The 111926-nt window shown below is 60.5% G+C and carries 115 protein-coding genes and 2 pseudogenes (2 of these 117 only partly in view); 63 read left to right on the top strand and 54 right to left on the bottom strand.

What is annotated here, in order from left to right; translation table 11 throughout:
- Positions 1-1258 carry the 5' portion of an ATP-binding response regulator gene (locus JKA62_RS20615; protein ID WP_011334630.1) on the bottom strand. 380 nt of this gene lie to the left of the window's left edge, so the window shows 1258 of its 1638 coding nt (coding positions 1-1258); the start codon lies at positions 1256-1258; its stop codon lies off the left edge, out of view.
- Between the two features lie 114 nt (positions 1259-1372).
- Here JKA62_RS20615 and JKA62_RS20610 point away from each other — a divergent pair, with 114 nt between their 5' ends.
- Positions 1373-1978 carry a LuxR C-terminal-related transcriptional regulator gene (locus JKA62_RS20610; RefSeq protein ID WP_201819194.1) on the top strand — a complete coding sequence of 202 codons (606 nt, stop codon included), beginning with the start codon at positions 1373-1375 and terminating at the stop codon, positions 1976-1978.
- Between the two features lie 15 nt (positions 1979-1993).
- Here the strand turns inward: JKA62_RS20610 and JKA62_RS20605 are convergent, their stop codons facing one another.
- Positions 1994-2992, bottom strand: a complete 999-nt coding sequence (locus tag JKA62_RS20605) for a bile acid:sodium symporter family protein (RefSeq protein ID WP_011334632.1) — start codon at positions 2990-2992, stop codon at positions 1994-1996.
- A gap of 85 nt (positions 2993-3077) precedes the next feature.
- On the opposite strand from JKA62_RS20605, the gene JKA62_RS20600 reads away from it, so the two are divergent.
- Together JKA62_RS20600 and JKA62_RS20595 are read left to right on the top strand one after the other, a co-directional pair.
- Positions 3078-3866, top strand: coding sequence for an AraC family transcriptional regulator (locus tag JKA62_RS20600; protein WP_011334633.1), 789 nt, complete (start codon positions 3078-3080; stop codon positions 3864-3866).
- A 138-nt stretch (positions 3867-4004) separates the two neighbouring features.
- A complete protein-coding gene (locus JKA62_RS20595; protein WP_201819192.1) occupies positions 4005-5717 on the top strand; it encodes an amidase in 1713 nt (570 codons plus the stop codon).
- A 37-nt stretch (positions 5718-5754) separates the two neighbouring features.
- On the opposite strand, the gene JKA62_RS20590 is transcribed toward JKA62_RS20595, so the two are convergent.
- The gene (locus tag JKA62_RS20590; RefSeq protein WP_236676606.1) at positions 5755-6738 is read right to left on the bottom strand and encodes a Dyp-type peroxidase; all 984 of its coding nucleotides are present in this window, start codon (positions 6736-6738) and stop codon (positions 5755-5757) included.
- Positions 6739-6896: 158 nt separating this feature from the next.
- Between JKA62_RS20590 and JKA62_RS20585 the strand changes: the two genes are divergently transcribed.
- Positions 6897-7874 (top strand): TerC family protein, encoded by a 978-nt coding sequence (locus JKA62_RS20585; RefSeq protein WP_201819190.1) that lies wholly within the window; start codon positions 6897-6899, stop codon positions 7872-7874.
- 56 nt (positions 7875-7930) lie between these two features.
- Here the strand turns inward: JKA62_RS20585 and JKA62_RS20580 are convergent, their stop codons facing one another.
- Positions 7931-9031 (bottom strand): polyamine ABC transporter substrate-binding protein, encoded by a 1101-nt coding sequence (locus JKA62_RS20580; RefSeq protein ID WP_201819188.1) that lies wholly within the window; start codon positions 9029-9031, stop codon positions 7931-7933.
- Between the two features lie 252 nt (positions 9032-9283).
- Positions 9284-10690, bottom strand: a complete 1407-nt coding sequence (locus JKA62_RS20575; protein ID WP_201819187.1) for a purine-cytosine permease family protein — start codon at positions 10688-10690, stop codon at positions 9284-9286.
- 325 nt (positions 10691-11015) lie between these two features.
- On the opposite strand from JKA62_RS20575, the gene JKA62_RS20570 reads away from it, so the two are divergent.
- Positions 11016-11501, top strand: a complete 486-nt coding sequence (locus JKA62_RS20570; RefSeq protein ID WP_201819186.1) for a flavin reductase family protein — start codon at positions 11016-11018, stop codon at positions 11499-11501.
- A 67-nt stretch (positions 11502-11568) separates the two neighbouring features.
- Complete coding sequence (locus tag JKA62_RS20565; RefSeq protein WP_201819185.1) at positions 11569-12612, top strand: LLM class flavin-dependent oxidoreductase; 1044 nt, start codon at positions 11569-11571, stop codon at positions 12610-12612.
- A 75-nt stretch (positions 12613-12687) separates the two neighbouring features.
- Here JKA62_RS20565 and JKA62_RS20560 read toward each other — a convergent pair whose 3' ends face one another.
- Complete coding sequence (locus JKA62_RS20560; RefSeq protein WP_201819184.1) at positions 12688-13134, bottom strand: winged helix-turn-helix transcriptional regulator; 447 nt, start codon at positions 13132-13134, stop codon at positions 12688-12690.
- 184 nt (positions 13135-13318) lie between these two features.
- On the opposite strand from JKA62_RS20560, the gene JKA62_RS20555 reads away from it, so the two are divergent.
- The 6 genes from JKA62_RS20555 (at position 13319) to JKA62_RS20530 (ending at position 19734) form a co-directional block, all read left to right on the top strand.
- Positions 13319-14137: an alpha/beta fold hydrolase gene (locus JKA62_RS20555; protein ID WP_011334642.1), complete on the top strand. Its 819-nt coding sequence runs from the start codon at positions 13319-13321 to the stop codon at positions 14135-14137.
- A 259-nt stretch (positions 14138-14396) separates the two neighbouring features.
- Positions 14397-15704, top strand: coding sequence for a flavin-containing monooxygenase (locus JKA62_RS20550; protein ID WP_011334643.1), 1308 nt, complete (start codon positions 14397-14399; stop codon positions 15702-15704).
- A 58-nt stretch (positions 15705-15762) separates the two neighbouring features.
- Positions 15763-16179 (top strand): RidA family protein, encoded by a 417-nt coding sequence (locus tag JKA62_RS20545; RefSeq protein WP_007950460.1) that lies wholly within the window; start codon positions 15763-15765, stop codon positions 16177-16179.
- Between the two features lie 27 nt (positions 16180-16206).
- A complete protein-coding gene (locus JKA62_RS20540; protein WP_011334644.1) occupies positions 16207-16884 on the top strand; it encodes a DUF1028 domain-containing protein in 678 nt (225 codons plus the stop codon).
- Positions 16881-18029 (top strand): acetylornithine deacetylase, encoded by a 1149-nt coding sequence (gene argE, locus JKA62_RS20535; protein ID WP_011334645.1) that lies wholly within the window; start codon positions 16881-16883, stop codon positions 18027-18029. Before JKA62_RS20540 ends, argE begins: the two co-directional genes overlap by 4 nt.
- Before the next feature lie 289 nt (positions 18030-18318).
- Complete coding sequence (locus JKA62_RS20530; RefSeq protein ID WP_011334646.1) at positions 18319-19734, top strand: purine-cytosine permease family protein; 1416 nt, start codon at positions 18319-18321, stop codon at positions 19732-19734.
- Positions 19735-19805: 71 nt separating this feature from the next.
- Here the strand turns inward: JKA62_RS20530 and JKA62_RS20525 are convergent, their stop codons facing one another.
- On the bottom strand, positions 19806-20303 hold the full coding sequence (locus JKA62_RS20525; protein WP_011334647.1) for a winged helix-turn-helix transcriptional regulator: 498 nt from the start codon (positions 20301-20303) through the stop codon (positions 19806-19808).
- A 99-nt stretch (positions 20304-20402) separates the two neighbouring features.
- On the opposite strand from JKA62_RS20525, the gene JKA62_RS20520 reads away from it, so the two are divergent.
- Together JKA62_RS20520 and JKA62_RS20515 are read left to right on the top strand one after the other, a co-directional pair.
- The gene (locus tag JKA62_RS20520) at positions 20403-21041 is read left to right on the top strand and encodes an isochorismatase family cysteine hydrolase (RefSeq protein WP_011334648.1); all 639 of its coding nucleotides are present in this window, start codon (positions 20403-20405) and stop codon (positions 21039-21041) included.
- Entirely contained in the window at positions 21038-22603 is a 1566-nt protein-coding gene (locus JKA62_RS20515; protein WP_011334649.1) for an aldehyde dehydrogenase (NADP(+)), read from the top strand. The genes JKA62_RS20520 and JKA62_RS20515 overlap by 4 nt, the downstream gene beginning before the upstream one ends.
- A gap of 46 nt (positions 22604-22649) precedes the next feature.
- Here JKA62_RS20515 and JKA62_RS20510 read toward each other — a convergent pair whose 3' ends face one another.
- Together JKA62_RS20510 and ptrR are read right to left on the bottom strand one after the other, a co-directional pair.
- Positions 22650-23312 (bottom strand): M24 family metallopeptidase, encoded by a 663-nt coding sequence (locus JKA62_RS20510; RefSeq protein WP_201819183.1) that lies wholly within the window; start codon positions 23310-23312, stop codon positions 22650-22652.
- 88 nt (positions 23313-23400) lie between these two features.
- On the bottom strand, positions 23401-24282 hold the full coding sequence (gene ptrR, locus JKA62_RS20505; RefSeq protein WP_007950470.1) for a putrescine utilization regulator PtrR: 882 nt from the start codon (positions 24280-24282) through the stop codon (positions 23401-23403).
- Between the two features lie 103 nt (positions 24283-24385).
- On the opposite strand from ptrR, the gene JKA62_RS20500 reads away from it, so the two are divergent.
- Positions 24386-25777: an aldehyde dehydrogenase family protein gene (locus JKA62_RS20500; protein ID WP_201819182.1), complete on the top strand. Its 1392-nt coding sequence runs from the start codon at positions 24386-24388 to the stop codon at positions 25775-25777.
- A gap of 49 nt (positions 25778-25826) precedes the next feature.
- On the opposite strand, the gene JKA62_RS20495 is transcribed toward JKA62_RS20500, so the two are convergent.
- Positions 25827-27359, bottom strand: coding sequence for an MFS transporter (locus JKA62_RS20495; RefSeq protein WP_201819180.1), 1533 nt, complete (start codon positions 27357-27359; stop codon positions 25827-25829).
- A gap of 76 nt (positions 27360-27435) precedes the next feature.
- On the bottom strand, positions 27436-28266 hold the full coding sequence (locus JKA62_RS20490) for an oxidoreductase (RefSeq protein WP_201819178.1): 831 nt from the start codon (positions 28264-28266) through the stop codon (positions 27436-27438).
- Positions 28267-28397: 131 nt separating this feature from the next.
- Between JKA62_RS20490 and JKA62_RS20485 the strand changes: the two genes are divergently transcribed.
- On the top strand, positions 28398-29303 hold the full coding sequence (locus tag JKA62_RS20485; RefSeq protein ID WP_201819175.1) for a LysR family transcriptional regulator: 906 nt from the start codon (positions 28398-28400) through the stop codon (positions 29301-29303).
- 6 nt (positions 29304-29309) lie between these two features.
- Here JKA62_RS20485 and JKA62_RS20480 read toward each other — a convergent pair whose 3' ends face one another.
- Positions 29310-30479: a DUF1624 domain-containing protein gene (locus JKA62_RS20480; protein WP_201819326.1), complete on the bottom strand. Its 1170-nt coding sequence runs from the start codon at positions 30477-30479 to the stop codon at positions 29310-29312.
- A 115-nt stretch (positions 30480-30594) separates the two neighbouring features.
- Positions 30595-33624: a D-2-hydroxyglutarate dehydrogenase YdiJ gene (gene ydiJ, locus JKA62_RS20475; protein ID WP_201819173.1), complete on the bottom strand. Its 3030-nt coding sequence runs from the start codon at positions 33622-33624 to the stop codon at positions 30595-30597.
- A 159-nt stretch (positions 33625-33783) separates the two neighbouring features.
- Between ydiJ and JKA62_RS20470 the strand changes: the two genes are divergently transcribed.
- Positions 33784-34668, top strand: coding sequence for a LysR substrate-binding domain-containing protein (locus JKA62_RS20470; protein WP_011334658.1), 885 nt, complete (start codon positions 33784-33786; stop codon positions 34666-34668).
- A 42-nt stretch (positions 34669-34710) separates the two neighbouring features.
- On the opposite strand, the gene JKA62_RS20465 is transcribed toward JKA62_RS20470, so the two are convergent.
- Both JKA62_RS20465 and JKA62_RS20460 read right to left on the bottom strand, forming a co-directional pair.
- A complete protein-coding gene (locus JKA62_RS20465) occupies positions 34711-35985 on the bottom strand; it encodes a glucarate dehydratase family protein (RefSeq protein ID WP_201819172.1) in 1275 nt (424 codons plus the stop codon).
- A gap of 24 nt (positions 35986-36009) precedes the next feature.
- Positions 36010-37377, bottom strand: a complete 1368-nt coding sequence (locus JKA62_RS20460) for an MFS transporter (protein ID WP_201819171.1) — start codon at positions 37375-37377, stop codon at positions 36010-36012.
- 121 nt (positions 37378-37498) lie between these two features.
- On the opposite strand from JKA62_RS20460, the gene JKA62_RS20455 reads away from it, so the two are divergent.
- Positions 37499-38404, top strand: a complete 906-nt coding sequence (locus JKA62_RS20455; protein WP_011334661.1) for a LysR substrate-binding domain-containing protein — start codon at positions 37499-37501, stop codon at positions 38402-38404.
- 136 nt (positions 38405-38540) lie between these two features.
- On the opposite strand, the pseudogene JKA62_RS28970 reads toward JKA62_RS20455, so the two are convergent.
- Positions 38541-39145, bottom strand: a pseudogene (locus JKA62_RS28970) (DUF6338 family protein).
- 241 nt (positions 39146-39386) lie between these two features.
- On the opposite strand from JKA62_RS28970, the gene JKA62_RS20450 reads away from it, so the two are divergent.
- Positions 39387-39665, top strand: a complete 279-nt coding sequence (locus JKA62_RS20450) for a Rho-binding antiterminator (RefSeq protein ID WP_011334663.1) — start codon at positions 39387-39389, stop codon at positions 39663-39665.
- A gap of 129 nt (positions 39666-39794) precedes the next feature.
- Here the strand turns inward: JKA62_RS20450 and JKA62_RS20445 are convergent, their stop codons facing one another.
- Positions 39795-40130 (bottom strand): hypothetical protein, encoded by a 336-nt coding sequence (locus JKA62_RS20445; protein WP_041475321.1) that lies wholly within the window; start codon positions 40128-40130, stop codon positions 39795-39797.
- A gap of 176 nt (positions 40131-40306) precedes the next feature.
- Between JKA62_RS20445 and JKA62_RS20440 the strand changes: the two genes are divergently transcribed.
- Positions 40307-40546: a hypothetical protein gene (locus JKA62_RS20440; protein ID WP_007950501.1), complete on the top strand. Its 240-nt coding sequence runs from the start codon at positions 40307-40309 to the stop codon at positions 40544-40546.
- A 57-nt stretch (positions 40547-40603) separates the two neighbouring features.
- Here JKA62_RS20440 and JKA62_RS20435 read toward each other — a convergent pair whose 3' ends face one another.
- The gene (locus JKA62_RS20435) at positions 40604-40792 is read right to left on the bottom strand and encodes a hypothetical protein (RefSeq protein WP_007950503.1); all 189 of its coding nucleotides are present in this window, start codon (positions 40790-40792) and stop codon (positions 40604-40606) included.
- A gap of 196 nt (positions 40793-40988) precedes the next feature.
- On the opposite strand from JKA62_RS20435, the gene JKA62_RS20430 reads away from it, so the two are divergent.
- Positions 40989-41351: an NUDIX hydrolase gene (locus JKA62_RS20430; protein WP_011334666.1), complete on the top strand. Its 363-nt coding sequence runs from the start codon at positions 40989-40991 to the stop codon at positions 41349-41351.
- Positions 41352-41354: 3 nt separating this feature from the next.
- On the opposite strand, the gene JKA62_RS20425 is transcribed toward JKA62_RS20430, so the two are convergent.
- From JKA62_RS20425 to JKA62_RS20415, 3 genes are all read right to left on the bottom strand, one after another.
- Positions 41355-41597: a DUF1652 domain-containing protein gene (locus tag JKA62_RS20425; protein ID WP_201819170.1), complete on the bottom strand. Its 243-nt coding sequence runs from the start codon at positions 41595-41597 to the stop codon at positions 41355-41357.
- 121 nt (positions 41598-41718) lie between these two features.
- Positions 41719-42618, bottom strand: coding sequence for a polysaccharide deacetylase family protein (locus JKA62_RS20420; RefSeq protein WP_201819169.1), 900 nt, complete (start codon positions 42616-42618; stop codon positions 41719-41721).
- 134 nt (positions 42619-42752) lie between these two features.
- Positions 42753-43700, bottom strand: coding sequence for an ABC transporter substrate-binding protein (locus JKA62_RS20415; protein WP_011334669.1), 948 nt, complete (start codon positions 43698-43700; stop codon positions 42753-42755).
- Between the two features lie 293 nt (positions 43701-43993).
- Here JKA62_RS20415 and JKA62_RS20410 point away from each other — a divergent pair, with 293 nt between their 5' ends.
- From JKA62_RS20410 to JKA62_RS20395, 4 genes are all read left to right on the top strand, one after another.
- Positions 43994-44980, top strand: a complete 987-nt coding sequence (locus JKA62_RS20410) for an aliphatic sulfonate ABC transporter substrate-binding protein (RefSeq protein ID WP_201819168.1) — start codon at positions 43994-43996, stop codon at positions 44978-44980.
- 61 nt (positions 44981-45041) lie between these two features.
- On the top strand, positions 45042-45881 hold the full coding sequence (locus JKA62_RS20405) for an ABC transporter permease (RefSeq protein ID WP_011334671.1): 840 nt from the start codon (positions 45042-45044) through the stop codon (positions 45879-45881).
- Between the two features lie 49 nt (positions 45882-45930).
- Positions 45931-46611: an SOS response-associated peptidase gene (locus tag JKA62_RS20400; RefSeq protein WP_011334672.1), complete on the top strand. Its 681-nt coding sequence runs from the start codon at positions 45931-45933 to the stop codon at positions 46609-46611.
- 266 nt (positions 46612-46877) lie between these two features.
- Complete coding sequence (locus JKA62_RS20395) at positions 46878-47150, top strand: hypothetical protein (RefSeq protein WP_041475322.1); 273 nt, start codon at positions 46878-46880, stop codon at positions 47148-47150.
- Positions 47151-47196: 46 nt separating this feature from the next.
- Here the strand turns inward: JKA62_RS20395 and JKA62_RS20390 are convergent, their stop codons facing one another.
- The 3 genes from JKA62_RS20390 to JKA62_RS20380 are packed head-to-tail and all read right to left on the bottom strand — an operon-like array spanning position 47197 to position 48393.
- Positions 47197-47343 (bottom strand): hypothetical protein, encoded by a 147-nt coding sequence (locus tag JKA62_RS20390; RefSeq protein ID WP_201819167.1) that lies wholly within the window; start codon positions 47341-47343, stop codon positions 47197-47199.
- A gap of 40 nt (positions 47344-47383) precedes the next feature.
- Positions 47384-47695, bottom strand: coding sequence for an AzlD domain-containing protein (locus JKA62_RS20385; protein ID WP_166742327.1), 312 nt, complete (start codon positions 47693-47695; stop codon positions 47384-47386).
- Positions 47695-48393 (bottom strand): AzlC family ABC transporter permease, encoded by a 699-nt coding sequence (locus tag JKA62_RS20380; protein ID WP_011334675.1) that lies wholly within the window; start codon positions 48391-48393, stop codon positions 47695-47697. The genes JKA62_RS20385 and JKA62_RS20380 overlap by 1 nt, the downstream gene beginning before the upstream one ends.
- 155 nt (positions 48394-48548) lie before the next feature.
- Between JKA62_RS20380 and JKA62_RS20375 the strand changes: the two genes are divergently transcribed.
- A complete protein-coding gene (locus JKA62_RS20375; protein ID WP_201819165.1) occupies positions 48549-48935 on the top strand; it encodes a DUF2784 domain-containing protein in 387 nt (128 codons plus the stop codon).
- On the opposite strand, the gene JKA62_RS20370 is transcribed toward JKA62_RS20375, so the two are convergent.
- Positions 48932-49453, bottom strand: coding sequence for a DUF3087 domain-containing protein (locus JKA62_RS20370; protein ID WP_201819163.1), 522 nt, complete (start codon positions 49451-49453; stop codon positions 48932-48934). The genes JKA62_RS20375 and JKA62_RS20370 overlap by 4 nt on opposite strands.
- 210 nt (positions 49454-49663) lie before the next feature.
- On the opposite strand from JKA62_RS20370, the gene ppnN reads away from it, so the two are divergent.
- From ppnN to JKA62_RS20345, 5 genes are all read left to right on the top strand, one after another.
- A complete protein-coding gene (ppnN, locus tag JKA62_RS20365) occupies positions 49664-51037 on the top strand; it encodes a nucleotide 5'-monophosphate nucleosidase PpnN (RefSeq protein WP_007950520.1) in 1374 nt (457 codons plus the stop codon).
- Positions 51038-51098: 61 nt separating this feature from the next.
- On the top strand, positions 51099-51836 hold the full coding sequence (locus JKA62_RS20360) for a response regulator (RefSeq protein WP_011334678.1): 738 nt from the start codon (positions 51099-51101) through the stop codon (positions 51834-51836).
- Between the two features lie 152 nt (positions 51837-51988).
- Complete coding sequence (locus JKA62_RS20355) at positions 51989-52366, top strand: hypothetical protein (RefSeq protein ID WP_011334679.1); 378 nt, start codon at positions 51989-51991, stop codon at positions 52364-52366.
- Positions 52367-52529: 163 nt separating this feature from the next.
- On the top strand, positions 52530-53264 hold the full coding sequence (locus JKA62_RS20350) for a substrate-binding periplasmic protein (protein WP_179694590.1): 735 nt from the start codon (positions 52530-52532) through the stop codon (positions 53262-53264).
- A 108-nt stretch (positions 53265-53372) separates the two neighbouring features.
- On the top strand, positions 53373-53621 hold the full coding sequence (locus JKA62_RS20345) for a hypothetical protein (RefSeq protein ID WP_039767006.1): 249 nt from the start codon (positions 53373-53375) through the stop codon (positions 53619-53621).
- Between the two features lie 64 nt (positions 53622-53685).
- On the opposite strand, the gene JKA62_RS20340 is transcribed toward JKA62_RS20345, so the two are convergent.
- Positions 53686-55101, bottom strand: coding sequence for an FAD/NAD(P)-binding protein (locus tag JKA62_RS20340; protein WP_201819161.1), 1416 nt, complete (start codon positions 55099-55101; stop codon positions 53686-53688).
- Positions 55102-55226: 125 nt separating this feature from the next.
- The gene (locus JKA62_RS20335; protein ID WP_201819159.1) at positions 55227-55790 is read right to left on the bottom strand and encodes a helix-turn-helix domain-containing protein; all 564 of its coding nucleotides are present in this window, start codon (positions 55788-55790) and stop codon (positions 55227-55229) included.
- Between the two features lie 85 nt (positions 55791-55875).
- Between JKA62_RS20335 and JKA62_RS20330 the strand changes: the two genes are divergently transcribed.
- The 7 genes from JKA62_RS20330 to JKA62_RS20300 all read left to right on the top strand — a co-directional run bounded on the left by JKA62_RS20330 (position 55876) and on the right by JKA62_RS20300 (position 62960).
- Positions 55876-56814 (top strand): DMT family transporter, encoded by a 939-nt coding sequence (locus JKA62_RS20330; RefSeq protein ID WP_201819157.1) that lies wholly within the window; start codon positions 55876-55878, stop codon positions 56812-56814.
- 106 nt (positions 56815-56920) lie between these two features.
- Positions 56921-59821: a monovalent cation/H+ antiporter subunit A gene (locus JKA62_RS20325; protein ID WP_201819155.1), complete on the top strand. Its 2901-nt coding sequence runs from the start codon at positions 56921-56923 to the stop codon at positions 59819-59821.
- Positions 59821-60165, top strand: coding sequence for a Na+/H+ antiporter subunit C (locus JKA62_RS20320; RefSeq protein WP_003192163.1), 345 nt, complete (start codon positions 59821-59823; stop codon positions 60163-60165). The genes JKA62_RS20325 and JKA62_RS20320 overlap by 1 nt, the downstream gene beginning before the upstream one ends.
- Positions 60162-61841, top strand: a complete 1680-nt coding sequence (locus JKA62_RS20315; RefSeq protein WP_201819153.1) for a monovalent cation/H+ antiporter subunit D — start codon at positions 60162-60164, stop codon at positions 61839-61841. The genes JKA62_RS20320 and JKA62_RS20315 overlap by 4 nt, the downstream gene beginning before the upstream one ends.
- Positions 61838-62326: a Na+/H+ antiporter subunit E gene (locus JKA62_RS20310; RefSeq protein ID WP_201819151.1), complete on the top strand. Its 489-nt coding sequence runs from the start codon at positions 61838-61840 to the stop codon at positions 62324-62326. The genes JKA62_RS20315 and JKA62_RS20310 overlap by 4 nt, the downstream gene beginning before the upstream one ends.
- Entirely contained in the window at positions 62323-62601 is a 279-nt protein-coding gene (locus JKA62_RS20305; protein ID WP_011334688.1) for a K+/H+ antiporter subunit F, read from the top strand. Before JKA62_RS20310 ends, JKA62_RS20305 begins: the two co-directional genes overlap by 4 nt.
- Positions 62598-62960: a Na+/H+ antiporter subunit G gene (locus JKA62_RS20300; RefSeq protein ID WP_201819150.1), complete on the top strand. Its 363-nt coding sequence runs from the start codon at positions 62598-62600 to the stop codon at positions 62958-62960. The genes JKA62_RS20305 and JKA62_RS20300 overlap by 4 nt, the downstream gene beginning before the upstream one ends.
- Here JKA62_RS20300 and JKA62_RS20295 read toward each other — a convergent pair.
- A complete protein-coding gene (locus JKA62_RS20295; protein WP_007950535.1) occupies positions 62957-63397 on the bottom strand; it encodes a DUF3995 domain-containing protein in 441 nt (146 codons plus the stop codon). The genes JKA62_RS20300 and JKA62_RS20295 overlap by 4 nt on opposite strands.
- 94 nt (positions 63398-63491) lie before the next feature.
- Here JKA62_RS20295 and JKA62_RS20290 point away from each other — a divergent pair, with 94 nt between their 5' ends.
- Positions 63492-63878: a DUF2946 domain-containing protein gene (locus tag JKA62_RS20290; protein ID WP_011334690.1), complete on the top strand. Its 387-nt coding sequence runs from the start codon at positions 63492-63494 to the stop codon at positions 63876-63878.
- A gap of 94 nt (positions 63879-63972) precedes the next feature.
- Positions 63973-66105, top strand: a complete 2133-nt coding sequence (locus tag JKA62_RS20285) for a TonB-dependent receptor (RefSeq protein WP_201819149.1) — start codon at positions 63973-63975, stop codon at positions 66103-66105.
- Positions 66106-66141: 36 nt separating this feature from the next.
- Here the strand turns inward: JKA62_RS20285 and JKA62_RS20280 are convergent, their stop codons facing one another.
- The 3 genes from JKA62_RS20280 to JKA62_RS20270 form a co-directional block, all read right to left on the bottom strand.
- Positions 66142-67155: an ABC transporter substrate-binding protein gene (locus tag JKA62_RS20280; RefSeq protein ID WP_011334692.1), complete on the bottom strand. Its 1014-nt coding sequence runs from the start codon at positions 67153-67155 to the stop codon at positions 66142-66144.
- A gap of 128 nt (positions 67156-67283) precedes the next feature.
- A complete protein-coding gene (locus JKA62_RS20275) occupies positions 67284-67481 on the bottom strand; it encodes a hypothetical protein (RefSeq protein WP_011334693.1) in 198 nt (65 codons plus the stop codon).
- Positions 67478-67948, bottom strand: coding sequence for a hypothetical protein (locus tag JKA62_RS20270; RefSeq protein WP_011334694.1), 471 nt, complete (start codon positions 67946-67948; stop codon positions 67478-67480). Before JKA62_RS20270 ends, JKA62_RS20275 begins: the two co-directional genes overlap by 4 nt.
- A gap of 407 nt (positions 67949-68355) precedes the next feature.
- Between JKA62_RS20270 and JKA62_RS28965 the strand changes: the two genes are divergently transcribed.
- Together JKA62_RS28965 and JKA62_RS20265 are read left to right on the top strand one after the other, a co-directional pair.
- Positions 68356-68619 (top strand): hypothetical protein, encoded by a 264-nt coding sequence (locus JKA62_RS28965; RefSeq protein ID WP_011334696.1) that lies wholly within the window; start codon positions 68356-68358, stop codon positions 68617-68619.
- 39 nt (positions 68620-68658) lie between these two features.
- On the top strand, positions 68659-68895 hold the full coding sequence (locus JKA62_RS20265; RefSeq protein WP_011334697.1) for a DUF2789 family protein: 237 nt from the start codon (positions 68659-68661) through the stop codon (positions 68893-68895).
- A gap of 6 nt (positions 68896-68901) precedes the next feature.
- Here the strand turns inward: JKA62_RS20265 and JKA62_RS20260 are convergent, their stop codons facing one another.
- The 4 genes from JKA62_RS20260 to JKA62_RS20245 form a co-directional block, all read right to left on the bottom strand.
- Positions 68902-69105: a hypothetical protein gene (locus JKA62_RS20260; RefSeq protein WP_011334698.1), complete on the bottom strand. Its 204-nt coding sequence runs from the start codon at positions 69103-69105 to the stop codon at positions 68902-68904.
- A 113-nt stretch (positions 69106-69218) separates the two neighbouring features.
- Positions 69219-70442, bottom strand: a complete 1224-nt coding sequence (locus JKA62_RS20255) for a methyl-accepting chemotaxis protein (RefSeq protein ID WP_442962200.1) — start codon at positions 70440-70442, stop codon at positions 69219-69221.
- A 609-nt stretch (positions 70443-71051) separates the two neighbouring features.
- Positions 71052-71456, bottom strand: coding sequence for a TraR/DksA family transcriptional regulator (locus JKA62_RS20250; RefSeq protein ID WP_011334700.1), 405 nt, complete (start codon positions 71454-71456; stop codon positions 71052-71054).
- Positions 71457-71837: 381 nt separating this feature from the next.
- Positions 71838-73214, bottom strand: coding sequence for a hypothetical protein (locus JKA62_RS20245; RefSeq protein WP_201819147.1), 1377 nt, complete (start codon positions 73212-73214; stop codon positions 71838-71840).
- A 350-nt stretch (positions 73215-73564) separates the two neighbouring features.
- Here JKA62_RS20245 and JKA62_RS20240 point away from each other — a divergent pair, with 350 nt between their 5' ends.
- The 3 genes from JKA62_RS20240 to JKA62_RS20230 all read left to right on the top strand — a co-directional run bounded on the left by JKA62_RS20240 (position 73565) and on the right by JKA62_RS20230 (position 75588).
- Positions 73565-74170, top strand: a complete 606-nt coding sequence (locus JKA62_RS20240) for a glutathione S-transferase (RefSeq protein WP_011334702.1) — start codon at positions 73565-73567, stop codon at positions 74168-74170.
- 2 nt (positions 74171-74172) lie between these two features.
- Positions 74173-75276, top strand: a complete 1104-nt coding sequence (locus JKA62_RS20235) for a DNA alkylation repair protein (RefSeq protein ID WP_011334703.1) — start codon at positions 74173-74175, stop codon at positions 75274-75276.
- 72 nt (positions 75277-75348) lie between these two features.
- Positions 75349-75588 carry a hypothetical protein gene (locus JKA62_RS20230; protein ID WP_011334704.1) on the top strand — a complete coding sequence of 80 codons (240 nt, stop codon included), beginning with the start codon at positions 75349-75351 and terminating at the stop codon, positions 75586-75588.
- Positions 75589-75731: 143 nt separating this feature from the next.
- Here JKA62_RS20230 and JKA62_RS20225 read toward each other — a convergent pair whose 3' ends face one another.
- The 3 genes and pseudogenes from JKA62_RS20225 to JKA62_RS20215 all read right to left on the bottom strand — a co-directional run bounded on the left by JKA62_RS20225 (position 75732) and on the right by JKA62_RS20215 (position 78373).
- Positions 75732-76046 (bottom strand): hypothetical protein, encoded by a 315-nt coding sequence (locus tag JKA62_RS20225; RefSeq protein ID WP_236676605.1) that lies wholly within the window; start codon positions 76044-76046, stop codon positions 75732-75734.
- 132 nt (positions 76047-76178) lie between these two features.
- Entirely contained in the window at positions 76179-76832 is a 654-nt protein-coding gene (locus tag JKA62_RS20220; protein ID WP_011334706.1) for a DUF2931 family protein, read from the bottom strand.
- A pseudogene (locus tag JKA62_RS20215) lies at positions 76832-78373 on the bottom strand (phospholipase effector Tle1 domain-containing protein). The gene JKA62_RS20220 and the pseudogene JKA62_RS20215 overlap by 1 nt, the downstream one beginning before the upstream one ends.
- Before the next feature lie 172 nt (positions 78374-78545).
- On the opposite strand from JKA62_RS20215, the gene JKA62_RS20210 reads away from it, so the two are divergent.
- The gene (locus tag JKA62_RS20210) at positions 78546-78902 is read left to right on the top strand and encodes a hypothetical protein (protein WP_201819146.1); all 357 of its coding nucleotides are present in this window, start codon (positions 78546-78548) and stop codon (positions 78900-78902) included.
- Positions 78903-78971: 69 nt separating this feature from the next.
- Here JKA62_RS20210 and JKA62_RS20205 read toward each other — a convergent pair whose 3' ends face one another.
- The 5 genes from JKA62_RS20205 to JKA62_RS20185 form a co-directional block, all read right to left on the bottom strand.
- Positions 78972-79295 carry an antibiotic biosynthesis monooxygenase family protein gene (locus tag JKA62_RS20205; protein WP_011334709.1) on the bottom strand — a complete coding sequence of 108 codons (324 nt, stop codon included), beginning with the start codon at positions 79293-79295 and terminating at the stop codon, positions 78972-78974.
- Positions 79292-80287, bottom strand: coding sequence for a zinc-dependent alcohol dehydrogenase family protein (locus tag JKA62_RS20200; protein WP_201819145.1), 996 nt, complete (start codon positions 80285-80287; stop codon positions 79292-79294). Before JKA62_RS20200 ends, JKA62_RS20205 begins: the two co-directional genes overlap by 4 nt.
- A 63-nt stretch (positions 80288-80350) precedes the next feature.
- On the bottom strand, positions 80351-80653 hold the full coding sequence (locus JKA62_RS20195) for an ArsR/SmtB family transcription factor (RefSeq protein ID WP_007950555.1): 303 nt from the start codon (positions 80651-80653) through the stop codon (positions 80351-80353).
- Between the two features lie 89 nt (positions 80654-80742).
- Entirely contained in the window at positions 80743-81627 is an 885-nt protein-coding gene (locus JKA62_RS20190; protein ID WP_201819143.1) for a universal stress protein, read from the bottom strand.
- A complete protein-coding gene (locus JKA62_RS20185) occupies positions 81624-82571 on the bottom strand; it encodes a universal stress protein (protein WP_011334712.1) in 948 nt (315 codons plus the stop codon). Before JKA62_RS20185 ends, JKA62_RS20190 begins: the two co-directional genes overlap by 4 nt.
- A 204-nt stretch (positions 82572-82775) precedes the next feature.
- On the opposite strand from JKA62_RS20185, the gene JKA62_RS20180 reads away from it, so the two are divergent.
- Positions 82776-83339, top strand: a complete 564-nt coding sequence (locus JKA62_RS20180; protein ID WP_011334713.1) for a GNAT family N-acetyltransferase — start codon at positions 82776-82778, stop codon at positions 83337-83339.
- A gap of 49 nt (positions 83340-83388) precedes the next feature.
- Here JKA62_RS20180 and JKA62_RS20175 read toward each other — a convergent pair whose 3' ends face one another.
- The 3 genes from JKA62_RS20175 to JKA62_RS20165 form a co-directional block, all read right to left on the bottom strand.
- Complete coding sequence (locus tag JKA62_RS20175) at positions 83389-84306, bottom strand: universal stress protein (protein WP_201819142.1); 918 nt, start codon at positions 84304-84306, stop codon at positions 83389-83391.
- A gap of 88 nt (positions 84307-84394) precedes the next feature.
- Entirely contained in the window at positions 84395-85645 is a 1251-nt protein-coding gene (locus JKA62_RS20170; protein ID WP_201819141.1) for an MgtC/SapB family protein, read from the bottom strand.
- Between the two features lie 189 nt (positions 85646-85834).
- Complete coding sequence (locus JKA62_RS20165; RefSeq protein WP_201819140.1) at positions 85835-86755, bottom strand: universal stress protein; 921 nt, start codon at positions 86753-86755, stop codon at positions 85835-85837.
- Between the two features lie 323 nt (positions 86756-87078).
- Between JKA62_RS20165 and fnr the strand changes: the two genes are divergently transcribed.
- Positions 87079-87822, top strand: a complete 744-nt coding sequence (gene fnr, locus JKA62_RS20160) for a fumarate/nitrate reduction transcriptional regulator Fnr (protein ID WP_011334717.1) — start codon at positions 87079-87081, stop codon at positions 87820-87822.
- A 25-nt stretch (positions 87823-87847) separates the two neighbouring features.
- On the opposite strand, the gene JKA62_RS20155 is transcribed toward fnr, so the two are convergent.
- The gene (locus tag JKA62_RS20155; RefSeq protein WP_011334718.1) at positions 87848-88921 is read right to left on the bottom strand and encodes an NAD(P)-dependent alcohol dehydrogenase; all 1074 of its coding nucleotides are present in this window, start codon (positions 88919-88921) and stop codon (positions 87848-87850) included.
- Between the two features lie 220 nt (positions 88922-89141).
- Here JKA62_RS20155 and JKA62_RS20150 point away from each other — a divergent pair, with 220 nt between their 5' ends.
- Positions 89142-90065 (top strand): universal stress protein, encoded by a 924-nt coding sequence (locus tag JKA62_RS20150; protein ID WP_011334719.1) that lies wholly within the window; start codon positions 89142-89144, stop codon positions 90063-90065.
- A 15-nt stretch (positions 90066-90080) separates the two neighbouring features.
- Here the strand turns inward: JKA62_RS20150 and JKA62_RS20145 are convergent, their stop codons facing one another.
- A complete protein-coding gene (locus JKA62_RS20145) occupies positions 90081-90632 on the bottom strand; it encodes a cytochrome b (protein ID WP_011334720.1) in 552 nt (183 codons plus the stop codon).
- Between the two features lie 205 nt (positions 90633-90837).
- On the opposite strand from JKA62_RS20145, the gene JKA62_RS20140 reads away from it, so the two are divergent.
- The 7 genes from JKA62_RS20140 to JKA62_RS20110 are packed head-to-tail and all read left to right on the top strand — an operon-like array spanning position 90838 to position 97132.
- Positions 90838-91515 (top strand): thermostable hemolysin, encoded by a 678-nt coding sequence (locus JKA62_RS20140; RefSeq protein WP_011334721.1) that lies wholly within the window; start codon positions 90838-90840, stop codon positions 91513-91515.
- Positions 91505-92986: an AMP-binding protein gene (locus JKA62_RS20135; RefSeq protein ID WP_011334722.1), complete on the top strand. Its 1482-nt coding sequence runs from the start codon at positions 91505-91507 to the stop codon at positions 92984-92986. Before JKA62_RS20140 ends, JKA62_RS20135 begins: the two co-directional genes overlap by 11 nt.
- Complete coding sequence (locus JKA62_RS20130; RefSeq protein ID WP_011334723.1) at positions 92983-93657, top strand: TenA family transcriptional regulator; 675 nt, start codon at positions 92983-92985, stop codon at positions 93655-93657. The genes JKA62_RS20135 and JKA62_RS20130 overlap by 4 nt, the downstream gene beginning before the upstream one ends.
- Positions 93644-94453: an SDR family oxidoreductase gene (locus tag JKA62_RS20125; RefSeq protein WP_041475324.1), complete on the top strand. Its 810-nt coding sequence runs from the start codon at positions 93644-93646 to the stop codon at positions 94451-94453. Before JKA62_RS20130 ends, JKA62_RS20125 begins: the two co-directional genes overlap by 14 nt.
- The gene (locus tag JKA62_RS20120) at positions 94450-95094 is read left to right on the top strand and encodes a tetratricopeptide repeat protein (protein ID WP_011334725.1); all 645 of its coding nucleotides are present in this window, start codon (positions 94450-94452) and stop codon (positions 95092-95094) included. The genes JKA62_RS20125 and JKA62_RS20120 overlap by 4 nt, the downstream gene beginning before the upstream one ends.
- A gap of 11 nt (positions 95095-95105) precedes the next feature.
- Positions 95106-95768, top strand: a complete 663-nt coding sequence (locus JKA62_RS20115) for a response regulator (RefSeq protein ID WP_011334726.1) — start codon at positions 95106-95108, stop codon at positions 95766-95768.
- A complete protein-coding gene (locus JKA62_RS20110; RefSeq protein WP_011334727.1) occupies positions 95765-97132 on the top strand; it encodes an ATP-binding protein in 1368 nt (455 codons plus the stop codon). The genes JKA62_RS20115 and JKA62_RS20110 overlap by 4 nt, the downstream gene beginning before the upstream one ends.
- Before the next feature lie 21 nt (positions 97133-97153).
- Here the strand turns inward: JKA62_RS20110 and JKA62_RS20105 are convergent, their stop codons facing one another.
- Both JKA62_RS20105 and JKA62_RS20100 read right to left on the bottom strand, forming a co-directional pair.
- On the bottom strand, positions 97154-98416 hold the full coding sequence (locus JKA62_RS20105) for an MFS transporter (RefSeq protein ID WP_011334728.1): 1263 nt from the start codon (positions 98414-98416) through the stop codon (positions 97154-97156).
- A 98-nt stretch (positions 98417-98514) separates the two neighbouring features.
- Positions 98515-99402, bottom strand: a complete 888-nt coding sequence (locus JKA62_RS20100) for a LysR family transcriptional regulator (protein WP_011334729.1) — start codon at positions 99400-99402, stop codon at positions 98515-98517.
- Positions 99403-99535: 133 nt separating this feature from the next.
- Between JKA62_RS20100 and JKA62_RS20095 the strand changes: the two genes are divergently transcribed.
- From JKA62_RS20095 to JKA62_RS20085, 3 genes are all read left to right on the top strand, one after another.
- Positions 99536-101188, top strand: a complete 1653-nt coding sequence (locus tag JKA62_RS20095; protein WP_011334730.1) for a GMC family oxidoreductase — start codon at positions 99536-99538, stop codon at positions 101186-101188.
- A 147-nt stretch (positions 101189-101335) separates the two neighbouring features.
- A complete protein-coding gene (locus JKA62_RS20090) occupies positions 101336-102958 on the top strand; it encodes an MFS transporter (RefSeq protein WP_011334731.1) in 1623 nt (540 codons plus the stop codon).
- 164 nt (positions 102959-103122) lie between these two features.
- Positions 103123-104109, top strand: a complete 987-nt coding sequence (locus tag JKA62_RS20085; protein WP_011334732.1) for a hypothetical protein — start codon at positions 103123-103125, stop codon at positions 104107-104109.
- Between the two features lie 108 nt (positions 104110-104217).
- Here JKA62_RS20085 and JKA62_RS20080 read toward each other — a convergent pair whose 3' ends face one another.
- On the bottom strand, positions 104218-104586 hold the full coding sequence (locus tag JKA62_RS20080; protein ID WP_011334733.1) for a DUF427 domain-containing protein: 369 nt from the start codon (positions 104584-104586) through the stop codon (positions 104218-104220).
- A gap of 180 nt (positions 104587-104766) precedes the next feature.
- Between JKA62_RS20080 and JKA62_RS20075 the strand changes: the two genes are divergently transcribed.
- A complete protein-coding gene (locus JKA62_RS20075) occupies positions 104767-105981 on the top strand; it encodes an MFS transporter (RefSeq protein ID WP_011334734.1) in 1215 nt (404 codons plus the stop codon).
- 81 nt (positions 105982-106062) lie between these two features.
- Here JKA62_RS20075 and JKA62_RS20070 read toward each other — a convergent pair whose 3' ends face one another.
- A complete protein-coding gene (locus tag JKA62_RS20070) occupies positions 106063-107469 on the bottom strand; it encodes a serralysin family metalloprotease (protein ID WP_011334735.1) in 1407 nt (468 codons plus the stop codon).
- Between the two features lie 277 nt (positions 107470-107746).
- Between JKA62_RS20070 and JKA62_RS20065 the strand changes: the two genes are divergently transcribed.
- Both JKA62_RS20065 and JKA62_RS20060 read left to right on the top strand, forming a co-directional pair.
- Positions 107747-109690, top strand: a complete 1944-nt coding sequence (locus tag JKA62_RS20065; protein ID WP_201819139.1) for a DNA topoisomerase III — start codon at positions 107747-107749, stop codon at positions 109688-109690.
- A gap of 47 nt (positions 109691-109737) precedes the next feature.
- On the top strand, positions 109738-110241 hold the full coding sequence (locus tag JKA62_RS20060; protein WP_011334737.1) for a GNAT family N-acetyltransferase: 504 nt from the start codon (positions 109738-109740) through the stop codon (positions 110239-110241).
- Between the two features lie 12 nt (positions 110242-110253).
- Here JKA62_RS20060 and JKA62_RS28960 read toward each other — a convergent pair whose 3' ends face one another.
- On the bottom strand, positions 110254-110625 hold the full coding sequence (locus JKA62_RS28960; RefSeq protein ID WP_236676604.1) for a hypothetical protein: 372 nt from the start codon (positions 110623-110625) through the stop codon (positions 110254-110256).
- A 127-nt stretch (positions 110626-110752) separates the two neighbouring features.
- Here JKA62_RS28960 and JKA62_RS20050 point away from each other — a divergent pair, with 127 nt between their 5' ends.
- Positions 110753-111082: a hypothetical protein gene (locus JKA62_RS20050; protein WP_011334739.1), complete on the top strand. Its 330-nt coding sequence runs from the start codon at positions 110753-110755 to the stop codon at positions 111080-111082.
- Positions 111083-111152: 70 nt separating this feature from the next.
- Here JKA62_RS20050 and cynR read toward each other — a convergent pair whose 3' ends face one another.
- Positions 111153-111926: the 3' portion of a transcriptional regulator CynR gene (gene cynR, locus JKA62_RS20045; protein ID WP_011334740.1), read on the bottom strand. It continues 105 nt past the right edge of the window; 774 of the gene's 879 nt are visible here — the last part of the coding sequence; the start codon falls outside the window, past its right edge; it ends in the stop codon at positions 111153-111155.

Genomic DNA, 111926 nt, shown 5'->3' with positions numbered 1-111926 from the left:
TCAGCCCTGTCAGCAACCCGACCTGTCGAGCCTCTTCACGATTGACCGGCACCTGCGGCGATGCGAGTGGCAGCCCATACAAGGTCACCGCCGTGCCATGCCCCAGCCGTGAGCGGATCGCAACGTCGACACCGATCAACTGCCCCAGACGCCGGACAATAGACAGTCCCAGCCCCACGCCCTCAACGTCCTTGTCGCGCAACTGGCGCACCCGATAAAACTCCTCGAACACCTTGGGCAAATGCTCTTCGGCGATACCACTGCCGCGGTCATAGATCGCGATGGCCAACCCCGCGCCGCGCTTGCGAACACCGATCAGCACCGGCCGGTGCGCGCCGTATTTGAAGCAATTGGAAAGCACGTTCTGCACCATCGTCGCGAGCAACGCCGGATCGGTGCGCACCCAGTGTTCGCAAGGCCGCAAGCGCAGTTCGACACCCGCCCAGCGTGCGGCTTCGGCGTTCTGGCGGATCAGATCCGCCAGCCATTCACCCAGCTCAAGCGTCTGCAACCGGGGCAGAATCCGCCCGTTGTCGAGGGTGTAGAGATCGAGTATCGAGCGAAACAGCTGCGACACGTTGAGCAGCGAACGGTCAATGCTGTCCACCAGCCGCCGCTCCTCCTCGCCCAGTCGTGACTCGCGCAGACACGCGGTGAACAGGCCGATGGAGTGGATCGGCTGACGCAGGTCATGACTGGCCTGGGCCAGGAAGCGCGACTTCTCAAGGTTCGCAGCGACCGCTTCTTCCGATGCTTTGCGCGTACGCTCCAGCAACAGGTGCGCATACACCGGAATCACCGTGCTGGTGATCATCAGCATCAGCACCATGAACGGTTGCGCCTGCCAGTACGGCGTCAATCGATAGACCGCCAACAGCGCCAGCAATGCCAGCACCGTGGCGATCGCCAGGTAGCGCGAGCCGTAGCGCATGCCGTTGCCGAGATTGACCCAGACCATGACGGCATAGATGGGCAACGCCGCCTCGCCGCCGACCACCAGCCCGAAACTGGTGCCGGTGTAATCGTGGAGCATGCCGAAAATCCGCCGCGCCGGATAATGCCCAGGCCAGCGCACGATGACTTGACGAAGCACAACGGAGGCCAGCAGAAACAGGGAAATGTAGGTGACCACCGGCAGATAAGTATCGAAGCGCTGGCCCGGCAGGAAACCGAGCACGGCCATGTAAACCAGCGCAATGCTGGCGATGATGATGCGCAGATTGGCCTGGTCGAGCTCGGTGTTCTTTTCGAACTTCATGGGGGGAACGTCCTTGTGCAGCAGTCGTCATAAACGCACGAATCAACAGGCAATGCCTTCGCCCGGTGCTAAGGTGCATGCCGTGAGAAATGCTGACCCAGGGAGGGTTTTGCCATGGCGTGCCGAATCATCATAGCCGACGATCATCCGTTGTTTCGCGAAGCGCTGCTGCGCACCGTCCAGCGTCTGCTGCCCGAGGCCCTGATCGAAGAAGCCGGCGATCTCGACACCGTGCTCGCCCTGCTGCCGGCCGGCGATGAGCCCGACACCTTGATTCTCGACCTGCGTTTTCCCGGCCTGACCTGTGTCAGTCAGCTCGCGGAATTGCGCCGGCGTTTGCCGCGAACCACCCTGATCGTGGTGTCGATGGTCGATGACGAAGCACTGATCGGCGAAGTCATGGCCGCCGGCATCGATGGATTCATCGGCAAGAACATCGCCCCCGACGAAATCGGTCAGGCGATCCGGGCGATTCGTGAAGGTGAGGTTCTGGTGAAATTCGCCCCGTCCGGCCTGCTGCCGCTGGACACCGGCACCGCCCTCACCCCGCGTCAGCAAGAGGTGCTGCGGCTGATTGCCCAAGGCAAGACCAACAAGGAAATCGCCCGTGAACTGGATATTTCGCCGTTCACGGTGCGGATTCATGTGTCGTCGTTGTTGCGGGTGCTCAACGTGCCGTCGCGGGCTGCGGCGGCAGTCAAGTATTCCGGAGCGGGTTAGCGTCAGAAGCCTAGATCAAGGATCGACCTGGGCCATCAGTTCAGGCACCGATTCCTGGCGTTTCGCATACCGCTGCGCCAGCACCGCGCAGACCATCAGTTGAATCTGATGGAACAGCATCAGCGGCAGAATCAACACGCCAATCGTGCTGCCGGCGAACAACACCTGCGCCATCGGCACACCGGTGGCCAGGCTCTTTTTCGAACCGCAGAACAGAATGGTGATGCGGTCTTCCAGACTGAAACCGAACAGCTTGCCCAGCACTGTGGACGCCAGCAGCACCAGCGCCAGCAGAATGCAGCACACCACCACCAGCCCCAGCAAGTCGATCACCGGAATCTGGTGCCAGATGCCCTCGTTCACCGCTTCGCTGAAAGCGCCGTAGACCACCAGCAGAATCGAGCCCTGATCGACAAATTTCAGCCAGTTCTTGTTGCGACCGACCCAGGCCCCGATCCAGCGGCGGGCGATCTGACCGGCGATGAACGGCAGCAGCAGTTGCACACTGATTTTCACGATCGCATCGAGGGTCGAGCCACCGTCACCGTGGACGTTCAGCAACAGCGTCACCAGCAGCGGCGTGAGGAAAATTCCGAACAAACTGGACGCCGCTGCGCTGCAGATCGCCGCCGGAATGTTGCCGCGCGCCAGCGAGGTGAAAGCAATCGCCGATTGCACCGTGGCCGGCAGCGCACACAGGTAAAGCATGCCCATGTACAGCTGATCACCGATCAGCGGCGACAGCAGCGGCTTGAGCGCAAGACCCAGTAGCGGGAACAGGACAAAGGTCAGGCCGAACACCAGCAAATGCAGGCGCCAGTGGCCGGCACCGGCGATGATCGACTCGCGCGAAAGCTTGGCGCCGTGCAGGAAAAACAGCAGCGCAATGGCGATGTTGGTCAGCCAGCCGAAACCGGTCGCGACCTGGCCGCTGGCGGGCAGGAAGCTGGCCAGCAGCACCACGCCGATCAGGGTCAGGGTGAAGTTGTCGGGCAAAAATCGTGGGCGCGTCATGGTTTGCTCATCCGGGGGGTTGCCAGTACGTTGAAGCGACTCTAACGTGACTGAAAATTACCGACTAACGCCGAAGAACCCACAGATGCCGCCAAAAGGACATGACAAGAGCGTCAGACGCAGCATTCCCGGGCTGCCCAGCCTGCCGCGTCCACTGTACGGGCGCACCGAATCGCTGCCCAATCGTGCGCTCACCCGCCGCCACAGTCATCCGTGGGTGCAGTTGTCCTATGCGATCCAGGGCGTGCTCGAAGTGCAGACTGCCGTCGGTCGTTTCGTTGCCCCACCGGAGCGTGCGGTGTGGATTCCGGCGGGCGTGCCACATCGGGTGTTCAGTTCACCGCACACGGAAATGCGCAGTCTGTACATCGATTGCAGTGTTGCCGACTGGGCGCCGGAGCGTTGCCATGTGCTCGGCGTCAGCGATCTTTTGCGTGAGCTGATTCGAGCGTTCAGTCAGATTCCTGTCGAATATGACCAGAGCGGCCCGCACGGGCGCCTGGCCCAGGTGATCCTCGATCAACTGGCCGATGCCCCGCCCATCGACCTGATGCTGCCATTGCCGCAGGACAGTCGCCTGCGCCAGATATACCAGAGTCTGGAGCAACATCCGGAACAGCAGACCACCCTGGCGCACTGGAGCGAAAAATTCGGCGTGACCGAGAAAACGCTGACTCGGCTGTTCCTGCGCGACACCGGCTTGACCTTCCGCACCTGGCGTCAGCGCCTGCGTCTGTTGGGTGCGCTGACGCCGCTGGAGCGGGGCGAACGCGTCACCGACGTGGCTTTGGCGTGTGGTTATGACTCGACGTCGGCCTTTATCGCGGCGTTTCGCCAACAGTTTGGTGAGACGCCGGGAGAGTTTTTCCGATGAAATTAACCGATATTTATCGACTTTGTGCATGCCAATGGGCCAATTTCAGGGTAGAGTTTCGCCCATCAAGAATCTTTGACATCTTTCGACGATAACAATGACCAACCACCCTTTAGCGAACCTGTCGGCGGTAACAGCATGATCGAAGTCACTGAAGTTTCCATTGCCCAATTGCGCGCGGCGCTCGAATCCGGCCAGACCACGGCGGTTGAACTGGTGCAGGCTTATCTGGCGCGCATCGACGCCTATGACGGTCCGGACACCGCTACGGCCCTGAATGCGGTGATCGTGCGCAACCCCGACGCGCTGAAAGAAGCGCAGGCCTCCGATGCCCGCCGTGCCAAAGGCGAAACCCTCGGTCCACTGGACGGCATCCCCTACACCGCCAAAGACAGCTATCTGGTCAAAGGCCTGACCGCCGCGTCCGGCAGCCCGGCCTTCGTTGATCTGGTGGCCCAGCGCGATGCGTTCACCATCGAGCGCCTGCGCGCGGGCGGCGCTATCTGCCTGGGCAAGACCAACATGCCGCCAATGGCCAATGGCGGGATGCAGCGCGGCGTCTATGGCCGGGCTGAAAGCCCGTATAACGCTGATTATCTGACTGCGCCGTTTGCTTCCGGCTCGTCGAACGGTGCCGGCACCGCCACCGCTGCCAGTTTCTCGGCCTTCGGTCTGGCAGAAGAAACCTGGTCGAGCGGTCGCGGCCCGGCTTCGAACAATGGTCTGTGCGCCTACACGCCGTCGCGCGGGGTAATTTCGGTACGCGGTAACTGGCCGCTGACGCCGACCATGGACGTGGTGGTGCCCTACGCCCGTACCATGGCCGACCTGCTGGAAGTCCTCGACGTGGTGGTCGCCGAAGACACCGACACCCGTGGCGACCTGTGGCGCCTGCAACCGTGGGTGCCGATCCCGAGCGTCGCCTCGGTGCGCCCGGCTTCTTACCTTGAACTCGCCGTGAAAAGCGATGCACTGGCCGGCAAACGGCTCGGCGTGCCGCGCATGTACATCAACGCCGACCCTGAAGCCGGCACCAGCGAAGAACCGGGCATCGGCGGCCCGACCGGGCAACGCATCAACACTCGTGCCTCGGTGATCGATCTGTGGAAACAGGCCCGTCAGGCCCTCGAAGCCGCCGGCGCCGAAGTGATCGAAGTGGATTTCCCGCTGGTCTCCAACTGCGAAGGTGATCGTCCGGGCGCGCCGACCGTGTTCAATCGCGGCATCGTCTCGAAAGAGTTCATGCACCACGAACTGTGGGACCTGTCGGCCTGGGCGTTCGATGATTTCCTGCGTGCCAACGACGACCCGAAACTCAACCGTCTGGCAGACGTCGACGGCCCGAAAATCTTCCCCCACGACCCAGGCACCCTGCCCAATCGTGAAGGCGACCTCGCTGCCGGCATGGACGAATACGTGCGCATGGCCCAGCGCGGCATCACGCCGTGGGATCAGATCCCGACCCTGCCGGACGGCCTGCGCGGTCTGGAGAAGACTCGCAAGCTCGACCTCGAAGAGTGGATGGATCGTCTCGGCCTCGACGCCGTGCTGTTCCCGACCAACGCCGACGTGGGCCCGGCGGACGCCGACGTCAACCCGGCCTCGGCGGATATCGCCTGGAGCAACGGCATCTGGGTCGCCAACGGCAACCTCGCGATCCGCCACCTCGGCGTGCCGACCGTCACCGTGCCGATGGGTGTGATGGCTGACATCGGCATGCCGGTGGGGCTGACGTTTGCCGGTCGCGCCTATGACGACTCGACGTTGCTGCGTCTGGCAGCGGCGTTTGAGGCGACCGGCTCCAGGCGTCTGGTGCCGCCACGCACGCCAGCGCTGGCGACAGGCAAGTAAATGCAAAACGGCGGGATCAATTGATCCCGCCTTTTTTTCATCGCTCTGCCAGTTCTTCCAGTAAATCCGCCGAAGGCACAAAGAACAGACTGCCCGTGACCGCCGTGCTGAAGTCCAACAACCGGTCGTAGTTGCCCGGCGGCTTGCCGACAAACATGTTCTCCAGCATCTGCTCCATCGGCTCCGGCGAACGCGCGTAGCCGATGAAATAAGTGCCGAACTCACCTGCGCCGGGCCGGCCGAACGGCGTGTTGTCGCGCAGGATTTTCACCTCTTCGCCGTCCTTGGTGATGGTCGTCAGCGCGCTGTGGGAATTGCTCGGTTTGACCGAATCGTCCAGCTCGATATCGGACAGCTTGGTGCGCCCGATCACCCGTTCCTGCGCCTCGACCGGCAACTCGTTCCACGCCTTCATGTTGTGCAGGTACTTCTGCACCAGCACGTAACTGCCGCCACTGAAAGGCTGATCTTCATCGCCCACGAGGGTGAAATGCTCGGCTTTGCGGCCGACCGGATTTTCCGTGCCGTCGACAAAACCGATGATGCTGCGCATGTCGAAATAGCGGAATCCTTGCACCTCGTCGGTCACCGTCACGGTGCCGTCCAGCGCCGACATCAACTGCGTCGCCAATTCGAAACACAGGTCCATCTGATCGGCACGAATGTGCAGCAGCAAATCGCCCGGCGTGGAAACGGCGCGTCGCCCTTCTACGCCGAATTCGCGAAAGTCATGCAGGGACGCCGGTCGCGGACTGCCAAACAGACGATCCCAGGCGCTGGAAGAAAACCCGCAGACACAGGACAGGTTTCCCGAGGGGACGCGCTTGCCGACCGAGCGCGTCAGGCCGGCGATATCGGCGCACCAGCCACGGACTTTTTCGGCGGCCTCGGCCTCGGCGTTGAGGGTCGCCACGATGAAGATGGCAGCGCTGGTGATCGGGCTGCAAACGGCTTGAGGATCTGGCGTGTCGATGATCGTTGCTCCCGGAGTGGTGGACTGACTCGACAGCGAGGTTAGCAAAGAAGTGTTGAATGAAGTATTACCCGAGCCTGACTGGGTCAGTCGACACTTCGCTTTTAACGAACAATACCCACGAAATAAACGATTTTTCTTTGTCGGAAGGCTCCTACTAGCATGGCCCCGTCTACCCCGAAAAACATAAAGACAGGGAGAACGGCATGCACCCCATCAACATCGGCGAACCCTGGATGTGGGTCGCCTTCATCGTTTTTGTCCTCGCCATGCTGGCCGTCGACCTGTTCGTCTTCGGTGGGCGCAAGGCGCATCGGGTTTCGGTACGGGAAGCCTCATCCTGGGTATTTGCCTGGTGCATGCTGGCCATGGCTTTCGCCGGATTGCTCTGGTGGTACCTGAACGGCGAATTCGGCCCCGAAATCGCCAAGGTCAAGACCCTGGAGTTCCTCACCGGTTACTTGATCGAGCAGTCGCTGTCGATCGACAACATGTTCGTCTTCGTGATGATCTTCAGCTACTTCGCCGTGCCGCCGGAATTGCAGCGACGGGTGCTGCTGTACGGCGTGCTCGGGGCGATCGTGATGCGCGCGGCGATGATCTTTGCCGGGGTGTGGCTGGTGTCGCAGTTCACGTGGCTGCTGTATGTGTTCGGCGTGTTCCTGATCATCACCGGGATCAAGATGCTGGTGTTCGCCGAGCAGCAACCGGACCTTGATAACAATCCGCTCCTGCGCTGGGTGCGCGGGCATTTGCGGATCACCAACGGTTTTCACGGCGAGCGCTTTTTTGTGCTGCAGAACGGTGTGCGCTGGGCCACGCCGATGTTTCTGGTGCTGGTGCTGATCGAGGCCAGCGACCTGATGTTCGCGGTCGACAGCATCCCGGCGATCTTCGCGGTGACGACCGACCCGTTCATCATTTTCACTTCGAACATTTTCGCGATCATGGGCCTGCGGGCGCTGTACTTTCTGCTGGCGGACATGGCCGACCGCTTTCATCTGCTCAAGTACGGGCTGGCGCTGGTGCTGGTGTTCATCGGCGGGAAGATGACGGTGATGCCGTGGTTTCACATGCCGGTGGAGTGGTCGCTGGCGATCGTCGGCGGGCTGATTCTGACGTCGGTGGTGCTGAGTCTGATGCTGACGAAGGACAGGTCGCCCGAAAGAGAACGGCAGAGTTAGTGACTTGAATACAAAACCTGTGGGAGCAGGCTCGCTCCCACATTTCTAAATCTGGATTATTTGTCAGACTTGATACTGGTCCAGACTCGCGTGCGCACCCGCTCCAGTTTCTGCGGCAATGGCTGCACCACGTACAGCGTCTTCAACGCCTCGCTGGTCGGCGTCAGGTTCGGGTTGCCGGTGATTTCCTTGTTGATCAGCGGCAGTGAATCCTTGTTGGCATTCGGGTAGCCGAGGAAATCACTGATCGAGGCGATGACTTTCGGTTCGAGCAGCGTGTTGAGGAACTCGTGGGCCTCTTCAACGTTCTTCGCGCTCTTCGGAATGGCAAAGGTATCGAACCAGATCGGCGCACCTTCCTTCGGCAAGCGCCAGTCGACCACCACGCCGTTTTTCGCCTCTTTGGCACGGTTGCCGAACTGGTAGAAGCTGCCGGAATAACCGATGGCCACGCAGATGTCGCCGTTGGCGATGTCGGTCATGTACTTGGCCGAGTTGAAGTAGGTCACGTAAGGGCGAACCTTGAGCATCAGATCCTTGGCTTTCTCATAGTCGGCCGGGTTCTGGCTGTTCGGGTCGAGGCCCAGGTAGTGCAGAGCCAGCGGCAGGATTTCCGACGGCGAATCGAGCATCGCCACGCCGCAGGATTTCAGCTTTTCCATGTTCTCCGGCTTGAACACCAGATCCCAGCTGTCCACCGGCGCATTCTCACCGAGCGCAGCCTTGACCTTGGCCGGGTTGAAACCGATCAGCACCGTGCCGACCATGTAGGGCACGCCGTACTGATTGCCGGGGTCGTTGGCGTCGAGCAACTTGAGCAGCGCCGGGTCTTGGTGACTCCAGTTCGTCAGCTTGGACTTGTCGAGTTTCTGGAACACGCCGGCCTTGATCTGGGTATCGAGGAACTGGTTCGACGGCACCACCAGGTCATAGCCGGAGTTACCGGTCAGCAACTTGGCCTCGAGGGATTCGTTGGTATCGAAGGTGTCCCAGGTCACTTTGATGTTGCTTTTGGCGGCGAAATCCTTGGGCACCGACGGCAGAATGTAATCCGCCCAGTTGTACACCCGCAGTTCACGCTGTTCGGCCTGTACGGCGCTGGCCAGCAGCGTCAGCCCGAAAACAGTGGCGCCCAGAATGCGTTTCATCGTGACCATGTTGTGTTTCCCCGAATGCAGCGTGAGTCGATGGTTTTTATGTTCTGTACACGGCAGCGGCTGTCAAATCAGCCAAGGGCAAGGAAGGTGCAGCATTTAGTTGTGGCTCCGATTCTTGCTGACAGCGTAGTCGCAGCACAGTAGCCGGTTGGCCAAAAGGGGATCGAAACGGCCAATTTGCGTGACCGTCGGGATGCGGAAACAACAATGCCCGGCGAAGTGCCGGGCATTGTTAGAACAGCCTGCGAACGCTCAGTCGGTAAAACCCAACCGCGCCGCCCTGCTCTGCTGAGTCTGGCCACGGGTCGCGAGACAGTAATACAGCGGGCACGTCACGATCAGGCCGACCAGCCATGACAGGTCCGCGCCTTCCACCAGATTGGCGTACGGCCCGACATACAACGATGTGTTGGCGAACGGCAGTTGCACGATGATGCCGATGAAGTAGGCAATGATCGCGTGCAGGTTGAAGCGTCCATAAATGCCGCCGTCGGCGCGGAAGATCGAGGCGATGTCGTAGCTGCCGCGCTTGATCAGGTAGAAGTCGATCAGGTTGATCGATGCCCACGGTACCAACACCAGCAGCAGCGCCAGAATCAGCCCGATGAAGTCGGAAATGAAATCCGCCGACGCGCCCAGCGCCACCAGGCAGCAGCCCGCCAGCACCACGCCCGACAAGCTCACTCGCACTTTGATACTCGGCGTCCATTGGCTGGCAAAGGTCTGGATCGAGGTAATGATCGACAGCACCGCGCCATACAGATTCAGCGCGTTGTGGCTGATGATGTTGAGCAGGAACAGCACCATCAGAATCGGCCCGAGCCAACCGGTGGATTGCTTGACCGCCGCCATCGCCTCAGTGCCTTCCGGCGTCGCCAGTACCGCCACCGCGCCGAACGTGAACGACAGAATCGTGCCCAGCGTGGCGCCCAGATAAGTCGCGATAAATGGCTTGCCGATCCCGATGTCCGCCGGCAGGTAGCGGGAATAGTCGGAGACGTACGGCGAGAAGCTGATCTGCCAGATGATCCCCAGCGACATCGTCGCCAGCCATCCGGACAGATTGAAGCTGCCCCGGGTAAGGAAGTCCGCCGGCAACTCGTGGGCAAAGATGTAGATGAACCCGGCCAGCAGCGCACTGCCCATCACCCAGGTGCCGATGCGGTTCAGCGTGTGAATGAAGTTGTAGCCGATCACACCAATGGCCGTGGCGCTGAGAGCGCCGATCAGAATGCTCAACGGCGCCGGCACCGACGGGGCAATGCCGACGATGGATTTGCCGGCCAGCACGATGTTGGAAATGAAGAAACCGATATAGATGATCGCCGCAAAGAACACGATCAGCAGCGCACCGTAGCGCCCGAACTGGCCACGACTCTGGACCATCTGCGGAATGCCCATGCGCGGGCCTTGCGCCGACGCCAGGGCAATCACCACGCCGCCGATCATGTGCCCCAGCGCAATCGCGAGCAGCCCCCAGAACAGGTCGAGATGAAATACCTGGACCACCATGGCGCCGGTGACGATGGGCAGTGGCGCAATGTTGGTACTGAACCAAAGGGTGAACAGGTCGCGGGCCTTCCCGTGGCGTTCCGCGAGTGGGACGTAGTCGACCGTGTGATTCTCGATCAACGGATCTTGCCGGGACATCTGGGACATAAAAATGAACTCGATTGGGTCTGTTCTTATCGTTGTATGAAGCCAAACCGGGGGTGCTTCGTGGCCGCCCCTCAGATGCAGACCATATTATGGTATTCCAACATTTTCACAAGACTGATCCGCTGTTTGCGGCGTTAACTGATCCGGCATCCTCTCCGATATCAAGGCCTTACGGCTAGACGAAAGGCCCGTAACTGTTGAGTTTCCGACGAATACACCACGTTTATCGTTTCACCAAAAAAGCGCTTGCAATCGATGTATTACGGTATACCATCAGACCCATAAACACATAAAAACACGCTTCACCGCACTCGAGGATTGACCAATGATCGATGCTGCCGTCTACAAACAAGTCATGGGCTCGTTCCCGTCCGGCGTTACCGTCATCACCACGCTGGATGACGACGGCCAGATCGTCGGCCTCACCGCCAGCGCCTTCAGCTCGCTGTCGATGGCCCCCGCCCTGGTGCTGTTCTGCCCCAACTACAGTTCCGACTCCTATCCCGTCCTGATCAAGAACAAACGCTTTGCCATTCACGTGTTGTCCGGCGGTCAGCAGAGCGAAGCCTATGCCTTCGCCCGCAAAGGCAAGGACAAGGCGCAGGGCATCGAGTGGACGCTGAGCGAACTGGGCAATCCGATCCTGGCCAACGCGACAGCTATCATCGAATGTGAGCTGTGGCGCGAATACGAAGGCGGCGACCACGCGATCATGGTCGGCGCGGTGAAGAACCTCATCGTCCCTCAGCAGGACGCCGGCCCGCTGGTGTACTGCCACGGCAAGATGGGCGCCCTGCCCGCCTTCGCCTGATCCGCACGATTGCACTTAAACAGGCCGGCAAGCGACCGGCCGACCACAAGAGATTTGAGGTAGCGTCATGAAATTTTCCCTGTTCGTACACATGGAACGCTGGGACGAAAGCGTCAGCCACCGTCAACTGTTCGAAGAGCTGACCGAACTGACGTTGATGGCCGAGGCCGGCGGTTTCAGCACCGTGTGGATCGGCGAACACCACGCGATGGAATACACCATCTCGCCGAGCCCGATGCCGCTGCTGGCCTACCTCGCGGCCAGGACCACCACCATTCACCTGGGCGCCGGCACTATCATCGCGCCGTTCTGGCACCCGCTGCGGGTCGCCGGTGAATGCGCCTTGCTCGACGTGATCAGCAACGGCCGGATGGAAGTCGGTCTGGCGCGTGGTGCCTATCAAGTGGAATTCGATCGCATGGCCGGCGGCATGCCCGCCTCCAGCGGCGGTCAGGCGCTACGGGAAATGGTCCCGGTGGTCCGCGCGCTGTGGCAAGGCGACTACGCCCACAACGGCGAGATCTGGAAATTCCCCACCTCCACCAGCGTGCCGAAACCGATCCAGAAGCCAAACCCGCCGATGTGGATCGCCGCCCGCGACCCGGACTCGCACAACTTCGCCGTGGCCAACGGCTGCAACGTGATGGTCACGCCGCTGATGAAGGGCGACGAAGAAGTTCTCGACCTGAAGAACAAGTTCCAGACTGCGCTGGACAACAATCCGGATGTACCGCGTCCGCAATTGATGGTGCTGCGTCATACCCACGTGCACTCGGCGGATGACCCGGAAGGCTGGAAGGTGGGCGCCAAAGCCATCTCCCGTTTCTATCGCACGTTCGATGCCTGGTTCGGCAACAAGGAGGTGCCAGTGAACGGCTTCCTGGCACCGAGCCCGGAAGAGAAGTTTGCCGGGCGTCCGGAGTTTGAGCTGGAGAGCCTGCACAAGACCGCGATGATCGGCACACCGGAAGAGATCATTCCGCGGATCAAGTACTACCAGGAACTGGGGGTGGATGAGTTCAGCTTCTGGTGCGACAACAGCTTGCCGCATGCGGAGAAGAAGAAATCGCTGGAGCTGTTTATCAAGCATGTGGTGCCGGCGTTTCGTTAAATACGCCAAGCGCCCCTGAATGCACAGCGCCCCGAACAGAACGTCGGGGCGCTTTTTTTTCGTCTGACGCAGGTGTCAGTACGCAGTCGAGGTTGTCGCGATATCTTCCGGCGCCAACTGGCGTCCATCGGCCGACAGCAGCTCCAGCTTCCTGATCGGCTTTCGCTTCTGCGCATCGACCATCACCGACCCCGCCTCGCCCGGCTCGAACATGTACTCCCCGCCCCACTGCGACAACGCAACAATCACGGTTTGCAACGCCCGGCCCTTTTCAGTCAGCACGTACTCCTTGTAAGCGCTGCCATCGGACGCCGGCACCAGCCGCAGGATGTCACGCTCCACCAGCCCTTTGAGCCGGGTGCTTAACATGTTCTTGGCGATTTCCAGGCTCTTCTCGAAATCGCTGAAACGACTGATGCCTTCCAGCGCGTCGCGGATGATCAGCAGCGACCACCAGTCGCCGATCAGGTCGAGTGTCCGGGCGATCGGGCAGGCATTGCCCGCAAGGCTTTTGCGTTTCATTCAGCGCTCTCCAGCAAAACGGTCATCAAATCGTGGTTGCATCTTACAACTCTGGCGCCCGCGAGCGTCTACGCTGATCGGCTGGCGAAACTTAGCACCTGCGTACAAGTAGACCAGACCCTTAACCGCGATAGTCAGCGATGCCATCCCGGCAACCACACACGCCCCGACATAAGGAGTTTTCATGAGCACGTTCAAGACCCAAGACGGCACCGAGATCTATTTCAAGGACTGGGGCAGCGGCAAGCCCGTGCTGTTCAGCCACGGCTGGCCGCTGGATGCCGATATGTGGGAATACCAGATGGAATACCTGAGCAGCCGCGGCTACCGCACCATCGCCTTCGACCGTCGTGGTTTCGGCCGCTCCGAGCAGCCGTGGACCGGCTACGACTACGACACCTTCGCCGATGACATCGCGCAACTGATCGAACACCTGGATCTGCGCGACGTGACCCTGGTCGGCTTCTCCATGGGCGGCGGCGATGTCAGCCGCTACATTGCGCGCCACGGCAACGAACGCGTTGCCGGGCTGGTGTTGTTGGGCGCGGTGACGCCGCTGTTCGGCAAGAAGCCGGACTTTGCTGAGGGCGTCGACAAGTCGGTGTTCGACGGTATCAAGGCTGGTCTGCTGAAGGACCGCGCGCAGTTCATCGTTGACTTCAACGCTCCGTTCTACGGCACCAACCAGGGCCAGAAAGTCTCCGACGGCGTGCTGACCCAAACCCTGAACATCGCGCTGTTGGCCTCGCTCAAAGGCACCGTGGATTGTGTCACTGCCTTCTCGGAAACCGACTTCCGCCCGGACATGGCGAAAATCGATGTGCCGACCCTGGTGATTCACGGCGATGGCGATCAGATCGTCCCGTTTGAAACCACCGGCAAACAAGCGGCTGCGCAAATCAAGGGCGCTGAGCTGAAAGTCTACGCAGGCGCGCCGCACGGCTTTGCGGTGACCCATGCGCAGCAATTGAATGAAGACCTGCTGGCGTTTCTTGATCGCTGAGTCCTGCTGATCTGAACGCGCCTTGAAAAGGGCCGTCGACAACCCTGTCGGCGGTCCTTTTTTTTGTTGTCCCGGTTTTCAGTGCCAGGGCGAAGCCCCGTGTTTACGGGGCTTTCAGGCCTCTGCATCACGTTTTTATCTTCACATGCCAGCTTAATAATATTTTACCGATAACCACCCCCTCCCTAGTCTGATCCCAAGCACAGAGAACAGGTCGACAGCGACCTGAATCCAACGGCCTCGTGAGAAGGGATCAGAGATGACCACTGAAATAATAAAAACAGACACGCTTGTTGTCGGCGCCGGTCAAGCGGGTGTGGCCATGAGTGAACACCTGAGCAAACTCGGGGTGCCGCACCTGGTGCTGGAGCGCAGCCGCATTGCCGAACGCTGGCGCACCGGGCGCTGGGATTCGCTGGTGGCCAACGGTCCGGCGTGGCACGACCGCTTTCCGGGGATGGAATTCGATGATGTCGATCCGGACGGTTTCGCCCACAAGGAACGCGTTGCCGATTACTTCGAAGCCTATGCGAAGAAATTCAACGCGCCGATCCGCACCGGCGTCGATGTCAAAAGCGTGGTGCGCAATGTCGGGCGTCCGGGCTTCACCGTCGATACCTCCGAGGGCGTGATCGAAGCGGCCCGCGTCGTCGCCGCCACCGGCCCGTTCCAGCGTCCGGTGATCCCGCCGATTGCGCCGAAAGATGAGCGCCTGCTGCAGATTCACTCGGCCGACTATCGCAACCCGCAGCAACTGCCGGCCGGCGCAGTGCTGGTGGTCGGCGCCGGTTCGTCGGGCGTACAGATCGCCGATGAATTGCAGCGCTCGGGCAAGCAGGTTTACCTCTCGGTCGGCGCCCACGACCGCCCTCCCCGCGCTTACCGCAACCGTGATTTCTGCTGGTGGCTGGGCGTGCTCGGCGAGTGGGATCAAGCTGCTATGAAACCCGGCCGCGAGCACGTGACCATCGCCGTCAGCGGCGCCCACGGTGGCCGCACCATCGACTTCCGTGGCCTGGCCCATCGCGGCATGACCCTGGTCGGCGTCACCGAATCGTTCAGCAACGGCGTGGTGACCTTCAAACAGGACCTGCGCGACAACCTCAAGCGTGGCGACGAGAACTACCTCGCACTGCTGGATGCCGCCGACGCCTACATCGAACGCAACGGCCTCGATCTGCCGCTGGAACCGGAAGCCCGCGAAACGTATCCGGACCCTGAATGCGTGAAAAACCCGCTGGCCGATCTCGATCTGGCCGCCGCCGGTATCACCTCGATCATCTGGGCCACCGGGTTTGCCGTGGACTATTCGTGGCTGAAAGTCGCCGCTTTCGACGACAACGGCAAGCCGCAACATCAGCGCGGTGTGTCCAGTGAATCGGGCGTGTATTTCCTCGGCTTGCCGTGGCAATCGCGACGCGGCTCGTCGTTCATCTGGGGCGTGTGGCACGACGCCAAACACGTGGCCGATCACATCGCCACCCAGCGCAAATACCTGGCCTATCGCGATGCCGAACAACGCGAAGCCGCGCTGCACAACCACGCTGTCGACACCGTCGACGCTTGATTTCCCTCTTCAATCCCGGCGCCCATCGCGCCGGGCCCGATTTCGTCAGGAGCCGCACATGAGTCAGCCAACCCACACCCGCATCCGCATGTTCAACACCAAGGACACCTACCCGAACCAGACCCTGGACAACGACCTGTGCCAGGCGGTGCGCGCCGGCAATACCGTGTATGTCCGTGGTCAGGTCGGCACCAATTTCGACGGTGAACTGGTCGGCCTCGGCGACCCGCGCGCGCAGACCGAACAGGCCATGCGCAACGTCAAGCAACTGCTCGAAGAAGCCGGCAGCGACCTCAGCCACATCGTCAAGACCACCACTTACCTGATCGACCCACGCTACCGCGAGCCGGTGTACCAGGAAGTCGGCAAATGGCTGAAGGGCGTGTTCCCGATTTCCACCGGGCTGGTGGTGTCGGCCCTGGGTCAGCCGCAGTGGCTGATGGAGATTGATGTGGTTGCGGTGATTCCCGAGTAATTCGACCTTAGCGAAAGGAGGCCACACATGACATTTTCCATCGCCGCCCGTTGCCCCGAAACCGGCCAGTTCGGCATCGCCATCAGTTCCTCCAGCATCGCCGTCGGCGCCCGCTGCCCTTGGTTGTTGCCGGGTGTTGGCGCGGTGTCGAGCCAGAACATCACCCTGCCGTCGCTCGGTCCGGAAGTGCTCGCTTTGATGGAGCAAGGCCTGGCACCCGAGGCTGCACTGGACAAGGTGCTGACCCGCAACGGCTACAGTCAGTACCGGCAGATCACGGCGATCAATCACCTCGGCCAGACCGCGCATTTCAGCGGCGCGCAGACCCTCGGCGTGCACAACGCCGTATCCGGCGAGCAATGCGTGGCAGCCGGCAACATGCTCGCCGGGCGCTCGGTGATCGAAGCCATGGTCAGCGCGTTCGAAGAAGGCGAAGGCCAGTTGGCCGATCGCCTGATCAACGCCCTGCACGCCGCCCAGGCCCTGGGTGGTGAAGCAGGTCCGGTGCATTCGGCAGCGGTGGTCGTGGTGGGTGAACTGACCTGGCCCATCGTCAACCTGCGGGTGGACTGGGCCGATGCAGACCCGATCGGCCAATTGCAAAAACTCTGGGACGCCTATTGCCCGCAGCTTCAGGACTACATCGACCGCGCCCTCGATCCGGCCAAGGCGCCGGGCTACGGAGTTGCCGGAGACGACCGATGAGCGACAGCGTCGCGTTGCTCAAGACGCTGGTGGAGTTCGACACCACCAGCCGCGAGTCCAACCTGCAATTGATCGACTTCGTGCGCAGCTACCTCGAAGGTTTCGATGTGCCGTGCGAGTTGATCTACAACGATGAGCGCAGCAAGGCCAATCTGTTCGCCACGATCGGCCCGGCCGATCAACCGGGCATCGTGTTGTCGGGGCACACCGATGTGGTGCCCGCCGATGGCCAGCCGTGGACGCTGCCGCCGTTCGAACTCAGCGAGCGCGACGGCAAGCTTTACGGTCGTGGCACCGCAGACATGAAAGGCTACATCGCCTGCGTGCTGGCGCTGGTGCCGTCGTTGATCGAAGCACCGCTGCGCCTGCCGGTGCACATTGCCCTGTCGTACGACGAAGAAGTCGGCTGCCTCGGTGTGCGCTCGCTGCTCAAGGTGCTGGAGCAACGTCCGGTCAAACCGCTGCTGTGCATCATCGGCGAGCCGACCGAGCTCAAACCGGTACTCGGGCACAAAGGCAAACTGGCGATGCGCTGCGATGTCCAGGGTCACGCCTGTCACTCGGCTTACGCGCCGCTCGGAGTGAACGCCATCGAATGCGCCGCCGAGCTGATCGGCGAGCTCGGACGTATCGGCCGGCAGCTCAAGGACGAACACGTCGATCCGCGTTTCGACCCGCCGTATTCCACGGTGCAAACCGGCGTAATCGGCGGTGGCAAGGCGTTGAACATCGTCCCCGCCGATTGCCGTTTCGACTTCGAAATCCGCGCCCTGCCCTCGCAGGATCCGGCGGTCGTTGCGCGGCAACTCAAGGCCTACGCCGAGCAGCAAATGCTACCGCGCATGCGGGCGGTCAGCGAGCAGAGCGATATCCGTTTCAGTGAATTGTCGGCCTATCCGGGGCTGGCCACCGATGCCCGAAGCCAGGCTGCGCAATTGATCGCCACGTTCTGCGGTTCGGACGATTTCGGCACTGTTGCGTTTGGGACCGAAGGCGGCTTGTTCGACGCAGTGGGGATTCCCACGGTGGTGTGCGGTCCCGGCAGCATGGATCAGGGGCACAAGCCGGACGAGTTCGTCAGCATCGATCAGCTCACGGCCTGCGATGCGATGCTGCAACGGATGCTGGCGTCGATCCGCCTCTGAAAAAACGGCCTGGCTGCTGGATTCAGGTCTGCATCCGAGCCGCAATAACACCGACAGACAGCTGCTCCGATGGAGGTCAGCTGCGTTGTCGTTCATGGTGCTGAAACACCCGAGACAGAGCGCTTTCAGCTGACCGGAGAGCCTCGTTTTTTTAACGCCTGAAGCAACAAAACTACTAATTTATCTCTCCCCTTTCCTTGCCCATGATCAACCCCAACAAGAAATGCGCCGTCCGTGCCGGCGCTCACTGAAGTACGTCCACGTACTCGTCCTTGCCTTGGAGTTCGTCATGGCCACCTCTGCAACAACGTCCGCACCGCTCATTGAGAAACACACGATCGGCTATGTGCCGCCCGAAGATCGCCACGGAAAGGTTCGGGATCTGTTCACCCTCTGGTTCGGCGGCAATATCGCGCCGTTGCCCATCGTCACCGGCGCCCTCGGCGTGCAGCTGTTTCACCTGAATCTGGTGTGGGGCATCGTCGCCATTCTGGTTGGCCATCTGGTCGGCGGTGTGCTGATGGCGCTGCACTCGGCGCAGGGCCCGCAGATGGGCATTCCGCAGATGATCCAGAGCCGCGCACAATTCGGCTCCCTCGGCGCACTGCTGGTGGTGTTGATCGCCGGCGTCATGTACATCGGCTTCTTCGCCTCCAACATCGTGCTCGCCGGCAAGTCCCTGCATGGATTGGTCGACAGCGTTCCGGTGCCGGTCGGCATCGTCATCGGCGCGCTGGGTTCGGGGATCATCGGGATCATCGGGTACCGCTTCATCCACGTGCTCAACCGCATCGGCACCTGGGTCTTGGGGATCGGCATCGTGGTCGGCTTCGGCTACATCCTCACCCACATCCAGACCGATGATTTCCTCACACGCGGCAGCTTCAACCTCTCGGGCTGGCTGGCAACTGTGTCGCTGGCAGCGCTGTGGCAGATCGCGTTTGCGCCGTACGTCTCGGACTACTCGCGTTACCTGCCGGCGAATGTGCCGGTGGCAGCGACCTTCTGGACAACCTATCTGGGATCGGCGCTGGGCTCGAGCCTGTCGTTCGTATTCGGCGCCGTCGCCGTGCTGGCAACCCCGGTGGGTATGGACACCATGGACGCGGTGAAACTCGCCACCGGCGCCATCGGCCCGCTGATGCTGGTGCTGTTTCTGCTCAGCGTCATCAGCCACAACGCCCTCAACCTGTACGGCGCGGTGCTGTCGCTGATCACCCTGGTGCAGACCTTTGCCTACCGCTGGATTCCAACCGCCAAGAGCCGCGCGGTGATTTCGATCATCGTCCTGCTGGCCTGCTGTTTCGCTGCGGTCGGCGCCTCGGCAGACTTCATCGGCCACTTCGTCGACATGGTGCTGGTGTTGTTGGTCGTACTGGTGCCGTGGACCGCGATCAACCTGATCGACTTCTACGCCATCCACAAAGGCCAGTACGACATCGGCTCGATCTTCCAGGTCGACGGCGGCATCTACGGCCGTTACAACCCGCAGGCCTTGCTGGCTTACGCGATCGGTATCGCGGTGCAGATTCCGTTCATGAACACGCCGCTGTACGTCGGGCCGGTGTCGGCGCACATCAACGGCGCGGACCTGTCGTGGCTGGTTGGCTTGCTGGTGACCTCGCCGCTGTATTTCTGGCTGGCGACTCGTGACAGTGCTTATCGTCGGCGGCTGACTTCCGGAAAACTGGCGAACAATCTGTAAGTCATCCGTTTTGCGCTGACACGCGAAGGCCCTCGCAAATGAGGGCCTTTTTTTGTTTTGGATGGAGCCGTCTATTTAGCTTTGAACGCCTCACGCCGCGCCTGTCGTTCGGCGGCGTACGCCTCTTGCGGCTGGCTGATCAGATCCTCACGGCGCAACACTTCACCGCAGTGATCGCACATCGGTCCGAGGCCGGCGCTGTGGTTGCAGTTCTTGTGGGTCATGTTCACCGCCAGCCCCTCCTCCGGCGATTTACACCAGGTCTCGCCCCAGGCGCGCAGCGCGATCACCACCGGATAAAACGCCTCACCCTTTGCGGTGAGGTGGTACTCGTAGCGTTTCGGCCGCTCGTTGTACAAGCGGCGCTCGACCAGTCCGTCCGCCTCCAGGCTTTTCAGACGGGCGGCGACCATCTGCGGCGTGCCGCCGGTCTGCGCCAGGATCTCGTCATAGCGATGGCTGCCCATGAACAATTCGCGCAAAACCAGCACCGTCCAGCGGTCGCCGACGATCGCCTCGGCCCGGGAAATCGGGCACAGGGTCTCAGGAAGAGTATCGTTTACAGCCATCAGGGCTTGCCTCTTACACAGTTACTATGATTATCATATCAACACGATGCGGGAACAAGCCCTGAGCATCGATCACTCTCATTGCCGGAGTACATCGTCATGTCGAAACCTCTTTATCCGCTCGACAGAACCGCCTACCTGCTGGTCGATCCGTACAACGATTTTCTCTCCGACGGCGGCAAGATCTTTCCGCTGCTCAAACCGATGGCCGAGCAGAACGGCTTGCTCGACAACCTGCGCAAACTCGACCGCGCCGTGCGGGCCCTGCCGATTCCGGTCGTCATCGTACCGCATCACCGCTGGGTAAAAGGTGACTACGAGAACTGGGATCACCCCACCCCGACCCAACAAAAGATCATGCACATGCACCACTTCGCGCGCGGCGAATGGGGCGGTGAATGGCACCCGGATTTCGCGCCGAAGGACGGCGACATTGTGGTTCAGGAACACTGGGGCTCCAGCGGTTTCGCCAACACCGACCTGGACTTTCGCCTGAAACAGCAAGGCATCACCCACGTGATCATTGTCGGCCTGCTGGCCAACACCTGCATCGAAGCCACCGCCCGCTACGCGTCGGAACTCGGTTACCACGTCACTCTGGTACGGGATGCGACCGCCGCGTTCAAAGAGGAAATGATGCACGCCGCCCATGAACTCAACGGTCCGACGTTCGCCCATGTCATCACCACTACAGACGAACTGATCGCCAACCTTCAGTCGCAAGGTGACGCAAAATGACTCTGACCGGCCACCTGCTGATCGGCGCCGCTGACGTCCCCGCTACCGAGGGCACGATGAAGGCGCTGAACCCGGCAACCAACCAATTGCTCGAACCGGAATTCGCCCTCGGCGGTGCGTCGCAGATCGATCAGGCGGCAACCCTCGCTGATGCGGCCTTCGACAGCTACAGCCACACCTCGCTGGCCGAGCGTGCGGCGTTTCTGGAAAGCATCGCCGACAACCTCGACGCCGTCCGTGAGGAGCTGGCCGCCCGCGCCGCACTGGAAACCGGCCTGCCCCAGGCACAACTGGAGGGCGAAGCCGCCAAGGCCGCCACCCAGTTCCGCCAGTTCGCCGACGTGGTGCGCAAGGGTCGCTTCCTGCAATTGGCGATCGACCCGGCGCAACCCGATCGCCAGCCGCGGCCACGGATGGATCATCGCCTGCAAAAAGTCGCCATCGGCCCGGTGGCGATCTTCGGAGCAAGCAATTTTCCGATCTCCTATTCAGTGGCCGGCGGTGACACCGCGTCGGCACTCGCGGCCGGTGCAACGGTGATTCTCAAGGCGCATAACGCGCATCCCGGTGCCTCGGAAATCCAGGCGCGCGCCATCCGTAAAGCGGTGCAAATGCACGGTCTGCACGAAGGGGTTTTCTCCATGGTGCGCGGTGGTGGCAATGCCATCGGTGAGGCGCTGGTCGATCATCCTTTGATTAAAGCGGTGACGTTCACCGGTTCAGAGGTGGGCGGCATGGCGCTTTATCGTCGCGCGCAATTACGGCCTGATCCGATCCCGGTGTTCACCGAAATGACCAGCGTCAACCCGACGTTCATTCTGCCCGCAGCGCTGTCCGCGCGTGGCGGTGAAATCGGCGATGGCTTTGTCGAGCGGATGCTGGTGAATGTCGGGCAGGCCTGTCTGTGTCCGTCGATCCTGATCGCGGTCGAGGGCGAAGGTCTGCAAGCGTTGCGCAGCGCCATGATCAAGCGGGTCAGTGCAGCGTCGGCGCGTACGATGCTGACGCCGGGGATTCACGGTTCATACGTCAAAGGGCTGGTGGCAATGGAAAGCGTGGGGGCCAATCTGGTGGCGGTCGGCGCGCCGGCGGATGGTCAGTTTGAGGGACGCTCGGCGTTGTTGGAAGTTGACGGCCAAGGCCTGCTCAGCGAACCGGCGCTGGCCCATGAAGTGTTCGGTCCGGCGGCGCTGTTGGTAACGGTCAGGGATGATGAAGAGTTGCTGGCGGTCGCCCGTTCGTTCAAGGGTCAACTGAGCGCAGCCATTCACCTTGAAGACCGCGATCTGGATCTGGCCCGGCGTCTGCTACCGATCCTCGAGCGCCGCACCGGACGCATCGTGGTCAACGCTTTCGCCCATCCGCAGGAAGTGACCTTCGCCACCGTACACGGCGGGCCGTTCCCGGCCACCTCGGACAGCCGTTTCACCTCGGTCGGCATGACCTCGATCGAGCGCTTTTTGCGGCCGGTGGCGTATCAGGGCTTTCCCGATGCATTACTGCCGGAGGTGTTGCGCGACGCCAATCCACTCGATCTGCCCCGCAGCATCGACGGCCAATAAAAAATGCCCGGTTCGGCGGATCACCGAATCGGGCATGCTTGTTCAATCAAATAAGCAGGTCCTCATAGAAAGCGCCGTACGGAAGCTCGGGGTGTTCGATCTGGATTTCCAGAATCCACACACCGGCATTCGGCGCCTGATCGAAGTCACCAAGATTGCCGCCGCGATAGATCGCGTGAGGGAAATCGCTGACCCGGTGGCCCTTGATGTCCAGGTTCAGTTTCCAGCCCATCGCCTCGGCCTGATCGGTGGCGTAACGGTACAGCTCGACACCGGTCACGCCCTTGCGCCAGAAGGTTTCGACCTTGTCGAAGAGTTCTTTGGAGGCCGCCGCGCAAGCGACCATTTGTGGGTCGGAACCGGTGACATACGTCGCCCCGGCATCGCCTTCGTGACCTTCCCAGACCACGCCCATGTCGATGAAGAAAATGTCGTTCTCGCCCAGCACCGGATCGCCGTCGGAACGCTCCTTGAAGGTCTTCAGCGTGTTGGCGCCGAAGCGGATCAGCAGCGGATGCCAGATCCGGTCCATGCCCAGTTCGACGAGAATTTCCTTGCCCCGCGCATGGGCTTCAGATTCGCGCATACCGGGTTTGATCACCTTGGCGATCTCGTCCACGGCCTTCCAGGTCAACTGCTGGGCGTGGCGCATGGTTTCCAGCACAAAACGCTCACCTACCGCTTCTTTCCCGCTCAGGGCTGTGGTCATCGCTGATTCCTTCTGGCTAATCGCTTGCGCTGTATAGTTTTTTATATTGCGAAACAGAACGCCTAAGATACAACCATGACACAACGTGTCAATTCTCTTCTGCGCGCACCACACCGCGCTCTTCCAGCAAGCGCACAAACATGCTCAGACTGCGCGAAACCGTGCCCCGCCGCCATACCAGCCACGTCGTCAGATAGCGGAAATCCGACGCCAGCGGCCATACGCTGACCGTCGCGCAGCCGGGCATGCTTTGCAGCATGCTGCGTGGCATCAGGGCCAGGCCGGCGCCGGCACTGACACAGGCGAGCATGCCGTGATACGACTCCATTTCGAAGATCTTGCCGGGCACGGCAGCGTCGGTGCTGAACCATTTTTCGAAGTGATGGCGATAGGAGCAGTTCGAACGGAATGCATAGATGTTCTCGCCATTCACGTCCGCCGCGCGCTGGATCGGCCCGTGGTGAAGCGGCGAGATGATGACCATTTCTTCTTCGAACGCCGGGATGCCCTCCAGCGCCGGGTGCAGGACCGGGCCGTCGACGAACGCAGCCGCCAGGCGCCCCGAAAGCACACCGTCGATCATCGTCCCGGACGGCCCGGTCGACAGGTCCAGATCGACCTTGGGATGTTGCTGGTTGTAGGTCGCCAGCAAACCGGGAATCCGCACCGCCGCCGTACTTTCCAGCGAGCCCAGCGGGAACGCGCCTTGCGGTTCCTCCCCGGCCACCGTGGCGCGCGCTTCCTGGACCAGGTCAAGAATGCGCCGTGCGTACTCGAGAAAACTCCAGCCGGCCGGCGACAGGCGCAAGCGGCTTTTCTCACGGATGAACAGGTCGACGCCCAGATCTTCCTCCAACTGTTTGATGCGGGTCGTCAGGTTCGACGGCACGCGATGGATCTGCGCCGCCGCCGCGCTGATGCTGCCGTGCTCGGCAACGGCCTTGAAGATTTCCAGTTGCACCAGATCCACAGTCATTCTCCAATCGTGAAAGAAACGCTCTTTATTATTCAGTTTCCAGAAACCAAACGCCACCCTACTCTGAACGCATCCACTGACCTCGCAGGACGATGCCATGAGCCCGATTTCCAGCCAGACCCACGCCATCTCGATCAACCCCGCCACCGGCGAGCAGATCGGTCACTACGCGTTCGAATCCGCCGAAGCCCTCGACGCTGCACTGACCCGCGCCGCATTCGGCTTCAACAAGTGGAAACGCAAACCGCTGCAGGATCGCTCCCGCGCCCTGACCGCGCTGGCCGGTGCTCTGCGTGACAGCAGCGAAGCCATGGCGACCATGATCACCCGGGAAATGGGCAAGCCGATCGCCCAGGCCCGTGGCGAAATCGAGAAATGCGCCAAACTCTGCGAGTGGTACGCCGAACACGGCCCGGCCATGCTCAACGCCGAAGCGACGCTGGTCGAAGGCGGCAAGGCGCGCATCGAGTATCGTCCGCTCGGACCGATCCTCGCCGTGATGCCGTGGAACTTCCCGATCTGGCAGGTGCTGCGCGGCGCCGTCCCGGCGCTGATCGCCGGCAACACCTACGTGCTCAAGCATGCGCCGAACGTGATGGGCAGCGCCTATCTGTTGCGCGACGCCTTCACCCGCGCCGGTTTTGCCGATGGCGTGTTCGAAGTGATCAACGTCACCCCGGAAGGCGTGTCCAGCGCCATTGCTGATCCGCGCATTGCTGCCGTGACCCTGACCGGCAGCGTCCGTGCCGGCATGGCCATCGGCGCACAGGCCGGTGCCGCGCTGAAGAAATGTGTACTGGAACTGGGCGGCTCCGATCCGTTCATCGTGCTCAATGACGCCGATATCGACGAAGCTGTGCAAGCAGCCGTCATCGGTCGTTACCAGAACTCAGGGCAAGTCTGCGCCGCCGCCAAACGCCTGATCATCGAAGAAGGCGTGGTCGAAGAGTTCACCCGCAAATTCGTCGAAGCCACCCGTCAGTTGAAGATGGGTGATCCGTTGGCCGCCGACAATTACATCGGCCCGATGGCCCGTTTCGATCTGCGCGACGAGCTCGATCAACAAGTGCGCGACACCCTCGAAGAAGGCGCCACCCTACTGCTCGGTGGCGGCAAGGCCGAAGGCCCCGGCAATTACTACGAGCCGACCGTGCTGGCCGATGTCACCGACCGCATGACCTCGTTCAAACAGGAACTGTTCGGCCCGGTGGCCTCGATCATCACCGCCCGCGATTGCGCTCACGCCGTGGCCCTGGCCAACGACAGCGAGTTCGGTCTGACCGCCACGATCTACACCGCCAACGTCGCCCTGGCTCAGCAACTGACCAGCGAACTGGAAACCGGCGGCGTGTTCATCAACGGCTACTCCGCCAGCGACCCGCGCGTGACCTTCGGCGGCGTGAAGAAAAGCGGTTTCGGCCGTGAGCTGTCGCACTTCGGCGTGCGCGAGTTCTGCAATGCGCAGACGGTGTGGCTGGATCGCCGCTGATCCAATGAAAAGAAGCCCGGAAGCGTTTTGCGCTTCCGGGCTTCTTCATTTATGCCGCAGCCTGTTGGGGTTCCGACTCCGTCCGATCTTTGCTTAATAGCCCCAGCACCACAGCCGCCGACACCAGGGTGATGATCGTCAGGATGTGCAGCAGATACTGGAACGCCGAAGCGTAACCCTGCACCAGCCGTTCGTTAGCCAACCCCGGAACTGTGTTGATCGCATGGGCCATGTCGCCAGTGGTCACCCGGTGCGCGGTCTCGGCAATCAGCGCTGCATCTGCACCGTTGGCCACAGCCTGCAGATCGGTATGCAGCAGCGAGGCAAGAATCGCCGCCACGCTCGCCAGTGCAATCCCTTCACCCGCCACCCGTACCGTGTTGAAAATCCCGGCCGCCATGCCGGCGCGCTCTTTCGGCACCACGCTCACCGACAGTCCATCCATCAAGCCCCACGGCAGACCCGCGCCGATCCCGATCAACACCATCGGCACCACCAGCGCGAATTTCGGCTCGCCGACGTTGTACAGGCTCAGCCAGTGCAGCCCCATGGCGGCAATCAGGAAGCCCACGCCCGACAGGATGCCGGCCGAGACAAACCGTGTCATGGACGCCGCCAGCATCGGCACCACCAGCATCGGCGCCGACAGCGCCAGCAACAGCAGGCCGGCATCGATTTCACTCAAGCCTTCGACACCGATAAAGCGCAGCGGCAGCATGACCACCAGCACGATGTAGCAATAGCAGGTGCCGATCGGCAGCATCTGCACGCCGACGAAGCGCGGAAAGCGGAACAGCGTCAGATCGAGCATTGGACGTTTGACGCGCATTTCGATGCAGACGAACAGTGCCAGCAACAACGCCGAAGCACCCAACAGACCAACCACCAATGGACTGCCCCAACCGCTTTCGGGCGCCTGGATCACACCGAACGTGAACAGCGCCAGCAACGAGCTGAACGTCACAGTGCCCGGCCAGTCGAGACCGCTGGCGTCGGGGTCGCGGGTTTCACGCATGCGCGGCAGACCGAAGACCATCGCGATTACACCGATCAGCGCGGTGAACACAAAGATCGCGCGCCAGTTGAAAGCCTCGATCAGCGCCCCGGCCACCAGTGGTCCGAACGCGAGACCGATGCCAAACGTGGTGCCGAGCATGCTGTACGCACGGGTGCGCGCATGGCCTTCGAATTCCTGCGCCAACGCCGCTGAACCACTGGCCAACGCGGCAGCCCCGGCCACCCCCTGAATCGCTCGCAATACGTCGAGCCAGAACACCGAGGGCGCCAGGCTCTGGGCAATCGACGCTGCGGTGAACAACAGCATGCCGCCGGTGAACAGGCGCTTGCGTCCATAGACGTCGGCGAGCGCCCCGGCCGCCATCAGCAAACTGCCGAACGACAACATGAACGCATTGGTGATCCAGGTCAGCGCCACCGGGCTGCCGCCCAGGTCACGGCCGATGGCCGGCGTCGCCACCGCGCCACCGGTAAAACTTAACGGAAGGACCAGCGCCGACAGGCAAATGGCCGCGAGGATCAGCAGCTTGTCGCGCGTGCCTTGGTGTTGGGAGACGTTTGTCATGATTTCATCCAATGAAAAGAAAATCAGGCTGCGATCAATAGAGCGCAGCCTGCGATAGCTTCAACGAGGGGCTAGGTCAGTCCTTGAAATCCGTGGACAGCGCCAGCTCATTCCACTCGGCCAATTCCTGCGCCACCAAGCGGTTCTTCGCCTCGATTCGTGCAACCGTGTCGCTGCCCAGCGCCAGACGCTGCGGCGGGTTCGGTGCGTTGACCAGCGCCAGCATCGCTTCGGCAAACTTCTGCGGATCGCCCGGTTGCGCATGGTTGGCCGCTTCGGCAAAGGTGCGCATCTTGCCGACGGTTTCGTCGTAGTCCGGCAGCACCAATGCGGTCTTGACCAGCGACTGTTCGTCGAGGAAGTCAGTGCGGAAGAAGCCCGGTTCGACCACCGTGGCATGAATGCCCAGCGGCGCCAGTTCCTGATGCAGCGCTTCGCTGATTCCTTCCACTGCGAACTTGGTCGAGCCGTAGACACCCCAGCCCACGTAGGCCTGATAACCGCCAATCGACGAGATATTGATGACCCGTCCACTGCGCTGGGCGCGCATGTGCGGCAGCACGGCGCGGGTGACGTTGAGCAGACCGAACACGTTGGTGGCGAACAGGCGCTCGGTTTCGCTGGCGCTGGTTTCTTCGACGGCGCCCAACACGCCGAAGCCGGCATTGTTGATCAGCACGTCGATGCGACCGAAGCGCTTGATGCCTTCTGCCACCGCTTGGTGGGCTTCCTCTTCGCGGGTGACATCCAGGCGCACCGCCAGCAGGTTCGGGTGATCGCCGAGGCGGTCGGTGATGTCTTGCGGGTTGCGGGCGGTGGCAATCACCGCGTCACCGGCACGCAGGGCCTGTTCGGCGATGAGAGTGCCAAAACCACGGGAAGCTCCGGTAATCAGCCAGGTACGCATATCAACTCCTCCTGTCGGTGACCCTGGCGAGATTGCCGGGGCCTTCTTGATGAGTTGAGTCGACTTTAAAGCCGTGCTACTGATGTGATAATCCCAACAAATTTGCATGACTTTGTGAAAGGCGCTCACAAATGAAAACCCCGTCCACGGCGGATCTGCCGATCTTTCTCTGCATCGCCCAGCACCTGAATTTCAGCCGTGCGGCGGTGGATCTGGGCCTGACGCCTTCGGCCCTGAGCCATTCATTGCGAGCGCTGGAGAATCGCCTCGGCGTGAGGCTGTTTAATCGAACCACCCGCAGCGTGGCCCTGACCGAGGCGGGCGAACGGCTGTATGCGCGGCTGAAACCGGCGTTTCGCGACATCGACGACGCCCTCGAAGACCTTAATCACTTTCGCGACAAACCTTCGGGCAATCTGCGCATTACCTCTGGGCGCCAGGCGTGTGAACTGGTGCTGCTGCCTATAGCCAGCGAGTTTCTGAAGATTTACCCGGACATCCGTCTGGAAGTGGTCGAAAGCGATGCGCTGCTGGATATCGTCGCCTCCGGATTCGATGCAGGTGTACGCTTCGGCAATCGGCTGGAAGCTGACATGGTGTCGATGCCCATCGGACCGAATCTGCGTTCAGTGGTGGTCGGCGCACCCGGCTTTTTCGAACGACATCCCGCGCCACAGAAACCTGAAGATTTGCATGCCCTTCCCTGCATCCGACATCGGTTCCCGAGCGGTTCGATGTACCGCTGGGAATTCGAACGGGGTGGTATAGAACAGGAAATCGAGATCAACGGCCCGCTGACGCTGGGCGATGTCAGCCTGATGATCGGCCCGGCATTGCAGGGCTTGGGCCTGGCCTATGTGTTCGAGGACATGGCCCGGGAACATCTGGCGAGCGGGCGGCTGGTACAGGTGCTGGCGGACTGGTGCCCGTACTATCCCGGGCTGCATCTGTATTACCCGAGTCGGCGCCACGTGCCGGCACCGCTCAAGGCGTTTATCGATTTCGCCCGCAATGCCCGCGAAGGCAAAACGGGCTAAGCCGCTTTACAAATACTTCAACCAGGCAATGTCACGGCGTCGGGCCTTCAGTGCCGAAAACCAGCGCACGGCCGGGAACAAAGCGGCCGCCAGCACCATCGCCGCCAGCCAAACCGCCGTCACCGACGAGAAACCGAAATAGGTGCCCTGATTGAGCCCGAACAACGCCACGCCAATCAGGTACAACACCTTCAGCGCATACAGGTGCAGCAGGTAGAAAAACATCGGCGCCGAGCCGAACACCGTCAGCCAGCGAATCCAGCGTCGATCCTGCGCGCGTTCGAATACCAGCAACAGCAGTAGCCCGACACTCACCGTCAACGTGATGAACAACAGCGACGGCGGGTATTTGGTGATGTTGAAAAAACTCATCAGGGTTTGCAGGCTGTTGTCACTGATCGACCACGGTTTCTCGCCATAACCGTTGACCAGCCGCAGTGCCACAAAGCCCAGCAGCCCGGCGACACCACCGATCAATAAACGGCGCTGGCGCACGCCGGCATCGGCTGCGCGAGCGAACCACGGCCCCAGCGCGTAACCCAGCCCGATCACGCCGATCCACGGCAGCAACGGGTACGAGGTGCGCAGGCGCAAGGTCTCGCCCGCCTCGATCCAGCCGCGGTCATGCAGGATTGCCCACGGCACGTGCAGCGCTGACTCGGTTGCGAAGTGCAGTCCGTCGAGCAGGTTGTGCCCGGCGATGATCGTCAGGCTCAGCGTCAACAACAGCCAGCGTGGCAGCCAGACCAGCAGCGACAACGCGATCATGCTCAGGCCGATCGCCCAGATCACTTGCAGGTAGATCACGGTCGGTGGCAACTGGAACGTCCAGGCGAAATTCACCAGAGTGAATTCGAGCGCGACCAGAAACAGTCCGCGCTTGAACAGGAAGGCACTGACGTCAGCCTTGCCGTCGTACTTCTCGCCGAACAGCCACGCCGACAACCCGGTCAGCAGCACGAACACCGGCGCGCACAGATGCGCCAGGGTACGGCTGAAGAACAGCGCCGGTTCCGTGCTGGCGATGTCCATCGGGTCGGAGACCTGACGATGCAGCAGAAAGGTTTCGCGCACGTGGTCCAGCAACATGAACAGAATCACCAGGCCACGCAGCGCATCAATGGACAGCAACCGGCCAGTCGCCGAGGGGGCAGAACGGGGAACCGCAATCGTCATGGAGGTATCGCAATCGAAAGGTTGATCGATGCGACCGCCCGAAAGCGGCCACATAATTTGCGTTACCTTATAACATGAAAAACCGATCCAATCGCTAGCGGTTCTCAAACAGCGATTACGCTGTACGCAGGATTTCCAGCACGACCTGCAACGGATGGCGCAACTGTCGATCGGCCTGGCGCTTGACCTGACTGCGGCAGGAATACCCGGTGGCCAGCGCCTCGCCCTTCTCCACCGGCGCCTCGATCTGCTTCGCCCAGGATTGCTCGTAGATCACCGCCGAGGTCTCGCGATTGCGCGCTTCGTGTCCGTAAGTACCGGACATCCCACAGCACCCGGTGGCCTGGGTCGCGAGCTTCAGGCCGACGCGCTCGAACACCTGCTCCCACTGCCGAGTGGCGGCCGGGGCGTTGGTTTTTTCGGTGCAGTGCGCCAGCAGGCGGAAGCTGTCGTCGCGGTGCTTACCGACTTGCTCCGGCATGACCTTGAGCAGCCACTCCTGCACCAACGCCACCTCCGGGCATTGCTCCATCCCCGGGACTTTCAGATATTCCTGGCGGTAGACCAGGGTCATGGCCGGGTCGAGCCCCACCAACGGCACGCCGATCTCGGCCAGTGCGCGCAATTGCCCGGCATTGCGCAGCGCCGCGCGATTGAACGCCGACAGGAAACCCTGCACATGCAGCGGCTTGCCGTTGGCACTGAACGGTGCCAGATAAACCTGATAGCCCAGTCGCGAAATCAGCTCGATCAGATCCGCAAACAATGGCGCCTCGAAATACCGGGTGAAGGCATCCTGCACCAGCACCACACTGCGTTCGCGCTGGGCTGCAGTCAGCGCCGACAATGCCTCGACTGACGCCGGCTGAACCTGCCAGCGACGCATCGCCGCGTGGAAATCAAAACGGCTGAGCAACGGCACATCGACCATCCCGCCCAAGCGCTCGATCAAGCGACGGCTGAACGAGGCGCCCATCACGCCGTTGTAGAGCAACGGAATCCGCGCCATGTACGGAATCGTGTACTCCAGCGAGGCGATCAGATAATCCCGCGCCGGCCGCAGATAACGGGTGTGATACAGCTCGAGAAACCGCGAGCGGAAGTCCGGCACGTTGACTTTCACCGGGCACTGCCCCGCGCAGGACTTGCACGCCAGGCAGCCGGCCATGGCGTCGTACACCTCGTGGGAGAAGTCCTGTTCCTGCGCACGGCTGTTACGCCAGCGCTGCAACAACGTGCTGAAAAACGGTGGACGGCGACTGGCATCGGCCAACACATCAACCCCCGCCTCGCCCTGCAACCGCAGCCATTCGCGAATCAGCGAGGCGCGGCCTTTTGGCGATTGCGCACGCTGGCGGGTGGCTTTCCACGACGGGCACATCGCATCGTCGGGATCGAAGTTGTAGCAGGCGCCGTTGCCGTTGCAGTGCATGGCCGCGCCATAGTCCTGCCAGACTTTTTCGTCGATCTGCCGATCGAGTTCGCCGCGCAGGGTCACTTCGTCGATCTTCAGCAATGCCGCGCCGGGAATGTTCGGCGTGGCGATCTTGCCGGGGTTGAACTGGTTGAACGGATCGAACGCCGCCTTCAAGGCTTGCAGCGCCGGGTACAGTTCGCCGAAGAAGGCCGGCGCATATTCCGAGCGCAGACCCTTGCCGTGTTCGCCCCACAGCAGGCCGCCGTAACGCTGGGTCAGCGCGGCGACGCCGTCCGAAACGGGACGCACCAGTGCGGCTAGCTGTGGGTCTTTCATGTCGAGAATCGGCCGCACGTGCAACACGCCGGCATCGACGTGGCCGAACATGCCGTATTGCAGTTGGTGACTGTCGAGCAGGTCGCGCAGTTCGGCGATGTACTCGGCCAGGTGCTGCGGTGGCACGGCAGTATCTTCGACAAACGGCTGTGGCCGCGCTTCACCGGCGACGTTGCCGAGCAAACCCACCGCGCGTTTGCGCATGCCATAAACGCGATTCACCGCCGCATGCCCGACGGCCAGCGTATGGCCCAGGCGCTCGACTGTGGCGTCGTTGCCCAGGTGTTGGACGAAGGCCTCGACCCGACCTTGCAGCTCCTCGGGATCGTCGCCGCAGAACTCTACCAGGTTGATCCCCAGCGTCGGCCGCTCGGCGCTTTCCGGAAAGTATTCGGCGACGCCGTGCCAGACGATGTCCTGCATCGCCAGCAACAGCACTTTGGAGTCGACGGTTTCGATCGACAATGGCTTGAGCGCCATCAACGCCCGGGCATCGCGCAAGGCATCCATGAAGCCGGCGTAGCGAATGTTCACCAGCATCGTGTGCTTGGGGATCGGCAACACGTTGAGCTTGGCCTCGACCACAAACCCCAGCGAACCTTCGGCGCCGCACAGCACGCTGTTGAGGTTGAAACGGTTGTCGGCCTCGCGCAGGTGCGCCAGGTCGTAGCCGGTCAGGCAACGGTTGAGGTCGGGGAAAGTTTCCCGGATCAACTCACCCTGCTCATCGATGATCTGCCGCGCGCAGCGATACACCTCACCGGCCCGGCCCTCGCGGGCGCATTCCGCTGCCAGTTCGCTTTCTTCCAGCGGGCGGCCGTGCAAACGCTCGCCACCGCGCAGGACCATGTGCAACTCCAGCACGTGGTCGCGGGTCTTGCCGTAAGTGCAGCTGCCCTGGCCGCTGGCGTCGGTGTTGATCATGCCGCCGATGGTGGCACGGTTCGAGGTCGACAGTTCCGGGGCGAAAAACAGCCCGGCGGATTTCAGGGCGGCGTTGAGTTGATCCTTCACCACACCGGCCTGCACCCGTACCCAACGCTGTTCAACGTTGATTTCGAGGATGCGGTTCATGTGCCGCGACAGGTCGACGACGATGCCGTCGGTCAACGACTGGCCGTTGGTGCCGGTGCCACCGCCGCGAGGGGTGATTACCACTTTCTGGTAAGCCGGCTCGGCGATCAGGCGCGCCAGTAGCGCCACGTCGTCGGCGTCGCGCGGGAACACCGCCGCTTGCGGCAAGCGCTGATAGATCGAGTTGTCGGTAGCCAGCACCACGCGGCTGGCGTAGTCGGCACTGATTTCGCCGCGAAAACCGCCGGTTTCAACGGCTTTGAGAAACTGTTGGTAGTCGGTGTTCAGCGTGGTGGAAGGCGACAGCTGGGCAATCATCGGGAGGGCAATCTCGGTCAAAAACGGGCCGTGTGGCGGTGAACAGTTGTGCGCAATGAATGATTGCGTCACGCTCCCGCCATCTCATAGGCCTTATGTTCATTGCAGAGCGATGTCGGGACAACCGTAAAATCGACCCGCAATCCATGACTAAAACGAATGAATCCACGAACCCTCACTCCCTCGATGTCGTTGCTGCTGGCGTTTGAAGCCGCCGCGCGCCATGAAAGCTACACCCGCGCCGCCCACGAACTGTCGCTGACCCAGAGCGCCGTCAGCCGGCAAGTGCAGATTCTGGAAAAGATGCTCGGCATGCGCTTGTTCAGCCGCGAAGGCCGGCGGGTGATCCTTACCGACGTCGGGCGCATGTATCAGCGCGAACTGTCCGAAGCCCTCGGCCAGATCCGCAGTGCGACCTTGCAGGCCATGGCGTTTGGCTCAGGCATCCACAGTTTGCGCCTGGCGACCCTGCCGACCTTCGGCTCGAAATGGTTGCTGCCGCGCTTGAAGGATTTCTACACCGCGCACCCGGGCATGACCGTTCACCTGCATTCACGCATCGAAACCATCGACTTCGACACCAGCGAAATCGACGCGGCGATTTGCGTCGGTGGCGGCGACTGGCCGGGGCTGACCGCTCACCGCCTGCACACCGAAGAACTGGTGGTGATCGCCAGCGCGCAGCTGTCCGATGCCGAACGCCGTGCGGCCGACAAGGACATCGCCGGGCAACTGCTGCTCAACGTCAGCAGCAACGCTCAGGCCTGGTCCGAGTGGTTCAGCCATCATGCCCTGCCCCATCGCAGCATGCGCATTGGCCCGAGTTTCGAGATGACCTCGCACTTGATCCAGGCCGTGCGCGCCAATATCGGGATCGGGCTGGTGCCGAGGATTCTGGTGGAAGATGAATTGCACAACGGCGAGCTATTGCAACTGGGTGAACCGATCAGCAGCCGGCGCAGCTATTACCTGGTGTACCCGGCGCGCAATGAGTCGCTGGCGTCGCTGAAGGCGTTTCGCGACTGGTTGATGCGCACGCTTTGAAACAACCGAGGGCGCCGTTTGGCGCCCTCTGGTTTTGCTCGATCAGAATCGTGGCTTCAGCGCTTTCCAGTCAGGTTTATAGCGTTGCATCTGCCGCACATCATCGCGCTGGCGAATGCCGCAGGTCAGATACTGGTCATGCAGCTTGCCCAGTTGATCGTGATCCAGTTCCAGCCCCAGGCCCGGCGCACGCGTGATCTTCACGCAGCCATCGACGATCGGCAGTTTGCCGCCCTTGATCACTTCTTCATCCGGTTCCTGCCACGGGTAATGGGTGTCGCACGCGTAATCCAGATTCGGCACGGCGGCCGCCACGTGAGCCATCGCCATCAGGCTGATGCCCAGGTGTGAGTTGGAATGCATCGACACGCCGAGGCCGAAGGTGTCACACATTTTCGCCAGCGTTTGGGTGTCGCGCAGACCGCCCCAGTAATGGTGATCGGCGAGAACAATCTGCACGCTGTTCAACGCGACGCTACGGCGGAACTCGTCGAAATCAGTGACCACCATGTTGGTGGCCAGCGGCAGCCCGGTGCGTTTGTGCAGCTCGGCCATTCCTTCGAGGCCCGGGGTCGGGTCTTCGTAATACTGCAGATCGTCGCCCAGCAACTCGGCCATGCGGATCGAGGTTTCCAGCGACCAGTTGCCGTTGGGATCGATGCGCAGCGGATAACCGGGGAAGGCCTTTTTCAGCGCCTTGATGCATGCCACTTCATGTTCCGGCGGCAACGTGCCGGCCTTGAGCTTGATGCTCTTGAAACCGTACGCCTCGATCATTCGCGCGGCCTGGGTGACGATCTGCTGTTCGTTCAGCGCCTCGCCCCAGTTGTCCGGTTTGTAGGGTGAATCGACGTGTTGCGCGTACTTGAAAAACAGGTAGGCGCTGAACGGTACTTCGTCGCGCACCGCCCCGCCCAGCAGATCCACCAACGGCACATTCAGGTAACGAGCCTGCAAGTCGAGAAACGCCACTTCGAACGCCGAATACGCATTGCTGACGGCCTTGCTGGCGTGGGAACCGGGCGCCAGTTCGGCACCCGCCAGACTGGCCGGTTTGTGTGCGGCAACCGTGGTCTGAACGATCCGACGCAGCTGATTAAGATTAAACGGATCGAGGCCGATCAACTGCGACTGCACCTGTTGCTGGATCGCCAGCGCCGGGGCATCGCCATAGCTTTCGCCGAGGCCGATGTAGCCGTTGTCACTCTCGATCTCGATGATCGAGCGCAGGGCGAACGGTTCGTGGATGCCACTGGCGTTGAGCAGCGGCGGATCACGGAAGGCAATCGGAGTGACGGTTACGCGAGTGATTTTCAAAATGACGCTCCTGTTGAGTCGGAATCAGTGGCTCGCCAGCGGGTTGGCCGTCGGCGCAACGGCGGTTTCGGGTTCAGGCTTTGCCGGGGTGTTGCCTTTGGCGCCGGGCGCCATGCGGGCGAAGAAGATCACCACCGCCGCTATCAGCGAAGTCGCGGCCAGGCCATACAGACCGCCCTCGATAGAGCCGGTGGTCTGTTCCAGAAAACCGAACGCGGTCGGCGCAACGAAGCCGCCGAGGTTGCCGATGGAGTTGATCAGAGCAATGACTGCCGCCGCGATGCGCGCATCCAGATAGCTCTGCGGAATCGGCCAGAACAGTGCCGAAGCCGCCTTGAAACCGATGGCCGCAAAACAGATCGCGACGAAGGCGAAAATCGGCCCGCCGGTGGTGGACATGAACATGCCGAACGCGGCGATCACCAGGGTCAGTGCGACCCAGGCCTGCTGGAATTTCCACTTGCCCGCCAGCGCCGCAAAGCCGTACATCGCGACAATGGAAATGATCCACGGCACCGAGTTGAGCAGCCCGACCTGGAAGTCGCCGAGGTTGCCCATTTTCTTGATCATGCTCGGCAGCCAGAAGGTGGCGCCGTAGATGGTCAGGGCGATGGAGAAGTAGATGAAGCAGAACAATGCGATCTGCCGATCCGCCAACAGTTTGAACATCGATGGTTTGGCGACGCGGGTCGCTTCGCGGGCACGTTGTTCCTCGGCGATTGCCGTCACCAGCGCTTCACGCTCCTCTTCGGTCAGCCACTTGGCCTGGCGCGGATGGGATTGCAGCCAGAACCAGACAAACCCGCAGAGCACCACCGACGCAGCGCCTTCGATCAGGAACATCCACTGCCAGCCGTGCATGCCCAGGCCGCTGATATGCAACAACGCGCCGGACACCGGACCGGATATCACCGAAGCAATCGCCGACCCGCTGAGAAATACCGCCATGGTCTTGCCGCGCTCCGAGGCTGGCAGCCATTGGGTGAAGTAATAAATGATCCCCGGAAAGAACCCGGCTTCGGCAGCGCCCAGGATGAAGCGCAGCACGTAGAAACTGGTTTCGCCTTTGACGAACGCCATGGCCATCGCCGCTGCGCCCCAGGTGAACATGATCCGCGTCAGCCAGGCGCGGGCGCCGTAGCGTTGCAGAAGCATGTTGGACGGCACTTCAAACAAGGCGTAACCGATGAAAAACAGACCGGCGCCAAGGCCATAGGCGGCAGCACCGATACCCAGATCGGTTTCCAGATGACTGCGCACGAAACCGATGTTGACCCGGTCGATGTAGTTGACGATGAACATCACCACGAACAACGGCAGCACGTGGCGCTTGACCTTGGCGGCGGCGCAGGCGAGTACCGTAATGTGCGGCGGACTCTGGAGGATTTTCAAGGGGCGACTCCCGATCTTTGTTTTTGTAGGGAAGGCCTGTTCAGGCGTAGAGCGATCATGGACGGGGCAATTGATCCCGTCTAATCTAACCTGGCATTCGATTGATACCTGGATTATATCAATGTTCGAATTGACCCAACTGCGCTGCTTCACCACTGTCGCCACCGAACTCAACTTCCGCCGCGCCGCCGAGCGGTTGAACATGACCCAGCCGCCACTCAGCCGGCAGATCCAGTTACTGGAACATCATCTGGGCGTCGAACTGTTTACCCGCAGCACGCGCAGTGTCGCGCTCACCGCCGCCGGCCGGGCGTTTTTCATCGAGGCGCAGAATCTGCTCGAACGCGCGCAACAGGCTGCCGTCACCGCCCGGCGCTTTGCCGAGGGCGATATCGGTTCGGTGAACATCAGTTTTGTCGGCAGCGCGGTGTACGAGTTTCTGCCCAAGGTCATCGCCGAGGCGCGCCTCAAGCAGCCGCAGGTGAAGATCGACCTGACTGAAATGAACACCTATCAGCAACACGAAGCCCTGCGTGCCCGACGCATCGATCTGGGCATCGTCCGCGCGCCGTTGCTCGAGCCTGGTTACGCCACCGAGTGCCTGGTGCGCGAGCCGTTTGTGCTGGCGGTACCGAGCGGCCATCGACTGGCGGAGGCAGACGACGTTTCAGTGAAGGACCTGGATGGGCAGCCCTTCCTGATGTATTCCCACGCCGCCTACCCGCCGTTCAACGAATTGCTCACCGGCATGCTGCGCTCGGCCCGGGTCGCTCCGGATTACGTGCAGTGGCTGGGATCTTCCTTGACGATTCTGGCGCTGGTCAACGCAGGCATGGGCCTGGCGCTGGTGCCGCGTTGCGCGACCAGTGTGGTGTTCAGGAATGTGGTGTTTCGCGAGATCGATCTGGGCGAAGGGGTGCAGAGCGAGCTGCATCTGATCTGGCGGGAGAACAACGACAACCCGGCGTTTGCGATGTTGCTGGAGGGCATTCGCCGGGCGGTGAAGGATGGATGGGGTCAGGAATGAGCTTGCGGATATGGAGGGTATTTCGGCGGAGGAGGTGCCTTTGATGCCTCGATCAATGGTTTCTCCAGCCGCTTTCCGTCCGGCCCTACAAAAAGACGCTTTATATGTGGAGGTATCAGTTGCGGTGCTCTGGCTGTCATGATGAACCCTCTGATGCCGGGCTGAATTCAACCCATTGAACCTTCGTGGAATCTATCAGCAAAAATTCGGCGCTAATAGGCTCCTTTGTTCCATCGCCATTAATCCAGCACGGGTACTGCATCACAAACTGCCCGGAGGTCGACTCCGGCGGCCACTCAACCGGCCAGCCTAGAACACGCCTTTCATCGTTCAAATGCAGAGTGATAACCCGATCGAATTGCGCAAACGCGCAGAACCATTCACTGGGATAGGAAGATTGTTTCGTTACGTTTCTGCTGCGCAACCACCTATGCAATTTGCCATTAGTTGCCAGACAACAAGCCATCAATCCCAGCAGCAAGGACGCAGAAAATGCCCAGCACGTTTCAGCTTTCGCATCCCATCTCCCTACAGAAATCCCCTGCTCTCCCACCCACACACAAACCGCCCCAATACCCAGCACCATCCCGTGAATCACAAACGTGAAAATCAACGCCTGTACAATCTGTCCGAACGTATCCGGCCGTTTGAACGCCGTCAGGGTGTAGAAAATCCAGGTCGAGACAAACCCGGGATCAGGTACTGCAACAACGGAATCACTTCTTTCACCAGATCATCCATGATCGGTCGCTCCTTGAATCAAAAAAACACTCCTCCTAAAACAGCAATGCCGGCCCGTAATGAGCCGGCATTCAAAGCCTAGTGCACGCGGGAGGAACGCTCGCGATCATCTGTCACCGCGCATTACTATCCTGCAGAATCCGATCCACGCCCTTCTCTGCCGCCATCAGCACCGCCGCATGAAGGTTGATGCATGACCTGGATCGTTTCATCATCGCCCAAGGTTTCGAGGAGTAACGCCATGACCCGTTATCAGCCATTGAATTGTGACCTTTACGACTACCTGGAAATCGCTTGCCTGCGCGGCTATCAGCTCGACATCGAGTTGATCGACGGTCAGCGGCTGATGGCCAAAGCCGTGACCACGCGAACCAGCAGTGACAAAGAAGAATTCCTGGTGATCGAGCAACAAGCCGCGCAACAGGAAATTCGCCTCGACCAACTGCTTGCCATCACGCCTCAGGAGACCAACGCCGAGTTCGGTCGGGTGATCCTTGCCGAAGGGGTTTGCGCAATCTGAACAAAAAATCCCGCTCGGAATCAACCGGCGGGATTTTTTGTGACACGTCGCTTTACGCGACGACGGGAATCACCGGATCCGCAGCAGCCAGCGCAATCGCACCGGTCAGCCGCTGGCCGGTTTGTGACCTTACAGACAGTCGCGCACCGCTTTGCGCAACGACCCGGACTTCGCCCACGGCGGCCCCTGATACAGGGAAACGCGGCTGCCGTCCTTGTACTTGACCACATCGAGAATCTCGTCGGCGGTGACGATGCTCGGCGCGGTGATCCGGTAGCCATTGGAAATCGCTGTCTGGGACGTCTTGGCAACGTCCTGCTGCCACAGGGGCAATACACAAGCGGCGTAGTCCTTGGGAGTCTTGTCGCTGGTCTTGCTGACATTCGGTTCGCCCGGCACCAGTGAAGCAGGCAACGAACAACCGGCCAATGCCGCCATCAGCATCCCCCCGATCAACATCCGCATGGTGATTCCTTCATCTGAAAAAACGCGAATGTACCCTGTAACTGTTCGGACATCCATCGTAGCGCTCTGCCTGCATTCCCTGAAAACCGGGCCGTTCAGCTCATCGACAGAAGACCTTGCCCCACACCGGAAAAATGCGGCTAATCTGTTTTACCGAGAATGTTCCGGAGGTGATCATGCGGCTCAATGAATACGAACACGAACTTCAGCGTGACCTGCAAAGCGTGGCATCGGACCTGAGATGGTCGGCGGTGGACCTCAAGCGTATCGCCGAGCAACTGCGCCAGTCGGGCAACGAGGCGGACGCCCAGGCGGTACTGCGATCCTGCGAGGTACTGCAAAGCGATGAAGAACGCCTGCAACTGTACGCCCGGGAAGTGAAAGCCCGCGCCATCAGCCGAACCAAAGTCCACTGAACCTCACCCTTCCATAGCAAAAGCCCCGGACAACCGGGGCTTTTTCTTCACAGACCTTCAGTCTGCCTTGCGACCGCGTGCGCGGCTTTTGTACCCCGGCAGCGCGGCGGCGTACGCCAGCGCTTCCTCGCGACTGGCAAACGAAGCGAGCCGGTCACCCTGCGTGCAGACCCGCCACGGGCCGTTGTTGACGCTGAGTACGTCGTAGCCATTCATGTGCATTTTGTTCAGCATCGCCATGCTCATAGGCACCTCCTGTCTGCTGACGAACTTTTCCACCTTACACCCGCAATGCCCCCTGTGCCGACCGAACGTCGCACCGCGGCCGCGTCAAGTCTCCGGCACTTTTGCCGCTGCCAGGCACTCAGAAGCTCTAGACCGGCAGCGGCCCAAATATTGCTAATTCATGACAGATTTATGACAACCGACATTCGGGTAACACATGAAAGTACGAGCAACGGTCATCTGCGAGCAGGACCGACACATTCTTCTGGTGCGCAAACCCAGGTGCCGCTGGACGCTGCCGGGCGGCACCGTCGAGCCGGGAGAAACCCGCGCGCAAGCCGCCGCCCGCGAACTCAAGGAAGAGACCGGACTGGACAGCGATGAGATGCTCTATCTGATGGAGTTGCAGAACGGCAGCACCCGGCACCACGTCTACGAGGCGTCGGTGCTGAACATCGATCAGGTTCGCCCGCTGAATGAAATTGTCGACTGTCTCTGGCACCCGCTCGATGCGGTGCAGAATCTGAACGTCAGTAACGCTACGCTGAACATCGTCCGCGCCTTCCAGCGACGTCTTTGACCGTCAGCCGGCGAAAGCCCGGCGTCCGGCGCTCATTTCGGTGCGGAATTCACCGATGAAATTGGAAATGTCACGAATGGTGACCAGATGCTCCGGGGAAACCCCGTTGAGCAACAGCTCGACACGCCCGCTGTCGGGTTCGTAAACCTTGATCTGCAAGAGTCCCTGCGCCGTTTCGGTGCAATCGCAATACAGCGGCGAGAAGCCGGATTCGACGATGCGGCAAATATCGGCAATGGCAATCATGGGGGAACGCCTCACAGGCGTTGACTCGGGCAACCCGATGAGCATAGATGAGCTTTTATCGCCCCGCTTGCGCCGACACCTGCAGAATTTGCCAACCGCTTCACATTTCACATCACCGCACTCAGTGGGCGTCATGGTCCCAGATCCAGTTCCAGATCCCTGGCAGGTTCACCGGTTTCGACGACTCACGCACGGTGCGCGCCAATGCGGCTTTTTCCAATGTCGCGCGATCATCATAGAACGGTTTTTCTGCCAGTCGCACGCCGGTGGCAGCGGCGCTGTCGAGCAGAATCTCTAAGTACTCGCGGGTGTGGCGAGCGGTGTAGCGGTTGAGGTCATGGAAGGTCACCACCACCGGAATCACCCCGTCCACCGTTGGCAGTTCACCGAGGGCAATCCGTTCGCGGACTTCCGATAGCTGACGCAGCATGTTCGCCCGCCGCCGGGGACTGGCGTTGAAGCCCCAGATCTTGCCGTCATTGGCGCTCAGATCGGTCAGCAACACCTGCATATGGTGCTGCTGATAAGCGGCGAAGGTGCGTTTGTCGTAGTTCCAGAATGGCGGGCGCAATAACGTCGGCGGCGCGCCGGTGATCGCCACGATGTCTGCCGAGCCGTTGGTCAGCGAGGTTTCGAGCTCATCAGGATCGAGCAATCGATGATTGGTGTGCCAATGGGTAGCGGTGTGAAAACCCAGAATGTGCCCTTCAGCATGCTCGCGACGCATGACCCGCCGGCCGATCTCGCTGTTGCCCGCCCGTGGAGCGCGGGTCTGGACGAAAAACACCGCTTTGATCCCCGGTTGCAGCGGGTTGTCCTTGAGGCTGTCGAGCACGGTGTCGGTGGGATTGAACAAACTGGAAGCGCTGGGGCCGTCATCGAAGGTCAACAGAAACCGCACAGGCGCCTGGGCCTTGAGCCGGGTCTCGGTCTGCGCGGTCATTTCGATGGGAGCGGCGATGCATCCGGCCAACCCGACGGCCACCGCCATCGCGCAGAAAAGCTTGAACCACTGTGTCATGTTTTGCCTTGAGCCCGACCGTAGCGGTCATGTTGTCGATTGGCAAAACTCCTTCGCCGCTGCTTCCTCCCTGCGACCCAATGAGATGGGCCGAGGTTGGATAAAGATACACAGGGTTTGGTTCCAGCGCTCGCTCAGCGTGCCAGCGCCTGTTGAAACGAGCTGTCGATGATCCCCGCTGTGGCCAGCGGTGCCGGCAGCGCCTTGACCTTGAACAGGAAGTCGGCGGTGCTTTGCAGATCGGCGGCGGCCTGTTGATCGACCGGGCCGACCGTCATGTGCGCCTGGCGCAACCAGTGCCGCGAAACCTGCTGATCGAGATTGGCCTTCTTCGCCCACAGGTCGGCGTATTCGTCGGTGTGGCTGTCGACCCAGGCCCGGGCCTGCTTCAGGCGCCCGAGGAAATCGGCGATCGCTTCGCGCTTGCTGTCGATGGACGGCGCCGATGCCGCAATGGCGCTCAAGCCCGGCATCAGGTTTTTCGCCGTCAGAATCGGCCGCGCACCCGAGAACACGATCTGCTGGGAAATGTACGGTTCCCAGACCGGGAACGCATCGATGCTGCCTTGCGGTAGCGCCGCCGCTGCATCAATCGGCATCAGCTTGACGAAGTCGACGTAATTCTCCGGCAAACCGCCCTGCTCCAGCGCCCGCAAGGTCAACTGCTGACTCCAGGCACCCGGCCAGTAGGCGACTTTCTTGCCCTTCAGATCCTCGATGGTTTTCACCGGAGAATCCTTGGGCACCAACAGGGCGATGGTGTCCGGGTTCTGCCGCGACACCCCGATCAGCTTCACCGGCGCCTGCTTGGCCGCCAGAAACAGAAATCCCGAATCCCCCAGAAAACCCAGATCCAGCGACCCGGTCTGCAACGCCTCGGCCAGTGGCGCGGCGGCCTGGAAGTGTTTCCAGTCGACCGTGTAAGGCGCGTCCTTCAACACGCCGGACGCTTCTATGGACGCGCGGATGTTGTAGTAATTCTGGTCGCCGACGTGCAGGACTAAGGGTTCGGCAGCGTAGGTCAATGGGGTGGCAAACAGTGCGCTGGTCAACGCGGCGCGTAGGAAACGTGAGAGCTTCATGGCGAGTCCTGCAGAAGGGGTTTTTATAGACCATAACGCTCTTACAAATAAGATTTGAAATTCGATTAGCGCATAAGCTCAGCACCCTCCCGTTGCACTGTTCGCCGAGCAACAGTGGCTCGGCACAGTGTTTTCCCTGCAACACTTCAAACCTGCAAAACCGGCGTTAAACCCCGTAAATACGGGACAAGGCGCACATGGCACAGAGCCTGCAATATTCCATTCATGCAGGAAGCATTCGATAAAAATATCTTTTTGGACATAAGAATCTGTTGCCTTGCCGGAGCGTGCCCATGAAATTCCTCTTACCGTTTTCCCGCTTCAAAACGCTGCTCGCGGCCTGCGCAGTAGCCCTGAGCCTGCAACCGCTCGCCCACGCTGCCGAAGCGCCGCCGGCCGAAGTGCATCTGGATTACGCCTATTACTCGCCGGTCAGCCTGGCGCTGAAACATCTGGGCTACCTGGAAAAAGCCCTGCCCCAGAGCAAAGTCAGCTGGGTGCTGAGCCAGGGCAGCAACCGCTCGCTGGAATACCTGAACAGCGGCGGCGTGGATTTCGCCTCTTCGGCCAGCCTCGCCGCCGTGCTCAGCCGCGCCAATGGCAGCCCGATCAAATCGGTCTACGTCTACAGCCGCGCCGAATGGACCGCGCTGGTGGTGCGCAAGGACTCGCCGATCCAGTCCGTCGCCGACCTCAAGGGCAAGAAAATCGCCGCCACCAAGGGCACCGATCCGTATCTGTTCACCCTGCGCACCCTGCAACAGGCCGGGCTGAAAAAGGACGACGTGGAACTGGTGCATCTGCAACACCCGGACGGCCGCACCGCGCTGGAGAAAGGCGATGTCGACGCCTGGGCCGGTCTTGATCCGCACATGGCCGCCAGTCAGGTACAGGCCGGTTCGCGCCTGCTGTACCGCAATCGCGATTTCAACAGTTACGGCGTGGTCAGCGTCACCGAGCAATACGCCAAGCAACACCCGCAAACCATCGACACCGTGATCAAGGCCTATGAGCAGGCCCGCGAGTGGTCGGTGAAGAACCCCGAAGAGCTGGCAAAGTTGCTCGCCAGCGAATCCGGCCTGCCGCTGGACGTGGCCAAGCTGCAACTGTCGCGCACCGACCTGAGCAGCCCGCAACTGACCGCCAAGGACGTGCTGGCCTCGAAAGCCGCCGCGCCGATTCTGGTCTCCGAAGAACTGGTGCGCCGTGGGGTGAATGTCGATCAGGTCATCGATCAGTTGATCGACACCGGTTTCCAGCAAGTCGCCGCCGCCCAGTAACCGATCAGGCTCATGACAAGTCCGCGCCCGTCGCGGATTTGTCGTGAGCGGAGAACCGTCCATGAGCAACGACCTGCCCGCCCGCCTCGCCTTGTCGGCACCACGGCGAAAACTCCCACTGCTGAATCCGCTCTGGCGCCGGCGGCTTAAGGGCCTGGCCCTGCCACTGCTGATCGTGATCGCACTGGAATTTATCGTACGCATCGGCTGGCTGCCGTCCTACCAGATGCCGGCGCCGAGCGAGATTGCCCTGACCCTCACGGATCTGGCCGAAGGCGCCTTGTGGAAACACATCGGCGCCAGCCTGATTCGCGTGCTGCTGGGGTTTGCCATCGGCGCGAGCCTGGCGCTGGTGTTTGCCGCATGGGTCGGCCTCAGCCGCGAAGCCGAGGCCTATCTGGAACCGACCTTTGCCGCGCTGCGTTCGATTCCCAGCCTGGCCTGGGTGCCGCTGTTGCTGCTGTGGCTGGGGATCGACGAGACCTCGAAAATCGTCCTGATCGCCATCGGCGCGTTCTTCCCGGTGTACGTCAACGTGGTCGCGGCGATTCGCAACATCGACCGCAAACTGGTGGAAGTCGGACACATCTATGGCTTCAGTCCCCTGCAACTGGTGCGACGGATTCTGTTGCCCGCCGCCCTGCCCGGCCTGTTCACCGGATTGCGCAGCGGCATGAGCCTGTCGTGGATGTTTCTGGTGGCAGCCGAACTGATCGCGGCGACCAAAGGGCTGGGTTACCTGCTCAGTGACGGTCGCGAAACTTCGCGGCCGGATATCGTGCTGGCCGCGATCATCGTCCTGGCGCTGCTGGGCAAACTCAGCGACGGACTGCTGGCCATATTGGAACGCCGCTGGCTGGTCTGGCGCGACGCGTTCACCGGCCAGGGCAGCAAGGATTGAACCGTGCAACTAAGCTGAAACCTTCAGGCAGCAGCCGGAGGGTCGGCCGATGTGCGGAAGACTGTCGCAATACCGGGGCATCCACGATTTCGTCGCGGTGCTGAGCATTCCCGATGCGCTGATCAATCACGTCGGTGACGCACCGCTGGCGCATTACAATGCCGCGCCCACGACGTCACTGGCGATCCTCCATCAGCACCAACAACGGCTATACGCCGACAATCTGCGCTGGGGCTGGCGCCCGCACTGGGCGACGGATCGCGCCGCGCCGATCAACGCGCGGGTGGAAAAAGTCGCCCACGGGCCGTTCTTTCGAGCGATCTGGCGCCATCGACTGATCGTGCCCGTCGACAACTGGTTCGAGTGGGTCGATGCACCCGACAAAAGCCGACAGCCCTGGCTGATTCGTCGGGCCGATCATCAACCGGTTTTCTGCGCCGCCATCGGCCAGTTTCCGACACCCGGAGAGCCTCAACGGGACGACGACGGCTTCGTCATCATCACCGCCAACAGCGAAGGTGGCCTGCTCGATGTGCATGACCGGCGCCCGATCGTTCTGCGCGCTGATCGGGTGCACGAATGGCTCGATCCCGCCACGCCGACCGAGCGCGCCGAACAGATGCTGCTGTTCGAAGCCGAACCCAGCGAAGCGTTCCACTGGCACAAAGTCGGCAAAGCGGTGGGCAGCTCCCGCAATCAGGGTGCGGAATTGATTGAAGCCGTAACGTAAATAAATGTCGACGCGATGCGTTATCAAAAGCAGGAATTCAGCAATCGAATCCTGTGTGTTACACGCGGTGTTTCAAACGCGAAACATTCAACATAAACAGTCGTTTGATTGAACTAACCGCCTGTCTGACATTTCAACCGTCATACATACATTTACAAACACTACGGATAGCATGCGCGCCGCATTTCCTTTTGGCATACCAGTTGACCAAAGAGTCAGCAAAACCAGGAATCCCCCCAAACTTACAAGCCTTGCAGAGAACTAAGTTGCGCGACGATTTTGCAATCAAACAGGTCACAGGCCTGGAGTGTATTCATCTGTCCACGACAGAACGCTTTCAACTCGACTGTTTTATCGGCCACTACATAAAGACTCGAAACCTGCGTGACGTACCCGATATCGACCGCATCCTGCGCGCCACTCTCGAAAACTATCCCTGCCACCCGCCGGTGATGGTCAACGAGCTGAATGCCTGGATCGACAAGACCTTGGGTTATCGGGCCTCCCACCCCGATTTCACGCAGCTGGAAGATCTTTGATGAAACGAAAAAGCCCCGCAATCGCGGGGCTTTTTCGTTGTGGCGTTCAGGGTTTCAGCGGGCGTTCCTGATCACGGTCGGACAACTCGCGGCTGTCGTCATGCTTCCAGGTCTGCTCCTTGTGTCTCTCCCGCTCGATTTCTTCTTCGCTCGGTTCGTCATCTTCTTCGGGACGTTTCTGCTCGGTTGCCATGTTCACCTCGCTAATGGAATTCATCCATTAAGCGTAGAACTTAAAGCCACCAGCGCAATAGAAAGAAGAACGCCATGCTCAATAGCATGCTAAGCAACGTATTGCGTGTGTAGATCACGAGGCCGATTGCTACTAGTGAACTCAGCAGATAGGGGTTGTCCCACTGCAAATTCAGTTGTTTGTCCGGCATGAACACAATCGGCCCGCAAATCGCGGTCAACATGCCCGGCACGGCAAAACCGAGAAACTGCCGCGCGTTGCTGCTCAGTCGCACCGGCAAACGCGGTTCGAGAAACACATAACGGTTGAGGAACACCAGAATCCCCATGCCGATAATCACTGCCCAGACCATCATGTGCGCTCCCGATACAGTTTGTTGCAGATAAACCCGGCAGTCATACCGGCCAGGCCCGAAAGCACCAGCGCCGAACCCCATTGCCAGTAGCTGAACAACACCGAGCAGAACAGCGACACTGCCACGCAGACCACCGTCGGCACATTGCGCACCACCGGGGTGATCAGGGCGATGAAGGTGGCGGCAATCGAGAAGTCCAGCCCCAGGTGTTCCAGTCCCGGAATACTGCTGCCGAGCACGATGCCGGCCAGGGTGAAGAGATTCCAGGCGATGTAGAACGTCAGGCCGACGCCCAGCGCATACCAGCGGTTGAACTGCTGGCGGTCGTGTTGACTGGTCAGGGCGAACAGTTCGTCGGTGAGCAAAAAGCCCAGGCCGATGCGCCAGCGTCCCGGCAAAGGCGAAATCACATGACGCATGCTCATGCCGTAAAGCAAATGTTGCGAGGTCAGCAGCAGCGTGGTCAGCAAAATCGAGAAAATCCCCGCGCCGCCCTTGAGCATGCCGATCGCCACCAGTTGCGCAGCACCGGCGAACACGATGCTCGACAGGCCCTGCCCTTGCAGCGGCGTGAGGTTGGCTTCAATCGCCATGGAGCCGGCCAGCAGCCCCCAGGGTGCGGTGGCCAGCGATAACGGCATGATCGCCGCGGCTCCGCGAAGAAAGGCACTGCGCGGCATTGATGAGTCAGACATAACACGCTTCAACCGTGAGACAAGGCCCCGGACTCTGCCAGCAAATGCCCGTTGGTGGCTTGAACAATCTTGCGCAGTTGGCGCAAATCCTTCCTTCGGGCAGTCGTTTACCGGCGTAACATGGCAGCCATTCACACACGCGTCAGGGAGACGACATGCTGTATCGAATAGCCGCCGACGGGCTGGTGCTGTTTCATTTGCTGTTCATTCTGTTCGTGCTGTTCGGCGGACTGCTGGTGCTCAAGTGGCCGCGGCTGGTGTGGCTGCATTTGCCTGCGGCGGCCTGGGGCGTGGCGGTCGAGGTATTGCACCTGACCTGTCCGCTGACCTATTGGGAAAACCTGATGCGCCACGCCGCCGGGCAAACCGAATACGCGGGTGGCTTCATCGAGCACTACATCTGGCCGATCATCTACCCGGCCGGGCTGACCCCGCAGATTCAGCTGGCGCTGGGCAGCGTGGTGCTGGTGGTCAACCTGCTGGTCTACGGGCGTCTGATCCGCCGTTGGAAACTGCGGCGCGCCGCGCGCATTCCTTTCTAGCGCGCTTTCAAGGTTTCCAGCCAGGCCGGATCGAGGCGCGTCTGATCGGTGTCCAGACCGAGCGCCTCCATCCGCGCCTTGTGCGCTTCGACTTCCCGGTGCAATTGCGCGTGATCGCTGGAGTTGCCGTCCAGTTCATGCATCTGGGTCAGGCCCAGGTGATAGAAACGCAGCACCTTCATCGCCACCGGGTCGCCCTTGTCCACCGCCGCCGTCACCTGATGCATGACGTTGGTGACGCTCATCAGGCTGCGCTTGAGCCGCCAGCCGTACACCGCCGGGGCCATCCAGGTCTGGTTCCAGAATCGCCCGCGCAGAAACGCCGCCGTCAGCAGAAATGCGCCAAATACCCCGCCGACATTGAATCGCAGATTATCCCCGCCCGGCTCGCCGAACAGCGCCACCGCCGCCGTCGAAAACGCCATCGCCAGCACCAGAAACAGCACTGCGATGATCAGCGTGCTGCGCCGGGTCTGCTGGCGATAAGTGATGGCATCGATCGGTTGAATCTCGAACATCGCGACAGGCTTCCATGGCTTGAGTTAAAAAGAGGCTGCGCATTATCGCCTCTGAGGCGGATTTAGCTATGCTGGAGCGCCTTTTCATCTTTTCAACGTCCAACGGGGACATGGCGATACCACGCAGATCGTGCCATCTTCATTCATGGATACACACTATTCGGATGCCATTGGCCATGCCGGCAATGACATCGTTTTAAGGATCACTGCATGACCCAACGACACGTAATCAATGCCTCGGTCAGCCCAAAAGGCAGCCTCGAAACCCTTTCCCAACGTGAAGTTCAGCAACTGAGCCAGGCCGGAACCGGCAGCACCTACACCCTCTTTCGCCAGTGCGCCCTGGCCATCCTCAATACCGGCGCCCATGTCGACAACGCAAAAACCATCCTAGAAGCCTACAAAGACTTCGAAATCCGCATCCACCAGCAGGATCGCGGCGTGCGCCTGGAACTGCTGAACGCCCCGGCTGACGCCTTCGTCGACGGCGAAATGATCGCCAGCACCCGGGAAATGCTGTTCAGCGCCCTGCGCGACATCGTCTACACCGAAAACGAACTCGATGCCCTGAGCATCGACCTCAGCACCTCCCAGGGCATCAGCGACTACGTCTTCCACCTGCTGCGCAACGCGCGCACCCTGCGTCCGGGCGTCGAGCCGAAAATCGTCGTGTGCTGGGGCGGCCACTCGATCAACACCGAAGAATACAAATACACCAAGAAAGTCGGCCACGAACTGGGTCTGCGCAGCCTCGACATCTGCACCGGCTGCGGCCCTGGCGTGATGAAAGGCCCGATGAAAGGCGCGACCATCGCCCACGCCAAACAGCGGATTCACGGTGGCCGTTACCTGGGCCTGACCGAACCGGGGATCATCGCCGCCGAAGCGCCGAACCCGATCGTCAACGAACTGGTGATCCTGCCGGACATCGAAAAACGTCTGGAAGCCTTCGTCCGCGTCGGCCACGGCATCATCATCTTCCCGGGTGGCGCCGGCACTGCCGAAGAGTTCCTGTACCTGCTGGGCATCCTGATGCACCCGGACAACGCCGGCCTGCCGTTCCCGGTGATCCTGACCGGGCCGAAACATGCCGCGCCGTACCTGGAACAACTGGACGCTTTCGTCACCGCCACCCTTGGCGAAGCAGCGAAGAAGCACTACGAAATCATCATCGACGACCCGGCCGAAGTGGCGCGGCAGATGACGGCGGGCCTGAAGGCCGTGAAGCAATTCCGCCGCGAACGCGCCGACGCGTTCCACTTCAACTGGCTGCTGAAGATCGACGAAGGCTTCCAGCGCCCGTTCGATCCGACCCACGAAAACATGGCCAACCTCAAGCTGCACCGCGACCAGCCACCCCATGAACTGGCGGCCAACCTGCGCCGCGCGTTTTCCGGGATCGTGGCCGGCAACGTCAAGGACAAGGGCATCCGCCTGATCGAGGAACACGGGCCGTACCAGATCCGTGGCGACGCCGCGATCATGCAGCCCCTCGATCTGCTGCTCAAAGCCTTCGTCGCCCAGCACCGGATGAAACTGCCGGGTGGCGCAGCGTATGTGCCGTGCTACCGCGTGGTGTCCTGACCCGAAGTGACAAGTGCCCGGAGCGCAACGCTTCGGGCACTCCCTATAAAAAGAGCGAACCATGGATCACATCAACCACATCCTGATCGTCGACGATGACCGCGAGATCCGCGAACTGGTCGGCAATTACCTGACCAAGAACGGCCTGCGCAGCACCGTGGTCGCCGATGGCCGGCAGATGCGCAGCTTTCTGGAAGCCAACACGGTCGACCTGATCGTGCTCGACATCATGCTCCCCGGCGATGACGGGCTGGTGCTGTGCCGCGAATTGCGCGCCGGCAAACACAAGGCGATCCCGATCCTGATGCTCACCGCCCGCGACGACCAGACCGACCGCATCCTCGGCCTGGAAATGGGCGCCGACGACTACCTGACCAAACCCTTCGCCGCCCGCGAACTGCTGGCGCGGATCAACGCCGTGCTGCGCCGTACACGAATGCTGCCGCCCAATCTGCTGATCAGCGAAACCGGGCGCCTGCTCGCGTTCGGCCGCTGGCGGCTGGACACCACCGCCCGCCACCTGCTCGATGAAGACGACACCATGGTTGCCCTCAGCGGCGCCGAGTATCGTTTGCTCCGGGTGTTTCTCGACCATCCGCAACGGGTGCTCAGCCGCGACCAGTTGCTCAATCTGACTCAGGGTCGCGACGCCGACCTGTTCGACCGCTCCATCGATTTGCTGGTCAGTCGCCTGCGCCAGCGTCTGCTGGACGACTCCCGCGAGCCGACTTACATCAAGACCGTGCGCAACGAGGGTTATGTGTTCTCCTTCGCCGTGGAAATGCTCGCCGAATCCTGACGGATTTGTATCGCTCTGTATAAATTCGCCGCGCAGATACGTAACCCGTGTTTTCGCGCCGCATCACCACATATCAGCGATACACCCTCGCGTTTGAATGAACCCACCAGAAAGCACTGGCTCACTCATCATCAAACGCAAGGAGAAACACCATGTTCAAGTCCTCGAAATCCCTGGTACTCGCACTCAGCCTGCTCGGTGGCCTGGCAATGGCCGATCTGGCATCCGCCAGCTCCCAGCCGCTGGTCGCTGAATACGGCTCGGAAAACCTGCAGAAGGATCGCGTTGCCGAAGGTGGCGCGGATCGCTTGCAGGAACTGCGTGAACGCGTGGCAGAAGGCGGCGCCGACCGTTTGCAGGAGCTGCGTGAGCGCGTCGCCGAAGGCGGTGCTGACCGTTTGCAAGAGTTGCGCGAACGCGTCGCTGAAGGTGGCGCCGACCGCTTGCAGGAACTGCGCGAGCGCTCGGCCCGCAGCGTACTGGTCGCCGAGAACCGTCCCGAGTTCGGTTCCAAATACCAGCGCTACTGATCGTTTGTACCCGCCGTTGTCGATTCCTGCCGGGGGCGCTCTGCCCCCCGCAGCGTTCACTACCGAACCGCCATGTTCTCTGACACAAAAGCCCCGCTGTTTCCCGACGACAGCCGTCATGGCTCGTACTAAGCTGCGCGATTGTTTTGTTCAGGGACGATCCATGAAACGATTTGCCGCCTGTCTGCTGTCCATGCTGGCCCTGACGGCCACCGCGGCGGACCTGCAACTGCTCACCGATAACCACCCGCCCTTGCATTTCATGCAAGGCAATCAGCTCGCAGGATTCGGGGTGGACGTGGTGCAGGCCCTGGCGACCCAGACCGGCGATCGCATCCATCTGCAACAAGTCCCGCTGCTGCGCGCCCTGCGCATGGCCAGCGATACCCCCGACACCGGCGTATTCACCGTGCTGCGTACCGATGAGCGCGATGATCGCTATCAATGGGTCGGGCCGCTGATCGAAGTCGAAACCGCGCTGTACGCCCGCGACAATCTCCAGCCTCCCGTGCACAGCCTGCGTGAAGCCGATCATCTGGGCCGGATCACCGTGCCGCGCAAATGGCTGGTCTACAGCTACCTGCAAGGGCAAGACCTGAACAACCTCTACGGCGTGGAAACCCCGGAGCAGATGATGCGGCTGTTCAGCCTGGGGCGTACCGATTTCGTGGTCTCCGATACCTGGTCCAAAGCCGCCCTCGCCCGCGAACAAGGCATGGAGCCGGGACGCTTGCAGTACCAGATCCCGTTGATGAAACAGAACACCTACATTGCCTTTTCGCCGCAGACTGATCCGAAACAGGTCGCACGCTGGCAGCAGGCGCTGGATACATTGCGGGCCGACGGCCGTCTGGAGCAGCTGCGCCAGCGCTGGCTGAGCAATACCCTACCGCGCTGATCGCGCATCAACACCTTCGATAACAACTATGCGCAAGGGTGTTTTCACATCAAAACCCTCCAGCACTACAGTGGGCCCCATCTTCTCCCCACTCTCTGGAGCAACATCATGAAAGACATCATCGCACTCGGCTTCATTGTTTCCCTGATCGGCGCCACTTCCGCCATCGCTGCCCCACACGCCAGCACTCCAGTTGTCGCGGCTGCGACCGTTGGCCAGTCCGGCACCCTGAACGTCGACACCGTCAGCAACGACGCCGAACACCAAGGCCTCAAACTCCAACAGAACGCCGAACAGACCAAACTGTACGTCGCGGAAAACCGCCCGGAATTCGGTTCCAAATATCAGCGCTACTGAGTGATCGGTTTGAGCTGCCAGAAACAGGAAACCCCGCCAAAGCGGGGTTTCTTGCATTCGGGCGTCAGCGCACCAGTCGCGCGGCCAGCGCCTTGGCCTGCAACGCCACGTCGGTGACAGCGGTGCTTTCCCACCACATGCCACGCAGCGGCGGGCCCAAGGCGAACAAGCGGTTCGAGACCCGACCCTCTTCATCCAGCACCGCACCGTCCACCGCCGCCGCGATGCCCAGCGCCAACGGCCCCGGGCGAACCAGGCCACGCGCCAACAACTGCTGCGGCAAAGGTCGCGCGACCCGGCGCCAGTCGTATTCGATGCCGCTTGAGTTGATCAACGCCGCGCCCTGCACCACGCGGGTTTCAGCCTCACCGCGAGGGCGAATGCGGATACCCACGCCGTCGCCCGATACCGGCTCAAGCCCCTTGTAAGACGCCGCCTGAATGCGCAATCGCCCTTCCCGATGCAGTCGCTCGACCAATTCCGCGCTCAGCGGCGGTGAACGATGGTGATGACTTTCCCACCACGGTCGCACATGGCGCACGAACTGCCGGCGCTGCGCATCGCTGGCCTGGCTCCACAAGCGACCGATGTGCGCCCGCACGGTGTCGAGCGGCGCCTGCCAGTCGATGCCTTGGGCGATGGCGTCGCGGCAATGCCGGCGCAATTCGCGCAGTAACTGGCGCGGCGTGCGGATGCTGTGATCCTCGGCGAGGAAGTCCACCCACGCCGGCGGCTGCCGACGCACATGGGGCAACAGCCCGTGCCGGGAAAACACTTCGATCGGCCCGCGATGCCCGGCCTGCTCCAGCGAGACCACGGCATCGACCATGGTCAGGCCGGAGCCGATGATCAACACCGTGGATTGCGGATCGAGCTGGCGCATGGCCGCGACATCCCACGGATCGAGCGCCGCCGCGTTGAGGCCGCTGGATTCTTTTTGCGGGGTGCGGGCAGCCGGGAACATCCCGGTCGCCAACACGGCAAAAGCACCCTGCAACTGTTGACCGTCACTCAAGATGAGCTGCACGGAATCGTTGGAGGCCTGAACATCGACCACTTCGGCGCGCACATGCTCGACCGTCGAACCGTGTTGCGCGCCCACCTGCTGCGCCTCCGCCAGACGCTGCTGCACATACACGCCGAACAAACCCCGAGGTGGAAACAGTTCGCTGACCGGTACATGTTGCTGATCCGACTCCGGCCAGCCACCGCCAGCGATGTGATCGGTCAGCCATTGAGTCAGGTCATCGGCATTGTCCGGATCGACGCTCATCCGCGCCGCATTGCCGTTGAGCGTGTGGCCCAGTTCCACCGCGCTGTACGCTTCGCCCCGGCCCAGTTCGGCCCGGGGCTCGATCACCAGAATCTTTCTGCGCCCCGGCAAACGCAGCAATTGCACTGCCAGCATCGTGCCGCTGAGGCCGCCGCCGACAATCAGGATGTCGGCGTGACGGATGGCGGTCGTATCGGTTTGAGTCATGCCGTTCTCGCAACTGAGGATGTGCTCGGGCCAGTGTCATTCAGACGCCGCGAAGGCGTCTAGACGGACGTCATTTTTTTATCATGCCGATGCGACTTGCAGCGTGTTTCATTCCGTTGCGACTGTCAGATCACCACATTACGCACAAAACGCGCCGCCACTTCCCCATCATTGCGATAGGCGTGCGGCTGATTACTGGCGAACATGTAAAACTCCCCGGCGGCAATGTGCTGGGGCTGGTCGCCGAGCATCAGAGTCAGGCAGCCCTCGAATACGAAAATCTGCTCGCTCCAGCCGTCGGCGTCCGGCTGCGAGGGATAGACCTCACCCGGTTGCAGGCACCATTCCCACTGCTCCACCGCGCGGGTGGCATTGGCCTTGGATAGCAAAACGGCTTTGCTGCCGGGGATGCTGCCGGCCCAGGCAAGTTCGTTGATACGGCCCGGATCGCGATTGTCCGGGGCCTGGATCAGATCGCTGAAGGCCACTTCGAGGGCTTCGGCGACACGGTCGAGGGTGGTCAGGCTGACATTCTTCTCGCCGGCCTCGATGGCCACCAGCATTCGCCGGCTGACCCCGGACTTTTCCGCGAGGGCTGTCTGGCTCATGTCGGCGGCGTGGCGCAGGCGCCGAACGTTCTGGCTGACGTGTTGCAGGACCGAAGCCCGCTGAACAGAATCTTTGTGCACTATATTGCTCACTGGCTGGGGTTGGGCAGTATACTGCGCACCATTTGGCGCATTGTGCGTCTCCTTCTTAAAAGTGCGCAAGGTCATGACGTCAGCCAACTCCCCTCAAACTCCCCTGCGGTTTTCCCGGTTCAGCAAAGCCGAGTGCGTGCTGGTGTTGATCACCATGCTTTGGGGCGGCACCTTCCTGCTGGTGCAGCACGCCATGACCGTCAGCGGCCCGATGTTTTTCGTCGGCCTGCGCTTTGCCGCCGCAGCTGGCATTGTTGCGCTGTTCTCCTGGAAACACCTGCGAGAACTGACCCTGTTCGAATTCAAGGCTGGCGCCTTTATCGGCGTGGCGATCCTGCTCGGTTATGGCTTGCAGACCGTTGGGTTGCAGAGTATCCCAAGCAGTCAGTCGGCGTTCATAACCGCGCTGTACGTGCCGTTCGTGCCGCTGTTGCAATGGCTGGTGCTGGGCCGGCGCCCGGGTCTGATGCCGAGCATTGGCATCATGCTGGCGTTTACCGGGCTGATGCTGCTTTCCGGGCCTTCGGGGGCTTCGCTGAATTTCAGCCCCGGTGAAATCGCCACGCTGATCAGCGCCATCGCGATAGCAGCCGAAATCATCCTGATCAGCAACTATGCCGGGCAGGTCGATGTGCGTCGCGTAACCGTTGTGCAACTGGCGACGACTTCGGTGCTGTCGTTTTTGATGGTGGTACCGACCGGCGAGGCGATTCCGGACTTCTCGTGGCTGTTGCTGAGTACGGCTCTGGGCCTGGGCGCGATGAGTGCGGCGATTCAGGTGGCGATGAACTGGGCGCAGAAAAGTGTTTCGCCGACCCGAGCGACCTTGATCTACGCCGGTGAACCGGTGTGGGCCGGGATCGTCGGTCGTATTGCGGGTGAGCGCCTTCCGGCCATCGCATTGGTGGGTGCGGGACTGATCGTGGCGGCGGTGATCGTCAGTGAATTGAAGACCAAAGGCAAAGCGACACAAACGGTCACGGAAGAATTGGAGCACGAGACCGAAGGCTAAACGGGGGTTTTACGGCTACTTTGTAGGATTCAGAGACATCCTCGCGTTTGGCGATCCGGGAGCTGGCACGTATGATGCTTCACAAACTTCCGCAGATTAGAAGCCTATGTCCCTGATAGTTCTACTGCTTCTGCCTTTTCTGGGCAGCTGTCTGGCAGCAGTGCTGCCGCACAACGCACGTAACGCCGAATCCCTGCTGGCAGGTCTGGTCGCACTGATCGGCACTGTCTCGGTCGCGCTGCTGTACCCGCAGATCGCCCACGGCGGCGTGATTCGCGAAGAATTCACGTGGCTGCCCAGCCTGGGCCTGAACTTCGTCCTGCGCATGGACGGCTTCGCTTGGCTGTTCTCGATGCTGGTGCTGGGCATCGGCACTCTCGTTTCCTTATATGCCCGTTATTACATGTCGCCGGATGACCCGGTGCCGCGTTTCTTCGCGTTCTTTCTGGCGTTCATGGGCGCCATGCTCGGGCTGGTGATCTCCGGCAACCTGATTCAAATCGTATTCTTCTGGGAGCTGACTAGCCTTTTCTCGTTCCTGTTGATCGGCTACTGGCACCACCGCCACGACGCCCGGCGCGGCGCCTATATGGCGTTGATGGTTACCGGTGCCGGCGGATTGTGCCTGCTGGCGGGGGTCATGATCCTCGGCCATGTGGTCGGCAGCTATGACCTGGACAAGGTCCTGGCCGCCGGCGATCAGATTCGCGCACATGCCCTCTACCCCATCCTGCTTCCCCTCATTCTTATCGGCGCCCTCAGCAAAAGCGCCCAGTTCCCCTTCCACTTCTGGCTGCCGCACGCCATGGCGGCGCCCACACCGGTTTCGGCGTACCTGCACTCGGCGACCATGGTCAAGGCCGGTGTTTTCCTGCTGGCCCGTCTGTGGCCGTCGCTGTCCGGCAGCGAAGAATGGTTCTACATCGTCAGCGGCGCCGGTGCCGCCACGCTGTTGCTCGGCGCGTACTGCGCGATGTTCCAGAACGATCTCAAGGGACTGCTGGCCTACTCGACCATCAGCCACCTCGGTCTGATCACGCTGCTGCTGGGCCTGAACAGTCCGCTCGCCGCTGTGGCGGCGGTGTTCCACATTCTCAACCACGCGACCTTCAAGGCCTCGCTGTTCATGGCCGCCGGGATCATCGACCACGAAAGCGGTACCCGCGATATCCGCAAGCTCAACGGTCTGTTCAAACTGATTCCCTTCACCGCCACCCTGGCGATGGTCGCCAGTGCCTCCATGGCCGGCGTGCCACTGCTCAACGGTTTCCTGTCCAAGGAAATGTTCTTCGCCGAAACCGTGTTCATCAACGCCACCGCGTGGGTTGAAACCAGCCTGCCGATCGTCGCGACCATTGCCGGTATGTTCAGCGTGGCCTATTCGCTGCGTTTCACCGTTGATGTGTTCTTCGGCCCGACTGCCACCGACCTGCCGCACACCCCGCACGAGCCCCCGCGCTGGATGCGTGCGCCGGTGGAACTGCTGGTGTTCACCTGCCTGCTGGTGGGGATTTTCCCGGCCCAGGTGGTCGGACCGTTGCTGGCCGCTGCCGCGTTGCCGGTGGTGGGTGGCGTGCTGCCGGAATACAGCCTGGCGATCTGGCACGGCCTCAATGCACCGATGATCATGAGCCTGATCGCCATGTCCGGCGGCATCGTGCTGTATCTGCTGCTGCGCAACCAGCTCAAGCGCGGCCGCTTCAAGTATCCGCCGCTGGCGGGCCGCCTCAACGGCAAGCGAATGTTCGAACGCAGTCTGGTGGCGATGATGCGTCTGGCCCGGCGGCTGGAGCGGAGGATCGGCACCAAGCGTCTGCAAACCCAGCTGTTCCTGATGGTGTTGGCGGCAGTGCTGGCCGGCCTGATCCCGATGCTGCACAGCGACCTGAGCTGGGGCGACCGGCCGAAGATCCCGGGCTCGATCGTGTTCGTGACCCTGTGGCTGCTGGCAATCGCCTGCGCCCTCGGCGCCGCGTGGCAGGCCAAGTATCACCGTCTCGCCGCCCTGACCATGGTCAGCGTCTGCGGGCTGATGACCTGCGTGACGTTCGTCTGGTTCTCGGCGCCGGATCTGGCCTTGACGCAGCTGGTGGTCGAAGTGGTGACCACGGTCCTGATCCTGCTCGGCCTGCGCTGGCTGCCACGGCGGATCGAAGAGGTTTCGCCGCTGCCAAGCAGCCTGCGCAAGGCGCGAGTACGCCGTCTGCGCGACCTGCTGCTGTCGATTGCCGTCGGCGGCGGCATGGCGCTGCTGTCCTACGCCATGCTGACCCGGCAGACGCCGAACGACATTTCCTCGTTCTACCTGAGCCGTGCTCTGCCCGAGGGCGGCGGCAGCAACGTGGTCAACGTGATGCTGGTGGATTTCCGTGGTTTCGACACCCTCGGCGAAATCACGGTGCTCGCCGCCGTGGCACTGACCGTATTCGCCCTGCTGCGTCGTTTCCGCCCACCGAAAGAAAGCCTGCAACTGCCGGCCCAGCAACGCCTGCTCGCCCCCGATGTGGTCACCGATCTGGTCAACCCGCGCTCGGCCAGCGACACCGCGCTCGGCTTCATGATGGTGCCGGCGGTGCTGGTGCGCCTGCTGCTGCCGATTGCGCTGGTGGTGTCGTTCTACCTGTTCATGCGCGGGCACAACCAGCCGGGTGGCGGCTTCGTCGCCGGTCTGGTGATGTCGGTGGCGTTCATCCTGCAATACATGGTCGCCGGCACCCAGTGGGTCGAGGCGCAAATGAGCCTGCGGCCGCTGCGCTGGATGGGCACCGGCCTGCTGTTCGCCACCGTCACCGGCCTCGGGGCAATGGCGGTCGGTTATCCGTTCCTGACCACCCACACCTGGCATTTCAGCTTGCCGCTGCTGGGTGACATCCATATCGCCAGCGCGCTGTTCTTCGATATCGGCGTCTACGCCGTGGTGGTCGGCTCGACCTTGCTGATCCTCACCGCCCTCGCCCACCAATCGGTCCGGGGCCACAAAACCGCTGCCGCCAAAGGAGCCGTCTGATGGAAGAAGTCATCGCAATCGCCATCGGCGTGCTCGCCGCCTCCGGGGTCTGGCTGATCCTGCGGCCACGGACGTTCCAGGTGGTGATGGGCCTGTGCCTGCTGTCCTACGGCGTCAACCTGTTCATCTTCAGCATGGGCAGCCTGTTCATCGGCAAGGAGCCGATCATCAAGGACGGCGTGCCGCAGGACCTGCTCAATTACACCGACCCGCTGCCCCAGGCGCTGGTGCTGACGGCCATCGTCATCAGCTTCGCCATGACCGCATTGTTCCTGGTGGTGTTGCTCGCCTCACGAGGCCTGACCGGTACCGACCACGTTGATGGAAGGGAGCCCAAGGAATGACGGCGATGACTCACCTGATCGCCGCACCGATCCTGCTGCCGCTGCTGACCGCAGCCATCATGCTGATGCTCGGCGAGAAGCACCGTCCGCTGAAGGCGAAAATCAACCTGTTCTCCAGCCTCCTCGGCCTCGGCATTTCAGTGATGTTGCTGCAATGGACCCAGACCACCGGCGTGCCCGGCTCGATCGGTGTGTACCTGCCGGGCAACTGGCAGGTGCCGTTCGGCATCGTGCTGGTGGTCGATCGTCTGTCGGCATTGATGCTGGTGCTGACCGGGATCATCGGCGTCAGCGCCCTGCTGTTCGCCATGGCCCGCTGGGACGGCGCCGGGTCGAGCTTCCACGCGTTGTTCCAGATTCAGTTGATGGGACTCTATGGCGCGTTCCTGACGGCGGACCTGTTCAACCTGTTCGTGTTCTTCGAGGTGCTGCTCGCTGCGTCCTACGGCCTGCTGCTTCACGGTTCGGGCCGGGCGCGTGTGTCGTCGGGGCTGCATTACATCTCGATCAACCTGCTGGCCTCGTCGCTGTTTTTGATCGGCGCGGCATTGATCTACGGAGTGACCGGCACGCTGAACATGGCGGATCTGGCCCTGAAGATCCCGCTGGTGCCGGAGGCCGACCGTGGCCTGCTGCACGCCGGCGCGGGAATTCTGGCCGTGGCGTTCCTGGCCAAGGCCGGCATGTGGCCGCTGAACTTCTGGCTGGTACCGGCCTACTCGTCGGCCAGTGCGCCGGTAGCGGCGATGTTCGCGATTATGACTAAAGTCGGCGTCTACACCCTGCTGCGCCTGTGGACGCTGCTGTTCTCGGGCCAGGCCGGCGCTTCGGCGTATTTCGGCGGCGACTGGCTGATCTACGGCGGCATGGCCACCATGGCCGGCGCAGGTGTGGCGATCATCGCCGCGCAGCGCCTGGAACGCATGGCCAGCCTGAGCATTCTGGTGTCGGCGGGAATTCTGCTGTCGGCCGTGGGGTTCGCCCAGCCGAACCTGATCGGTGCGGCGCTGTTTTATCTGGTCAGCTCGACCCTGGCGCTGAGTGCGCTGTTCCTGCTGGCCGAGTTGATCGAACGTTCGCGCACCGCCATCGAAGTACCGCTGGAAGACGAGAACGAACTGCTGCCGCGTCCGCAGGAATGGCAACGCCCCGTCAAAGGCATCAACCTCGACGACGAGCAGAAAGCTGTGGTCGGCCAGGTGATCCCATGGACCATGGCGTTCCTTGGTCTGAGCTTCATTGCCTGCGCGCTGCTGATCATCGGCATGCCGCCGCTGTCCGGGTTCATCGGCAAGCTCAGCCTGATCGGCGCCCTGCTCAACCCGCTGGGACTCGGTGCCGGCGAACCGATCTCGAATGCTGCCTGGGCGTTGCTGGCCCTGCTGATCCTTACCGGCCTCGGCTCGTTGATGGCATTCTCGCGCCTGGGGATCCAGCGCTTCTGGTCGCCAGAGGAGCGCCCGTCGCCCGTGCTGCGCAAACTGGAATGCACGCCGATTTTCCTGCTGCTCGGCCTGAGCATCGCCCTGACCTTCAAGGCTGAACCGCTGCTGCGTTACACCCAGGCAGCGGCCGATGCCCTGAACAATCCGCAGCAATACGTAATGGCGGTGCTCGGCACCCGCGCCGTGCCGAGTCCGGAAGCCAAGGCTGCGCTGCTGGAGGTGCAACCATGAAGCGTCTGTTTCCTGCTCCTTGGCTGTCGCTTGCGCTGTGGTTGCTCTGGCTGGTGCTGAACCTGTCGGTCAGCCCGGGCAACCTGCTGCTGGGTGCCGTACTCGGTTTCTGCGCCCCGCTGATGATGCGCAAACTGCGCCCGCAACGGATTCGCATCCGCCGCCCGGGCACGATCCTGCGATTGTTTCTGCTGGTCGGGCGTGACGTGATCGTCTCGAACCTGCAGGTGGCCTGGGGCGTTCTCAACGCCGGTCGCCGGCCGCTTCGTTCACGTTTCATCAAGGTGCCGCTGGACCTGCGCGATGCCAACGGTCTGGCGGCGCTGTCGATGATCTGTACGGTCGTGCCCGGCACGGTGTGGTCGGAGCTGGCGCTGGATCGCAGCATTCTGTTGCTGCACGTCTGGGATCTGGATGACGAGGCGCAGTTCATCCAGCACTTCAAGGTCACTTACGAGCGGCCGTTGATGGAGATTTTCGAATGAGCCCGCTGCTGTCGAACGCGATACTGCTGACGCTGTTCCTGTTTTCCTTGGCCATGGTCCTTACGCTGGTGCGCCTGTTCAAAGGCCCGTCGGCACAGGACCGCGTACTGGCGCTGGATTACCTGTACATCGTCGCCATGCTGATGATGCTGACCCTGGGGATTCGTTATGCCAGTGACACCTACTTCGAAGCGGCGCTGCTGATCGCGCTGTTCGGCTTCGTCGGCTCGTTTGCCCTGGCGAAATTCCTCCTGCGTGGCGAGGTGATCGAGTGAACGCTGAACTGTCTCTCTGGGTGGAAATCCCGGTGGCGATCCTTTTGGTGCTCAGCGGCGTGTTCGCCCTGATCGGTGCCATCGGCCTGCTACGGATAAAAGATTATTTCCAGCGCATGCACCCACCGGCGCTGGCCTCGACCCTCGGTGCGTGGTGCGTGGCGCTGGCCTCGATCATCTGTTTTTCCGCGCTCAAGTCCGGGCCGGTGCTGCACGCATGGCTGATTCCGATTCTGCTGTCGATTACCGTGCCGGTGACTACCTTGCTGCTGGCGCGGGCGGCGCTGTTCCGCAAGCGCATGGCCGGGGATGATGTGCCGGCCGAGGTCAGCAGCCGGCGCACTGAAACCGGCAGTTAAATCCAGGCAACAGCCAACAGCCCGGCTCCCAATATCAGACACAGCGGCGAGTAAACCCAAGTGTCGAGCCGGGCGAACCGCGACCCCTTCACTTCCTTGAAAAAACCCACCAGTTCCGAATCGCCAATCGCCCGCGCAAACATCAGCAGCGCAATCGCGCTGATCACCCATTGCAGCGCCCAGTGATGCACGGCGGGCAGCCACCATCCCACTCGCATGCACACCAGTGCGGCAATCAGTAGCAGGGCTGCTGCCACCACCAGCGTGATCCAACCTGACGGCTTGAACGCCGGCCTGAGTGTCAGCCCGCCGTTGTCCACCGGGACCTGCGGCACCACCGCCACGGCTGCCCATTGCCCACCCATCGCCCAATACACATGCATCAGGCTGATCACCGCAAATATCGTCACCAGCCATTGAGCCAACACAAAGGTCATGGTCGAGAATCCTTTAAAGGGATTTGAACAAAACATCCTAGTCGGCATTTTTCCATGTGCACGACCGGTCGGCGGTGCGGTAAAGTGCCGCCCCATGAAATTCACCCGTACCGATCGTTCACTGCTGGCCTGGATGCTCTATTGCTGCGTCCTGTTCAACGTGTTCGCCTGCAGCATCGGTCACGGACAAATGGTCGGCATGCAGCTCAACGGTATCGGTGGCCAGTTCTGCGCCGTCGATCCGAGCACCCAGGCGCCGCTCGCCTCAAATCCCGCCGAAGAAAAACTGCCTACCCTGGCCAAAGCCTTCGGCTGTCCGCTCTGCTCCACCGGCGGCATGGGCCCGGCGTTCAACTCCAGCCTGACCCTGGCGATTCTGCCGGAACAACACAGCCCGCCGCTGCCGGCCATCGTCAGCGCCGACCTTCCTGCCCGCTTTATCTGGCCTTCGGCCAATCCCCGCGCCCCGCCGCTCGCCTGAGTGCCCTTGCCTTTTTGATCTGTCAGCCCACTGCGCCAACGCGCGGCGTTCGCCTGTGCGCTGACTCCGAGAACAAGCATTCAGGATTCAATCAATGAAACAACTTACCTTGCTGGCGAGCCTGTGCGGCTGCCTGTCCGTCAACGTCTGGGCGCAATCCACCGTGGATCTGGCGCCGATCACCATTGACGGCGAGTCCGGTGCCGAGCCTGGCCTGAGCCTCGACCAGTCCAGCGGCATGGCCTCGCGCCTCGGCCTCAGCGTGCGCGACACTCCGGCTTCGGTGGCCATTGCCAACCGCAGTGACATCGAACGTCGCGGTTCGCAAAGCTTTCAGGACGCGGCCAACACCTTGCCGGGCGTGAACGCCAGTGCCCCGCCTGGCTTTGGCGGGTTCGTCTCCTATCGCGGTTTCACCAGCAGCCAGATCACCCAGATGTTCAACGGCGTCAACGTTTCCGGCGGGCTGGCGCGGCCAGTGGATTCATGGATTTATGACCGGGTGGAACTGGTCGGCGGCCCGTCATCGTTGATCAACGGCGCGGGCTCGGTCGGTGGCTCGCTGAACTACGTGACCAAACTGGCCACCCGCGACGAGCAAGCCATCGAAGGCCGGGTCAGCTATGGCACCTACGACACCACCGAAACCGCGTTCGGCCTCAATCACGCGCTGACCGAACCCGGTGCCGACGTTCGGCATTACGCGCGACTCGACGTCAGCCACAACACCAGCAACGGCTACATTGACCGCCAGGAACGCGATGCCTGGAGCGTGGCGTTCTCGCTGCTCAGCGATCTGACGCCGAACCTGTCGCACACCCTGGCCCTGGAATATCAGGACGAACACGAAGACAGCCCGTACTGGGGCACGCCGGTGCTCAACCCCAAGGCCGGCGAGTTGAAGATCGACAAGCACAACCGCTTCAACAACTACAACGTCGAGGACGGCCGCTACGAGCAGCGGACGATCTGGGTGCGCTCGATCATCGATTACCGGATCAACGACAGCACCACCCTGCGCAACACCCTCTATCACCTCGACAGTCAGCGTGATTACCGCAACCTGGAAACCTATCAATACAACGCCGACAACAGCGCGGTGAACCGCTCCACTGCGTATCAGGTGCGACATCAGGGCGAGCAGAACGGCAACCAATTCGAACTGCGCCACGACAACACCCTGTTCGGCCTCGACACCACCTGGTCCGGCGGATTCGAGTACAAGGTCAACCAGACCACCAACTCGCCGCTGAACGTCAAAGGCGCCAGCGCGGTGAACCCGAACAACTACCGACCGGGGCATTTCTATGACATCCCCGGAACGATGCCGGGTTTTGTCAGCGACAAGACCAACGAAGTCACCACCAAAGCGCTGTTTGCCGAGAATCGCCTGGCACTGACCGACAAGCTTTCGCTGCTCACTGGTCTGCGCTATGACGACATCGACCTCGACGTGACCAACCATCGCACGGTAACGGCAAGCAACCCGCATCATCTGAAGCGCAGCTGGGATCCGGTCACCGGGCGCATCGGCCTGACCTATCAGTTCATTCCGTCAGCCAATGTATACGTGCAATACAGCACTGCCGCCGAGCAACCCAATGGCACCCAGGACTTTGATGTCTCGACCGGCAAGCAATGGGAAATCGGCAGCAAGTTCGACTACCTGAACGGACGCGGTTCGGCAACGGTGGCCGCCTACACCATCGAGCGCAAGGACTTCGCGGTGACGGATCCACTGGACCCGACCAGCAGCATTCCGGTCGGCCAGCAGACGTCGAAGGGTATCGAGATTGCCAGCTCGTTGCGGATCACCGACAAGTTGCTGGCCGAAGGCAACTTCGCCTGGGTCGATGCGCAATACGATGAGTTCAACGAAAAGAACCCCGCCGGCGTGGTGGTTTCGCGCAAGGGCAACACACCGACCAACGTGCCGGACCGGGTCGGCAATCTGTGGCTGACCTACGATTTCTCGCCAAAATGGCAAGGCGGGGTCGATGCGCGGTACGTGGCGTCGGTGTTCGCCGATAATGCCAACACCATGACCGTGCCGTCGTACACGCTGTTTGGCAGCTTTCTCAGCTACAAGGTGGATTCGCACACCACTGTGACCGGACGGGTGCGCAACCTGACGAATGAGGTGTATGCCGAGTTCGCCCATGTGTCGCCGGCGTATTACCTCGGCACACCGCGTACATTCGAGCTGGCTGTACAGACGCGGTTCTGATTCATCCTGGCGAGGGCGTCGCCCCTCGCCACTTCACTACAGACCTGCCTGAACCTTCTGCGCCACATCCTTCGGCAGCCACGCCTGCCACACATCCGGGTGCGCCTTCATGAACGCCACCGCCGCGTCCCGAGGCGCCGTGTGTTTCTCGCTCATTTCGGCCAGCGCCTTGTTCAGGTCATCAATCGGAAAATCGACCTTGCTGAAGAACTCGGCAATCTCCGGATGCTGTTTCTGGAACGGCGTAGACACACCGATCGACAGCTTCGAGGCCAGTGACCGGGTCGGTTTTGGATTGGGATTATCGGCGTCGGTCAGGGTCTTCCAGGCCTCGGCATCGAACGGCGGCTCTTCCAGTTGAATCAGCTTGAACTTGCCGAGCAATGGCGTCGGCGACCAGTAATAGAACAGCACCGGTTTACCGCGGCGGATCGATGAGCTGATTTCGGCATCGAGTGCCGCACCGGAGCCGCTGCGGAAATTGACGAAATCGTCCTGCAAGCCGTAAGCCGTCAGTTTCTGTTTGTTCACCACCTCCGACGTCCAGCCGATCGGGCTGTTGAGAAACCGTCCCTTGCTCGGGGTTTCCGGGTCCTTGAACACGTCCTTGTACTTCTTCAGATCGCTGACACTGCGCAGGTCCGGTGCCAATGGCTTGATGCCTTTGGCCGGATCGCCCTTGATCACGTATTCCGGTACCCACCAGCCTTCGGTGGCACCTTTGACCGTATCGCCCAGGCTCGCGACCTTGCCTTCGGCTTCGGCCTTGACCCAAACCGGACTGCGCCCGGCCCATTCTTCGCCGATGACCTGAATGTCATTGTTGGCCAATGCGGTCTCCAGCGTGATGGTGGTGCCCGGCAAAGTATCGGTCGGAAGCCCATAGCCCTTCTCGACAATGATCCGCAGGACATCGGTAATCAGGCTGCCGCTTTCCCAGTTCAGATCGGCGAAGTGGATCGGCGTCTGCGCCGCGCTCACCGCAGGCATCACCGTCATCAAACCGAATGTGGTCAACCCGGCGGCAAGCAACCGTCGAAATCCGTTCATGCTTTTGCACCTCGTGCTGTTCACAGCAATAGCAGGATGGCCTGACAGAAGACCGCAAGCCTCTGAATACTCAGTCAACTGACTGTAGACGAGGTTCCTGCTTTTTCAGGGGCATGACACGGACAAGGCTACTTTTCAGACATTTCCTGCAGGCTCTTCAGCTCGCGTCTGACCATGCTGGCGTATTCCGCAGGCTGCAAGGCGTAGATTTGCGAAGCGACCCAACCCAGCCACGCGCCCTTCAGTTCGGCCTTTGCAACGAACAACCGACGTGCTTCTTCGCGGGCACTGTCGAGGTTCTGCAAATGGAAATCGGCGCGACTCACTCGCTGGCCTTGAAGGTCACCAGCTCGCCCTTGCGCCACTTGGCGGCTTTGGCGGTGACGGCTTTCAGGGTCTTGGTCAGGCCTTCCTGCAACTGCTCGTTGGCTGCGAACACGGTGACCGCGCTGTGGCCTTCCTTGAACACGATGGCATGGCCGTCGCCCGTGCTGACAAACGCGTAGTCGCCCAGACCGTACACAGTCATTTTGATTTCGCGAAAGCGGATGTCCATCTTGCCGCCTTCTCGGCTGGGCAGCACCGACGCGCTGAAATGATCGCCGACCTTGAGCTTGAGGCCAGGTTTGTCATCGACCACCAAGGCGCTTTCCGTGTCGATCTCGGCAACGTAAATGCCTTCGGCGTTCTGCTCGGTGATGTAAACAAAACGCGATTGAAACTGCTTGACCAGCTTTGCCCGCAAATCACCCAGCACGAACAAAGCATGCATATCGAGGTTACTGACTGCCAAAGAAACATCCCCACACTTGAAAAGAGTGCCGTACGCGAAAAGCGCCCACGGCAGAAAAAGTCGGCCCGGCCGAAGTGTTGCGCGATGACTCGAATATACGCCTGAGCGAGCGAAGTGCTTATTCAACGCGAGTTGCACAAGACTACTGGAATGCCACTCGCGAAACCTGCAAAGACGTTCTCCAAATGTTGAAGGAAAATGCGTCACGCCCGCCCAGAGAAAGCTGATTACGAACTTTAGGGAAAAAACTCACCAAGAAAATCACTTTTCCGACATATCGCACGCAAAAAATTGCTTTAGATAGCGCCATGCCGTCGACAGGTGTTGGCGATTCTAGAGCAGCGATGCTGTTCTCGACTACCCGCAGTGGCCAGTAAATGCGGGTCAATCCATGAAAAGGACTTCATATGTGCACTTTGACGCATTTTGCCGTGGCCCACGAGCCCGCCTTTGTCTTGAACAATTCTGGTTTCGAGAATGTTCCTACAATGCAGCCTTGCACTCAGGAGCCGTTATTTCAGGTGATCCCTGCAGGCAATGCCTTTTTCCATATTAGAGAAAAGTCGACGGGCCTTGTCAGAGGATTCCGAGAGGATCACAACGCCGCCTGCGCCCTCGCCCGCTCACTGGAATCGCGAATCGAACTCCTGGCCAGCGCGCACCTCAGATAAAGAGAGTCATCGACCCCGCCATCCTTCAAGGAGCACACCATGGAACTGCCTGCCTACAACCTGACAACTCTGTTCGATCAATTAGGGCTGCCTTCGGAGGAAACAGCGATTGACGACTTCATCGAAGCCCATCCACTGGATGCCAACACTAAATTGATTGATGCCGAATTCTGGAGCCCGCAACAGGCGCAGTTGCTCAAGGAGTGGCTGCGTGCCGATGGCGAGGAAGCCGTGATGGTCGATGAGCTGAACGTGCGCCTGCACCGGGGCAAATGATTTCGATCAGTGCAGGCAGTCACTGGGTTCAGCGCTCAACTGCTCAAGCCACGCGGCCCTGCACTCTTCCGCTTCATTACGACTCGCGAAAGCGGTGCCACGGCGTTCGCCATTGAGCAGCACCACCCAGCAGACACTTTGCCCCATCGCGCGCAGCCCGGCGGGTACGCCGCTGCCGATCATCACCGCGACATCGACTCTGCATTGCATGCTGACCTCCCAACTTCATTAGCAACCTAACTATGTAGGCATGTTAATGATCTGGATCAGGATGAAACAGCTGCGCGTCTGTACAGCTTAATTGCAGTTCCGGCAACAATGCCTCAGCGCGGATTCTCCGGTTTGTAGCCCAGACGCAACCCGCCCCAGTGGCGGCCCTTGACCATGATCGGCACCGACAGATCGTGCATCAGCTCGCCGGTATCGCGGGTGTAGGTCTGCAACAGCACGGGTTGCTGATGGCTGCCGCAGCGGATACCGGTGCGGTCGGCGAATTTGCGTTTGGTGCGATTGTTGACGGTATCGACCTGCACATCCCCGGTCAGCGGCTGGCTGAATGCCTGATTGTGGGTCGGCACGTAACCCTGCTGCGTGCAGGCAATGGCGAACACCAGGCCTTCGTGGCGCGGCAACAACGGTTCCTGAATCGCCGGGAGTACCTGATCGGTGTAGCGGTCGAAACGGGTCTGGAACTTGGCAGGTTGTGTATCGGGAATCGGCTGATACTGGCGGTCAAACAGATCTTCAAGGCTGATGCGCCCTTGCTCGACATCGGCCTCGAACCGCGCGGCAATCTGGCTGGCGCCTTCGCGGGCAAGGTCGTAGATGCGTTGGTGATAGTCATCCAGCCCGACTTCGGCCAGGCGTTCGCTGATGGTTTCCGCCTGCCCTTCCATCTGTACGGCCGCGTCGGCCAGACGACGAGTCTGCTGGTCGCTGATAGCCAAATCGCTGCGCATCTGCTCGATGGCAGCGAACAGACTGTCGAGCTGTTCGCGATTGGTTTCCGCGCCTCGGGCGATTTCGCCCACCTGGCTTTCGACCCCGGCCGCCAGTCGCGCGATGTTTTCCAGGTGCTGACCGGTGTGCTCAACCTGCTCGACACCCGTGTGTAAATCGTCGGAGAGCTGGCGGATCTGCTCCACCACCTGCGCCGTGCGTTGCTGAATGTCGGCGACCATTTCCCCCACTTCACCGGTGGCCGTCGCGGTACGAGCCGCCAGGCCGCGCACTTCGTCCGCCACCACTGCAAATCCACGACCGTGCTCGCCGGCCCGGGCCGCTTCAATCGCGGCGTTCAATGCCAGGAGGTTGGTCTGGCTGGCGATGGACTGAATCACCAGCGTCACGCGCTGAATATCATCGCTGCGCTGGCTCAAGGCTTCGATCAGTTCGCGGCTCGCATTGGCGCGCTGGCTGAGCTGGTGCATGCGCGAGATCGAATCCACCAGTTCGGTGCGCCCTGCTGCGCTGCTGTGATGGGCTTCGCTGGCGGCGCCCAATGCCTCGCGGCTGAGCTGCGAAGTGGCCTGTTCAGTGGCGATCATGACTTCAGCGTTGTTGACGATCTGCGCGGCGGCGTCGAGTTGCGATTGCAACTTGCCGGCCAGCTCCTTGACGGAAAACGCCACGCCAGCGGCTGACAGCGCGTTATGGCTGGTGGTGTAGGAAAGGTCGCGAGTCAGCTCGGACATCGCGCTGCTGCTGTCGACCGGTTGAGCATCGGGGACCGCCCGAGAACGCAGGCGCGGCAGCCAGACGATCAGCACCGCCAGCGGCATGCTGACGTACAAGGGCCATTCGCCCAGGCTCATCCCGGCCAGCAACAGCATCAGGGCGATGCTTTGCAGGGTCGGCGTCAGCCAGCGATTCTTCGGCAAAACAACTGGTGCAGGCAGAGCCGCAACCAGAGATCCATCTCTCGTCATTTCGTTACCCCACGCTTGTTCTCATTGTTGTGACTGCATTAAACGCCACTACAACGCCATTATCCATGGTCCGTTAGTCGTGGGTCTGTGGCAGGTCAATGGAATGGCAGGGAGACTTTCCGGCAGACGAGAAAAAGCAAAGATCGCAGCCTTTTGCAGTTCCCGATGGAGCTGCAAAAGGCTGCGATCTTTTCGCGACGACCCATATTGAAGGGGTCGCCTCAGGAATCAGGCCTGACGCTGGTGCTTGTCGATCTGCTCGTGCCGCTCTTGAGCTTCGATGCAGTACTTGGTGGTCGGGCTGATCAGCAGGCGTTTCAGGCCAATAGGCTCGCCGCTGTCGTCGCACCAGCCAAAGCTGTCTTCCTTGATACGCTCAAGGGCCTGCTCGAGTTGCGGCAGCATGCGCTGGTCGCGATCGATCGCGTTTACCAGCCAGGTGCGCTCTTCTTCCACCGATGCGGCGTCCGCCGGGTCAGCCGGGGTGTCCAGGCTTTCGATGGCAATACGGTTCTGCTCAATGCGCTCATGGGTTTCGACTTTCATGTTCTGCAACAGCTCTTGAAAGAAAGCTTGTTGCTCGGCATTCATGTAGTCATCTGCCGGCATGGCCAGCAACTTGTCCTTTGTCATTGATATCTCTATAAAAAACGTGCATTAAGGCGAATTAGGGAGCGTTCCGGCGAACCGTCTGCGTTCATCGGAAAGGCATCGTTTATTGCAAACGCCACCCGGCACTCAATTTACGAAGGGGCGGCAGTCTAAGGCTCGTTTGAGGCCTCAGCAACTGTAAATACCGGGAATTTGTCCGACAAGGCCCGGAAACTGCTCTGACACAGGCTTCACAGCGCTCATCGGAGTGCGTTTATAGCAAGAAATTCAGTCGAGCGGCTGTATATAGAAGACAAACGTCGGACGAGCGGCGCTTTGTCGCATTTTCTGACGGCAGAATCCCCAAATTTGTAAGCGCCAACCAATGCCTCGCAAGGGCTGGCGTTGTGCATGAGCAGAAACTCAAGGTTGGCGAATCTGTGGCTGCGGTAGACTTTCCTCCAATAAATCGCGAACGGACTTGGGAAGGAGTTTCGGGTCTACATTTTCCTTGATCAACACCACGACTCTGTCGTTCGATGGTTCCAGTTCTCCGAGGTTCTGTGCAGTTACTGGAGGTGGAAGCAACGACTCAATGCTGTAGTTGATACCCCGGTACCCGATAGCAACCGGCCGAGCAAATGCCTGACGCAAGGTCACACCCAACGCGGAGGACCTGACTACCGACCCCGTAACGCCCGGCAAATCAGGAGCAACTTTGTTCACCCGGTCACGCAGTTGAGAATTGACCTGCTCCAACTCAGCCTCCAACTCGTCGATTCTGGCTTGACTGGTTGTCGACACTGCCGCGGTTGCGGTTTTTACCTCAGGCTGGGGCTTATCAGGCTTTTGAGGATCAGCCGGTTTGGTTTCCTTGTCTTCTTTTGTTTGAACCTTGCCTTCAGCACCAGCACCAGCACCAGCACCAGCACCAGCACCAGCACCAGCATTTGGCTCCTTGCGGAGTTTGAGCAACTGCGCTTCGATGCTTTTCTTCTTGTCACTCAGATCAACCATCGCCATGGTCAATGCCGAGAACGTGGCACTCATGCCCTCCTCAGAAGAAACACTCACATCAATGGCTCGGGCCAGGTATACGTCCGTGATCAAAACCAATACCGACTGCGCCCCCTCAGAACCTCTTCCGCTCGTACTTAATGCCTGCGCGGCCTCCTTTAACATTTGACGATCCTTTATGGTGTAACGCGTCGGCGCCACCTCGTTGAACCGGCGTCGTGCCTCCAGATAGCTCACACCATAGGTCTCCGCCGCCGGAACCGAGTAGGAAACGCTGTATTGTGATCGACGTCCCAACCCGATAAGCGCACCGATAGCATTGCTGGTGACATTGACGCCAACATCACTTTCAGCCAGTGAAGCAAAGGTAAATCCTGGGAAAGCTACCAAGCTATTTATCACCCGGTCACGAACCTTCAATGGTAAAACCTTTCTGGTCTGGACAGTACCAATGCCCGTGCCATCATCGTAGGTATCCGAAGACTCGAAGGTCACTGTTGGTGCAGACCGGTACAACTCCTCACTCAGATCGATGTGATCGACGCGGATCGATCCCAACACATAATCGGCAGTCTTGCTTTTCTGGCCTTTCCCAACAGAACGCGCAACAAAAACATCACCGACCTCAAACTGTGCCCGAGGTGGGTATATCGCCTGAATGCCTAATTGCTCTGTATTGGTTGCCCAGTTTTCGGCGACCACGCCGGGAGTCGGTCTCGAGCCACATCCTGTTAATGCGCCCGCCCCTACCAGACACCAAATTAAATAACTGTGCTTGTACATGCTTTAACCCTCCCTTGAGTTTCCATAGCACGCCTTTGCGCATCGATCGCGCGCAGGTCGGCGCCTCAACGATCGAGGGGTCATGGACTACAAGGGAGTAATACAAACGAGTACTGATTCAGAGGGCCTGAACTCGCTTAACTTTTCCATCCCTGGTCGGTGCTGGCACTTTGACTATAGATCCGGCACAAACCTCCGCAAGGGCCGTCCCGGCCTTTATTTTCGGGTGTTTCATCGGTGATACGCTCAGCAACGACCGTCGACCCGTTGTCACGAGGTAGTCAGCCCACAGACTTTGCCGCTACATTCGTCACCCACATCACCAGATCGTCGCCTCCAGGGAAGTGCACATGAAACTGATCGGAATGCTCGACTCACCCTATGTCCGCCGCGTGGCGATCTCCGCCAAGTGCCTGGGTATTGAACTGGAACACGACCCAGTGTCGGTGTTTCGCCACTTCGAACGCTTCCAGCAGATCAACCCGGTGGTCAAGGCGCCGACCCTGGTGCTCGATGACGGCGAAGTGCTGATCGACTCGACCCTGATCCTCGACTATCTCGAAGCCCTGTCCGGCAAAACCCTGCTCCCAACCGACCTGCCGCAACGGGTCAAAGCCCTGCGCCTGATCGGCCTCGGCCTCGCCGCCTGCGAAAAAGCCGTGCAGCTCTACTACGAACGCAACCTGCGCCCGGCCGACATTCAATATCAGCCGTGGGTCGAACGCGTCGAAGGCCAACTCGCCGCCGCCTTCACCGCCCTTGAACATGAACTCGAAAAACACCCGCTGCCCACCGACGGCCCTCTCCAGCAGGACGGCATCACTCTCGCCGTCGCCTGGAGCTTCACCGGCCTCGTCGTCCCCGACCAGATCGACGCTCAACGTTTCCCGCGCATCGCCCAATACACCGAGTACGCCGAAAGCACCCAGGCGTTCATCAACACCCCGATGACCTGACCATGAGCGCCACCGAAACCGCCGCCCCAGCTCTGAAAGAAATCTTCAACGCCGAACGCCTGCAACACATCGCCACTGAAATGAGCGCCGTGTACCCGGCGTTCAAGGCCAAGGCGTTTCTTAAACACGTCAACGAAGGCCTCGCCGACCTCTCCGTCATGCAACGCATGGCCCGCGTCAGCGAAAGCCTGCACGCTGTGCTGCCGCTGGATTACGCAGATTCCCTCGTTATCCTGCGCGAACTTGCCCCACGCCTGAACAGCGGCTTCGTCAGCATGTGCCTGCCGCACTACGTCGCGAGCTACGGCGCGCACGCGTTCGACACCTCGATGGAAGCCCTGAAGTACTTCACCACCTTCGGCTCCTCCGAATTCGCCATCCGCCACTTCCTGCGCAGCGACCTGGAACGCTCGCTGGAACTGATGCACGACTGGACCCGAAACGAAAACCACCACGTCCGAAGACTTGCCAGCGAAGGCAGCCGCCCTCGCCTGCCGTGGTCATTTCGGCTGGAACCGGTGCAAGCGGATCCGCTGTTGGCTGCCGGGATTCTTGATCGGTTGAAAGCCGATGAGAGTTTGTACGTGCGCAAGTCCGTGGCGAATCATTTGAATGACGTGACGAAAGAACATCCGGAGTGGGTGCTGGATACGATTGAGGGGTGGTCGCTGGACAACAAGCACACGGCTTGGATTGCCAAACATGCGTTGCGGAGTTTGATCAAACAGGGGAATTCTCGGGCGCTTACGGTTATAGGCGCTGGGGCGAAGGCTGAGGTTGAGTTGCTGGATGTGAAGGTGGAGCCGGCGGTTGTGCGGCTTGGGGATACGATTACCTTGTCATTTACCGTTCGATCGTTGGTGCCAGTTGAACAGCGGCTGGTGATTGATTATGCGATTGACTATGTGAAGGCGAATGGCGGGACGTCGGCCAAGGTTTTCAAGTTGAAGACGTTGGAGCTGGAGGGGTTTGGGAGTGCGGTTGTGGCGCGGCGGCAGGTGATTAAGGATTTCACTACGCGCAAGCACTATGCGGGGGTGCATGCGGTGCATGTGGTGGTTAATGGGGAGCGGTTGGGGAGTACAGCGGTTGACATCGATTTTTGACGGACTGAAAGATTCTCTCTGACGTTGCTCTCGTACGTGGACTAGCCAACAAAAAAATCCAAGGACCTGGCCATGAAGCTTAAACAAATAGTCGATTGCTTTTTTAAATATGCGATTGAACGGAGAAATCCGTACAGCAGCTTCCCCCTTACCACTGAAATCGATGAGTTTGGCGGGCCGTATGTTGAAATTTCCGACTCAGGAAAACTGGCTATCGTTGCGCGAGATCGCGGTTATGAAGTGTTGAGAAAAGAGACAACATCACCAGAGGAGCTGGCTAAATGGGTGTATGAAATGTTCAACAAGAGATAAAACTTCACACCTATGCGTCATTCCGACTAATCCAACTCGACGCTTTCAACTCTTCGCAACCGATCAAAAATTTACGACTTTACTTTCTGACTGATTTTGACCAAAAGTATCTAAACACGCTTGGCACCCCTTCACAGCCGGCTTCAGGCGGGAAGGAAGGTCAAACTGTCAAGATTGATCTCGGCGTAAGAACCTATATCCCCCTTGTAAAGCGAGACCCTGGACACGCCCAGCTCGGACTGTAAAAGCTCGACTAACGTTCTTAGCTTTTTGTTTTTAGACATCGACGTCGGACGCACTACCGCTGCCTGTCCGGGTTCGTCATCGTAAATCCTGATCAGAAACATATCCTCTTCGCTCTGTATTTCGTAGTTATAACCACGACACTCGTACCCGAGGTCGTGGTCGACGTCATCAAAGCGAGTAGCTTTTATTATCTTCAAAGTGGCATCCAGCATTTGATCACCATAGAAGGATCGTTTCAAAGAAATGCTAAAAAAATGGGGACGTGCAAAAAATCGAAAAATGGGGACGCATCTATTTATCAAAAGACCCGCTCTATTTTTTCCGACTCCCCCCGTTTCCAAGAATTACCAACTGCCATATGGAATGCCGAACTGGTCGATATAACGCTTGGATTTTTCACTGACCGGATATGCGTAACGCCCCTGGTTTTTGCCTTGGCTTGGCCCCAACGGTTCAATCTCAGCTTGCGCCCTAGCCACTTTGATCGGGTGATGACAAGAGTCTCTAACCCACACTTGCACAACTCCGCCCGGCGCCAACCCTAAATAAACGGAAGAAATATAGGTGGCCGTTTCCTCCGGAGTTTTCGCACATCGCTGATTGACCGACGTCAGCATCAGCTGCCTGGCTTCTTCCGGTATATCCACCCAAGCACGATAGGTCTGAGGCTCCACAATAGATTGCCAACGAACAAAGATTCGTTTGGGAAGATCGGCGCCTACTACTGCTTTTGCAGAGCCGCCTACGCCATGCCAACCTCGGGCTGACTCTGTGCCATCCTCTGGTTGCCCGCCCGAGGCGGATCCCCCGCCGGTGCGTAGGAACGTTCTTCCTTTGATGTCTTCCACCGAAGTATCTTCCACCCAAACCTTCATGTAGTGAGGCTCTGTGAAACCCAGCTCCCACCATGGGGATTTTGGGTCGTTTTTCGCTGAAAGCGGGTCTGCGGAACAACCGGTAGTGAGCAGTGTGCACAACAGGGTTACAAGTAGCTTCATTACCAAAGCGTCCAATCAGGTACGTGCGGGTGTTTTACTCGAATTGCATCTGACGTGGGAGCGTTGATGTAAACCGCTTTCACGCCACTTCCATCCCTTCGGCCGAGTGGGTGGTTCCAGTTGGCGGATGTATGAATGTACTTGAGTTTCAGGATTTGCTCCTCTTGCGGGGTGGTGCTGTAGTCGCCAGAGACAAAACGATCACACAAAGCTTGAAGCTCCGCAGGAATGGAAAACTCGGGAGTCTCAGGAATATCGTTGAAGCGAACTCCCTTGGCTTTCGCCTGTTGATGCATCACACGTAGACATACTCTGGAAAGCATCCCGCTCACAGGGCGTTTGAGCTGAACGGCGGCATAGACGCGCTTGATCTGTGGACTAGATCGATCCTGTGGACTATTGGGCATAAGGAGTGGCGGTGGCGTGACGATTTCCAGCATTTCAGAAGGCCAGCCATTGGCGAGCCACTGATTTTTCACGGTTAAAGCATCCTGATAAATCGAGGTGGTTACGACATCAGTGTTAAGCGACACCTCAAGTGTCTGCATCGGGCTGACGAGTACGCACTCATCCGCCTCCTCGAGGTAGCCCCCACCAATATCGGAATGAACACCGGGCAAAATGATCTCCTGATGATCTGGCGTTACACAGCTGAGGGCGAAATTTCCCCTGCACTCATCGCGTGCGACCAATTGGAGGACATCAGTGAAATAGCGTTGATCCAGATAAAGCTTGATGCCTGTTGCAACGGGGCTTTTGATGTTGTCCAGATTGGACCAGCCAGCAATGGAAGGAACGGTATCGAACAGGCCTATAAAGCCCATATTGATATCGCTTTTATATTGATCGCTGAAAGTCGAACTCAAGGAAGCTGCGTTATTTCGAAGGATTTCTCCTAAAGGACCCTGTTTGCCGCGCACGACTTCATTTGCAAAATGCCGAGCGGCTGCCGCACCACGGCTGAAGCCGAAGGTGTCGAATGTCAGGGAGACAATTTCACAGCCCGGATTTTCGTCCAGCGCCTCCTTGATCCGCTGCTTGATCAATACGAACGAAGATTGAACACGACCGGCAACTCCGGTTTCGCCACGCCCAGTACCTGCTCCCAAGGTGCTGTCTTTTTCACCTGAACGGGTGCCGATCCCTTCGACATACACCATGCGAAAAGCACGTTTTCGCGTGCCCTCACCTTCGGCTGCCTCAGGCGTGTCATACAGCTCACTCAGCTTTTTTATATTGCTGACATCATTGCCATAACTACTATCCGGATCACTCATATACGGCTAGCAACTCGCATCAATATCTTGAGCCGCAATCGGATGATGAGCACCACACAGAAGCCCGGCCGCTGCGTTATTCGCATTATTCCCCGTCCCATCGAAGAACACTCCGATCTGCAGGGCAATGCCGATTTTTTCACGTGCCGATGCCGGTTCCTTCCCGTGTTTCTCATATTCAGCCCAACGCTGGGCATGAATGTCGACAGGGTCGGTTCCTTTGTTGCGATAGTTTTTAGGCGGGTTGGGAATGTAGCCACTCAATCCTTGATTCCTTCTTCTGATCCTTGAAGAACGGGCTGAAGGGTGACAGCGGAAATCGGGGGGCGCAAGGCGTGGCCGCGTGCCAGCACCTGGCGCTCTTTCTCCCTGCCTGCAATGGTGGCGCCGAGCCACGAATGATAAGGTTCAGCCTCAAAACCAGGGACGACACCTCGTGTACAAACAATGTCTGGCAGCAGCAGTAACCTTCGCCATCAGTTTTTCCGCTCTTGCCTCTCCCGTACCGCAGGAAGAGCTCGAAGAGTGCCAACGAATAGAAAACTCGGCCAAACAGGTCATGAAAACCAGGCAGCAAGGCGTGCCTATGGCTTCGGTGTGGGAATTGGCCGAAGCGGCAGGTAAGCAGAACGAGTATGTGGGTGAAGTGTTCAAGTCGCTGATCCGCGAGGCGTACGAGATTCCTCAATACTCAAGCGAGAGCTTGCAGCAGAAAGCGATCAGCGATTTCCATTCCAATTTCTACAAGGCTTGCATCGTGACGGCGGAAAAGAGAGCAAACGCAAACGGCTGAGCTCAACGAACAAAAAAGAGAGCAGATTCAGGTAATGAATCTGCTCCCTTTTACTGAAGGACTCCTGATTCAGGGCCAGGGAGCTCCATCACCTTCGCGGGCATTAAAAGCCGCCCCCTCAATGTGATAAACCTGCGGCTCCTCCGAAAAATACCTCTCAAGTCCCAGCATAAAGACCCTGTGATCCTCCCCCGCCTCAAAATCCGTGTGAGCCTCAAGCGAGTCCCACCGCACAATCAGATTGAACCGCTCCGGCGTTTCAATCCCCTGCGCAAGCATGTGCCCGCCGTACCCGTTCGCGCGGCGGAGCAAAGGCGCAACCTCGGCAAATGCACGTCGGAACTCATCAACACGTTCTGCGTGAACAGGCAGCAAAGCGATCTCATAAATCATGATGCATCCTCCACAGAACCCGAACGAAGCGCCGGCACGACCGCAATCGCAATCTTCCCCTGAAGACCATTGTTGGGACTTTCCAGCCGCGCATGCGCCAGCGCAATCTCCGCAAGCGAATACACCGCGCCAACATGTGGCCGCAGTTGACCGCGTTCCACCAGGGCACTCAATTCATCGAGCTTGCCGCGGTTCTGGCGGGTGAAAACGAAGTGATAGCTCGCGTTCTTGCCCCACGCCTGAACGAGGTTTTGTGGCCGGGCGATGTCGACGATCGAGACCACGCGGCCAAGTTGCGCGAGTGCGTCGGGGCTGCGCGACAGGGTGTCGCCGCCGATGGTGTCGAACACTACGTCCACTCCGAGGCCATTGGTTTCCCGCAGGATGGCGTCGACGTAGTCTTCCTTTTCGTAGTCGATGATCACATCGGCGCCCATGCGGCGGACGAACTCGGCATTTGCTTCACGCGCGGTCGTGAACACTTTGGCGCCCATCGCTTTGGCGAGCTGGATGGCGACATGTCCGACGCCGCCTGCGCCGCCATGGATCAAGATGCTCTCCCCTACTCTGAGCGCTGCCCGCACGATCAAGGCTTCCCATGCTGTCCCGCCCACCAGGCTCAAGCTGGCAGCTTCGAGGTGGCTCAGTGAGGAAGGCTTTTTGCCGATGATGCTGGCGGACGCCACGTGGTACTCGGCATAGCTGCCGGGGCCGTCGAAGATTTGCGGCGTGTACCAGACTTCGTCTCCGGGGGCGAAAGCCGTCACACCCGGGCCGACCGCTTCGACTACGCCGGAGACGTCATGTCCGGTGATGGCCGGCAGTGGCACCAGGTCGGAATAGTCGCCGCGTCGGACTTGATAATCCAATGGATTGATCGAGGTGGCGTGTACCCGGACCAGCACTTGTCCCGTTTCCGGCACAGGCTTGGGCACGTCGCAGAGTGTGAACGATTCCGGGTTGCCAAATGATTCAAGCAGCATCGCTTTCATGGTGAATCCTCGTATCGACAATAAGGGATATCGAGATATCTCGATACATTGCGGTAAATTTTTTTACAGCTCTTTCCCTATGACCTCGGCCAAGGCGCTGATGTTGGCTTCATTGCGCTTGTAGTAGGTCCACTGACCGATGCGCCTGACTTCAACCAGGCCCACACGCTGCAGCGTTGCAAGATAACCGGACACCGTTGACTGCGAGAGTCCGATGCCCTCTTGAATACTGCTCACACACACGCCCACCGTGTGAACGTCGCCCTCGTCCTGCGGGGGAAAGTTCTTTACGGGGTCCTTCAAGCCTTTCAGGATTTCAAGCCGTACCGGGTTTGAGAGTGCTTTGAATACTTCGATCAGGTCCATGCGGCGAGGATATCGAGATTATTCGATATGTCAATACGCTGTTTGACCAACGGAAAGCATCTCGCCTGCCGAGAGCCCGGCAACGCTCGTCAAACCGCCAGAACGCAGCAAGGTACCTGGTAAAGAATGTGCTCGGTGGTACTGCCCAACCATTTGCTCAAGCCCCAGTAGCGAACTCTTCCCATCACGATGACATCGACATGCTGCTCGTCGGCGAACTCGCTCAGCACAGTGACTGGCCGGCCTTCAACGAAGTGGCGCTGACTGGAGGCCACACCGAACTGCCTGGCCAGTCGAAGAAACGATTTTTGCAGGTCCTCGCGCAGTGACCGAGTCAGCTCGGCCAGGGGTAATCCCCCCATGTCCGCCAGGTACGCGGCGGAAATATCGCAGGCATAGAGCAAGTGCAACTCGGCGTCGCACTGAATGGCCAAGGCACTGGCCTGCCGGATGATCTGCTCGTTCAACGAGTTGTCGGCGGACTCGATATCCGACACCTCGACCGCCGCCAGCACTTTACGAGGCAATACATAGCCGCTTCCGCCCACCAGATACACAGGTACTGGACAATCGCGCAGCAATTGCCAGTCCAGCGGCGTGTAAAACGCGCGCCTGAGGGCCGACACCTGTTCGATTTCCTTGATCAGCAGATCGGGCCCATACGCTTTGACGTGATCAAGGATGCGCTGCTCCACATCAGCGGCCCATTCCACTTCGGTGGTCACCTCGATCCGCCTGCCGCGCAGATTGACCGCCCGGGCTTCCAGCGTCCGCCGGTGTTCCTCAAGAAATGCTTCGCGTGCCTGTGACCGGTTGCCTGTTTCCAGCAGCGACAAACCGTCGAGCGAGGGAATCAGCGCCAATATGTGCAAGCGCGCGCCACTGGCCTTGGCCAGCGCCGCGGCATGGTTGATCGCAGCGGACTCGCGCAGGAGCGGATTGATGATCAGCAACAACCGTTGATACTGGCTCATAGAGACCTCTCGTCAGATCCAGGACTTTGCACTTCGGTTCGAACGACCGGCCCCACCGCCAGGATGCTGCCGGGTACCGAATACAGCGCCCGCTCGGTATTGCTACCCATCAACCGGTCAATACCTGCGCGGTGCACCGTGCCCATCACGACCACATCCGCCAGGTATTGCTCGACAAACTCGCTGATGACCGGCACTGGCAGCCCCATCACAAAATGGCGTCGCTCGGGCGGGATCCCGTAGCGATCGGCGAGGTTGATGAAAGCCTGGTGCAGGGACTGCCGCAGCTCCTCGACAAAATCCACTCCCCATCCGGCACCGATCAGCGGCGCGTCGCCATTGAAGGCCGGTGACAGGTCATAAGCGTAGAGCAGGTGCATGGGCGCGTCACATTGCGCGGCCAGCGCGTTGGCGGTCTGAATGATGGTGTCATTCAGACCGCTGATCTGGGTCTCGGGATCGAACGGATCCACGGCCGCCACGATCCGATGCGGCAGGCTGTAACGGACCTCGTTGACCAGATGCACGGGCACCGGACATTCGCGCAGCAAATGGCAATCCAGCGGCGTTATGAAAACCCGCTTCAGGAGGGGTTCGAGCGTCACATCCTTGATCAGCAAATCAGGTTTAAGGTCTGCGACAGCCCGCAGGATATCCAGCAGCGCGTGGGTGGTGAACACCACGTTCACCGTCACCTTCAGTCCCTGTTCCGAGAGTTGCTCAAGCTGATCGGCTACCCAGCGACGGTGGTGGCGCAGATAGCGCTGATACCCGACCTCATCGATTTTGTCCTCCCACAGGTGAACCACGGGTGCCGGTTCAGCGAAGACCCGAACGTCCAGCGCCGCCCCGCTCGCCTTGGCCAGCGCCACCGCGCGCAGCATGGCGGGCGTCTGATGCAGAGTCTGGTCGGCGACCAGCAGCAAACGTTGATATTGCCCCATCACACACCTCCGCAAGACAACCGCAGGCTTTGAGACTGAGCCTGCGCCAATGGCACGCAGTTGATTTACATCAACTTCGGACCATTCAACATCGCCGGTCTCTGACCCAGATCAGATTCCTGCCCATTGAGCGGCGTAGAAAGAAAGCGACTGCAGGGCGTTGTGTCCCGCACCCGTCTTTAAAACCGCAAGGAGGGTCTCCTCATGCTCACCGTCAAAGACCACAACGAACGAGCCGCCAATGCCTATGCCTCGATCGCCGGGCAACACTGGATCGAAGCACTCAGGGACGGTCGCCATGTGCTGATCCGGCCCCTTTCGGAAAAGGATCGGGAACGCGAGTATGCGTTCATCCAACGCTTGTCTCCGGAGTCGCGACACATGCGTTTTCTGGCGCAGATAAACGAACCGTCGGGCACGATGCTGGATCAATTGATGGATACCGATAATCGCCTGCGCCTGGCCTACGTGGCGCTGGTGCACGACAACGGCCAATTGATCGAGATCGGCGTAAGCCGCTATGCCGCCACGGGTGAACACGAGTGCGAATGCGCCGTTACCGTTGCCGATGAATGGACGCATCTGGGGCTGGGGACCTTGTTGATGGAACACTTGATCACGGCGGCGCGCAAGAATGGAATGCATCGGATGTATTCGGTCGATGCCGCCAGCAATGCTTCCATGCGCGATCTGGCGCGGGCGCTGGGATTCGAACGGCACAATGACCCCGACGATCCCCGCCAGGTCATTCACAGCCTGTACTTGTAGCCTCTGTCGCCGGCGAACGTCCGTACGGGCGATCGCCGGTGCTCCAACGCTAGAGCCCCCTGCCCGGCTTGATCGCCAACACACTGCACGGTGCCCGGTGCAAGAGCTGTTCGGCCGTGGTGCCCAAGAGTTTGTTCATCCCTTTGTTCTGCACCGTCCCCACCACGATCACGTCGACGTTTTGCTCTTCGACAAATCGGCAAATGGCCGGCACCGGCACACCTTCGATGAAATGACGACACTCCTTCGACACGCCATGACGCTCGGCCATCGCGGCAAACGCCTCATGCTGTGCTGTGCCCAGCGCCTCGTAGATACCGGTGGCCAGCGGCAACGCACCAAACCCGAAGTCCTGCGCATAGGCGGCGGTCCAATCGTAGACGTGCAACAACTGCAGCCGGGCATTGCACACCTCGGCCAGCTTCGATGCGGCGTCGATAATCTGGTCATTGAACACCAGATCCTGATCTTCGCTGCGAAGCACGTCGATGATCGCCAGAACATGACGGGGGCGTGGGTTCAAGGCGTTGGTCACGAGGTGTACCGGGATCGGGCAATCGCGCAGCAGTTGCCAGTCCAGCGGGGTAAAAAACACTCGTTTCAGGACCGACTCTTCGTGGGCATCCCTGATGATCATCACCAGCGGTATTTCATTGATGAATTGCAGAATCTCCGCGTAAGGGTCCTGAACCCAGACCACTTCGCTCGTGACAACGATCCCGTGTCCACGCATCCGTGTTGCCTGTTCTTCAAGCCAGTGGCGATGCTTCTCCAGGTAGGCGTCACGGGCCACGGCCACCTGTTCGGGGGCAAACAGCCCGACCACGGCCAGCGCCTGTAAATAATCGAATGCCACGATATGCAGCGGTCTTTGCAGCGCCTGCGCCAATGCCAAGGCACGATCGAATGCCGGCGTGTGGTGCATGGAGGGCGGAGCGATCAGCAGCAGGCGGGGTTCCTGTGACATGGTGCACCTCGACATTGAGCGATGGCAGGGAATGAGTCTCAGGCTGTCCCTTTTACCGACGAGCACTTTGATTTTTGTCAGTGTCCGGTCAAATCGTCGCTCGATCCACCAGCAGACCGGCCCACATGGCAGCGGTCAGCAGAATCTGACCGGGTATGACATACGCGGCGAAACGGCGTCCGCCACTGATCCAGGCCACCAGGCATTTGCTCAATGCGTTACTGCTGACCGCCAGCAGCACGGGCGGCGCAATGGCGGCGTAATCCAACAGTCCACCCTTGGCGAGGGTGGCAATCGACGCCGTGGAAGAATGAGCATCGGCGAATCCGCTGAGTACGGCAGTCAGCATCACGCCCGCCTCGCCAAAGTGATCGAGCATCAGCGAAGACAAAAACGTCACGCCGGCCATGGTCAACGTGACCGCCAGCGCGAGCTTGAGATTGAACGCCCCGCCGACCTTGATCGGTTGGTTCGCAGCGACCGCAGGCCTGGGGAACAGCAGGCCCAGGCTGAACAGCAGCGTTACGCCGAATCCGGCCAGCAACGGCCCCCACAGGTGCCGCAGCAGCGCGGTGTCGACCGCGCCGAGGATCAGCGCGACCTGCGCCGCCGTGGCCAGGTTCGACAGCAGGGCCGCCGCACTCAATACCTTGAGGTGCTCCGGGTCTTTGCGGGCGATATGGCCCATCGCCGCAATCGTCATGGTGCTGGAGGCGAAACCGGACGCGATGGCGCTGACCGCGTAGCCGTAGCGCACACCCAGCGTGCGCACGGCGATATGCCCGATGGCGCCGACGGCCATCAGCAACACGGTCAATGTACAAAGGGTGCGCAGGTTGAGTGCCGAGTAGGGACCGATGAACCGGTCAGGCGTCAGCGGCAACACCACCAATGCTGCGATCAGCAGCACCAACCCATCGCGCATCTCCGCTTCGCTCAACTGGCTGCGGGCGAAGTGATGGAGTTTCTGCCGGTAAGCCAGCAGCCCCGCCATGACCACGCCAATGGCGATTGCCAGTTCCGGCGCTGTGCCGCATAGCGCACCCAGTACCAGCACCGTGAGCAAGGCCACTTCGCTGGTCAGCCCCGGATCAGTGCTCAGGCTGCGCCAGTAAGCCACGCCGATCAGCACCGCCAGACAGCCGCCCACAATGCCCAACAGCAGTGAGCCGCCCACTTGCATCGCGACGTAACCCAGCAGCGCCGTGATCGCGAACGTGCGCAACCCGGCACAGGCACGGCTGTCGCCGCGCCCTTTGTGCCGCTCGCGCTCCAGACCGACCAGCATGCCGATACCCAGCGCCGCGGCGGCCCCCGCCAGACCCAGTGCGTCACTCATAAAGGGATCGGACCATCGGCATACGTGATCCCGGGACGCTTATTGACCGGTGCCTTTTCGGCAATCGCTGGCCACACGTGGGCCGCATCGATCCGTGACTTGAGTTGATCGATAACATCATTGAAATACCTCCTCCGGCCGCAACCACCGTTGTTTCTCATCCAGTGCAAACTCGGCAGTACCCCGCATTCACTCGCAGGGCTGCGGCGGTTTGACGATCATCAGACTGCAGGGAGCCTGGTTCAACACGCTTTCGACGGTACTGCCGATGAATCGGTGTGTACCGTCGGGATACAGCGTGCCCAGCACCACCATGTCGAAAGCGTGCTGCCGGGCAAACAGGCCGATGACCTTTTGCGGGATGCCGGTCAGCAAGTGTCTGCATGAACTCTGGATGCCATAGCGTTCAGCGAGTGCTTCGAAAGCTTCTTGCTGGGCGTCCTCGATGGCGTCTTTCAGACTGCCATCCAGGCTGCCTGTCGACACGCTGATAGCCCCGTCGTCGATGACCGCCCAGCAACCGACATTGAGCAGATGCAGCGCCGCGCCGCAACCGGCCGCCAGCGTGCAGGCAAGGTCAAGTATCCGGTCGTTCAACCCTTGCGTCAGTTCTTCCAGATGCGACAGATCGACCGCCGCAAGAATTTTCATTGGCCTGGCATGCCCGGCGCTTGTCACCAGGTGAAGGTGTGCCGGACATTCGCGCAGCAAGCGCCAGTCCAGCGGGCGATGGAAAGCCCGGTCGAGTGCAGGGACGTAATGGGTATCCTTGATGACCAGGTCCGGATGAAAGTCTTGCACGTACTCAAGCACGTGCGCCAGGTTCGATCTGGCCCAGACCACTTCAGTGGTCACGTTCAGGCCGATGCATCGTTTGAAGCGGGCCTGCTGCTCCAGCCAGTGCCGATGCACTTGCAGATACCCTTCCCGCGCCTGGGCCATTGCCTCGGGTGCAAACAGCCCGGCCGCTGCCAGCACCGGGACATAATCGAACGCGACGATATGCAACAGTGCTCCGTTTGCAAGAGCCAGCGCACAGGCGCGTTCAAAAGCCGGGGTCTGGGTCATTTCGCCAGGGGCTATCAATAGAATGCGTTTGAGTTTGAGCACCACGTGCCTCTCCCTGAAACGTTTACCTGGATGATTGAAAAGCTGATTTCCTGAAGAGCGACATGAGCGGGGATTTTTCTCTCAGCCTGATCACGATCAGGAATTCTGCTGCTCAAGTATCGGCAGGCATTCTTCTGGCTCACTGATTTTTATCAACTTGATCGCAGTGATGTGCCCCCGGTCACTCACAACTTGTTTCTGATGCGCGAGGACGTTTTGACTGCCTCGGATCCATTCGTCGTTTAACGGCGGCCGACAAGGCTTTTTCCGTGTCAATGGCGACCCGAGAACTATGATCAACAATTCATGGTGAGGGCTTTGCGGTGGCAGAAACTCGCTCGTATCGCGATCAATACCTCAAAACGGCGTGCTCCCGGTGCAGCGTGCTGGAGCTGTGTCTACCGCTCGGCTTGAACGGTGGAGAAATCGAGCGTCTGGACACGCTGATCGCCCAGCGACTGAAGGTCAAAAAAGGCGCGGCACTCTACCGTGCCGGTGATCCTTTGCGTTCCCTCTATGCCGTGCGGCTGGGGTCATTCAAGACCAGCGTGCTGTCGATCGATGGTCGCGAGCAAGTCACCGGGTTCCAGATTGCCGGTGAAATGCTCGGTCTGGATGCCATCAGTTCGGATCTGCACACCTGCGACGCGTTCGCGCTGGAGGACAGCGAAGTCTGCCCCATCCCTTTTGGCCAGCTGGAAAAACTGGCCCGCGAGCTGCCGTCACTGCAGCACAACCTGAACAGGATCCTCAGCCGGGAGATCGTTCGCGATCACGACATGCTGATGATCCTGGGCAACATGAGCTCGGATGAACGCCTGGCAGCGTTTCTGTTGAACCTGTCGCAACGCTTGAGCGCTCGTGGCTATTCGTCGCGCAGCTTTGTGTTGAAGATGCGTCGTGAGGAAATCGGCTCCTACCTGGGCCTGCGCCTCGAAACCATCTGTCGCGGCATCGCCCACCTGCGCGACCAAAAACTGGTGGAGATTACCGGCCGCGACGTCACCATTCAGAACATGGACGGCCTCAAGCAGTTGATCGTCGGCTGCCATCGTCACCCGCAGTGAGCGTGCCGACGGGCCGGACGCGCCTTCACGGGGTAATCGCCACCTTCATCACACCGTCACGCTGGTGTGCAAACAAATCGTAGGCTGCTTCAATGTCATCCAGTTTGAACCGGTGGGTCACCAACGGTGAAAGGTCAACCATGCCGCTCTGCACGACCGCCATCAAACGCCGCATACGCTCTTTCCCGCCGGGGCACAGGGTGGTGACGATGCTGTAATCGCCCAACCCGGCCGCAAAGGCGTCGAGCGGAATGCGCAGGTCGCTCGAATACACGCCCAGGCTCGACAAGCGGCCGCCCGGACGCAGCACGCGCAACGCCGATTCAAAGGTGCCTTGCGTGCCCAGTGCCTCGATCGCGACATCGACACCGCGCCCATCGGTGAGGGCCATGATCTGCTCGACCACGTCGCCCTCGCGAAAATTGACGACATGGGTGGCGCCCAATCGACGTGCTACCGTCATGCGCTCGGCCACCGCATCGACACCGATGATCGTGCTGGCGCCTTTGAGCCGGGCACCGGCGACTGCACACAGACCAATGGGGCCGAGGGCGAATACAGCGACGCTGTCGCCGATGCTCACCTCGCCCCGTTCGGCACCGGAGAAACCGGTGGACATGATGTCCGGACACATGAGTACCTGCTCATCACTGAGGCCATCAGGAATCGGACAAAGATTGGCCAAGGCATCGGGCACCAGTACGTATTCGGCCTGGCAGCCATCGATGGTGTTGCCGAACTTCCACCCGCCGATGGCCCGGAAACCATGGCGAGTGTCCGGCCCGTCCTGGGAACCACAGCCACACAGGCACGCATAACTTTGCCCACTGGGAGTGATGGCGCCGGCAATCACGCGCTGCCCCTCTACAAACCCGCGCACCTGCGACCCCAGACGTTCGATGATCCCCACCGGTTCGTGACCGACCGTCAAACCCTTCGCCACCGGGTATTCGCCGCGCAGGATGTGCACATCCGTACCGCAAATTGTCGTGGTGGTTATCCGGATCAAAGCGTCCAGCGGGCCGACTTCCGGGATCGGTTTGTCATCCAGCACGATGCGATTTTTTTCGACAAAAATGGCAGCTTTCATGGTGGCCATGAGCATTCTCCTGAAGGATTCGACTCGTAGTCAGCCTGCGCCGCGCTGCCAGACCGGCACTTGATAATGATCAACAATCGACGACATCCGCGACGATTGACCACCCGTCTGACGGCGCTCTGGCGACCACCGGTTGTTTGACAAAGATCAAACGTCCACCGTACGCCGGGCGCAGCCTGTAGCCATCGGTTCAACGCTTCCTGTCCCAAGGAGAGTCGTCATGTCAGAACAACCGCGTTACATGCTGGTCGCCTCACCCCTGATGGAAAACAACCCTGCCTTCGACCGTGCAGCGGCACTGGCCAAGGCGGCGGGCGCGGCCCTGCACATCGTGGCTTTCGATTACCTGGAAGGTCTGGCGACCGCCAGCATGGTCAACGAGCAAGCACTGGAACAGATGCGAATCGGCTATATCGAGCGTCATCGTCAGTGGCTCGAAGAACGGGCGCATTCGATGCGCAAGCTCGGGGTCACCGTCACCACGGAAGTGGTGTGGGTGGAACGACCCTTACAGGAAATCCTCATTCACCTCAAAGAACAGCCCATGGCGGCGCTGATCAAGGCGCTGGAGCCGGAATCGTTCCTGTCACGCTTGATGTTCACCCCGCTGGATATTCACCTGCTGCGCGAATGCCCGGTGCCGCTGCATTTCGTCAGCCATGTCGGGCATGCCCTGCCGCGCAAGATCCTGGCCGCCGTGGACCCGTTCCACCGTGACGGGCAGTACGCCGGCTTCAACGACCGGATCCTGCGTGAGGCCGCCAAACTGGCCAGCCTGTGCAATGCCGAACTCGACGTGCTGTATGCCCATGATCTGTCATCGATCAGCGCCAATGAATTCGGCTTCGACAATGCCTCGGCGTTCTTCTCCTCCAGCGCCGCCAAGTCCCTGTTCGATGCCCAGGCTGCGGCGTTCCGCGAACTGGCCGAACGCAACGGGATTGCGGACGAGCGTCAGCACATGGTCATGGGCAACCCGGCCAAGGTGCTCTGCAGCTACGCGAGCGGGTATGACATCGACATGATCGTCATGGGCCGCGTCGGCCATCGCGGCGCAGACCGGCTGGTCGGCAGCACGGTAGAACAGCTGCTGTACAAGATTCCGTGCAGCGTATGGGTAGCGCCGGAGAACCTGCCTGACTGAGTAGGCTCCCGCGCCTCAGGAACGAGTGCGTCCTCCCAGCATCCGGTCCAGGGTGTCGTCGCCGACCCAGTAATGATGGAACAGCCCGGCAGCGGCGTGCAGGCCGATCAGCCAGTAACCGGCATTGCCGATCAGCTCGTGCCAGTGCTTGATCTGCTTGGCCAGGTCCGGATCGACCGCCACCGGCGCCGGCACATGAAAGCCGAAATACGGAAAAGGTTTGTCGCCAGCCGCGAGCATCAGCCAGGCCAGCACCGGTGTGACGATCATCAGCCCATACAGGGCCAGGTGCATCAGGTGCGCGATTGCCGTCTGCCAGGCAGGCGGTTTCGGGGTGATCGGCGGACGCGGCGTCAGGCGGCCAAACAGGCGCACCCACACCAGGACGAAAATGCTCGCGCCGAACATCCCGTGCAATCCCATTAACAGGCCTCGCGCTTCGCTGCCTCGGGGCATGAAGCCTTTGATTTCAACGCAGGCATACACGCCGACGAACAGCGCCAGCATCAGCCAGTGCAAGGTGATCGACAGTTTTCCATAACGGGGTGCGGCCATGTCGCGGGTCATAAGTGCCTCGTGATTGTTGTGAGCGACGGCCGACTCGTTCGGCTGTCTCGATCCGGTTGCCGGGCGAACCGACGATGTCACCCTGCCGGGGAAGTCTTAAGACAATCTGAAGATCCGTCGTTCGTTAACCTTTTTTCACCTTCAGACTTCGTTAAGAAATGGTCCGGATACTCCACTCAAACCTATTGAGGGAGGCGTTCAGCCCATGCCCGATTCTGACTGGAATATTCCCCTGCCCCTGCATTTTGGCCAAGGCGAAACACCGCAGATGCAGCTGTCGAGCGCCCAACCCGGCGATGCTCAACGAGCGGCGTTCGAAGCGTTCATTCAACAACGCTTTCGCAAGGCCCACGGCGCCGATATCCGCCATTTCATGCCTGAACTGTTTGGTGTGCACAACGACTCCGGCGACTTGTGCGCGGTGGCCGGGGTACGTCGTGCGCACCTTGAACCGCTGTTTCTTGAACGCTACCTGGACGAGCCGATCGAGCCGTTGATCAGCGCAGCCGCCGAGCGTCCGGTGGAGCGTAGCGCGATTGTCGAAGTCGGCAACCTTGCCGCGAACGACACCGGCAGCGCACGCCTGAGCATCATTGCCATCACTTACCTGTTGGCCATGGGCGGTCTGGAATGGGTGACCTTCACCGGCAATATCGGCCTGGTCAACAGCTTCCATCGCCTGGGTCTGAAACCGGTGACGCTGTGCGCCGCCGACCCCGAACGTCTGGGCGATGACCGTCACCACTGGGGCAGTTACTACGAAAGCAAACCCTGGGTGCACGTGGGCAATATCCGCGCCGGTTTCATCCATCTGCGCAACATCGGTCTGTTCAGTCGGCTGGGATTGCCGACTTCTGTCGAAGGAGCCTGCCATGTCGCTTGAACGTCAACGATTCCAGGAAACCCTGCGCAGCCATGCAGGGCGCAATGACAACGCTTTGGCATTGTGGGGCGACACCCTGAAAGTCAGTTACACGACGCTGTACGCCGAAGTAATGTACCGCCAGCAACGCTTGCGCGATGAAAACGTGAAGGTTATCGCCCTGGCGCTGGACAACGGCGTCGAAGCCATACTCTGGGATCTGGCGGCGTTGTTTGAAGGCTTGACGTGCGTGACGCTGCCGCCGTTCTTCAGTCCGGCACAACGTGCCCATTGCCTGGAACAAAGCCAGGCCGAACGGGTGATCGCTGAACCGGAGTTGGAGAGCGAACTGCTCGCCGCCGGTTATGAACGACGCGGTGAATTCTGGTGCCGCGCTTTTGAAGGCCCGAACCGCCTGCCAGTCGGCGCCGCCAAACTGACGTTTACCTCCGGCACCACCGGTACACCGAAGGGCGTGTGCCTGAGCGCCGACAGTCTGCTGCGGGTCGCACGGGAGCTGGAAGAGGCCAGCAAACCCACGGCCCCCCAACATCACGTGGCGCTACTGCCGCTGGCGATCCTGCTGGAGAACCTCGGCTGTTACGCCGCACTGTACGCCGGTGCGACGCTGAGCGTGCCGAGCCAGAAAACCCTGGGCATCCAGGGCGCCAGCGGCGTCGACCTGCCGCGCTTGCTCGGCTGTCTGGCCAGCCGGGCACCCGAGAGCCTGATTCTGGTGCCGCAATTGCTGCTGTTACTGGTCAGCGCTGCCGAACAGAAAGCCTTCGATCCGCAATCGCTGCGTTTTGCCGCCGTCGGTGGCGCACGGGTTTCCGAGGATCTGCTGCACCGCGCGCAACGGGTCGGCCTGCCGGTCTACGAAGGCTACGGCCTGTCCGAGTGCGCCTCGGTGGTCTGTCTCAACCGGCCCGGGGCTCGGCGTCCGGGGAGCGTCGGGCGGCCCCTGCCCCATGTCGACGTGCGCCTGGCCGAAGACGGTGAGGTGTTGATCAAAGGCTCGACCCTGCTCGGCTACATTGGCGAACCCGCGTACAGCGATGAGTGGTGGCCCAGCGGCGATCTGGGCGAGTTCGACCCGGAAGGTTTTCTCTACCTCAAGGGCCGCAAGAAGCATCAGTTCGTCACCAGTTTCGGGCGCAACGTCAACCCGGAATGGGTCGAATCCGAACTGACCCAGCGTCATCACATCGCTCAGGCCTTTGTGTATGGCGAAGCCTTGCCGCATAACCACGCCCTGCTCTGGCCGCACCGTCCGGACTGCACCGATGCTCAGTTGGCGGCCGCCGTCGCCGCTGCCAACGAGGCCTTGCCCGATTACGCCCAGGTGCATCACTGGACACGTCTCAAACAACCTTTCACGGCCGCCAACGGCCTGCTCACCGCCAACGGTCGCCCGCGCCGCGAGGCAATCGTCGCGCAGTACCGCGCCGTGCTTATCGAATCCGCCCTTTCCGAGGAATCCGCACCATGAGTTTTTTCGACACCCTGCAAGAAGCCACGCACCAGGAACGCCACGAGCTGTTCAATCTGCCGATCATCCTCGATGCGCTGCAAGGCAAGGTCAGCCTTGAAAGCTATCGCGCGTTTCTCGCCCAGGCCTACTACCACGTGCGCCACACCGTACCGCTGATGATGGCCTGTGGTGCACGCCTGCCGACGCACCTGGAATGGCTGCGCAAAGCCGTGTGCGAATACATCGAGGACGAATACGGTCATGAGCAATGGGTGCTCAACGACATCGAGGCCTGTGGCGGTGACCGTAACGCGGTGCGTGATGGCCAGCCGTCGCTGCCGATCGAGCTGATGGTCAGCTTTCTCTACGACCTGATCGCCCGAGGCAATCCGGTGGGTCTGTTTGGCATGGTCAACGTGCTGGAGGGCACCAGCATCGCCTTGGCCACCCATGCGGCGGGCAGCATCCGCGAACGTCTGGCGCTGCCGGAAACGGCGTTCAGCTACCTCAGTTCCCACGGTTCGCTGGACATCGAGCACATGCAAACCTATCGCCGGCTGATGAATCAGCTGGAAGATCCGGCCGACCAGGCGGCGGTGATCCATGCCTCGAAAGTCGTCTATCGGCTCTACGCCGACATGTTCCGCGGCCTGCCCCGTGACGCGGAGGCTCAACATGCAGCTGCATGAAGCCCGTGTGGTGTTGACCGGTGCCAGCGGCGGCATCGGGATAGCGATCACGCGTGCCTTGTGCGCTGCCGGTGCGCAGGTCCTGGCGGTCGCGCGGCATCAGGAATCGCTGCGCCTGTTGCTCGACCTTTACCCGCAGAACCTGTGCTGGGTCGCCGCCGATCTGACGTTCCTCAGCGACCGGCGCAAGGTGTTGGCCGCCGCCGAGGCCATCGGCGGCATCAACCTGCTGATCAACGCCGCCGGGGTCAATCACTTCGCAATGCTGGAACAGCTCGACGACAGCGACATCAACGCCATGCTGGCGGTGAACATCAGTGCGCCGATCTGCCTGACCAAACTGTTGCTGCCGCTGCTCAAGCAGGCCGACAGTGCCATGGTGGTCAACGTCGGCTCGACCTATGGTTCGATCGGTTATCCCGGTTATGCCAGTTACTGCGCGACCAAGTTTGCCTTGCGCGGATTTTCCGAGGCCTTGCGCCGAGAGTTGGCGGATACCCGGGTCGGTGTGTTGTACGTGGCGCCCCGCGCCACACGCACCGCCATGAACAGCCCCGCCGCCCAGGCATTGAACGACGCACTCAAATCCAGCGTCGACGACCCGCAAGCCGTCGCGAATGCCGTAATCCATGCGATTGCCGGCGATCGCCGCGACCTCTATCTGGGCTGGCCGGAGCGCTTCTTCGTACGCCTCAACAGCCTGCTGCCCAATCTGGTGGATCGCGGTCTGCGCAAGCAATTGCCGTTGATCCGTCGCCTGAGTGAAAAACCCGAGAACGAGACGCCGAAACCATGAAAAAACTTCTCGCCTGTGTGCTGCTGGGCGCCCTCAGTCAAAGTGTCTGGGCGCTGGACGCTGCCGATCAACAACGCCTCAACAGCATCCAGCAGAGCTGGGCGCACATCCAATACGAGACCCCGGAAAAACAGCGGGCCGCTGCGTTTGAACAGTTGGCCGCCCAGGCAACGCACTTCGCCACGGAACGGCCGGCCGTCGCCGAGGCCTGGATCTGGAAAGGCATCGTCACCAGCAGTTGGGCCGGTGCCGAGGGCGGGCTCGGGGCCCTGGGCAAAGCCAAGGACGCCAAAGCCGATCTGGAAAAATCCCTGACCCTCGACCCCAAGGCATTGCAAGGTTCGGCCTACACCAGCCTCGCCGCGCTGTACGACCGGGTGCCGGGCTGGCCGATCGGGTTCGGCGACAGCGACAAGGCCGAACAACTGCTCAAACAGGCCCTGCAACTCAACCCCGAGGGAATCGACAGTCTGTACTTCTGGGGCGATCACCTTTACCGTCAAAAACGCTACGCTGAAGCCAAAGCAGCGCTGCTCAAGGCCCTGCAAGCCGCTCCTCGCCCAGGCCGGGAAAGTGCCGATGCCGGACGCCGCAAAGAGATCGCCGCGTTGCTGGTGGACGTGAACAAGAAACTCGACTGACAGGAGTCCGTGTGCGTTTATTACTGATCGAGGATGACGTGGCCCTCGGCGAGGGCATTCATCAGGCGCTGGGGCGCGAGGGCTACACGGTCGACTGGCTCAAGGACGGCAGCAGCGCCCTGCACGCCCTGCTCAGCGAAAACTTTGATCTGGCGGTGCTCGATCTCGGCCTGCCGCGCATGGATGGGCTCGAAGTCCTGCGTCGTCTGCGTGGCAGCGGTTCGAACCTGCCGGTGCTGATCCTCACCGCCCGCGATGCCACCGAAGACCGCATCGCGGGGCTGGACGCCGGCGCCGACGACTACCTGATCAAGCCCTTCGACCTGGCCGAACTCAAGGCCCGCCTGCGCGCCCTTCTGCGACGCAGTGCCGGACGCGCGCAGATGCTGATCGAACATGCCGGCATCAGCCTCAACCCCGGCACCCAGCAAGTCAGCTATCTGGGCCAACCGGTGGTACTCACGCCCAAGGAATATCAGTTGCTGCACGAACTGCTCTCGCCGCCGGGTCGGGTCATGACCCGTGACCACCTGACACAACTGCTTTACGGCTGGAACGAAGAAGCCGAAAGCAACACTCTCGAAGTGCATATTCATCACCTGCGCAAGAAATTCTCCACCGACCTGATCCGCACCATTCGCGGCGTGGGTTATCTGGTGGAGGAGCGCCGATGACCTCGATCCGGCGCCGCACCCTGACCCTGATCATCGGCCTGATGCTCGCCGGTCTGACCGTGCTCAGCCTGTTCAATCTGCACGACAGCAACCACGAAATCGCCGAAGTCTACGACGCGCAACTGGCGCAGAACGCACGGTTGCTGCAAGGTGTGATGCGCATGCCGTTGCAGGGGCAGGAGCACGCGGATCTTTATCGGGCGTTCAACTCGGCCCTGGCTGAAGCCGTGCCCAAGGGTGACGGCCATCCCTACGAGAGAAAGCTCGCCTTTCAGGTCTGGAATGCCAAGGGCGAGGTTCTGGTGCATACCGCCAGCGCGCCCTCCTTCAGCACGCCGCCGATCCAGCCAGGCTTCAGTGATGTGGTGGATTTGAACAAGCGCCACTGGCGGGCGTTTGTCCTGGAAGACCGACAGAACGGTTTGCGCATCTGGGTGGGTGAACGCGGTGACGTGCGAGCGGATCTGGTTGACCGGATCGTCCGCCATACCCTGTGGCCGAACGTGATCGGCAGCCTGATTCTTGCGGCGATGATCTGGCTGGCCATCGGCTGGGGGCTCAAGCCCCTGGCCAACATGGCGGCGACCCTGCGCGCCCGTCACAGCGGCTCCCTCGAACCGCTGCAATTGACACCGCTGCCCAGCGAACTGGAACCGATGCAGGCCGCGCTCAACCGCATGCTTGCGCAAATCCAGGAAGTGCTCGGTCGCGAGCGCCGGTTCATCGCCGACGCCGCCCACGAAATGCGCACGCCACTGGCGGTACTGCGGGTGCATGCGCAAAACCTGCTGGAGGCCGGCACCGAACAGGAGCGTCGCGAGTCACTCGAATTTCTGATCGCCGGGGTGGATCGCACCAGCCGACTGGTCAATCAGCTACTGACCATGGCCCGCCTCGAACCCAAGGCCAGCGCGCCTGCCAAACAACGCATCGACCTTGGCGACACCGTGCGCAACAGTCTGGTGCAACTCACGCCATGGCTGCTGAGCAAGCATCTGGAATTGGCCTTCGACGTCAACGACCAACCTTTCCCTGTGCTCGCCGATGCCGCCACCATCGACATTGCCCTGAACAACCTCATCACCAATGCCGCCAACTTCTCCCCGGAGCAAGGCGTGATCAGCGTGCAATTGACCAGGGCCGACGGGCTTTACCATTTGAGCGTTGAAGATCAGGGGCCGGGTATCGATGAAGCGGATCGGGCTCGATTGTTCGAGCGGTTCTACAGCCGGGGCAATCCCCAGGGTGCCGGGCTGGGACTGACCATCGTCAATACCATCGCAACCCGTCTGGGTGGGCGGATCACACTGGAAAACCGGGTCGAGGGCGGCCTGCGGGCGACGTTGTCGATTCCCGCCGGTTGAACAGGTCTTGCGAGCGTTGAGTCATGGCGCAACCATCGGCGGCGCCTTGCCTTGCAGGGCGATCGAGTCGGTATCGGAGCGCTGCACCGTCTCCGGCACTGCCAACCAGAGCAGCACCAGCGCCGCCATTGCCACCGCCGCCAGGGTCAGGAACGCAGCGCTGTAACCGGCCTCCTGAACCACAATCCCCGCCAGGCTGTTGCTCAATGCCGCGCCCAGACCGAACACCGTTGAAATCGCCCCGAGACTGACATTGAAATGTCCGGTGCCCAGCGTCAGGTCTTTCACCACCACCGGAAACAGCGCGCCGAAAATCCCCGCGCCGATGCCATCGAGCAACTGCACCGAAACCAGCCACCACGGATCGTTCGACAGCACATACAGCACACCGCGCAATGGCAGGATCATAAACCCCGCCAGCAGCAACGGCTTGCGCCCCCACAGATCGGCCTTCGCCCCCACCAGCAGCGCGACCGGCACCATCACCAGTTGTGCCGCGACGATGCAGGCGGACGTGAGTGGCGTGGCCATCTGCAGATTGGCCTGCGCCAGTTTCTGACTCACCAGCGGCAACATCGCCGCGTTCGCCAGATGAAACAGCGCACAACAAATCGCGAACATCAGCAGCGGCCTGTTGGTGAGCAACACGGAAAAGCCCGAAGGCTGCTTGCCCTGCCCCGTTGCGCTGGGCTCCAGACCCCGGGCGAGATCGTGATCAATGGCGTCGGCCGATACGAACGAAACGGCAATCACACTGGCCAGCGCCATGACCGCCATCAAATAAAACACCGCAACCGGACCAAACAGGTACGCGGACAAACCGGCCAACAACGCGGCGCAGGCGTTGCCGGCATGGTTGAAGGTTTCGTTGCGCCCGGTCCTTCGCGTGAAGGCTCGCGGCCCGGTGATACCCAGGGTGATCGCGCAAATGGCGGGCGCGAAGATCGAAGCGGCAGCGGCACTGATCGCCTGCGTCAGGGCCACCAGACTGAACGACGTCACAAACGGCAGCAGCAGACAGCTTGCGGTGACCACCAGCGCGGCAACCGCAATGAGCGACCGTTTGAAGCGCGTGCTGTCGACCAGCGCACCTGCCGGGGTCTGCGTGATCAGTGCGGCGATCCCGGCTATGGTCATCACCAGACCGATGCTCGCCGGCTCCCAGTGGTGAACCGCCAGCAGGTAAATCGCCAAATAGGGCCCCAGGCCGTCACGCACGTCGGCGAGGAAAAAATTCAGGCTGTCGAGAGACAGGTTATTACGGCGATCGAGGTGAGTGGCCACGGGTAACGTCTTCGTTGTCGAGGTTCTGCGAGATGACTCAACCTCCGCAAATCGAATGACCTTTTGCCAAGCGTTTTAGTTGCATGAAACAGCCGTCTTTACTGGCCCATTAACAACTCGCGCTCGCCTTCGCACAAGCCCACGACGTAATCCCAGACCACCCGCAACCGCACCGATTTGTGCAACTCGCGCCGCGTACTGATCCAGTAACTGCGCTCAATGCTCTCATCCGGCAACAGCGCCACCAGATCCGGGTCCGACGCCGCCATGTAACAAGGCAGCACCGCAATCCCCAGCCCCGAGCGCGCCGCCTGCTGCTGGGCGATCACGCTGGTGCTGTGAAACACCACCCGTGGGTTGCGACAGAAGCTGTTGAGAAACATCAGCTCCTGACTGAACAGCAGATCATCGACATAGCCGATCCACGCATGCCGGCCAAGATCCTCGCGGCTGCGCAATGGCGGCGCGTTGTCCAGGTAGGCGCGGCTGGCATAGAGCGCGAGTCGGTAGTCGGTGAGTTTGCGGGTGACCAGCATGTCCGCCGCCGGCCGTTCAAGGTGAATGCTGATTTCCGCCTCGCGATTGAGGATGCTGACGAAGCGCGGCACCGCCACCAGTTCCACTTCCAGTCCCAGGTAGCGTTCGAACAACCCGATCATGCGGCTGGCGAGAAACATGATGCCGAGGCCTTCGGTGACCCCGACGCGGATCTTGCCCAGCGGCGCCGTCGATTGGGTGATTTCTTCCTGAGCCAGCAGCGCGACGTTTTCCATGGCTTCGGCGTGTTTGAGCAGCGCCTCCCCCGCCGGAGTCATTTCGTAGCCTTGGGCGTGCTGGACGAAGAGCGCGGTGCCGAGGCTTTTTTCGATGGCCTCGATGTGCCGGGCCACGGTGGCGTGAGTGGTGTTCAGGCGGCGGGCGGCAGTGAGCAAGCGCCCGCTGCGTTGCAACTCGAGAAAGAACCGCAGGTCGTTCCAGTCGAACATGGCTTGTCCTTGTTGGCTATCGTCAGGAAGCGCTGTTTGAAAACGCACAGCGGCTGCGCAAAAACTAACATTCTTTTGACGAAAGCTAACAACTAGGATGACCGACAACAAAAACAATAAGCGAGGTCAGGGAATGCAGACTTCCCTCGATGAATTCGACTACATCGTGGTCGGCGCCGGACCGGCCGGGTGTTTGCTGGCCAATCGGCTGTCGGCCGATCCACAGCAGCGCGTGCTGTTGCTGGAAGCCGGCGGGCGCGACAACTATCCGTGGATTCACATCCCCGTGGGTTACCTGTTCTGCATCGGCAACCCGCGCACCGACTGGTGCTTCAAGACCGAAGAACAACCGGGCCTCAATGGCCGCGCGCTGAGTTATCCGCGCGGCAAGGTGCTGGGCGGCTGTTCGTCGATCAACGGCATGATCTACATGCGCGGCCAGGCCAACGACTACGACGGCTGGGCTGCGGAGGGCAATCCGGGCTGGGCCTGGAATGACGTGCTGCCGCTGTTCAAGCAGAGCGAAAACCACTTTGCCGGCGCGGCGGACTTTCATGGCGACAAGGGTGAGTGGCGAGTCGAACGCCAGCGCCTGTCGTGGCCGATTCTCGATGCCTTCCGCAGCGCTGCCGAACAGAGCGGCATCGCCAGCATCGATGACTTCAACCAGGGCGACAACGAGGGTTGCGGCTACTTTCAGGTCAATCAGAAGGCCGGGGTGCGCTGGAATGCGGCGAAGGCGTTTCTGAAGCCGATTCGCGATCGGGCCAATCTCACGGTGTTGACCGACATCGAGGTGGATCGAGTGCTGTTCGAGGACGGTCGCGCTTCGAAAGTCAGTGCCCGTTGGCAGGGTCAACAGAAGAATTTCAAGGCGCGCAAGGAAATCGTGTTGTGCGCCGGCTCCGTGGGCTCGCCGAGCATTCTGCAACGCTCCGGAATCGGGCCGCGTCCGCTGCTGGAAAAGCTCGGCATCGGCGTGGTGCATGAATTGCCGGGCGTCGGCGGCAACCTGCAGGATCACCTGCAACTGCGCCTGATCTACAAACTGGAAAACGCCCGCACCCTCAACCAGATCGCCGGTAGCGTGTGGGGCAAGATGGGCATGGGCCTGCGTTATCTGTATGACCGCAGCGGGCCGTTGTCGATGGCGCCGAGTCAGCTGGGCGCGTTTGCCCGCTCGGGGCCGGAACAGACCTCCGCCAACCTCGAATATCACGTGCAGCCGCTGTCGCTGGAGCGCTTTGGCGAACCGTTGCACAGCTTCCCGGCGTTCACCGCATCGGTGTGTGATTTACGGCCGCAGAGCCGGGGCCGGGTCGAGATCCGTTCCGCCGATCCGCAAGCAGCGCCGCTGATCCAGCCCAATTACCTCAGCCATCCCGAAGACCTGCGCGTGGCCGCCGATGCGATTCGCCTGACCCGGCGCATCGTCAGCGCCCCGGCCCTGCAAGCTTTCAACCCGGTGGAGTACCTGCCGGGCGCCAGCCTGCAGACCGAAGAACAACTGCACGCAGCGGCGGCGAAGATCGGCACGACGATTTTTCACCCGGTCGGCACCTGCCGCATGGGCAACGATGCGGACGCGGTGGTCGACGCACAGTTGCGCGTGCACGGCGTACCGGGGCTGCGGATTGCCGATGCTTCGATCATGCCGCGCATCACCTCCGGCAACACTTGTTCGCCTACGCTGATGATTGCCGAGAAAGCGGCACAGCTGATTCTCAACCCCGCAACTATAAACACAACCCCTGTGGGAGCTGGCTTGCCAGCGATGACGGAGTGACATTCAACAATCATGTCGGCTGATTAACCGCCATTGCCAGCAGGCTGGCTCTCAAAAAGGGCATATTTGATTCAAGGACATCGCGCATCACCCGGACACGCAACACCAGTGGAAACAACAAAAACAATCACTGTGAGGGATACCGATATGTCAGAACACGTTCAGCCACTGGATGCCGTGCGCAGCACGGACGCCAGCCCCGATACCCGAAAGGTCATCTTCGCCTCGTCCCTGGGGACGGTGTTCGAGTGGTATGACTTCTTTCTCTACGGCGCCCTGGCGGCGGTGATCAGCAAGCAGTTCTTCGCCGGGGTCAACGACACCACCGCGTTCATCTTCGCGCTGATGGCGTTCGCCGCAGGCTTCATCGTGCGGCCGTTCGGGGCGCTGGTGTTCGGTCGGTTGGGGGACATGATCGGGCGCAAATACACGTTCCTGGCGACCATCATCCTGATGGGCGTGGCGACGTTCGCCGTGGGCCTGCTGCCGACCTACGCCAGCATCGGCATCGCCGCGCCGATCATTCTGGTGGTGCTGCGCATGCTGCAGGGCCTGGCCCTCGGCGGCGAATACGGCGGCGCTGCGACTTACGTGGCGGAGCACGCGCCGATCGGCAAGCGCGGCTTCCACACCAGTTGGATTCAATCCACTGCCACCCTCGGTCTGCTGCTGTCATTGCTGGTGGTGCTGGGTTGCCGCTACTTCACCGGCGATCAGTTCGAAGTCTGGGGCTGGCGCATTCCGTTCCTGCTGTCGATCGTGCTGCTGGGCATCTCCACCTGGATTCGCCTGAGCCTGCACGAGTCGCCGGCCTATCTGAAAATGAAAGAGGAAGGCAAGGCCAGCAAGGCGCCGATCCGCGAATCCTTCGGCAAATGGGAAAACCTCAAGGTCGTGCTGATCGCCCTGTTCAGCATCAACGCCGGCCAGGCGGTGACCTTTTATGCGGCGCAGTTCTACGTGCTGTTCTTCCTCACCCAGTTCCTGAAAATGGACCCGGCGGTGGCCAACAGTCTGCTGATAATCAGCGTGGTGATCGGCGCGCCGTTCTTCATCATTTTCGGTTGGCTGTCGGACAAGGTCGGGCGCAAACCGGTGCTGATGCTTGGCTTGCTGCTGGCCACCGCGCTGTACTTCCCGATCTTCAAATCCCTGGCCCACTACGCCAACCCGGCCATCGACCACGCCAGCCGACAGGCACCAATCACCGTGGTGGCGGATCCGGCGACCTGCACCTTCCAGTTCGATCCGGTGGGCAAGGCCAAATTCGACAGCCCGTGCGACAAGGTCAAGACCTTCCTGGTCAAGCAAGGCCTGCCCTACTCCAGCGTCGCCGCCCCGGCGGGCAGCACGGTGCAAGTGAGCGTCGGCGATGTGAAACTCGACGGCTTCGACGAAGCAGCCTTACGCGGCGCCATCACCCTCGCCGGTTATCCGCAACAGGCTGACCTGCAGCAGATCAACAAACCGATGATCGTGGCCCTGATCGTCGGCCTGATCATCATCTCCGCCATGTGCTACGGCCCGCTCGCGGCGCTGATGGTCGAACTGTTTCCGACCCGCATCCGCTACACCTCGATGTCCCTGCCGTATCACATTGGCAACGGCTGGTTCGGCGGTTTCCTGCCCACCGTGTCGTTTGCGCTGGTGGTGTACACCGGGGATATCTTCTACGGGCTGTGGTACCCGGTGCTGATTACAGGGGTGAGCCTGGTGGTGGGGATGATTTGCTTGCGTGAGACCAAGAATATCGACCTCGACAAGAACTGATACATCCACTAAGCCGCTTCAAGTTAAACCTTGAAGCGGCTTTTTTTGCTGCACTTTAGTAATCGACAAATTGATGGCACTTCAATACCATCTTGCTTCCAGCAGATACTCCAGCCTCTTCACTCGATCAGCGAAATATCGCCACAGCCATCAAGGACGAAAACGTGATTTCTACACCCCAGTTCGATGAAGCTGAACTACTAACCCTGATAGATAGAATGTTGCGCACACTTCCAGGCGGAAACGGAGGAAAAGCAAAAATCAGACAAGTTACGCAGAGGCAGGAACGCTACAGGGGTGGTTATGATGCTGTCGCAACAAGCGTCAAGCCTTTTTACATACAGGCTAAAACTTCAAGCTTCCATTCCTACAAATCAAGCAGCGAAATAATCTCTTCGCGAGAATCAATTCCGTTAAATACCAAACCAGGCGTTTTCACATTTTATCTACGCAAGCACAAGGGAACTGACGAGCCGCTGCAACACAATGCATTGTATTGGTTGTCACTTCGCTCTACTGCAGCCTATGTATGCCCAACTTTCGTTTCTGAAAACGAACTCGACACCCGAATTGATTTGGCCATTGTGTTAAAACGGCATCAGGTCTGGGAATATCTCAATAACGATTACACGGATGCCAGCACTGGCAAAACACAGTCTTTTTTTACTCGACACTTCAATGGGTTGATCACCATCGTTCCTCATCGTTTGGTAGATCATTACCTCCACCGCTATAGCTACGACAAATCCACCACGCCGAGTATCGTTTTTCACTCAGATCCAGAATCTGTCGGCTTCGCACAACCATGGAACTCATTTTTTAACGGTCTGACAAATTCAAGCCAGAGTCCAGACGTGACATCCGAGAATAAGGTATTTCAACCCGTCGGGATCGATACGCTCAGAAACATCCAGCTCAACTGGATAGATGAAGCGTTTGACACTGAGATCTCTGGTCTGATGATGAAACCCTCGGATGTTTCGCAGGCGCTCCACTCGGCCAACCTTTCAAACTCTACAAATTTCGACAGATCTACCAGTGCGATAAACTATTTGAGAAAACTGGACGGACTTGATCTTTCGGCTTTCTTTGGTTCGTTTCTCAAAGAAAAATATAGCATCCATCAAAATATCTTGTTCCAAAGCGAGTGATCGACTTCGTTACTCCATCAATCTCCAAGTCGACTCTTCTCCTGCTTTCATGAATGCATGACTATACAAGCCCGTTATCGATTTCCGACTGACGGGCACCTTTTACATTCATCCATCGACATCTATAACTTCAAACTTCACCTGATCGGGATAAAACGCCACATAGTCCTTGATCTGGCTCACAGAAATCTTCGGATGTTCGTACGTCCACACCGCGTTCGCCCCCTCATGCCCCGGCACTTGCAGACTGAAATAGTTGGCATCGCCCTTGTACGGGCAGTAGGTGGTGTGGTCGGTGCGGGCGAAGTACTTCTCGTCGATGTCCTCGCGGGGGATGTAGTAGACCGGCGGGTAATTGGCTTCGAGCAGCACCAGCGCCCGAGCTGAGGCGGCGACCTGTATGCCGTGGAATTTCACAAGCAGGCAGCCTGGCTGCTCGGCGATGGTGATGACGGGACTGGGACCGGACGTTTTCATCGGTTTCTCCTGACGGCGGCGAAGGCACCGGTTCAGGTATAACCCATGCGGGAGATTCTCGTCGGGTTCGCAGCCGAACGGCCTTTCTTCAATCAGATATGACCGCCGCTTGCGGAGGCGACGGTTTCTGGTTTCATATCACGCGCAAAGCGGCCAAAACGCCGATCGACAGGAGTCATCATGCGTAAGGATTACCTGGCTTTTTTCATCTCGCTGTTCCTCTCGCGGCTGGCGGATCAGATCCTGTTGTTCATCGTGCCGCTGGTGGTATTCCAGACCACCAACAGCGCGTCTTGGGCGGGGCTTGCATTCTTCGTCGAGTCGCTGCCGCGCTTTCTCGCGTTTCCGTTGTGCGGGGCCCTGTGCGACAAGTTCTCGCCCATCAGAATTCTGCACATCAGTCAGGTCTACCGGGCGCTGCTCTGCGTGTTGGCGGTAGGGCTTTATGCCGTCTTCGGCGGTATCGCGTGGCTTGTGGTGCTGTCTGCGCTGTGCGGCGTGCTGACCACTCAGGGCATCATGGCCCGCGAAGTGCTGATGCCGCATATTTTCCAGCACTACAGCTACACCAAAACCCTGTCCTACTCGCAGATAGCCGACCAGACCGGACTGGTTCTGGGCCCCTTGGTGGCGGCATTGCTGCTGGAGGTTTCGGCCTGGCACTGGGTGGTGCTGTGGGTGGCCGGGCTGTTCTTGCTGGCCGACCTGAGCATGCGGGTGTGGCAACGTTTCAGTCGTATCACCCTCGAGGTGTTCGAGCAGCATCAGGACATCTGGCTGCAGCCTCTGCGCATCGCGTTCAGGCATATCCGCGAACGGGCGGAGCTGAAAAAGATCATCGCCCTGGCGGTCGGGGTCAACCTGATTGTCGGGGTCACTCTGGCCACTTCGGCGGCCATGGTGCTCGGTCAATACAGCGCCGGCAAGGACGACTACGCCGTGCTGCAAGCGGCTGGCGCGGTGACCACCATCGTGATTCTGTTTTTCCTCGCCCGGGTGGTGTTGCCGTTGCGCGTACTGGGTGGGGTTGCCTGTTCGATGCTTGCCGCCGGCGCCTTCATCAGCGCCCTGAGCCCGAACCTGGCGGGTTATGTGCTGGGTTTCCTGCTGATCGTCGGCTTCGACAAGATGTTCAACGTCTACATGCGCAGCATTCGCCAGCGAGTCATTCCCCCCCAGGACTTCGGCAAGACAGTGGGCGTGATCACCCTGCTCAACAACTTGTCGCAACCGCTGGCCGGTCTGCTGGTCGCACTGCTCGCCGCGCCATTGGGGACACAACGTGTGATTCTGATTCTGGCCGTGCTGGCGACGCTGCTGGGCGTAGCGGCGCTCTGGTGGTTTGCCAGAGTCCGTAACGCCCCCGTCACGTCGATTCTCGAGACCGAGCAGTAACGGATTTCACTATCGTGGAGCGATGTCCGAAAACAAAAAAACCGCAGCCTGTGAAGGACTGCGGTTTTTTTTGGACTCAGATCACGCGACGATATCGGTCGCCACCGCCTGCCCCACCACACCCACCGCGAAGTCCACCGAGCCCTGGCCTGTGAGGTCGATCATCAGGCTGGTCTGGTTGGTCTGTTCGAAGTACGTGAGGATTGCGTCGCCGGCGTGGCCAGTGAAGCCGCTGACGAAGTTCAGCGTGGCTGCGCCGGTGGCGAACCCAGCGATGCCCGACAGGTCGATCTTGTCCAGGCCGCTGGTGAAATCCATGATCCAGTCCGGCGCGGTCATGGTCGAGTCGCTGGCCGCGCCGAACACGAAGGTGTCTGCGCCTTCACCGCCCCACAGCGAATCACCGCCGCCACCGCCATAAATGATGTCGTTGCCGGCACCGCCGATCAGATCGTTGGCCGCCGCGTTGCCGATCAGCAGGTCACTGCCCGAACCGCCAATGGCATTTTCCACGGTCACACCGTGGGCGATGGACACGTTGCCCACCAGACCGCCGACATCGGAGAACGAGCCTTCGTTGAGGTTGATCTTCTGGTTTTGGTTGAAGCCGGAGAAATCCAGGGTGTCATTGCCGCCGCCGTCCCACACCGAGAACACCACTTTCGAGGTGTTCGACGTGGCGCTGTAGAAGTCGCGATCGGCGTTCGAGTTGAAGCCGTACACGGTGTTGTCGGCACGGGTTTCGAAGTTGGCGCCGTAGAGTTTCTGCACCGCGACGATGTCGTCCATCAACGGTGCCGAGGCGTAGGCGCCGCTGCCGTCCTTGCTGAAGTTCTGGTCGGTGTTGGCTTCGCTCCAGTAGCTCATCAGGCTGTAGCCACGGGTGTCTTCGGCGTATTTGGCGTCGCCGTAGGTCGGGTTGCCGTTGCCGGCGTTGTAGGCGCCCGGGTGCGACAGGCCGAGGGTGTGGCCGATTTCGTGGGTCAGGGTCTGACGCCCGTAGTTGTTGGCGTCCGGGGTCTTGTTGACCTGGTACTGATCGTTGATCAGGTACCACGATTGACCGTCGTAGCTGCTGCCCTGCGGCAGGTAGGCGAACGCTGCGCCGCCGGTGCTGACGTCGTAGTTGCCGAAGGTCATGTGACCGTCGCCGCCCTTGCCTTCGGTGAAGGTGACTTTGGCCACGTCCGACCACGATTGCATCGACAGCACGGCCTGGGCTTTTTGCTGGGCGCTGAACTCGCTGAAGTTGCCGAGTTTCGCGTTGTAGTTCGACGGTTTGTCGGTCAGGAACGTGTAGGTCAGATCAATCTTGCCGTCGGCATTCTTGTCCTGCCACGACATGCCCTTGCGCAGGATTTCGTCAGCGGCCTGGTCGGCGGTGAACGACGGTTTGCCATTGACGGTGCCGGTGCCCCGGTCGTACAGGTGACTGAAGGTGTCGACGGCGGTGTAGGCGCTGCTGGCCTGGGAGGAAGGTTGAGACATGGTGTACGTCCTTGTTTCTGAAGAGTCAGTGTCAGACAGAAAACGGCGATCTTCTGGCGAGATCGTCCTGTCACTCGCCTTGTCAGGCAGATTGAACCTGCCACAGCCGCCAACGGGGGCGCTAATCAATTTCTCGATAGCGTCCCGGATTGCCCCGACGCGCGCTGTCATGACCGGCAATCCTTTTATCTGTATATCCATACAGATAAAAGTTGCCCGAACGCCCGAGTCAGGCCATTCTGTGCGCCTCTTCGGGCAATGATCGACGACGGTGGTTATGCGGCTGTACCTCTGTGAAAAACCCTCCCAAGCCAAGGACATTGCGGCCGTACTCGGCGCAAAGCGTCGGGGCGACGGCTGCTGGCTGGGAACGGACGTCACGTTGACCTGGTGCATCGGCCACCTGCTGGAAACCGCGCCGCCGGACGCCTACGACGCCAAATACAAGCGCTGGGTGCTGGCCGACCTGCCGATCATCCCCGACAAGTGGAAAATGACTGTCAAGCCGCGTACCGCCAGCCAGTACAAGGCGGTCAAGCGCCTGCTCGGCGAGGCCAGCGAACTGATCATCGCCACCGACGCCGACCGTGAAGGCGAGATGATCGCCCGTGAGCTGGTCGAACACTGTCGCTATCGCGGGCCGATCCGCCGCTTGTGGCTGTCGGCGCTGGACGAAGCCTCGATTCGCAAGGCGTTGGCGGCACTCAAACCGGGCGCCGAAACCTTCAGCCTGTATCACTCGGCACTGGGGCGCTCGCGGGCGGACTGGCTGATCGGGATGAACATGAGTCGGCTGTTCACCCTGCTCGGCCGGCAATCGGGCTATCAAGGCGTGTTGCCGGTGGGCCGGGTACAGACGCCGACGTTGCGACTGGTGGTGGATCGCGACCGCAGCATCGCTGACTTCGTGCCGGTCGCGTACTGGGCCATCGACGTGCAACTGCTGCACGGAGACACGCCGTTCAACGCGCAATGGCGTGCACCGAACGATGCCTGTGACGATCAGGATCGCTGCCTCAATCAAGCCCTCGCCCAGCAAGCGGCCGCCGCAATCAGTAGCGCTGCCAGCGCCCGGGTGGTCAAGCTGCGCACCGAACGCATGCGCGAAGTGGCGCCCCTGCCCTTCGATCTGGGCACCTTGCAGGAAGTCTGTTCGAAGAAGCTCGGCCTCGGTGCCCAGGAAACCCTCGACATCGCCCAGGCCCTCTACGAAACCTACAAAGTCATCACCTACCCGCGCAGCGACTGCGGCTACCTGCCCCTGAGCCAGCACAACGAGGCGCCGGGGATTCTCGCAGCGCTGCGTCAGGCCGACCCGAGCCTGGAAGCGCTGCGCGAGCATCTGGAACCACAGCGTCGCTCCCGCGCCTGGAACGACGCCAAGGTCAGCGCTCACCACGGCATCATCCCGACCGCTGCCGCGAAAAACCTGGAGCGCCTGACCGGCAAGCACCGCGCGGTCTACACGCTGATTCGCGCGCGGTATCTGGCGCAGTTCCTGCCCAATCACGAATACGACCGCACCCAGGCCGATTTCGATTGCGCCGGGGAAGCCTTGCGCGCTGTCGGCAAACAGATCATCGAGCCGGGCTGGAAACGCGCGTTGCCCGAAGCGCTGGCCCCGGCCAAGGGCCGTGAAGCCCCCGCGCCACAAACACTACCGACACTGACCCAGGGTGCCGAATGCGCCGTGGCAGACGTGAAGCTCAAGGACCTGTGGACGCAACCGCCCAAGCCCTACACCGAAGGCGACCTGATCAAGGCGATGAAGAACGTCGCCAAACTGGTGGAAGATCCGCTGCTCAAGCAGAAACTCAAGGACACCACCGGCATCGGCACCGAAGCCACCCGCGCGTCGATCATTCAAGGGTTGCTGGATCGCGGCTATCTGGTGAAAAACGGCAAGGCGCTGTCCGCCACGCCCGCCGCGTTCAGCCTGATCGACGCCGTACCGCGCGCGATTGCCGACCCCGGCACCACGGCGATCTGGGAGCAGGCGCTGGACATGGTGCAGAGCGGCGAAATGAGTCTGGAAGAATTCGTCACCAAACAGGCCGCGTGGATGAGCAAGCAAGTGACCCGCTGCGCCGGACTGAGCCTGACCATCAGCGGCCCGCCACCTGCCGGCAAGGCCGCTGCGCCATGGAAGAACAAACGCAAGACCACTCGGCGCAAAACCACCGGAACCAGCAAACGCGTGGCGAAACCAGCAGCCAAATAGCACGCTGCACGCTACTGTTTCTGCAGTGATGGTCAGGAGGCAGCGGCATGTCGTTTATCGAACTGCGCGTCGCCCGGCGCGACGAACTGGACACCCTCGAAAACCTGATGCAGTTCTACACCTACGACTTCAGCGAGTGGCTGCCGCTGAAGCTCGGCGGACATGGTTTCTTCCCGATCCAGTTGAAAGACGATTACTGGCGCCAACCGGCGACCCGACCATTCCTGATCCACGTCGACGGTGAACTGGCGGGGTTCGTGACCGTGGATGACCACCTCCTGATCGAGGGCGCCGACTACAACATCGGCTACTTCTTCGTCAGCCGGCGCTGGCGTGGCCAAGGCGTCGCGCAGTTTGTCGCCTCTGCCCTCTTGAGCCACCTGCCCGGTCGATGGCAGATTTTCCATGTCGACGCGAACCTGCCTGCACAGCGGTTCTGGGCCCGGCTCATCCCCGAGCTGAGCGGCGGCGACTTTACCCGCCAGACCGGAACCGTGGACGGCTATCCCTGCACGTTCTACTGCCTGCGCAGCCTTTCTCCCGCTGCCTGAACGCCGTTTTTTTCATTCCAGAATGACTTTGTCCGACAATATGTAGTGAGCAAAAATAATCACTACAAAACCGTTGACGGCGTCGTTTGGCTTTTGCATGATGCAGACGTCTCCCCGATCGGGAGCACTGGTAACACGCTTGAGCAAGCTCGTCTGACCGCCGAGCTGTTTTTTCCGGATACACGCTGCCCACAAGGCAGATTGAAGAAGCTGACCTGGCCTGAACGTCCAGTACAAGGACGAGAAGCGCTGGCGAAAATTCTCAAGACGCTTGTGGTCGACCCTGAAAACGTCGTCAAGGAGCCTCCCGGTTTTCGCTGCTTCTCCTCGTTGTGACGCTATTGCGTAGCAGTTATTCAACACGACTACATGCAACAGACGCATGACCCCGTACTTCACACGGGCGACCGCTGACGTCCTGGTTTCGGTGCCAGGGATCAACTAACCGATGGGCTACCTGTATTAGCGAATCAACTTTGAAAGATCACCAGACTGGTCAAGGGGCAATATCATGAATCTGAACAATCAACCTACTATCGAAGAACTGGCTCGTATGTTCGCTGCGCAAAAAGACAGCCACGACAGCCATATTCTGTGGATCAGCAAGTCGGGTCAGGTCCATATCGACTGCCTGTCGCCCCATGCTGGTGAAGAAGAGTTCGACCGGAACAACCAGAACCTGCTGGCCCGTCTGAAGATGTACCGCCGCGGCCACGGCTATGTCGGCAAGAAAGCCGCGGCCGACAAGGACTTCATCGGTAATGTTCTGCAGACGCTGAAACAGGCGTGGGACTCGATGCAGAACAACAACGAAGTTCGGGTGATTGATCGGTTCTGCTAAGTTAAAACTTCAATAAAAAGGGCCTGCTTCGAAAACGAAGCAGGCCCTTTTTATTGCTCGCGAAAAAAGCTCATGAACGAGTTTCCAGCACCAGCTTCATGAACGCCTCAGCCGCCGCACTGTGATAGTTGTTCTGGCGCCGCAATAACGCCGCTCCCCGCTGCGGCGCCTCGCTTTCGACATGCAACCGGCGCAACGCCCGGTCCTCGGTCGCAATCGCCTCCGGCAACATGGTCGCAATCGGCGCATGCCGGATCACTTCCAGCAACGTACTCACCGAGTTCACCTCGATCTGCACCTTGGGCGTGATGCCGCGCTGACGGAAATACTCGTCAATCGATAGCCGCGTGATGAAATCCGGCGCCAGCAAGGCGAAATCCAGCTGCGCAATGTCATCCGGGGTCAGCACCGATGAGCTGTCGTACAGCGGATGCTCGCGCCCGACCATCACCCCCAACGTCTCGACAAATGCCGGAATGCATTCAATGTCCGGATTGCGCACCGGCGTGAAGGCAATCGCGATATCCAGCGAGTCATCCGCCAGCCCGGCCTCGATGTCGTCCATCGACAACTCGAAAATCTCCAGGTGAATCCCCGGATACCGCGCCACGTAATCGCGCACCAGCGGCCCGACCAGATACGCCATGAACGTCGGTGTCATAGCCAGGCGCAGCGAGCCTCGGGACAGGTCCTTCACGTCATGCAACGCGCGCTTGCCCGCCTCCAGTTCCACCAGTACCCGTCGTGCGCATTCGATATAGGCCTGGCCGGCGTCAGTGGGTTTGACCGAGCGCGAGGTGCGGTCGAACAGATCCACACCGAGGCTTTCTTCCAGTTGGCGGAT

Source organism: Pseudomonas sp. B7 (genome assembly GCF_016735645.1).
Taxonomy (GTDB): domain Bacteria; phylum Pseudomonadota; class Gammaproteobacteria; order Pseudomonadales; family Pseudomonadaceae; genus Aquipseudomonas; species Aquipseudomonas glycinae.
Note: the sequence above shows the minus strand (reverse complement) of the source record. Positions and strands in the feature narration are given on the sequence as shown.

Coding starts and splice junctions, on each gene's coding strand:
- JKA62_RS20610 (WP_201819194.1), top strand. CDS start 1,373: ATGGCGTGCCGAATCATCATAGCCGACGATCATCCGTTGTTTCGCGAA.
- JKA62_RS20605 (WP_011334632.1), bottom strand. CDS start 2,992: ATGACGCGCCCACGATTTTTGCCCGACAACTTCACCCTGACCCTGATC.
- JKA62_RS20600 (WP_011334633.1), top strand. CDS start 3,078: ATGCCGCCAAAAGGACATGACAAGAGCGTCAGACGCAGCATTCCCGGG.
- JKA62_RS20595 (WP_201819192.1), top strand. CDS start 4,005: ATGATCGAAGTCACTGAAGTTTCCATTGCCCAATTGCGCGCGGCGCTC.
- JKA62_RS20585 (WP_201819190.1), top strand. CDS start 6,897: ATGCACCCCATCAACATCGGCGAACCCTGGATGTGGGTCGCCTTCATC.
- JKA62_RS20580 (WP_201819188.1), bottom strand. CDS start 9,031: ATGGTCACGATGAAACGCATTCTGGGCGCCACTGTTTTCGGGCTGACG.
- JKA62_RS20575 (WP_201819187.1), bottom strand. CDS start 10,690: ATGTCCCAGATGTCCCGGCAAGATCCGTTGATCGAGAATCACACGGTC.
- JKA62_RS20570 (WP_201819186.1), top strand. CDS start 11,016: ATGATCGATGCTGCCGTCTACAAACAAGTCATGGGCTCGTTCCCGTCC.
- JKA62_RS20565 (WP_201819185.1), top strand. CDS start 11,569: ATGAAATTTTCCCTGTTCGTACACATGGAACGCTGGGACGAAAGCGTC.
- JKA62_RS20560 (WP_201819184.1), bottom strand. CDS start 13,134: ATGAAACGCAAAAGCCTTGCGGGCAATGCCTGCCCGATCGCCCGGACA.
- JKA62_RS20555 (WP_011334642.1), top strand. CDS start 13,319: ATGAGCACGTTCAAGACCCAAGACGGCACCGAGATCTATTTCAAGGAC.
- JKA62_RS20550 (WP_011334643.1), top strand. CDS start 14,397: ATGACCACTGAAATAATAAAAACAGACACGCTTGTTGTCGGCGCCGGT.
- JKA62_RS20545 (WP_007950460.1), top strand. CDS start 15,763: ATGAGTCAGCCAACCCACACCCGCATCCGCATGTTCAACACCAAGGAC.
- JKA62_RS20540 (WP_011334644.1), top strand. CDS start 16,207: ATGACATTTTCCATCGCCGCCCGTTGCCCCGAAACCGGCCAGTTCGGC.
- argE (WP_011334645.1), top strand. CDS start 16,881: ATGAGCGACAGCGTCGCGTTGCTCAAGACGCTGGTGGAGTTCGACACC.
- JKA62_RS20530 (WP_011334646.1), top strand. CDS start 18,319: ATGGCCACCTCTGCAACAACGTCCGCACCGCTCATTGAGAAACACACG.
- JKA62_RS20525 (WP_011334647.1), bottom strand. CDS start 20,303: ATGGCTGTAAACGATACTCTTCCTGAGACCCTGTGCCCGATTTCCCGG.
- JKA62_RS20520 (WP_011334648.1), top strand. CDS start 20,403: ATGTCGAAACCTCTTTATCCGCTCGACAGAACCGCCTACCTGCTGGTC.
- JKA62_RS20515 (WP_011334649.1), top strand. CDS start 21,038: ATGACTCTGACCGGCCACCTGCTGATCGGCGCCGCTGACGTCCCCGCT.
- JKA62_RS20510 (WP_201819183.1), bottom strand. CDS start 23,312: ATGACCACAGCCCTGAGCGGGAAAGAAGCGGTAGGTGAGCGTTTTGTG.
- JKA62_RS20500 (WP_201819182.1), top strand. CDS start 24,386: ATGAGCCCGATTTCCAGCCAGACCCACGCCATCTCGATCAACCCCGCC.
- JKA62_RS20495 (WP_201819180.1), bottom strand. CDS start 27,359: ATGACAAACGTCTCCCAACACCAAGGCACGCGCGACAAGCTGCTGATC.
- JKA62_RS20490 (WP_201819178.1), bottom strand. CDS start 28,266: ATGCGTACCTGGCTGATTACCGGAGCTTCCCGTGGTTTTGGCACTCTC.
- JKA62_RS20485 (WP_201819175.1), top strand. CDS start 28,398: ATGAAAACCCCGTCCACGGCGGATCTGCCGATCTTTCTCTGCATCGCC.
- JKA62_RS20480 (WP_201819326.1), bottom strand. CDS start 30,479: ATGACGATTGCGGTTCCCCGTTCTGCCCCCTCGGCGACTGGCCGGTTG.
- ydiJ (WP_201819173.1), bottom strand. CDS start 33,624: ATGATTGCCCAGCTGTCGCCTTCCACCACGCTGAACACCGACTACCAA.
- JKA62_RS20470 (WP_011334658.1), top strand. CDS start 33,784: ATGAATCCACGAACCCTCACTCCCTCGATGTCGTTGCTGCTGGCGTTT.
- JKA62_RS20455 (WP_011334661.1), top strand. CDS start 37,499: ATGTTCGAATTGACCCAACTGCGCTGCTTCACCACTGTCGCCACCGAA.
- JKA62_RS20450 (WP_011334663.1), top strand. CDS start 39,387: ATGACCCGTTATCAGCCATTGAATTGTGACCTTTACGACTACCTGGAA.
- JKA62_RS20445 (WP_041475321.1), bottom strand. CDS start 40,130: ATGCGGATGTTGATCGGGGGGATGCTGATGGCGGCATTGGCCGGTTGT.
- JKA62_RS20440 (WP_007950501.1), top strand. CDS start 40,307: ATGCGGCTCAATGAATACGAACACGAACTTCAGCGTGACCTGCAAAGC.
- JKA62_RS20435 (WP_007950503.1), bottom strand. CDS start 40,792: ATGAGCATGGCGATGCTGAACAAAATGCACATGAATGGCTACGACGTA.
- JKA62_RS20430 (WP_011334666.1), top strand. CDS start 40,989: ATGAAAGTACGAGCAACGGTCATCTGCGAGCAGGACCGACACATTCTT.
- JKA62_RS20425 (WP_201819170.1), bottom strand. CDS start 41,597: ATGATTGCCATTGCCGATATTTGCCGCATCGTCGAATCCGGCTTCTCG.
- JKA62_RS20420 (WP_201819169.1), bottom strand. CDS start 42,618: ATGACACAGTGGTTCAAGCTTTTCTGCGCGATGGCGGTGGCCGTCGGG.
- JKA62_RS20415 (WP_011334669.1), bottom strand. CDS start 43,700: ATGAAGCTCTCACGTTTCCTACGCGCCGCGTTGACCAGCGCACTGTTT.
- JKA62_RS20410 (WP_201819168.1), top strand. CDS start 43,994: ATGAAATTCCTCTTACCGTTTTCCCGCTTCAAAACGCTGCTCGCGGCC.
- JKA62_RS20405 (WP_011334671.1), top strand. CDS start 45,042: ATGAGCAACGACCTGCCCGCCCGCCTCGCCTTGTCGGCACCACGGCGA.
- JKA62_RS20400 (WP_011334672.1), top strand. CDS start 45,931: ATGTGCGGAAGACTGTCGCAATACCGGGGCATCCACGATTTCGTCGCG.
- JKA62_RS20390 (WP_201819167.1), bottom strand. CDS start 47,343: ATGGCAACCGAGCAGAAACGTCCCGAAGAAGATGACGAACCGAGCGAA.
- JKA62_RS20385 (WP_166742327.1), bottom strand. CDS start 47,695: ATGGTCTGGGCAGTGATTATCGGCATGGGGATTCTGGTGTTCCTCAAC.
- JKA62_RS20380 (WP_011334675.1), bottom strand. CDS start 48,393: ATGTCTGACTCATCAATGCCGCGCAGTGCCTTTCTTCGCGGAGCCGCG.
- JKA62_RS20375 (WP_201819165.1), top strand. CDS start 48,549: ATGCTGTATCGAATAGCCGCCGACGGGCTGGTGCTGTTTCATTTGCTG.
- JKA62_RS20370 (WP_201819163.1), bottom strand. CDS start 49,453: ATGTTCGAGATTCAACCGATCGATGCCATCACTTATCGCCAGCAGACC.
- ppnN (WP_007950520.1), top strand. CDS start 49,664: ATGACCCAACGACACGTAATCAATGCCTCGGTCAGCCCAAAAGGCAGC.
- JKA62_RS20360 (WP_011334678.1), top strand. CDS start 51,099: ATGGATCACATCAACCACATCCTGATCGTCGACGATGACCGCGAGATC.
- JKA62_RS20355 (WP_011334679.1), top strand. CDS start 51,989: ATGTTCAAGTCCTCGAAATCCCTGGTACTCGCACTCAGCCTGCTCGGT.
- JKA62_RS20350 (WP_179694590.1), top strand. CDS start 52,530: ATGAAACGATTTGCCGCCTGTCTGCTGTCCATGCTGGCCCTGACGGCC.
- JKA62_RS20345 (WP_039767006.1), top strand. CDS start 53,373: ATGAAAGACATCATCGCACTCGGCTTCATTGTTTCCCTGATCGGCGCC.
- JKA62_RS20340 (WP_201819161.1), bottom strand. CDS start 55,101: ATGACTCAAACCGATACGACCGCCATCCGTCACGCCGACATCCTGATT.
- JKA62_RS20330 (WP_201819157.1), top strand. CDS start 55,876: ATGACGTCAGCCAACTCCCCTCAAACTCCCCTGCGGTTTTCCCGGTTC.
- JKA62_RS20325 (WP_201819155.1), top strand. CDS start 56,921: ATGTCCCTGATAGTTCTACTGCTTCTGCCTTTTCTGGGCAGCTGTCTG.
- JKA62_RS20320 (WP_003192163.1), top strand. CDS start 59,821: ATGGAAGAAGTCATCGCAATCGCCATCGGCGTGCTCGCCGCCTCCGGG.
- JKA62_RS20315 (WP_201819153.1), top strand. CDS start 60,162: ATGACGGCGATGACTCACCTGATCGCCGCACCGATCCTGCTGCCGCTG.
- JKA62_RS20310 (WP_201819151.1), top strand. CDS start 61,838: ATGAAGCGTCTGTTTCCTGCTCCTTGGCTGTCGCTTGCGCTGTGGTTG.
- JKA62_RS20305 (WP_011334688.1), top strand. CDS start 62,323: ATGAGCCCGCTGCTGTCGAACGCGATACTGCTGACGCTGTTCCTGTTT.
- JKA62_RS20295 (WP_007950535.1), bottom strand. CDS start 63,397: ATGACCTTTGTGTTGGCTCAATGGCTGGTGACGATATTTGCGGTGATC.
- JKA62_RS20290 (WP_011334690.1), top strand. CDS start 63,492: ATGAAATTCACCCGTACCGATCGTTCACTGCTGGCCTGGATGCTCTAT.
- JKA62_RS20285 (WP_201819149.1), top strand. CDS start 63,973: ATGAAACAACTTACCTTGCTGGCGAGCCTGTGCGGCTGCCTGTCCGTC.
- JKA62_RS20280 (WP_011334692.1), bottom strand. CDS start 67,155: ATGAACGGATTTCGACGGTTGCTTGCCGCCGGGTTGACCACATTCGGT.
- JKA62_RS28965 (WP_011334696.1), top strand. CDS start 68,356: ATGTGCACTTTGACGCATTTTGCCGTGGCCCACGAGCCCGCCTTTGTC.
- JKA62_RS20265 (WP_011334697.1), top strand. CDS start 68,659: ATGGAACTGCCTGCCTACAACCTGACAACTCTGTTCGATCAATTAGGG.
- JKA62_RS20260 (WP_011334698.1), bottom strand. CDS start 69,105: ATGCAATGCAGAGTCGATGTCGCGGTGATGATCGGCAGCGGCGTACCC.
- JKA62_RS20255 (WP_442962200.1), bottom strand. CDS start 70,442: ATGATCGCCACTGAACAGGCCACTTCGCAGCTCAGCCGCGAGGCATTG.
- JKA62_RS20250 (WP_011334700.1), bottom strand. CDS start 71,456: ATGACAAAGGACAAGTTGCTGGCCATGCCGGCAGATGACTACATGAAT.
- JKA62_RS20245 (WP_201819147.1), bottom strand. CDS start 73,214: ATGTACAAGCACAGTTATTTAATTTGGTGTCTGGTAGGGGCGGGCGCA.
- JKA62_RS20240 (WP_011334702.1), top strand. CDS start 73,565: ATGAAACTGATCGGAATGCTCGACTCACCCTATGTCCGCCGCGTGGCG.
- JKA62_RS20235 (WP_011334703.1), top strand. CDS start 74,173: ATGAGCGCCACCGAAACCGCCGCCCCAGCTCTGAAAGAAATCTTCAAC.
- JKA62_RS20230 (WP_011334704.1), top strand. CDS start 75,349: ATGAAGCTTAAACAAATAGTCGATTGCTTTTTTAAATATGCGATTGAA.
- JKA62_RS20225 (WP_236676605.1), bottom strand. CDS start 76,046: ATGCTGGATGCCACTTTGAAGATAATAAAAGCTACTCGCTTTGATGAC.
- JKA62_RS20220 (WP_011334706.1), bottom strand. CDS start 76,832: ATGAAGCTACTTGTAACCCTGTTGTGCACACTGCTCACTACCGGTTGT.
- JKA62_RS20205 (WP_011334709.1), bottom strand. CDS start 79,295: ATGATTTATGAGATCGCTTTGCTGCCTGTTCACGCAGAACGTGTTGAT.
- JKA62_RS20200 (WP_201819145.1), bottom strand. CDS start 80,287: ATGAAAGCGATGCTGCTTGAATCATTTGGCAACCCGGAATCGTTCACA.
- JKA62_RS20195 (WP_007950555.1), bottom strand. CDS start 80,653: ATGGACCTGATCGAAGTATTCAAAGCACTCTCAAACCCGGTACGGCTT.
- JKA62_RS20190 (WP_201819143.1), bottom strand. CDS start 81,627: ATGAGCCAGTATCAACGGTTGTTGCTGATCATCAATCCGCTCCTGCGC.
- JKA62_RS20185 (WP_011334712.1), bottom strand. CDS start 82,571: ATGGGGCAATATCAACGTTTGCTGCTGGTCGCCGACCAGACTCTGCAT.
- JKA62_RS20180 (WP_011334713.1), top strand. CDS start 82,776: ATGCTCACCGTCAAAGACCACAACGAACGAGCCGCCAATGCCTATGCC.
- JKA62_RS20175 (WP_201819142.1), bottom strand. CDS start 84,306: ATGTCACAGGAACCCCGCCTGCTGCTGATCGCTCCGCCCTCCATGCAC.
- JKA62_RS20170 (WP_201819141.1), bottom strand. CDS start 85,645: ATGAGTGACGCACTGGGTCTGGCGGGGGCCGCCGCGGCGCTGGGTATC.
- JKA62_RS20155 (WP_011334718.1), bottom strand. CDS start 88,921: ATGGCCACCATGAAAGCTGCCATTTTTGTCGAAAAAAATCGCATCGTG.
- JKA62_RS20150 (WP_011334719.1), top strand. CDS start 89,142: ATGTCAGAACAACCGCGTTACATGCTGGTCGCCTCACCCCTGATGGAA.
- JKA62_RS20145 (WP_011334720.1), bottom strand. CDS start 90,632: ATGACCCGCGACATGGCCGCACCCCGTTATGGAAAACTGTCGATCACC.
- JKA62_RS20140 (WP_011334721.1), top strand. CDS start 90,838: ATGCCCGATTCTGACTGGAATATTCCCCTGCCCCTGCATTTTGGCCAA.
- JKA62_RS20135 (WP_011334722.1), top strand. CDS start 91,505: ATGTCGCTTGAACGTCAACGATTCCAGGAAACCCTGCGCAGCCATGCA.
- JKA62_RS20130 (WP_011334723.1), top strand. CDS start 92,983: ATGAGTTTTTTCGACACCCTGCAAGAAGCCACGCACCAGGAACGCCAC.
- JKA62_RS20125 (WP_041475324.1), top strand. CDS start 93,644: ATGCAGCTGCATGAAGCCCGTGTGGTGTTGACCGGTGCCAGCGGCGGC.
- JKA62_RS20120 (WP_011334725.1), top strand. CDS start 94,450: ATGAAAAAACTTCTCGCCTGTGTGCTGCTGGGCGCCCTCAGTCAAAGT.
- JKA62_RS20110 (WP_011334727.1), top strand. CDS start 95,765: ATGACCTCGATCCGGCGCCGCACCCTGACCCTGATCATCGGCCTGATG.
- JKA62_RS20100 (WP_011334729.1), bottom strand. CDS start 99,402: ATGTTCGACTGGAACGACCTGCGGTTCTTTCTCGAGTTGCAACGCAGC.
- JKA62_RS20095 (WP_011334730.1), top strand. CDS start 99,536: ATGCAGACTTCCCTCGATGAATTCGACTACATCGTGGTCGGCGCCGGA.
- JKA62_RS20090 (WP_011334731.1), top strand. CDS start 101,336: ATGTCAGAACACGTTCAGCCACTGGATGCCGTGCGCAGCACGGACGCC.
- JKA62_RS20080 (WP_011334733.1), bottom strand. CDS start 104,586: ATGAAAACGTCCGGTCCCAGTCCCGTCATCACCATCGCCGAGCAGCCA.
- JKA62_RS20075 (WP_011334734.1), top strand. CDS start 104,767: ATGCGTAAGGATTACCTGGCTTTTTTCATCTCGCTGTTCCTCTCGCGG.
- JKA62_RS20070 (WP_011334735.1), bottom strand. CDS start 107,469: ATGTCTCAACCTTCCTCCCAGGCCAGCAGCGCCTACACCGCCGTCGAC.
- JKA62_RS20065 (WP_201819139.1), top strand. CDS start 107,747: ATGCGGCTGTACCTCTGTGAAAAACCCTCCCAAGCCAAGGACATTGCG.
- JKA62_RS20060 (WP_011334737.1), top strand. CDS start 109,738: ATGTCGTTTATCGAACTGCGCGTCGCCCGGCGCGACGAACTGGACACC.
- JKA62_RS28960 (WP_236676604.1), bottom strand. CDS start 110,625: ATGCGTCTGTTGCATGTAGTCGTGTTGAATAACTGCTACGCAATAGCG.
- JKA62_RS20050 (WP_011334739.1), top strand. CDS start 110,753: ATGAATCTGAACAATCAACCTACTATCGAAGAACTGGCTCGTATGTTC.